The organism is Methylorubrum suomiense (genome assembly GCF_022179765.1).
Taxonomy (GTDB): domain Bacteria; phylum Pseudomonadota; class Alphaproteobacteria; order Rhizobiales; family Beijerinckiaceae; genus Methylobacterium; species Methylobacterium suomiense.
This window is the reverse complement of record NZ_BPRE01000003.1, coordinates 1-112,160: the sequence shown is the minus strand read 5'-3', so window position 1 is coordinate 112,160 and position 112,160 is coordinate 1. Positions and strand designations below refer to the sequence as shown.

The window sequence follows — 112,160 nt, the reverse complement described above, 5'->3', positions numbered from 1 at the left end:
CCTCGGGTCCCATGTCGATCACCCAATCGGCGGTCTTGATGACCTCGAGGTTGTGCTCGATCACGACGACCGTGTTGCCCTGGTCGACGAGTTCGTGGAGCACCTCCATCAGCTTGGCCACGTCGTGGAAATGCAGGCCGGTGGTCGGCTCGTCGAGGATGTAGAGGGTGCGGCCCGTGGCGCGCTTGGACAGCTCCTTCGACAGCTTCACCCGCTGCGCCTCGCCGCCGGACAGCGTCGTCGCCTGCTGGCCGACGCGGACATAGTGCAGGCCGACGCGGGCCAGCGTCTCCATCTTCTCGCGGATCGAGGGGACGGCCTTGAACAGGTCCGCCGCCTCCTCGACCGTCATGTCGAGGACGTCGGCGATGGACTTGTTGCGGTAGCGCACCTCCAGCGTCTCGCGGTCGTAGCGCTTGCCCTTGCACACGTCGCAGGTGACGTAGACGTCGGGCAGGAAGTGCATCTCGATCTTGATGACGCCGTCGCCCGAGCAGGCTTCGCAGCGCCCGCCCTTCACGTTGAAGGAGAACCGCCCCGCCTGATAGCCGCGGGCCTTGGCCTCGGGGAGCCCCGCGAACCAGTCGCGGATCGGGGTGAAGGCGCCCGTATAGGTCGCCGGGTTCGAGCGCGGCGTGCGCCCGATCGGCGACTGGTCGATGTCGATGACCTTGTCGAGATGCTCCAGCCCCTCGATCGCGTCGAAGGGCGCGGGATGCTCCAGCGCGCCGTTCAGGCGCTTGGCCGCCGCCTTGTAGAGCGTGTCGATGACGAGGGTCGACTTGCCGCCGCCCGACACGCCGCTGATGCAGGTGAAGGTGCCGAGCGGGATTTTGGCCGTGACATCCTTGAGGTTGTTGCCCCGCGCGCCAACCACGGTGAGCATGCCGCGACCGGGATCGCGCCGGACCTTGGGGGTGCGCACCGAGAGCTCGCCGGTGAGGTACTTGGCGGTGAGCGAGGCCGGGTCCTTCAGCAATTCCTGCGGCGTGCCCTGGGCGATGATCTCGCCCCCGTGGATGCCCGCGCCCGGCCCGACATCAACCACGTAATCGGCCTGCAGGATCGCGTCCTCGTCGTGCTCGACCACGATCACCGAATTGCCGAGATCGCGCAGGCGCTTGAGCGTGCCGAGCAGGCGCTCGTTGTCGCGCTGGTGCAGGCCGATCGAGGGCTCGTCGAGGACGTAGAGCACGCCGGTGAGCCCCGAGCCGATCTGCGAGGCGAGGCGGATGCGCTGGCTCTCGCCGCCGGACAGCGAGCCGGACCCGCGGGCGAGGGTGAGGTATTCGAGGCCGACATCGACCAGGAAGGTCAGCCGGTCGCGGATCTCCTTCAGGATGCGGACGGCGATCTCGTTCTGCTTGTCCGTGAGTTTTTCGGAGATTTCGGAGAACCAGCGATGGGCCTCCCGCACCGAGAGAGCCGTCACCTCGCCGATATCCTGCCGGTCGATCTTGACCGCCAGCGCCTCGGGCTTGAGCCTTTTGCCGCCGCAGGATTCGCAGGGCGTGGCGCTCATGAAGCGGCCGATCTCCTCCCGGCTCGCATCGCTCTCGGTCTCCTTGTAGCGCCGCTCCAGATTCGGGATCACGCCCTCGAACGGCTTGTTGACCGAGTAGGAGCGCAGGCCGTCATAGTAGTCGAACCGCACCGATTCCGTGCCGGTGCCGTAGAGGATCGCCTGCTTGGCCGTGGCCGGTAGCGTCGACCACGGGACGGTGGTCTTGAAGCCGAAATGGCGCGCGAGCGCATCCAGCGTCTGATCGTAATAGGGCGAGGTGGATTTGGCCCAGGGCCCCACCGCACCGCGCTTCAGCGAGAGCGCCGCATCCGAGATCACGAGCTCCGGATCGATGCGCATCTCGTGGCCGATGCCGCCGCAGGTCGGGCAGGCGCCGAACGGGTTGTTGAACGAGAACAGCCGCGGCTCGATCTCGGGGATCGTGAAGCCCGAGACCGGGCAGGCGAAGCGCGACGAGAAGGTGATCTTCTTCGGGGCCTCGCCCTCCGGCGTGTCCGCGAACTCGATGTCGGCGATGCCGTCGGCGAGTTCCAGGGCCGTCTCGAACGAATCGGCGAGGCGCGCGGCGATGTCGGCCCGCACGACGATGCGGTCGACCACCACGTCGATGTCGTGCTTGAGCTTCTTGTCGAGCTTCGGCACGTCGTCGATCGGGCAATACTCCCCGTCGATGCGAAGCCTCTGGAAGCCCTTCTTCTGGAATTCGGCGATTTCTTTTCGATATTCGCCTTTCCGCCCTCGGACGACGGGGGCGAGCAGGTAGAGCCGGGTCTTCTCCGGCAGCTCCAGCACCCGGTCGACCATCTGGCTGACGGTCTGGCTCTCGATCGGCTCGCCGGTGGCGGGCGAGTAGGGGATGCCGACCCGCGCCCAGAGAAGACGCATGTAATCGTAGATCTCGGTGACGGTGCCGACCGTCGAGCGCGGGTTCTTCGAGGTCGTCTTCTGCTCGATGGAGATGGCCGGCGAGAGCCCGTCGATCTGATCGACATCGGGCTTGGACATCATCTCCAAGAACTGCCGGGCATAGGCCGAGAGCGACTCGACGTAGCGGCGCTGCCCTTCGGCGTAGATCGTGTCGAAGGCGAGCGACGACTTGCCGGAGCCGGACAACCCCGTGAACACCACGAGCTTGTCCCGCGGGATGGTGAGATCGACGTTCTTGAGGTTGTGCTCGCGGGCACCCCGCACGGAGATCACGCGCGTGTCGCGCGCCGAGGGCGCCGCAGCGTCGAACAGGGCGGCGAGGCGGGCATCGGCCTGCTCCTCCGTTTCGACCCCTTTGCCGGCCGCGGTCGCGGCTTTGCGGGCTTTGGCTGTGGCCATGGGCGACGAATTCTCTCGCGGTCGTGCCGAAGTCACCGCGCCGATGCGCCGTCGAAGCGTTGGGCGGGTGTGCTGCGCGGGAACAGGTTTCGAAAACGCAGATGGGTTCCGCGCCGCGCGAAACCACTAGAACGGAACGGGTACGACGGCAACGCCGATCAAGTCGGCAAGGTGGCGCGGGCGCCGCAGACTCCGCCCCGCGCAGACGCATGGCCGAGATCGGCGGTTCCGCAGGGACGTGGCCGCTGTGCGGGCAGGGGGCACCGACAGCCGGCGTGACGGACCCGCAGGCCGCATCGGCTTTCTCCCGTGAGCCGGCCCCCCCCCGTCCGGGCCGATGCTCTAAGTCCCGCCGCCCTCCGCATTGCGCGCCATGAAGGTCGCCGGCGTGCCGTCCTCCGGATTCACGAAGACGATGTCGGTCGGCGCCCGGCGCGGGGTATCGACCGAGAGGAAGACCAGCGGCTCTTCGAGGATCTTCGGCAGGGCGTGGACCGTGCCCCGGTCGAACAGCAGGAGATGGCCCGGGCCGAACTCGGCCTCGCCGGAGGCATCGCCCATCCAGAAGGTGCCGCGGCCCGAGACGCAGTAGAGCGCCTCGTCGCAGGTGGCGTGATAATGCGGCGGCGTCGGACGATAGACGCGGAAGACCCGGACGCTCGCCGCCGCGCGGTCGGACAGATAGGCATCGACGAGGAGCGTCGCGGCCTCCTCCGGCAGGCCGCGGGCGATGGCATGGATGTCGAAGCGCCCGCCCGCCCCGCCCTGTCCCTGGTCGGATGCCGTCATGCTCGTCCTCCGGTTCGCGCCGCCGCGCTTGTGCCCAGCCTGTATCGCAAGCCTGCGATCCAAGACGGCCGGTCCCGTGGGGTTCCGCCGGTGGGGCGAGGGGATGGAGTCGGTCGGAGGCCGGACGGCTGGTACCGGCGGATGAACCGCCACCCAGGGCCGGGAGGGCGATACCGCGCCCGCCCAATTTATGATCCCGCCGCACAAAAATTATACAAACTGCCTAATTTTGATCAATAAACACAGAAGACAACCGATTTTTCACGAACAGAACGCATGCCGCTTCCCGCAAATACTGAACGATGGCCGCGCGATGCTGAACTCATCCATTCACGGACAATCCGGTTCGCCCATGACCGGACCGAAGATGTTCGGCTCGTTGCGGGGGCGCATCGTCGCCGTGGCGCTGATCCCGTGTCTTGCCTTCGCCGGAGTGGCCGGGGAGGCGGCCTACGGACGGATCGGGGAGGGCCGGACGATGGCCCGGATGGAGTCGCTCGTCGGCCTGTCGGCGCGGATCAGCGCCCTCGTGCACGAGGCGCAGAAGGAGCGTGGCGCCTCGTCCCTGTTCCTCGGCTCGAAGGGCGCGCAATTCGGTCCCGAACTCGCCGCCCAGCGCCAGCTGACCGACGGCGCCCGCGCGGCGCTTCTGGTCGCGCTCGATGCCATCGCCCCGGCGGCCGAGCCGGTGGAGGCGGGCGAGGGCGTCGCCGGCAAGGCCGGCGCCCTGCGGGCGGCCCTGGGCCGGATCGAGCCGCATCGCGGCGCCGTCGACCGCCTGGAGACGGCCGTGCCGGCCAATCTCGCGCTCTATTCCGGGGTCATCGCCGAGGCGCTCGCCCTCGTGCGCGAGGTCGGGCAGGTCGCCGCCGACCCGGCGGTGGGCGCGCGGATCGCGGCCTATTCGGCCTTCCTGTCGCTCAAGGAAGTCGCCGGCCAGGAACGGGCCGCGGCCTCCGCGGCCTTCGCCGCGGGCAGCCTCGACCTGCCGGGCTACCGCAGGCTGGCCGGCCTCGCGGCCGATCAGGACACCTACGAGCGACTGTTCCGGGCCGCGAGCCCGGCCGAGGACGTGGAGAGCCTCGACGCGGCCAATGCCGCCGAGCCGGCCCGCGCGGTCGCTCGCATCCGCGGGATCGCCCTCGGCACCGTGCCGGGGCAGGCGCCCGCCTTCACCGATGCCAAGGGCTGGTTCCGGCTGGCGACCCAGCGCATCGACGGGCTCAAGGCGATCGAGGACCAGCTCACCGGATCGCTCGGCCGGGAGGCGGGGGCCGCCCGCGCCCGGGCCGAGCGGGCCGCCGCCCTGTGGTCCGCCGGATTGCTGGCGATGCTGGCCCTGTCGGTGGCGCTCGCCTTCGCCCTCGGCTCGGCCATCGCACGGCCCCTGAGCCGCATGGCGAAGGCCCTCACGGCGATCGGGCAGGGCGACACCACGGTCGAGGTGCCGGTGAAGGGCCCGCACGAACTGCGCGCCATCGCGGCGGCGGCGGCGGCGTTCCGCGACAGCGTGGCCGAGCGGGCTCGCACCCGCGCCGCCCGGGAACAGAGCACGCAGGAGGAGGCGGTGCGCCGCCGCGCGGCGATGCTGGACATCGCCGACGGCTTCGAGGCCCGGGTCGGCGGCATCGTCGAGGCGGTCTCGACGGCGGCCCAGCAGCTGGAGGGCGCCGCCCGCGCCATGAACGCGGCGGCGGACGAGACCTCCGCCCTGAGCGCCGCGGCGGCGGCGGCCTCGGAGAAGGCGGCGCTCGCCTCCGACACCATCGCCGCGGCGACCGAGGAGCTGTCTGCCTCGATCCGCGAGATCGGCGGGCAGGTCGTCGCCTCGGCCGGCGCCGCGGCCCATGCCGAGGCGGACGCCGCCCGCACCGCCGCGGAGGTCGAACGGCTGGCGGGGGCCGCGGGCGGCATCGCCCGGATCGTCGGGTTGATCTCGGACATTGCCGGGCAAACCAACCTCCTGGCGTTGAACGCCACCATTGAGGCGGCCCGGGCCGGTGAGGCGGGGCGCGGCTTCGCGGTCGTCGCGGCGGAGGTGAAGGAGCTCGCCGGTCAGACCGCCCGGGCGACGGAGGAGATCGCCGGGCGCGTGGCCGAGATCGCCGCCTCGGGCGAAGCGTCGGTCGCCGGCATCGGCGGGGTCGGCCGCACCATCCGCGCGCTGGCGCGGATCTCCGGCGACATCGCCGCGGCGGTCGAGCAGCAGGGCGCGGCCACCGCCGAGATCGCCCGCACCACGGTCGAGACCTCGCACGGCACCCGCACCGTCTCCGACACCGTCGCGGGCGTGGCGAACGCCGCCGTCGGCGCCAGCGCCGGCTCGACCCAGGTTCTGGGGGCGGCGAGCGACCTCGCCCGTCAGGCATCGGCCCTGAGGCGGGAGGTCGGCGGGTTCCTGGAGCAGGTGCGGGCGGCCTGACCCGCGACCCGGCTCAGGGCGTGTCCAGCGCCACGATCCCATCGTAGGGGCCGGTCCCGCCGAGGGTGGCCTCGACCGCCGAGTTGATGGCGGCGCTGACCAGCAGAAGGATGGCGAGCAGCAGCACCGCCTCGGTCAGCACGCGGGCCAGGGCCGCGGCATGGGCGCGGGCGGCATGGATCAGGGCGCAGCCCAGCACGAACACGAGGGCATGCAAGGCCGGCATGGTGAGAAGCGTCATCGTCCCTGTCTCGCTCCTGGTCTCGCGCGTGTCCCGGTGGGAACGGCCGGGGCTGCGCGCGCGGTCCGCGCCGCAAGACCCGGACCTCGCTCTCCCCTGACGATCGGCATCAATGCCGCGCCTCGCCGGCGGCGGGCGTGTTCTCGACGGCCTTCACCGGCTCGCTCACCCGCGGCTCGACCTTCAGGTTCTGGCTCAGGCTCTGGAGGTGATCGACCACAACCCGGGTGCCGGGCTTGAGGCCCTTGAGCACCGCGGTCCGGTCGCCGTAGGCATCCCCGACCTCGATCGCGGTCATGTGAACCGTGTTCTGGTCGTCCACCGTCCAGACCACCTGCTGGTCGAGCTGGGCCGACAGCGCGATGGTCGGCACCAGCAGCCGCTCCTGGCGTCCGACCTCGATGCGGGCGCGCACGAAGCGGCCGGGCAGGTAGCGCTCGTCGGCATTGTCGAGCCACGCCTGGATCAGCCGGCGGCCGGTGCGAGGATCGAAGCGGTTGTCGAGGCGATAGATCGTGGCCTCGCGCACGGGCTCGCGCTGCACGTCGAGGAGCTGGACCTTGGCCCTCTTCTCGGCCAGCGCCACCCGAACGGCCTCCGCGTCCTCGGAGGAGAGCGCCATCTGCACGTCGATCGGGTTCACCTGCACCACCGAGACGAGGCGGGTCTGATTCTCGATCACCATGTCGCCGATATTGGTGAGCGACAGCGACGAGCGCCCGTCGATCGGCGCGCGGATCACCGCGTAGTCGAGGTTGAGCTTCTGCCGGGCGATGGCGGCTTCCGCCTCGTTGAGCTTGGCGGTCGCGGTGGCGAGGTTCGACTGGTTCTGCTGGGCGCGCTGCTCGGTGGCGAAGCCCTTGTCGGCGAGTTGCTCGGTGCGGTTCACCTCGGCCTGGGCGAAGTCGAGGGTGGCCTTGGCCTGATCGCGGAGCGCGGTCGCCGATTGCAGCGCCACTTCGAAGGGCCGCGGATCGATGCGGAACAGCACCTGCCCCTTCTTGACGTGGCCGCCGGGCTCGAAGGCGCGCTCCACCACGATGCCGGTCACCCGCGCCTGGAGTTCCGCGTCGCGGGGCGAGACGATGGTGCCGGTATACTCGAAGGCGACGGGAACCTCGGCCTGCTCGGCCGGCACCACCTTCACGGCGAGCGCCGGCTCCTCCTTCTGCTTGGCCTTGTTGCGCTGATCCACCTTGAGATGGTGGGCGAGGAAGCCCGGGATCGGACGGCCCATCCCCCACCACGCGCCGCCCGCGATCCCCATCGCCCCGATGACGATGCCGGCGATGACGAAACCGACGCCTGACCGCACGAAGCCCCCCTTCCCGGCGCCGCGGGCCCGTCCCGACGGGGCGGCGCGGCAGGTGGGGGAACACGCTGAAGCCCAAGACGTTGCACGCGGACTCTTCGCTGCCTCGTGCAAAACAATTCCGGAGACGCGCCCGGCCCATGTTCGCCACGTTCGTCGACCGGCCGATCCTCGCCGCGGTGATCTCGATCATCATCACGACGATCGGCGTCGTCGCCGGGCTGACCCTGCCGGTGGCGCAATATCCGGAGATCGCGCCCCCCGTCGTCAACATCCAGGCGACCTATCCGGGCGCCTCCGCCCAGCAGGCTTACGAATCGATCGCGATCCCGCTGGAGCAGGAGATCAACGGGGCGCCGAGCCTCATCTACATCCAGTCGACCTCCTCGGCCGATGGCAGCGTCTCGGTGGACGCCACCTTCGAAGTCGGCTCGAATCTCGACGCGGCCGCCGCCGAGGTGCTGACCCGCTCGAGCCGGGCGGAAGCCAAACTGCCCCAGGCCGTCCGCGACCAAGGTCTCGAAATCCAGAAGTCCTCGCGCCAGCGTCTCGGCAACGTCGTGCTCTACGCCGACGAGGGCACCGGCTTCGACGAGCTGTTCCTGGCCAATTACGCCGAGACCCAGGTGATCAAGCCCCTGCGCCGGGTCACCGGCATGGGCCGCATCCTCAACTTCTCGAACATGCGCTACGCCATGCGCGTCTGGCTCGACCCGGCCAGGATGGAAGCGCTCGGCATGGCGACCGAGACGGTGCTCCAAGCGATCCAGGCGCAGAACGCGCAGGTGACCACCGGCTCGCTCGGCAAGCTGCCGATGGACCGGGCGACGCCCTTCGAGCTGCAACTCGTCACCAAGGGCCGGCTGGTGAAGCCGGAGGAATTCGCCAACATCGTCCTGCGGGCCAATGCCGACGGCTCGGTGGTGCGCGTCGCCGATGTCGGCCGGGTGGAGCTCGGATCCGAGCAATACGGCGTCACCTCGAACTTCGACGGCAAGCAGGCGGCGACGCTCGGCATCTTCCAGAACCCCGACGCCAATGCGGTCGACGTGATGAACGGGACGCGCGAGACCATGGCGGATCTCGCCAAGCGGTTTCCGCCGGGTCTGCACTACAAGATCGCGCTCGATTCCACCGAGTTCGTCAAGGAAGCGATCTACGAGGTGGTGCGGACGCTGATCGAGGCGATCTTGATCGTCACCGTCGTCACCTATCTGTTTCTCCAGAACTGGCGCGCGACGCTGATCCCGACCATCGCCGTGCCGGTGGCGCTGATCGGCACCTTCGGGCCGATGGCGCTCCTCGGCTTCTCCTTCAACACCCTGAGCCTGCTCGGCCTCGTGCTGGCGGTGGGGCTGGTGGTGGACGACGCCATCATCGTCGTCGAGAACACCGAGCGGCTGATGGCGGAGGGGCAGGACCCCAAGCCCGCCGCGCGGGCGGCCGTCAACGAGGTCGGCGGGCCGGTCATCGCCACGACCCTGGTGCTCGCGGCGCTCTTCGTGCCGGTGGCCTTCATCCCGGGGCTGACCGGCCAGCTCTACAACCAATTCGCGCTCACCATCGCGATCTCGGTGCTGATCTCGGCGATCGTCTCGCTCACCCTGACGCCGGCGCTCTGCGGGCTGCTGCTGCGCCCGCACGAGCACGGATACCGCCGCCCGTGGTGGCAGCGCCCGCTCGACTGGTTCAACACCGCCCTGGAGCGGATTGCGGGCTTCATCGTCGCGTCGATCGGGTTCCTGTCGCGTCGCGTCGTGCTGACGCTCGTCGTCTTCGCGCTCTTCGCCGGGGCGACGGCGCTGCTCCTGATGCAGCGCCCGACCGGCTTCGTGCCGGAGGAGGACCAGGGCTATCTCTACGCCGAGGTGGCGATGCCGCTCGGCGCCTCGGTCCAGCGCACCGAGGCGATGAACGCCCGCTTCGGCGAGGTCTTGCGCGCCCGCGACGACGTCGACCACACCATCGGCGTGTCCGGCCGCTCGTTCCTCGCCGACACGGTGGCCCCGTTCTACGGCTTCAACATCCCGGTGATGAAGCCCTGGGACGAGCGCACGACGACCGTGAACGACCTGATCCGCGACATGGAGGAGCGCTTCAAGCACGATCCCGACGGGCAGGTGCGCATCGCCAATCCCTCGCCGCTCCCCGGCCTCGGCAGCCGCGGCGGCCTGACGCTCGAAATCCAGGACCGCTCCGGCAATGGCGGCCTCGGACTCGCCAAGACAGCCAACGCGTTCATCGAGAAGATCAAGGCTTTGCCCGGCGTCAGCGGGGCGACGCCGACCACCGAATGGGGCGTGCCGCAGATCCGCCTCGACATCGACCGGGCCAAGGCCGAGCAGCTCGGCGTGCCGCTCTCGCGCTTGTTCGAGGCGCTCGGCACCTATGTCGGGTCGAGTTTCGTCAACCTCTTCAACCGCTTCGGCTTCGTCTACCAGGTCTATGTCCAGAGCGAGGCCTCGGGCCGCCGCGTGTTCCAGGATCTGGAGGCGCTGACCGTCCTGAACGCCGACGGGCAGCCGGTGCGCCTCGGCTCGCTGGTCCAGGCGAAGTTCACCACCGGACCGACGGCGGTCCTGTCCTACAACACCTATCCGGCGATCGAGGTAGCGATCACCATCGAGCCGACCTCCTCCTCCGGCACGATCCTGGAGGCGGTCGAGCGCCTGTCCTCCGAATTGCCGCGCAACTTCTCGATCGAGTGGACCGAGGTGGCTTACCAGGAGAAGATCGCCGGCAGCTTCGCGCCGCTCATCTTCGGGCTCGGCGTGTTCATGATCTTCTGCTTCCTCGCCGGGCAGTACGAATCGGTGCGCCTGCCCCTCGTGATCCTGCTCGCCACGCCGCTCGCGATCTTCGGCGCGATCGGCTTCCTGGCCCTGCGCGACATGCCCCTCGACGTGTTCGGGCAGATCGGGCTGCTGCTCCTCGTCGGACTGGCCGCCAAGAACTCGATCCTGCTCGTGTCCTTCGCCGAGGAATTGCGGGCCAAGGGCGAGGACGCGCTGGAGGCGGCCAAGCACGCCACCCGGATGCGCATGCGCCCGATCCTGATGACCTCCTTCGCCTTCATCCTCGGCGCCGTGCCGCTCGCCATCGCCAGCGGGGCGGGCGCCAACGCCCGGCTCTCCATGGGCACGGTGGTGATCGGCGGCCTCGTGGTGGCCACCATCCTGACCCTGTTCGTCACGCCCGTGTTCTACATCGCCGCCGAGCGGCTGCGGGGCGATGCGAAGACGGCAGAGAGCGGGGAGGGGCGGCCGGTCCCGGCGGAGTGACGTTTGAGGGACTTCACCGCAGCGCCATCCTACCCCCCCTCATCCTGAAGTGCGCAGCCGAAGGCGGCGCCTCGAAGGAGGGCCCAAGGGATCGCTCAGCGAGTTGGAGCCCTCCTTCGAGGCCCCTTGCCGAGGCAAGGGGCAGCTCAGGATGAGGGGGTTGGGGGACGAGCCGGTCAGGCGGTCTCTCGAATCCTCGCCGTCATGTACCGGGCACTGTCGCCGTAGCTCGACAGCTTCGCCCGCAAACCCGGATCGTCCCGCACCGTGAAGCCGAGCCCCGCCCACAATCCGACGGTGCCGTAGACCGAGACGCAGGCGAGATGCGCGATCCCGAAGACGCGCGCCTGCGCCGTGAGGCTGGCGATGTAGTGGGCGGCGGCTTGCCGGCCGCGCGCTTCGGAAAGAATCGCGACGTCGTGGACGTAGAGGCAGCTCGGCGATGGCGGCAGCGCGGTCAGGAATGCGTCGAGCGGCGGCACATCGTGCAGGATCCACGGGTGAGCGAGCCCGTATCCGACGATGGACCCGTCGAGCACGAGCTTCAGGCAGGTGGCGGGGGAGAGGTCGCGCTTCTCCGCCAGCACCGCAGGCCGCTCCGGCAGACCGGCATGGATCTGCCCCGCGATCGCGTCGACCCGCGCCATGTCCGCCGCCCGCAACGGCTGCCACTCCGCCGACGATGTCACTTCGATCACGGGGATCCGCTCCGGGGACGTCCTGAGTTCCGTCTCTGGTGCCGCCCGGCGCCCCGAAACCGGCGCCTCAGCGCGGTGAGGGCGCGACGGAGGATGTCCCTAACCCGTCCCGGATCGCCTGCGCGAGCGCCGCCGTCAGGGGTTTGGCCGCGAAGCGCACGGCGCGGGGGAGGGCGTCCGGCTCCGGTGCCGGACCCGCCGAGACCGCGACGAGGACGAGGCGGGGCCGGCGATGGGCCACGGTGTGGACCAGGGCGAAGCGTCCGTCGGGATCGGCGAGGTCGGCGTCAATGACGACGAGGCGCAGGTCGGGATGCCGCTCGATCTGGCGCAAGGCCGTCGGGCCGTTCCACGCCTCGATCACCGCGAAGCCCGCCGCCGCCACGCAATCCACCGTTCCCATGCGCTGGATCGCATCGCCCTCGACGATCAGGGCGAGCGGACCCGCGCCGTCACCGCGGGGCGAGGATTCGGCAGGGGAGGCGGTCTCGTCCATCGGGGTTCCTCGGGCCGGATCCCTGCGACAAGCGGCGAGACGCCGGTTCGTTGCCGCGCGAGCGTGGAAATGCCGCGCCGGCCCGGGGCGCCGGGCCCCTCATTCCTTCTCGAGGAGTCCCCCGAGCGGCGCGGTGATGCGGCAGACGACGCCGTCGGGCGCATAGTCGGTCCGGGTCTCGCCGCCGACGGCCCCGGACAGGCCGCGCTCGATCAGGCGCGACCCGAAGCCCTTGCGCGACGGCACCGCGACCGGGGGGCCGCCGCTCTCGGTCCAGACCATGCGGACGAGGGCGTCGGGGCCTGCCCTGCCCTCCGGCCCAGTCTCGATGGTCCATTCCAGGCCGACGCGCCCGCCGGGCACCGAGAAGGCGCCGTACTTGGCGGCGTTGGTGGCGAGTTCGTGGATCATCAGCGAGAGCGACAGCGCGGCCTTGGGGCCGACCTCGATCGCCGGCCCCGACAGGCGGATGCGGTCGGGCTCGCCGTCGTCGTGGATGGCGAGCGCACCCGCGAGCACCGCTTCCAGCCCCGCCCCCTCGCCCTCCCCCGAGAGCAGGATGTCGTGCGCCTTGCCGAGCGCCACGAGGCGGGCCACCAGCGCCTCCTTCACCGAGCCGACATCGGTGACGTTGCGCAGGGTCTGCGAGGCGATGGCCTGGGCCATGGTCAGGGTGTTCTTGAGGCGGTGGCTCAGCTCGCGGTTGAGGACGCGCTGCTGCTCCTCCGCCTGGAGCCGGCTCAGGGTCGCCCAGACCCGGTCGGCCACTTCCCGCACGAAGCCGATCTCCCCCGGCTCCCAGGTACGGGGCTCGGCGGCATGGGCGAAGAGCAGGCCGACGAGCTCGCTCCGGCGCAGCAGCGGCACCTTGATCTGGGCGCGGGTGAGGAGCCCGGCATAGCTCGTCGCATCCGGCGCCAGGGCCGGATCGGCGGCGACGTCGGCGATCACGAGGATCTCGCCCTGCCGCAGGCGCGCCATCGTCGCCGGGACGAGATCGAGGGGATGGCTGCCGGCGAGGCTCGACGCCCCGTCGGTCCAGTCGCGCTCGATCCGAAACCGGCCGGTGGCCGGCTCGATGGCGGAATAACCCGCCCGCGACAGGCCGAGCGTGCGCCCGAGGATCGCGGCGGCGATGCCGGAGACCTCGGCGGCGTCGGAGGCATCGCGCAGGCGGTCGCCGAGCTCGATCAGGGCCCGCTGGCGGGTCTCGACCCGCTTCTCCTCCGTGATGTCCTCGATCATCGCGGTGGTCAGCAGGGCGTCGCCGTTCACCTGCGAGACGAGGTTGACGCGGCCCCAGATCAGGCGCCCGTCCTTGCGGCGATAGCGCTTCTCCAGGGTCTCGCGCATGATCTCGCCCGCCGCCAACCGACGGTGCAGGCGGTCGCGCTCGTCCGTATCCTCCAGCGGCGTCCATTTCGCCACCGAATGGCCGACGATGTCGGATTCCTCCGCGCCCCAGATCGTGCAGAGCTTGGCGTTCACCTCCAGCGCGACCAGCGTGCGCGGGTCGATCTGGACGATGCCGACATTGGCGCCCTCGAACACCGCCCGGAGCTGGCCCGAGACGCGGTTGCGCTCGGTCAGATCGAGCATGGCGCCGATCATCCGCAGGGGCTCTCCCCGGGCGTCGCGCACCATCGAGCCGCGGTCGAACACCTCGGCATAGGTCCCGTCCCGACGGCGGAACCGGTATTCGTGGCGCCAGTCATGGCCGGTCCCGTCGATGACGGAGCGGATATCGGCCTCGATCCGGGCCCGGTCGTCCGGGTGTATGCGGTCGAGCCACCAGCGGCCGGTGGGCTCGACCGTCTCCGGCGTCCAGCCATAGGCCACCTCCAGCGCCTCGTTCCACATCACGTGGTCCGCGACGAGGTCCCAGTCCCAGATGGCGTCGTTGGTGGCCCGGGTGGCCAGCCGCAGCCGCTCCTCGGTGGCGGCAAGCGCCCCCAGGGCGGCGCGCTGGGCGGTCACGTCGCGCACCGTACCGACGAAGCGGAGCGCCCGGCCCTCCTCCGCGACGAGGGCGCCGCGGGCGGCGACGCGGTGGAGCACCGTGCCGTCGGAAGCGATCGTGCGGTACTCGCAATCGAACCGGCCGGGGCCGTCGGGATCGAGGGCGGCGCGCACGGCGGCGTCGGTCCGCGCCCGGTCCTCGGGGTGAATGCGCGGCAGGAAGCTGCCCTCGTAGCTCACCGGAACGTCCGGGCCGACCCCGAACAGGGCGCGGGTGCGCCCGTCCCAGCGCAGCGTGTTCGCGGTGAGGTCGTAGTCGAAGGTGCCGATGCCGGTCGCCTCGACGGCGAGCCGCAGGCGCAGCTCGCTCTCGGCCAGCGCGGCGATCTCCGCCCGGCGGGACAGGGCCGCCCGGCGCAGCTCGAACTTGGTCATCACCGAACGAGCGAGCGCCGCCAGTCCCGCCTTCTGGGCCGGGCTCAGGCCCTCGGGCCGGGGCACCACGTCGAGCACGCACAGGGCTCCGATCGCGACATTCTCGGGCGTGATCAGCGGCGCGCCCGCGTAGAAGCGCATCCCCGGCGCCCCCGTGACCAGAGGGTTGGTGCGGGTGCGGTCATCCGCGGCGAGATCGGGGATGATGAGGACGTCGCGCAGGCCGAGCGTGTGGGAGCAGACCGAGCGGTCGAGGCCGGTCTCGGGGGCGCTGAACCCGAGCCGCGCCTTGAACCATTGCCGGTCCTCGGTGACGAGGCTGACGAGGGCGGTCGGCGCGGCGCAGAGCTGCGCGGCGAGGGCGACCGCATCGTCGAAATCCTGCTCGGGCAGCGTGTCGAGGATGCCGTAGCGCGCGAGCGCGGCGCGCCTCTCGGCGAATCCGGCCGCGACGGAGGCGTCAGGCAAGGGGCTCATCGGCGTGGACGGGCTCGCTGCATGTCACGACCTCGGTCATGACCTTGATCCTGGCCTCGATCATGGTCGCGGTTCGCCCCTTCATCCCGTTCGCCGCGGGCTCGGCAACCCGGCTCCTGTTCGCAACGGCCGCCGCGCGCGAGATGTTCGTCCGACGGCTGCGTCATCCCGGCAGGCAGCGCTTTAGGTGGGTGGGTCGATCGCAACAAGGCGACCATTTGGAGCATAGACCGCACCCAGCACCGTCTCGAAATGACGTTTGACGCAGGAATGGCACTCGCAGGCCACCGCTTCGGTCTCGGCCCGGTCCAAGATGGTGATGCGCCCGCGCCCGACCTCGATCAGTCCCTGCTGTTGCAGCATCCTGAGGATGCGCGTCAGGTAGGTCCGCTGGACCCCGAGCATCGCCGCCAGCGATTCCTGGGTGATCGGCAGCACGTCGCTCGCCAGCCGATCCTGCAGGGTCAGCAGCCAGCGCAGGCAGCGTTCCTCGATCGGGTGGAGGGCGTTGCAGGCCACCGATTGCAGCACCTGCGCGAGCAGGCAATCCGAGTAGCGGGTGAACAGGTTGCGCAGGCTCTCGGAGCGCCTTTTGGCCTCCTGGAGCCGGGCCGAGTCCATCCGCAGCACCGGACCGGCGATCTGCACCAGGGCATGGGTCGAGGCGGGAAGGCCGCCATTGCTGACCACGCCGCCGACCGCGCCCTCCCGGCCGATCGTGGCAGTCTCGGCACTGCGCCCGTCGATCATCGAGATGAGAAGCGTCACGACCGTCTGGTCGAGGGGGAAGCTGATGAAATCGACCTCGCGCCCCGCCGCGAACAAAGTGGCGCCGCGGGGATATTCGAGCCGCTCGGCATGCGGCAGCAGCAGGGCGCGATCCTCGGGCTGCAGGGATTTCAGAAGGAGGTTGCCTTCGAAGCAGCGCTCCAGGGCCGAAGGCATGAACAGGCTCGAGTCCGTCGGGGGATGCGGCGCTCCTAGCGCGAGCCCCGCCCCGACGTCTGTCTACAAGTAGACAAAATCTTCGCCGGACGCGAAAAATCCCGCGCTGCACCGCCTCATCGCATTCGATAGGCCCGCGATCACGCCCGGCGACAACATAGGTTGACGTCCGGGCATCCGCCCCGACGTCCCCCGTCGCCCGCGTCGGGCGCGCAGCCGACCGCGCCGGCTTTCTGCCCTACTACTTCTCGGTGCACAATCCCTGCGAGGCGAGATGCCGGTGGTCGCGCGGATCGCAATCGGTGGCGAGGAAGGAGGCCCATTCCTTCGGGCTGCCGTAGAAGGCGTTGCGGTCCACGTCGCCGCGCACGCCGGGCACCCGGCCGGTCGAGGTGAACTGCCACAGCATCCACTTGCGGTTGGCGTAACGCTGTTCCGGCTCGGCCGCGGTGGAGCGGACCCAGTGGGGATAGTCGGGCAGTTCGTCTTCCAGCACGTCCTTGTGGAAGGTGATGTCGGTGTAGATGATCGGCCGCTTGCCGGTGTAGCGCTCCATCTCCTCCAGCATGTAGCGGGTCATGGCGAGGGCCTGGGCCTTGGGCAGCTTCTTCGGGCACTTGGCCGAATGCCCGTTCCACTCCACGTCGAGCACCGGGGGCAGGGCGGTCGGATCGTTCGGCACGTTCTTCTTGAACCAGGCCATCTGGTCCTCGGCCGAGCGGCACCAGAACACGAAGTGATAGGCGCCCCGCGGCACGCCGGCCCGGCCCGCCCCGTCCCAGTTCTCGCGGAACCGCTCGTCGACATGGTCGCCGCCCTCGGTCGCCTTGATGAAGGCGAACTGCGTGCCCGCGCTCCTCACCGAGGCCCAATCGATCGGGCCCTGCCATTTGGAGATGTCGATGCCCTGGATCGGGTGGTTCTTGGCCTTGGCCACCCCCGGATGGGGCTTCACGTCGCCCTTGGTGGGGTAGAAGTCGTTCTGCGAGGCGCAGGCCGCGAGCCCGGAAAGCAGAAGGGCGGCAAGCCCCCGCTTCAGCCAGGTGCGGGAGGCCGCACGGCGTTCAGAGGTATACCCGGTGTCCTGCGACATCGACGGCCCGCCACTTCCCGCGTGCGAAATCAATGGGTATTCGATGCCCTACGGGCGGTTAACAGAGCTTTGCCAGCATTGCGGCGGATTTCCGGAACACGTTGCAAGCCGGGCACATAGGCCGGTACGAGCCGCCCAGAACGGGGCGATGCTCCGGCTTAATTCATTGCGCCCTCTGATTTTTCGAGCCAGCGTCCCATGCGCTACACTCTGTTTACCATCGGATACGAAGGCCTCGCCCCGGAGCGGCTGCACGCCGCGCTCAAGGAGGCGGGCGTCGCCATCCTCACCGACGTGCGGGCGGTGGCCAATTCGCGCAAGCGCGGCTTCTCGAAGGGCGCGCTCAAGGCGGGTCTGGAGGAAGCCGGCCTCGGCTACGCGCATTTCCGAAGTCTCGGCACCCCGAAATCCGGTCGCGAGGCCGCCCGGGCCCACGATGCCGGACTGATGCGTCGGATCTACTGCGAGGAGGTGCTCGACACCGCCGATGGCGGGCTGGCCCTCGACGGGCTGGCCGAACTCGCCGCCCGCGCCCCCACCTGCCTGCTCTGCTTCGAGCGCGACCCCGCCCTCTGCCATCGGCGGGTGCTGGCCGAGCGCCTGCGCGAACGGGGCTTCGAGACCGTCGATCTCTACGGCGATTTTCTGTGACCTTCGCCGCCGGTGACGGAGAGGCCGGGATCCCGAACCCTCACCGCATCAGCCGGGGCGCTCCGAGCCGCGGCTGCACGCCCTCGCGCATGACGAGGCGGCGCAGGGGCGCGATCGAGGAGAGGACGACGAGGCCGAGCCCGCGCAGGGCATCGACCGGCACGAGATCGGTGAGCAGCGAGCGGTTGAGCATGTCGACCGCGGCCCCGCGCAGGCGGGCATCGATGCCGCGGCCCCGGGCGAAGCCCGCGAGCGCGGCGGCGGTGCCGGGATCGCGCCCGGCCTCGCGGGCGGAGAGGACGGCGTCGCGCAGGGCGGCGGCGTCGCGCAGTCCGAGATTGAGCCCCTGCGCGCCGATCGGCGGGAAGACGTGGGCGGACTCGCCGATCAGGGCGAGCCGCTCGCCCACCGGGCTCGCCACCGAGAGCCCGCGCATCGGCACGAGGCCGCGCGGCCCGTCGATCCGCATGGCACCGAGCATCGAGCGGGCCTGATGCTCCACCGCCGCCGCCAACGCCGTGTCGTCGAGGCCGGACAGGCGCTTGGCCGCCCGCTCGCCGGTGACCCAGACGAGACTGGAGCGGTGCCCGCCGGGCAGGGGCACCAGGGTGAAGGGCCCGTTGCGGGTGTGGAACTCGGTGGAGACGTCGCGGTGGGGCCGCTCATGCGCGAGCAGGGTCGTCAGCGCCGCCTGCGGGTAGGACCATTCGCGGGTGCGCAGACCCGCCGCCTGCCGCAGCGGCGAGCGCCCCCCGTCGGCCGCGACGACGAGCTGGGCCGCGAGGCTGCGCCCGTCCGTCAGGGTGAGGATCGCCGCGTCCGGTCCGGTCTGCATCCCGGTGGAATCCGCCTCGAACAGGGTCAGGCCGGGGGTGGTGCGGGCCTGCCGACGCAGGGTCTCGACGAGGCGGGCGCTCTCGACGTTCCAGCCGAAGGCATCGAGGCCGATCTCGGTCGCGGAGAAGCGGGCGGGCGGCGGGCGGAACAGGCTGCCGGTGTCGTCGATCAGATGCATCTCGGCGAGCGGCGCCGCGTGCGGGGCGATCTCGGCCCAGGCGCCGAGCGCCGCGAGCAGCCGCACCGAGCCGTCGAGCAGCGCGACGGTGCGCCCGTCGGCGACCGGAGCGTGGCGCCCGACCAGGGCGGTCGCCACCCCGTCGCGGGCGAGCGCCAGGGCCGCGGCGAGCCCGGCCGCCCCGGCGCCGACCACCGCCGCCTCGAAGCGGGGCGGGACGGCGGGGAGGGCGCGAGTCTGAACCGGGACCGTCACGGCGACAGGGCTCCTTGGGGCGGCGCAAGAGGGCGGCAAAGCCGGCAATGGGGGAGGGTGGCCGCCCCCGTCCTAACAGAGGTTGCGCACCGGCCGGGTCAAGGGCGCGCGACCCCCGGACCGAGAGCCCCGGCGAGGCCGCGGCGGCGACAAGACGACGCGACGCGATGAAACCAAATCCGCCCGGGCGAATTGGCAACTTATGTTGTCGGCTCGCCGGAAGCGGCGACCCGGGCCGGACGACACAGCGGAATCGCGCGCGACACAGGGCGCGGAGCAGACGTCTGAGGGGGCGTAACCGTGCGGACATTCATCACTGCCCGGCCCGAGGTCACCTCGGCCGATTTCGGCTCGCCCTACGATCCCGTGCTCGTGGGCGTGGCGCAGGGCCTGTCCCACCTGTTCCCCCCGGTCCGTCAGGTGCGCCCGCCCCGGGACGACGGCTCCGATGCGGCGGGCGAGGGCCATGCCGAGGCACGGCCGACGGCCTCGGCGGGCGGCCAGGGACGCGGATGAACGGCACCAGAGGAGCGACGCCCGGCATGCGGCCAGACCTGATCGAGCAGCACATCGCGGCGATGACCACGGCGAGCACCAACCTGCTGCGGCAGATGCGCGACGAGGGCCTGCGCTACCGGGTGAGCGTGCGGCCGGAGGACACCGCGACGATGCATGTCCATGTCCATCAGCTGACGCCCGAGATCGCCGAACGCATTCGCCGCTGCCTGTCCGGCACGGGGATGCGCGTCGCCGTGCGGGAGGGATAGGCAGGGCCGGCGGCCGAATCCCGCGCCGATCCGCGCGAAAGTGCTTGCCGCCGCCGCCGCGCCCGATATGTCCGGCATCCGAGAGGGCCGGACGACAGGGACGGAGAGAGCGCGATGCCGAAGGCGATCCGGGTGCACGAGTATGGCGGCCCCGAGGCGATGGTCTACGAGGACATCCCGACGCCGGAGCCCGGCCCCGGTCAGATCCGCGTCCGCCAGACCGCCATCGGCGTCAACTTCATCGACATCTACTTCCGCTCCGGCCAGTACAAGGCCGCGGGCCTTCCCTTCACCCTCGGCAAGGAGGGCGCGGGCGTCGTCGATGCCCTGGGCGAGGGCGTGACCGATTTCCGCGTCGGCGAGCGCGTGGCCTATGCCGGCGCCGTCGGCACCTATGCCGAGGAGGTCGTGGTCGACACCAAGGGCGTCGTCCACGTGCCCGACGCGATCTCCGACGAGACCGCCGCCGCGATGATGCTGAAGGGCCTCACCGCCCATTACCTGCTGCGCCTGACCTATCGGGTGCAGCCCGGCGACACGATCCTGTTCCACGCAGCCGCCGGCGGCGTCGGCCTCATCGCCACGCAATGGGCCAAGCATCTCGGTGCCACCGTGATCGGCACCGTCGGCACTTCGGAGAAGGCCGACCTCGCCCGCGCCCATGGCTGCGACCACGTCATCCTCTACCGCGACGAGGACTTCGCCGCCCGGGTCAAGGAGATCACGGGCGGGAAGGGGGTTCCGGTCGTCTATGACGGCGTCGGCAAGGCGACCTTCCCGGCCTCCCTCGATTGCCTGCGCCCCCGCGGCGTCTTCGCCAGCTTCGGCTCGGCCTCGGGCCCGATCGAGGCGTTCGACATCGGCATCCTGGCCGCCAAGGGTTCGCTCTACGCCACCCGCCCCACCCTCTTCACCCACATCGCCACCCGCGAACAGCTCGACGCCAACGCCGCCGAGCTGTTCGAGGTCGTGGCGAGCGGGGCGGTGAAGATCCCGATCCATGCCCGCGCCAAGCTCGCCGACGCGGCGCAGGTGCACCGCGATCTGGCCGACCGGCAGACCACGGGCGCCACGGTGATGACGCCGTAAGGGGCTTCCTCGATCCGGGCTCCACCGACCTCGCCGCAGGGCAGGGGAGCCCGTGCAGGGGACCCATGCGGGCGGCGGGGATTCCGGCGCGCGCGCGGGCCATGCGACCATCCTGGGCACGGCGCGGCGCCCCGCCTCCCTCGGATGGCAGGGCGCTCCGTCACCCCGGACTCGGGTTTGGACTTGGCATGCGGCGCGAACCCACCGACACCCTGCTCGTCATCGACGTGCAGACGGATTTCCTGCCCGGTGGGGCGCTGGCGGTCCCCGAAGGCGATGCCGTGATCGGGCCGATCAACCGGCTGGCCGCCGCCTTTCCGCACATGGTGCTGACCCAGGACTGGCACCCGCCCGGTCACGCCTCCTTCGCCTCGCGCCATGCGGGCCGCCGGCCCTTCGACACGGTGGCGATGGCCTACGGCGAGCAGCGGCTCTGGCCGGACCATTGCGTGCAGGGCACGCCCGGCGCCGCCCTCGCCCCGGGCCTTCAGGCGGAACGGGCCGAACTGGTGATCCGCAAGGGCCACCACCCGGGGGTCGACAGCTACTCCGCCTTCCTCGAGGCCGACCGGCGGACCCGCACCGGGCTCGCCGGCTACCTGACCGAGCGCGGTCTGACCCGCCTGTTCCTGGCCGGCCTCGCCACCGATTACTGCGTCCTCTGGTCGGCCCTCGACGCCCGCGCCGCCGGGTTCGAGACCTACGTGATCGAGGACGCCGTGCGCGGCATCGACCGCGACGGCACGGCGCAGGCCTTCGCCGCGATGGAGCGGGCGGGGGTGCAGCGGGTGACGAGCGCCGATCTCGTCTGAACGACCCGCCTCCCACACATCCCACCATCCCCCTCATCCTGAGGTGCCGCGAAGCGGCCTCGAAGGAGGGCTCCAGCGTCTCGCGCGTTCCCTGGAGCCCTCCTTCGAGGCCCGCCGAGGCGGGCACCTCAGGATGAGGGGGGATGGATGGGACGCATGGAATGGGAGGATCACGGCGTCCCGCGATCCTGTGATCCCGTCATCCTCGGATCAGGGGGTCACGGCATCCGGCGCGACGCCGCACGAGGCCGCCACCGCCGCGCGCAACCCGTCCGACAACCGCCGCACGGTCGCGTGTCCGGCGCTGTCGTAGGTCGTCGTGCCGATGGCCGCGACGGGGGCGATCAGGCGCAGGGAGTTAGTGACGAACACGGCCTCCGCCCGCTCCAGTTCGGAGGGAAGGAGCGGGCGCTCCTCGACGGCGAGGCCGAGGCCCGGCGCGATCCTCGACAGAATCTCGGCCCGGACGATGCCCGGCAGCACGCCCTCCTCCGCGGGCGGCGTCACGAGCGCGTCCCCGATCCATGCGAAGAGATTGCCGGTCCCGGCGCAGGCCACGCGCCCCCGCGTGTTGCGGAACAACGCTTCGTCGAACCCGGCGGCGGCGGCGGCGCGGGCGGCGAGCACCGCGTCGAGATAGCCGAGTGTCTTGAGGCGGGCGGCGGGCGAGGTCTCGTTGCGGGCGATCGCCGTCGGCAGGAGCCGCAGGGGCGCGAAGAACAGGCCGGGCCGCGCCGGGGCGGCGCTCGCGAACAGGAACGGCGCGGGCTCCGCGGGAGGGGCGAGGCCGCGGGGGCCGGAGCCGCGGGTCAGCGTGGTGCGGATCGCCGCGAGCGGCAGGCCCTCGGCGAGGGCACGCATCGCCGCGCGGATCCGTTCCGGGTCGGCGGGATAGCCGAGCGTCGCGGCGGCGGCGACGAGGCGGTCGATATGGGCGGTCTCGAAGGCGATCCGGCCCTGCACCGCCAGCGCCGTGTCGAACACGCCGTCGCCGAGCAGGAGCCCGCGGTCGCCCATGTCGAAGGGGAGGGTGCCGCCCTCGACGAGGCGCCCGTCACACCACAGCATCGGCCACCCTGGTGCGCGGCCGGCCCTGCCCCGCCCGCCACGCGCGGGCGCCGTTCAGGAAATTGGCGAACAGCGCGTGGCCGTTCTCGGTCAGCACCGATTCCGGATGGAACTGGATGCCCCAGGTCGGGTGCGCCCGATGCGACAGGGCCATCACCTCGCCCTCCGACGAGACGGCATCGACGGACAGCTGCCGCTCCATCTCCGGGGTCGGCGTCACGATCAGCGAATGATAGCGCCCGACCTGCATCGGCTGCGGCAGGCCCGCGAACAGGCCCTCCCCGCCGTGCCGGATCGGCGTGGCCTGCCCGTGGAGCGGGCGCCCGGCCCGCTCGACCCGTCCGCCGAAGGCCGCGCCGATCGCCTGATGGCCGAGGCACACGCCGAGGATCGGCACTTCGCCGGACAATTCGCGGATCGCCGGCAGGCTGACCCCGGCCTCCGCCGGGGTACAGGGTCCCGGCGAGATCACCACGGCCTCGGGGGCGCGGGCGCGGATGCCCGAGACGTCGAGGGCGTCGTTGCGCACGACGTCGACCGTCTCGCCGAGCTCCTCGAAGTAGCGCACGACGTTGAAGACGAAGGAATCGTAATTGTCGACGACGAGGATCACGGGGCCTCCTCGAACGCGGCGAAGACCCGGGCGGCCTTGGTCAGCGTCTCCTCGTATTCGGGACCGGGTTCGGACAGGAGCGTCACGCCGCCGCCGGCCTGGAGCACGGCCTGGGCATCGTCCATGAACACGGTGCGGATCGCGATCGACGTGTCGAGCGACCCGTCGAAGCCGAGGGCCCCGATCGCCCCGCAATAGAGCTCCCGCGCGTCGCCCTCGATCTCGGTGATGATGTCCATGGCCCTGAGCTTCGGCGCGCCGGTGATCGAGCCGCCGGGAAAGGTCTTCTGGATGAGGTCGAGGGCGTCGGCCTCCTCGCGGAGCGTGCCGGTGACCACCGAGACGAGATGGTGGATGCCGGCATAGGATTCCAGCCCGCACAGGACCGGCACCCGCACGCTTCCGGCCTCGCAGACCCGCGACAGGTCGTTGCGCAGCAGGTCGACGATCATGATGTTCTCGGCCCGCTCCTTCGGATTGGCCTGGAGCGCGGCGGCGACCTCGGCGTCGCGGGCGGGATCGGGATCGCGCCGCACCGTACCCTTGATCGGCCGCGTCTCGACCGCGCGCCCCTGCAGCTTCAGGAAGCGCTCCGGCGAGGAGGACGCGACCGTCAGACCGTCGACATCGAGATAGGCCCCGAAGGTGGCGGGGTTGGTCGCGCGCAGGCGGCGGTAAAAGGCGAAGGGATCGAAGCCGGGCGGCAGGTCGGCGACGAAGCGCTGGGCGATGTTGGCCTGATAGATGTCGCCCGCGCGGATGTAATTCTTGACGGTTTCGACAGCCTTTTCATAGGCTTCTCGCGATAGGTTCGTGCGCCATGCGAGCTTGGGCGCAGCCCTGTCGGGCGCTGTCTCGGCGGGCTCGGCCAGCAGGGCGGCGAAGGCGTCGAGCCGCTTTTCCGCGCGGGCGCGCCGGGCCCCGGGGTCGGTCTCCGGGAAACCCGTGGCGATCAGGAGGCAGGTGCCGCTGCCGTGATCCACCGCGAGCAGCGTGTCGTAGAGGTTGAAGGCGATGTCGTCGGTCAGCCCGGCCCGGCGGGCGGGCGGGACGACCCGCTCCAGGCTCGCGCCGAGATCGTAGGCGAAATAGCCGATCGCAGCGCCGGGAAAGGCCGGCAGGTCCGGCTGGGGGGCGAGCCGGTAGGGCGCGAGGCAGGCCCGCAGGGCCTCGAGCGGCGCGCCCGGCACGGCCTGCCCGTCGAGGGTGGCGCGGCCCTCGCGGAAACGGAAGCGGCCGAACGGGTCGGCGGCCAGCACCGAGACGCGGCCGAGCGTGTCGTGGTGCATGGCACTGTCGAGGAAGGCGAGTCCGGGCAGCCGGGCGAGGCGGGCAGCCGCCGCGACCGGGTCGAGGAAGGGAATCGCGCGGGTCCAGACCATCGTCTTCTAGGGTGTCATGCCAAAGATGGCGCCTCGGATCGCGCCTCGGCGTGCGTCGCGACGGCGCCGTCCCCACCCAAGGGCGTCCGACGGCGTGCCGTCAATCGCCTCGCATGTTCCGGGCCTGCGGGAGAGGTATGCGCCCCGCCTCACCGACGGCCAACGTCTTGGATGAAGAAATCGTCACAAGCTCATATCATTGCTTGTCAATACCGATTCACGAAGTGAAGTGGACGGCCCGGATGGCTCCGGCGTAGTGCCGCGATCACGGTGAGGGGCGTCCGCTGCGTCATTGCGAGGCGGCACCGACAGAACGGCGGGGGAACCGCGGCGGCCTCCCGCATCCCGTACGGCTCCGCTCGCAACTGCGCCCCAATGCGGCTATATCGGCGCCCTCACCGCCATTTTCGCGACATGCCCGGGCCCTCCCAGCGAGGCGCCGCCCACGACGAGCCGTCATGACCGCCACCGCCTCCCCCTCGGACACCAAGGGCGCCGCCGCGCCGCGGATCTCGTTCGTGTCGCTGGGCTGCCCCAAGGCCTTGGTCGATTCCGAGCGCATCCTCACCCATCTGCGCGCCGAGGGCTACGAGCTGTCGCGCCGCCACGACGGGGCGGACGTCGTCATCGTCAACACCTGCGGCTTCCTCGATTCGGCCAAGGCGGAGTCGCTCCACGCGATCGGCGAGGCCATGGCCGAGAACGGCCGGGTGATCGTGACGGGCTGCATGGGCGCGCAGCCGGAGGAGATCCGCGAAAAGTACCCGAACCTGCTCGCGGTTACCGGTCCGCAGGCCTACGAATCGGTGGTGGCGGCCGTCCACGAGGCGGTGCCGCCGGCCCACGACCCGTTCCTCGACCTGATCCCGCCGCAGGGCGTCAAGCTGACGCCGCGCCACTACGCCTATCTGAAGATCTCGGAGGGCTGCAACAATCGCTGCAGCTTCTGCATCATCCCGTCGCTGCGCGGCGATCTCGTCAGCCGCCCCGCGGCGGACGTGCTGCGCGAGGCCGAGAAGCTGGTCAAAGCCGGCGTGAAGGAACTCCTGGTCGTCTCGCAGGACACCTCGGCCTACGGGCTCGACACCCGCTACGCTACGAGCCGCTGGCAGGACCGCGAGGTGCGGGCCCGCTTCTACGACCTCGCCAAGGAACTCGGGGAGCTCGGGGCCTGGGTGCGGCTGCACTACGTCTACCCCTACCCGCATGTCGACGAGGTCATCCCGCTGATGGCCGAGGGCAAGGTCCTCCCGTATCTCGACATGCCGCTCCAGCACGCGAGCCCCTCGGTGCTCAAACGGATGCGCCGGCCGGGCAACCAAGAGCGCCAGTTGGAGCGCATCCGGCGCTGGCGCGAGACCTGCCCGGACCTCGCCATCCGCTCGACCTTCATCGTCGGCTTCCCCGGGGAGACCGACGAGGAGTTCGAGGAACTCTTGGAGTGGATCAAGGAGGCCCGGCTCGAGCGGGTCGGCTGCTTCGAGTACGAGCCGGTGAAGGGCGCGACCGCCAACGATCTCGGCGCGGCCGTGCCGCCGGAGGTCAAGGCCGAGCGCAAGCGCCGCTTCATGGCCGCCCAGGAAACGGTCTCGCTCCGGCTCCAGCGGGCGAAGGTCGGCAAGCGCATCCCCGTCATCATTGACGAGACCGGCCCGACCGTGGCGCGCGGGCGCTCGAAATCCGACGCGCCGGAGATCGACGGCACGGTCCACGTCGCCTCCCGTCGTCCGGTGCGGCCGGGCGACATCGTCACCGTGAAGATCGAGCGCGCCGAGGCCCACGACCTGCACGGCATCGTGGTCTGACGCATCGGTCCGGAGAGATCCCGGATTGCCGGGCCGGTCCCTTCCGGGGCGGGCGCAGCGAACCGCCTTTGGCCGAGACGCGTTCTCCGACTGGACCAACAACCGGACGGGGACGCGCATGGCCGACGAGCAGCGGGACCAGACCAACGAGGCCGCGGTCTCGCCCAAGGATCCGGTGACGGGCCGCATCACATCCCAGCCGGGGCCGATGGAGCGCGCCGGGACCGAGGCCGAAGAGGCCGCCCGCGGGTCATCGCCCGCGGGGGAGACGCCCGAGCCCCCGAAGCCCGACCGCTCCGCCTGATCCCGCCCGGCCATGACCGACGGGGACGACCGCCGCCTGCTGCGCTACGGCCTGATCGGCCTCTACGGATTCATCGGCGCGGTGCATCTCGTCGCCACCGACCAGTTCCTGCCGATCATGCCGGACTGGGTCCCGCAGCCGCGCCTCGTGGTGATCGGCACAGGCCTGTGCGAGATCGCGGCGGCGTTGGCGCTCATGACGCGCCGGCTGCGGCGGGCGGCGGGGATCGGCCTCGCGCTCTACGCGGTCTGCGTGTTCCCGGCCAACATCAAGCACGCGGTCGAGGGCATCTCCGTGCCGCCGATCCCGGACACATGGTGGTACCACGGACCCCGCTTGGCCTTTCAACCGGTCATGGTGTGGTGGGCGCTCTACGCGAGCCGGGTGATCGACTGGCCGTTCCGGGATCGCCGGATCCGGTGATCCCTTCATCCCAGGATCCGCGCATCACCGGATCCCGTCCGGCCACAGCTTGCAACGCCTTGACCGCTCGCTCACTCTGACCAGCAGAGCCGATCGGCGAGGCATGAAAACTCGTCATCGCCACGGTTTATTGAGCATAATTCCAAATATGAGCAGGTCTTTTCCTGAGGAAAATCCGTTTTGGGCGGTGCGCGGGGCGTAAAGGGCGCTGGCGATCGAGGTGTGACGCCGTCTAGCCTTGGCTCATGCCGAAGCGCCGCGACCCGAGCCGGACCAGACCAACGCGGGACGGGGAGGACGAGCCGCCCCGCCCGGAGCAATCGGCCGTCGAGCGCGCCATCGAGCGGATCGTGGAACGGTTGAAGCCGAAGGCGCCGCGCCCGCCGCGGAAGGGCAGCTGACGCCGCGCACCGGCTCCCACCTTTCGGGCCGATGCTCTAGGTTATTGTGACGCATCGGCTTTTCCGAAAGCCGGCTCCCACCTTTCGGGCCGATGCTCTAGGCCCTCTCGCAGGTCCGGGGCAGGGGCCCGGACGCCTCGCGCGGCTCCGACCGGCGTCCCGCCTGAGGGACGATCCCTCTCGATAGGTCGTCGGGCGCGAGCGGTCCGAAGTCGCGCGGGCAGAGCCGGTCGCGGCCCCGGCTTTTGGCCTCGTAGAGGGCAGCGTCGGCGCAGGCCACGAGGGCGGCGAGGCCGGACGCCCGCGCGAGCGCGCCCGTTGCGAACAGGGCGGCACCGATGCTGACACTCGCCCGCACCGGACAATCCGGCATCGCGGCGCCCCTGGCGGCGAAGCGGGCACGGACCGCATCCCCGAGATCCTGCACGTCCCTCGGCGCGACGTCGGGGACGAGGATGGCGAACTCGTCCCCACCGAGCCGGCCCAGCACCGCCGCCCGGGGCAGGGTCTCACTCAGCACCCCCGTCAGCGCGACGAGGAGGCGGTCGCCGACGAGATGGCCGAAGCCGTCATTGACGCCCTTGAAGCGGTCGATGTCGAGGAGCAGCAGGGCGCCCGGCCGCGTCCCGGCCCCGCGCAGGGCGGCATCCGCCCGACTCTCGAAGGCCCGGCGGTTGAAGGCCCCGCTGAGGGGATCGCGCTCGGCGAGCGCCGCCATCTCCTCCTCCCGACGCCGCCGGGCCGAGGCCGCCATCAGCAGGGCGAGGAGCACCACCACCAGAACGCCCTCGAACAGGGAGATCTGGATCATCACGCCCTTGAAGCCGACGAGGCTGACGAAGGCGCCGGGCACGAGGGCAAGCCCCGCCTTCAGCACGTAGAAGCCGCCATGGACGAGGAAGACCGCGCCCAGCGCATCCGACGCGCTCGTCCGGTCGGGGAAGGCCTGGGCCCGCGACAGGAGGCGGTGCGCGGTGGCGAGCGAGGCGGTCGCCACGAGCCCCGCATTGGCGACGGCGAAGGCCGGCGTGCGGTCGATGGTTTCGGGCAGGAGCAGCAGGGTGCCCCAGGGCAGGAGCAGGGCCCAGGGCAGCGGCCCGGTCCGCCGCCCCGCGAAGCGCGTCGCGCCGGCGAGGAACAGGAGGTGGGCGCAGACGAGAAGTCCGTTGGCGAACCAGACCCCGAGGAGGAACGAGGTCGAGCGCAGGGGCGAAATCGAGCAGCCGAGGACGATGGTGGCGAAGCCCGCACTCCAGAACAGCAAGGCGGGGTTGCGCAGCGCGCGCCATTCCACGGCCAGGAACACCGCGGCGACCGCCGCGATGCCCAGCGTCATGAACAGCATGGTGAGCGCATCGATCGGCATCGGGCTCTTCAGGCAACGGTGATATCCCGCGCTCGCCTAGCGGGGAACGTTTGAAAAACCGTTCCCCGGCCCGCCCGAAGACAGTACCGGCATGCCCGGACAGCCGGATTCACCGCCGGACGCGCGTCACCCTGCTGGATTCGGGGGTGGAATTCGGTCGCCGCTCAGTTGGCGTGGCCGAGCCGCATCCGGTAGCCGCCATCGGCGTCGCGCTCGAACACCTCGGGGATGCCGGCATGGCGCAGCGCCTCGCCGGAGGTGTCGGGCACGAGGTTCTGCTCGGAGACGTAGGCGACGTACTCGCTGTCGGCGTTCTCGGCGAGCAGGTGGTAGAACGGCTGGTCCTTGCGCGGCCGGACATCCTCCGGAATCGCGAGCCACCATTCCTCGGTGTTGGCGAATTCCGGATCGACGTCGAACACCACGCCCCGGAACGGGTAGATCCGATGCCGGACCACCGCACCGAGGCCGAATTTCGCGGTTCTCATGCTGGTCTGGGTCATGACCGACAGATAGGCCTCGCGCCCGCTTCCTGCCATCGCGAAGCCGATTCTCCGCGACGATCAGGGCAGATTGTAGACCTTGGCCAAGTCCGGGTCCTTGTCGGCGACGAGGCGGGCGAGGTCGACGATGACCTTGGCCTGCTTCCAGGTGGCATCGTCCTGCATCTTGCCGTCGATCATCACCGCGCCGGTCCCGTCGGGCATGGCTTCGACGATGCGGGAGGCGAAGTTCACCTCGTCCGGATCGGGGGCGAACACGGTCTTGGCGAGCGCCACCTGGCTCGGATGCAGCGTCCAGGCGCCGGCGCAGCCCATCAGGAAGGCGTTGCGGAACTGGACCTCGCAGGCCGCCGAATCCGAGAAATCGCCGAACGGGCCGTAGAACGCCTTGATGCCGTTGGCCATGCAGGCATCGACCATCCGGGCGATGGTGTAGTGCCACAGATCCTGCTGGGCGGAGGCGCGCTCGGCGTCACCCTTCGGGTCGGACAGCACCTTGTAGTCCGGATGCCCGCCGCCGACGCGGGTGGTCTTCATGCCGCGCGAGGCCGCGAGGTCGGCGGGCCCGAGGCTCATGCCGTGCATGCGCGGGGAGGCGCAGGCGATGGCGTCGACATTGGCGACGCCTTCCGCCGTCTCGAGGATGGCGTGGACGAGGATCGGCTTCTTGACGCCGTGGCGCGCCTCGAGCTGGGCGAGCAGCTGATCGATGTAGTGGATGTCCCAGGGGCCCTCGACCTTCGGCACCATCACCACGTCGAGCTTGTCGCCGACTTCGGCGACGAGGGTGAACAGATCGTCGAGGATCCAGGGGGAGTTGAGCGCATTGATGCGCGTCCACAGGCCGGTGCCGGAGGCCGCGAAATCGGTGGCCTTGGCCATCTCGACGAAGCCTTTGCGCGCCGCCTCCTTCTGATCGGCCGGGACCGCGTCCTCCAGGTTGCCGAGCACCACGTCGACGGTCTTGGCGAGCTCCGGCACGCGGGCGCGGACCTTGTCGTTGTGCGGCGGCACGAAGTGGATCATCCGCTCGAGCTTGATCGGCAATTCCCGGAACGGCTCGGGCGCACCCGCGGCGAGCGGCTGGAAGAAGCGGCGGGGCAGTTTCATCGGATGTCTTCGCTCCGGATTTGGCGTCTGGAGAACCGGTTAGAGCACCCCGCCCCCCGCCGTAAAGCCGGGCTTTCGGCGGAGGCCGACGGCCGGCCGCACCGTCCAGGCCCGGTAGCCACGCCGAGGATGGACCCGCCGGATCCAATCATCTCGCGGACAACCCTGCACCGAATGCATTCGAGCATTGCGCAAATTCCCGTTCGCGAAGATCATCGGTTAAAGAGCCAAAGGTTTCGCCAAGGATTCGGGTGTGATTTCGCACTGCGCCCGCGCCCGGATCGACGCAGATTCGGGTGGGTTGCTTGCCCGGCGAAACAAGACGGCTCGGAACGGTCGGGGCCGAGCCGTGTTTTCCGGCCGAGGCGGGCGAGTGCATTCACGAAACTTCTACCGGTCCGACGGGCCGGGGAGGGGCATCCGGTGATCGGGCGTCGCGTGGGTCCACTCAGATCGAACACCGTCGAGGGACGTGCGTCGATGCCGGAACGGATTTCACACTTTAGATCGCGGGGATGGCCCGCCGCCCGGCGGATGCGCCGGGGGCTCGCCCTCACCCTGCTCGGCACCGCCATGGCGGTGGGACCGGTGCAGGGCGTCGGCCCGCACGGATTCGCCGCGTCCCTCTTCGGTTCACCGGCCATCGCGGGCGAGCGGCCGTCGGCCAAGAAGATGATCGAGCGCCATCCCGAGAAACAGGCCGAGAAACAGGCGGAGAAGCCGCCCGAGGAGCGGCTGGATTACACCGCCGCCGAGGCCGCGAAGGCCCGGCCCGAGGGGCTGCCGGCCTCCGTGCGCATCCCGGGCGACGACGCGGCGGCCTTCTCGGCGCTGATCGAGGCGGCCGACAGGGCCTCCGATCCCTGGCTCGTGCTGTCGGGGGGCGGGGAGAACGGCGCCTTCGCGGCGGGCCTGCTGGCCGGCTGGAGCGAGCGCGGCGACCGTCCGGATTTCGGCGTCATCACCGGCGTCTCCACCGGCGCATTGATCGCTCCCTTCGCCTTCGTCGGGCCCCAGGCCGACGAGGCCCTCAAGCAGAACTACACCGAGATCTCGGCGGCCGACGTGTTCGAGTTCGGCGGGACGCGGGATTCGCTCACCGATACGTGGCCGCTCAAGGAGCGGATCGAGCGCTCGGTGACGCCCGCGCTGCTCAAAGCGGTGGCGGCCGAGCATGCCAAGGGCCGACGCCTGCTGATCGCCACCACCCAGGTCGACAGCGAGCGGCCGACCCTGTGGGACATGGGCGCGATCGCGACGCTGAACGCCAACGGCGATCCCCGCGCCCTCAAGCTGTTCCGCGAGATCGTGCTGGCCTCGACCGCCGTGCCCGGCGTGTTCCCGCCGGTGCTGATCCCGGCGCGCAGCGGGGACAAGACCTTCGAGGAGATGCACGACGACGGCGGCGCCATGGGGCCGTTCTTCCTCGCCCCCGCCGCGGCGGTGGCGGGCGAGACGCGGCTGATCCTGCCGACCTCGCGGGTCTATCTCGTGGTCAACAACCGGCTGGAGCCGGACTTCCAGATGGCGGGCCGCTCGGTGCTCTCGGTGCTCGGCCGCACCATGTCCGCGGCGATCAAGGCGCAGACCCGCGCGGCCCTGGCGCTGACCCGCTCCTACGCCCAGCGCACCGGCCTCGACCTCCAGGTGGCCCTGATCGACCCGCGCTTCACCCAGACCTCGGAGCGCCCGTTCGACCGGCCCTACATGCAGGCCCTGTTCGCCCACGGACGGGCGCTCGGCCGCGACGGCACCGCCTTCGCGGACAGCGCCCACCGGGACGGGGGCCACGCCGAGGGGGCGTTGGGGGCCGTCGCCGGGCGGTGATGCGATGGGGGAGGGGGTTCGCCACCAAGACCCGCCCTGCCCTTCGTCCTCATCCTCGGGGGCGCAGCCGAAGGCGGAAGCCTCGCAAAGAGAGTTTTGGCCCGGCACGCCCTGTCCGGCGCCCTCCTCTGCGACCGCTCAGGACGAGGGCGTGAGGGGGACGTCACCGGATCGCTCGGCGAGGCGGCGGGCGACGACCGATCCGTGTCGCCACCGCATCGACATCCTCGACATCGCCGGAGCGCGCCTCACCCCTCCTCCGCCTCGCCCGGAGCGTAGACGGCCTCGCCCAGGCGGCGGAGCGGGCCGCCGGGGCCGGAGCGCTTCCAGAGCCGCGTGTTGAGCGCCGCCACCGGGTCGGCGCCCGGAAGCGCGAAATCCCGCTCGGCGAGCCGCGCCCAGATCTCGCTCGCATGGAGCGGGCGCCCGGCCTCCTCCAGAATGGCCAGCGCCGCCTCGATCAGCGCCCGGCCGTAGCGGCGTGCCTGCACCGTCTCCGACAGGCCGGGCTCACCCTCCATCCGCATGACCGGCGCGTCCACCGGGACCGGAGGCGGGGAGGGCGGTGGAGAGGCGAACGCAGCCGGGGCTCGCGGCGCGGGCGGAGGGGCGGGGGCTCGGACCGGCTCCGCGGGCGGACGGACCGGGGCGGGACCATGCCTGTCCTTGCTCCGATCCCCGTCCGAATGCCGATCCAAATTCCTGTCCGTGCCCGTGTCCGTGTCCCCCTGCCCCGCCGGCCCGGCGAGGCGGCGGCCGAGTTCGAGGTAGAGCACGAGGTCGGCGATCTCCCGCTCGAGGGCATCGCGGCGGCGGCGCAGATCCGCCAGCCGCGCCTCGGCCTGCGCTTCCGAGAGCCCCATGTTCCGAATACTCCAACTGCGCCCGGGAAGAACAGGTTGGGAAGATAGCGGATCGCGGAGAGAATGGAATAGCCGATCGTCATGAGTCGGAATGGAATATGCGGAAATTTCGTTCCGTACCTTCCTGTTCCGTAGGAGCCGATGGATGACACAAGGCGGCCTTGTTCCGACCGCTGTATTCCCATTTAATCGGAACGCATTACTTTCGGAACTATCGGAATTATATGGAATATAGCGACAGGGAATATAAGCTGCCCCATGCCACCGGACCGTCACGCTGACCGCCCGGTCCGCGGCAAGGGAAGACGCACGGGCGGCATATTCCGCCGCACATGCCCGATTCCGAGATGAGGAAGAGACCGGTTCAGGCGCGCGCGGTCTTGGCCGGCCGGGCGGCCTTCGGCGGCACCAGCAGGCTGCCGGGCTCCGCCGGGTAGAGCAGCAGGCCGCCCTCGTCGAGATCGATGCGCAGCTTCGGAAACACCTCCAGCAGGCCGGCGAGGTCCGCCTTGAAGGCTTGGCGGAAGCTGCGCAGGCTGGCGTTCTCGGCGCCGAACTGGCGGTGCAGGTTCTCCCAGGTAAGCCGCAGGGGGCGCTGCAGGGCGCGCAGGCGGTAGCCGGTCCAGAACAGCAGATCGAGCTTGCGCGCCGAGCCGGAGAAGGCGCGGGCCGCGCGGATATCGACGGGCAGGGCGTGCCGGATCAGGCTGTCGTAGAAATCCTGGTGGAACGAGACGGTCTTCTGCCAGACCAGGCCGTCCTCGCCGCGCCGCCACAGCTCCAGGGCGCGGAAAGGGGGCACGTTGAGGGTCGAGGCCTGGCCCTCCCCGTCCCACAGGCCGATCTGCATCGAGCAGGCGGCGAGGCGGTTGAGCTGTTCCTTGAAGGCGCCGATCGTGCCGCGCTCGCCGCCGGTGACGGCGAAGCCCATGGCCTTCATGAAGCCGGACAGGCTGTCGGCGACCTCGACGGTCGGGCTGCGCTGACGCACCGCCTCGGTGCAGAGATGCAGCAGCACGAGGCGCGCCTTGGGGCCGTAGGGCAAGCCCTGCGGCTCCATCTCGCCGGTGATCGGGTTCTTGAGGCGCCCGGCGGTGAGGCTCAGGGAATTGCGGCCGTATTCCCGCACGAATTCCCGGGTCGCGCCGGGATCGCGATAGGGCAGGCCGCAGAGCGCCAGGACCGAGTGCAGGTGCTGGAGGTTCTCCGGCGCCGTCGGCTCGTTCTCGATGACCTCGCGCACGGCCTCGCGGCGGCGCCGGTCGCGGCCCATGGCCTCGCGCCGCTCGGCCTGGGCCCCGGCCGCTTCCCGCTCCGCGTCGCGCTCCCGCTGGCGGTAGAGCAGGTGCTCGACGATCGGCGCGAACAGGAAGCCGCCCCGGGCCGCCTCCAGCTCGGCGCGCAGATCCGCGTCACGGATCCGATCGATCTTGGCCTCGAGCCCGGACATGACCGGCGCCTAACGCTCGGCCGCCGGAACGGGGCAGGGAGGGAAATACACGCTCACGGGGTCCTCGGGCATCCGCCACGGCTTCGAGCCTCGAATCGAGCTCCTGCCGCCAACCGATCTGTCGCGATTCGGCTCCGCGGAGTCCCAGGGGGTCCGCGAGTTTTCCCGGCAATTCACGCATCCCCGGCCCGGTCTGCACAGGCCTATCGGGGCAGAGGCCCGGAAGGCGCCCGGAGACATCGCGACGCGACCGCCCCGCCCCCGCGCAGAGTCCGATACGGGCCGGAATCACCCTGCGCAGAGTTCGATACGCCCCGGACCGGGGCCTTGTCCCCACGATCCACCGGCGGGCGCCGCGATCCACGCCGAATCCCGTGCGGCCCCGCGCAGAATCCGATGCATCGGCCCGCCGGATCCGCGCAGAATCCGATGCGGGACCGCGCAGAGTTCGATGCGCGGATGCGCAGAGTTGGATGCGCGAATGGGTCCTAAGCCATGGTCGAGAAAGAGGTTTTTCGCGTCCCTTATAACTTGCCGAACTGACTCTCGAAGAATCCCTTACTGATACCTTTCCTAAGGGGGCTGAGGCATCGTTCGTCAAAAAGAACAGATTTCGAATCCTCATTTTCAAAAGGAATACAAGGAATTTTGCACAGGTCGGATCGGGATTCGGCCCGGGTTGTCCCCGCCGGGCGCATCGCCGCCGGCTCGGTCGAAAGCTGCCGTCCGAGCGCTGGAACGGCTATGAGCCGGGGGCGGGTACGGCCGGGGGCGCGGCGGATGGCGGGGAAAACGGAGATGAACGAGGCGGCGATCGACCGGCTGCGGACGCTGATGGCGCGCTTGCGCGATCCCGACCGGGGCTGCGCCTGGGACTTGGCGCAAACGCCCGAGAGCATCGTCCCCTACACGATCGAGGAGGCCTACGAGGTAGCCGACGCGGTCGATCGGAAGGATGCGGACGACCTGCGCGACGAGCTCGGCGACCTTCTGCTCCAAGTCGTGTTCCAGTCCCGGATCGCCCAGGAAGCGGGCGCCTTCGATTTCGACGACGTCGCCGAGGCGATCTGCGCCAAGCTGATCCGCCGCCATCCGCACGTCTTCGACGCCACCGGCGCGTTCCTGCCACCGGGACAGCGGCCGGACGATCCGGCGGCGATCAAGGCGGCCTGGGGCGTGATCAAGGCGCAGGAGCGGGCCGCGAAGGCGGCAGCGGGGCGCGGCGCACCGGAACCCGGCCCCCTCGCCGGCGTGCCCCTCGCGCTGCCGGCTCTGGCCCGGGCCGACGCGATCTCGCGCCGGGCGGCGGCCACCGGCTTCGACTGGCCGGATGCGGGCCAAGTGCTCGGCAAGGTGCGCGAGGAGGTGGACGAGGTCGAGGAGAGCCTGGCGGCCGGCGACCCGGAGGCGGTGTTCAAGGAGATCGGCGACCTGCTGTTCTCGGTCGCCAACCTCGCCCGGCACGCGGGGGTCGATCCGGAGGAGGCCCTGCGGCGGGGCACGCTCAAGTTCGAGCGGCGCTTCACCGCCATGGCGGCCCGCCTCGATGCGGGCCTCGAGGGCAGCGACCTCGCTGCCATGGAGACCGCCTGGCAGGCGGTCAAGCGCACGGAATCATGAGGGCCACCGAGGCAAGAATGCTCCGGTGAGCCTCATGATTGCGGTTGCGAAAGGACGAGTCCTTTCGCGGGTCCAGGGCAGAGCCCTGGTCGGCGAAGCCGTCTTTCGGCCCCACCGGGGCCTGAGGCCTTCGGATCCCCGAACCTCAGGAGATCAGGTCGAGCTTCGACGTCTCGAAGCCGGCGCTGCGCAGGCCGTCGGGCAGGGCGGCGTAATCGGCGTAGCCGGCCTCGCGGGCCATGGCGTCGAGGGCGGCGCGCTCGTCGTCGGCGCTGCCGGTCCAGAGGACGGTGCCGCTGATCTTCTGGCGAATCTGGAAGATGCTCATGCCGAGAACCTCATCGAGAACGGGGCGGCGGTTCGCCCGGTCCTTCCCGCGAGCCATCGCTCCGGGCGGCACGGCGAATCCTGTCATGGGACAACCCGCAGGGCCGGGCACGGTTGCAGTACATGCAGGGGTCGAACGGGTGCGACCTTCCACCGCGCCACGAAATCGCCCGCGATCGGGACAAGGTGGGCGCGTATTGCCGACCCATTATTGAAGTGACGTTTCATGCCTGCCCGCCTCCTCGTCCTGCCGGTCGCGGCTCTGCTGAGCCTCGCTCCCGGCGGCGCCCGCGCCGCCGAGGAGGCGCCCGCCGCCGCCGTCCCGGATCCGGCCGCACTTCTTCCCGCCGTGAGCGTGGTGCCGGCCGAGCGGCGCGAGCTCGTCGAGCGGGCGATCGTCACCGGTACCCTGGTGCCCCGGGACGAGATCCTGGTCGCCCCCGAGGTCGAGGGCCTGCGCATCGTCGAACTCGCCGTGGAGGAGGGCGACCGGGTCGCGAAGGGCGCGGTGCTGGCGCGCCTCTCGCGGGAGATGATCGAGACGCAGGAGGCCGCCAATGAAGCGGCGAGCGCCAAGGCCGAGGCCGCGATCCTCCAGGCGCGGAGCCAGATCGTCCAGGCCGAGGCGGTGCAGACCGAGGCGCGTCAGGCGCTGGAGCGGGCGCGGGCGCTGGTCCAGACCGGCAACGCCACCGCGGTCACCCTGGAACAGCGCGTCTCGGCCTCCGACGGGGCCAATGGGCGGCTCGCCGCCGCGCAGGCGGGGCTCGCGCTGGCTCAGGCCGATCTCGCCGCCGCGCAGGCGCAGGGGCGCGAGATCGCGCTCCGGCGTGCCCGCACCGAGATCCGCGCGCCCGAATCCGGCATCGTCAGCCGCCGCACGGCCCGCATCGGCGCCACCGCGAGCGCCGTCGGCGAGCCGCTGTTCCGCCTGATCGCCCGCGGTGAGATCGAGCTCGAAGGGGAGGTGCCCGAGACGGCCCTGCCCCGGCTCCATCCCGGCGCTCCGGCGCGCCTGGAACTGGAGGACGGGCGCGCCATCCCCGGTGCGGTGCGCCGGGTCTATCCGGAGGTCGACCGCGCGACGCGGCTCGGCAAGGTCCGCATCCGCCTGGAGCCGGACGCGGCTCTGCATATCGGCGCCTTCGCCCGCGGCCGGGTCGAGGTGGCCCGGCGCTCCGGCGTCACGGTGCCGCTCGCCGCCGTGCTCTACGCCGCCGACGGTACGGCCACCGTGCTCGTCGTGACGGAGGGGCGCGTCGCGGCCCGGCGGGTCGAGACCGGGCTCTCGGCGGAAGGCTTCACCGAGATCCGATCCGGCATCGCCCCTGGGGACGCGGTGGTGGCGCGGGCCGGCTCGTTCCTGCGCGACGGCGACGGGGTGCGGCCGATCCTGCCGACGGCGCGGTCCGCCGCCGCGCCGCGCTGAGGGGGGAGCCGATGCGCCTCAACGTCTCCGCCTGGGCGATCCGCAAGCCGATCCCGTCGCTCGTCCTGTTCCTCGTGCTGATCGTGCTCGGCCTCGTCAGCTTCCGCAGCCTGCCGATCACCCGGTTTCCCAATATCGACATCCCGATCGTCACGGTCGTGATCACGCAATCGGGCGCCGCGCCGTCGGAGCTTCAGACCCAGGTGACCAAGTGGGTCGAGGATTCGGTGTCGGGGGTGAGGGGCGTCAAGCACATCCTCTCGACGATCTCGGAGGGTTCCTCGGTCACCACCATCGAGTTCCGCCTGGAGACCAACCACGACCGCGCCGTCAACGACGTGAAGGACGCGATCTCGAAGATCCGGATCAACCTGCCGCGGACCATCGACGAGCCGGTCATCACCCGCATCGAGGTCGCCGGCCTGCCGATCATGATCTACGGGGCGTCGGCGCCCGCCATGACCCCGGAAGACCTGTCGTGGTTCGTCGAGGACAAGGTCGCCCGCACGCTCCAGGGGGTGAAGGGCGTCGCCAGCGTCGAGCGGCTCGGCGGCGTCGCCCGCGAGATCCGGGTGACGCTGAAGCCCGACCGGCTGCTCGCGCTCGGCATCACGGCGGCGGACGTGAACCGGCAATTGCGCCTGACCTCCGCCGACATGGCGGGCGGGCGCGGGGAGCTCGCGGGCTCCGAGCAATCGATCCGGACATTGGGCGGGTCGGCGAGCCTGGAGACGCTCGGGGCGACCTCCATCGTCGTGCCGGGCGGGCGCAAGGTGCGGCTCGACGAACTCGCGACGCTCATGGATTCGGCGGAGGAGCCGCGCACCTTCGCCCGCTTCAACGGCGAGCCGGTGGTCGGCTTCGCGATCTCCCGCGGCCGGGGGGCGAGCGATGCCGAGGTCGCGGTCGGGGTCGCCCAGCGCATCGAGGAGCTGCACGCCGCCCATCCGGGCGTGCGCTTCGACCTGATCGACACCAGCGTCGTCAACACCATCGGCAATTACCACGCGGCGATGACGAGCCTGCTCGAAGGGGCGGTCCTCGCCGTGATCGTGGTGTTCCTGTTCCTGCGGGACTGGCGCGCCACCCTGATCGCGGCCATCGCCCTGCCGCTCTCGATGCTGCCGACCTTCTGGGCGATGAGCGTCCTCGGCTTCTCGCTCAACGCGGTCAGCCTGCTCGCCATCACCCTGGTGACCGGCATCCTCGTGGACGACGCCATCGTCGAGATCGAGAACATCGTCCGCCACATGCGGATGGGCAAATCGCCCTACCGGGCGGCGCTGGAAGCCGCCGACGAGATCGGGCTCGCGGTGATCGCCATCACGGCGACCATCATCGCGATCTTCACCCCCGTCTCCTTCATGCCGGGGATCGCCGGGCAGTTCTTCAAGCAGTTCGGCCTCACCATCGCGGCGGCGGTGTTCGCCTCGCTCCTGGTGGCCCGGCTGATCACGCCGCTGCTCGCCGCCTATTTCCTGCGCGACCACGGTCCCGACGATGAGCGCGAGGGGCCGGTGATGCGGCTCTACGGCCGGGTCGTGGCCTGGTCGGTGCGCCACAAATACGTGACGCTGGTCCTCGGCCTCGCCTGCTTTGCCGGATCGATCGCCTCGACGCGGCTCCTGCCCGCGGGCTTCCTGCCGGCGGAGGACATGGCCCGCAGCATGTTCGTGGTGGAGCTGCCCCCCGGCGCCCGGCTCGACGACACCGAGCGCGTCAGCGACGGCATCGTCGCGGCGATCCGGGCGATGCCCGAGGTCCGATCCGTCTTCGTCGATGGCGGGCGGCAATTGCCGACTCGGAGGGAGGTGCGCCTCGCGAGCCTCATCGTGAACCTCACGCCGAAGAACACCCGCCGGCTGACCCAGAAGCAGATCGACCGGAAGATCTCCGACATCCTCCGCCAGGTGCCGGACATCCGCTTCTGGTCGCAGCAGGACGGGGGCGACCGCGAGTTCGCCCTGATCGTCGCGGGGCCCGACAAGGAGGTGGTGACCGAGGTCGCCGCCCGGCTCCAGCGCGAGGCCGCGGGCGTTCCCCACCTCGTCAACGTGATGTCGACGGCCCCCCTCGACCGCACCGAGATCCGCATCACCCCGAAGCCCGCGGTGGCGGCCGATCTCGGCGTCTCGACCGACCTCATCGCCGAGACCGTGCGGGTCGGCACGATCGGCGACATCGCCGCCAACCTCGCCAAGTTCAACGCCAAGGACCGCCAGATCCCGATCCGGGTGATGCTGCCGGAGACTTTGCGCGGACAATTGCCCGAGATCGAGGCCCTCAAGGTGCCGGTGAAGGCGGGCGCCGCGGTTCCGCTCGCGGCGGTGGCCGATCTCAAGCTCGGGCGTGGCCCCTCCGGCATCGAGCGCTACGACCGCACGATTCGGGTCGCCGTCGAGGGCGATCTCCAGGGCTCGGACGCGCTCGGCACCATCGTCGATCAGGTGCTGGCGCTGCCCGCCGCGACCCAACTGCCCGAGGGCGTCACCATCAAGCAGGCGGGTGATGCCGAGGTGATGGGCGAGGTGTTCGAGGGCTTCGCCCTCGCCATGGGCGCCGGGCTGATGATGGTGTTCGGCGTCCTCATCCTGCTGTTCGGCAATTTTCTCCAGCCGCTCACCATCCTGTTCTCGCTGCCGCTCTCCATCGGCGGCGCCATCCTCGGCCTCCTGATCTTCAAGATGCCGATCTCGATGCCGGTGGTCATCGGCATCCTGATGCTGATGGGCGTGGTGACCAAGAACGCGATCATGCTGGTCGATTTCGCCGTGGAGGAGACGGCGCGCGGCGTGGATCGCGTCACGGCGATCGTGGAGGCCGGCCGCAAGCGGGCGCGGCCCATCGTGATGACCACCATCGCCATGGCGGCCGGCATGGTGCCCTCGGCCATGGCCTTCGGCATCGGCGGCGAGTTCCGCGCGCCGATGGCGGTGGCGGTGATCGGTGGACTGATCGTCTCGACCCTGCTCTCGCTGGTCTTCGTGCCGGCGATCTACCTCCTCGTCGACGACCTCTCGCGCCTGTTCGTACGCCTGTTCGGCCGCTTCGTCGGCGCCACCGACGAGCCGGGACCGGAGGAGGTGCCCTATCGCCCGGGCGCGCCGGCCAACGCGCCGGGATCCTATGAACGGCCGGCCGCCGCCGAGTAGGCGAGGGGGACCGGCCGCGCACAACGACAGGGTGCCGCCGGCACGACCGGCGGGCTCGCGCGATCCGTCGCGGCATCGTCCCGGAAGCATTCCCGCGTTCCGGACCTGGGCTCGCCTGCGATCGTAGAGATATTAAACGCGAAGGTTGTATCGGTGCAGTGAACTTCTGATATCTTCGAACGATTCGAAAAGATGTCTTGGGGCGCGGCCGCGAAAATCGCCAAGCTTTTCGCAACGCATTTGTTGTAATCGGGGCGAGGCCGCGTCCGAGTCGGGAGGCTTACGGCCGACGGATGCCCCATGAAGGACCGCTCCCAGAACCGTTTCGTCTGTCTCGTTTCCGATCGTCGGGAGCGGGCGGAACGGCTGGCGCACGGCATCGACTTGGTCCTGCCCTGCCGGGTGATCGAGCCCAACGCCCCTCTGCCCACCGGGCAGCCGGTCGCCTTCGTCATCGACATCGCCGCCGACCGGGCGGAAGCCGATGGTGGCATCTGGATCGAGCGGCTGGCGGGGCTGATCCGCGCGCGGGCCATTCCCTGCCTCTATCTCGCCCGCGGCAACACCGCTCAGGACGCGGCGGCGTCACGGCTGTTCGGCGCCCCCGTGGTGATCGATCCGCACGGCTCGGCCGGGATCGTCCCGACCCTGCGGCGCTTGGTCGAGGCGACGCAGGGGGCGCCCCCCTCTCGCGAGGCCGGACCGTCGGAGCGAAGTCCGGGAGCGACCGCGCCGCAGGCCCGGGTCGGCGCCGCCACCCGCCTCGTCACGCGCCTGTTCGACAACGCCGCCGCAGGCCGGCCCCCGAGCGTGGAGGAAGTGGAGGCGGGCACCACGATCGTGCTCGATACCGTGTCCGAGATCGGCATCCGCGCTTGGCTCGACCTCGTCTGGCGGCATGACATCCAAGTCTACCAGCATTCCCTGAGCGTGGCGGGCTTCGCCGCCGCCTTCGCGGGCCAACTCGGCTTCTCCTACGCCGATCGGCGCCGCCTCGCCCGGGCCGCCCTGCTGCACGATGTCGGCAAGGCCCTGATCCCGCTGGCCATCCTCAACAAGCCCGGTGCCCTGACCCCGGACGAGATGCGGATCATGCGCGCCCACGCGGCCCTCGGCGCCGACCTGCTCGCCCGGGAGGCCGCGTTCGGTCCCGAGATCCTCGACGTGGTGCGCTATCATCACGAGCGCCTCGACGGCTCGGGCTATCCCGAGGGTCTGACCGCGGCGCGGATCGGCGATCTCGTGCGGCTCGTGGCGATCTGCGACGTGCACTCGGCCCTGACCGAGCGGCGGGTCTACCGCGCACCGATGACCCATGCCGAGGCCTTCGCGGTGATGGAGGCGCAGGCCGGCCAGCTCGATCCCGACCTGCTGCGGGCCTACCGTCCCGTCGTCGCGCGCGCTGCCGGAGTCGAAACCGGTCAACCGGCGCGGCAGATCGATCCGTGCTGATATCCGCACATCCGCACGGCGCGTCGGTTGGGCCGGGGCGCCCTTCGGCGCATGCATTGCTTGGAATTTTTCAAAAATATTCGCCGTTTTTTCGCAGTTGAAGCCAATTCGGTGCGGGATTGTCTGTAAATACCGTTTCGTAACGAAACCGGACCTAGACTTGCCGCAGGGACCGGTTCGAAGCCGGGAAGCCCGAGCCGTGACCGTCCGGGCCCGCATGCGCGACACCGCGAGACTCTATTCACCGCCGCGAACGCGGCTCGCGCGCTGGCTCGCCGAGCCGGGCCGCGACGTGCCCGAGCCGATCCGGATCGCCCTGATCGCCAATCTCTACGGAACGCTGCCGATCTTCGCGGGCGGCGTCGCCAACACGATCCTGGTCGCCGCAGTGATCGCCGCCCGCCTGCCGCAGCCGCAGATCCTGGCTTGGCTGGTGCTGGAGGTGGCGATCTGCCTGAGCCGGCTCGTGGTGCTGATCGTCGCCGACCGCGCCGCGCGGGCGGGGCGCCCGACGCCGACCGATCTCAACCTGCTCCTCGCCGTCGCCTGGGCGGGCAGCCTCGGCTACGGCACCTTCGTCACCCTCGTCTCGGGGGATTGGGTGGCGGCGACGCTCGCCTGCCTGTCCTCGGCGGGGATGGTGGGCGGCACCTGCTTCCGCAACTTCTCCGCCCCGCGGCTGACCGCCGTGATGATCGCGCTGACGCTCGGGCCCTGCTGCCTCGGAGCGGCGGTGGCGGGCGAGCCGCTGCTGGCCGTCACCTTCGTGCAGATCCCCTGCTATCTCCTGGCCATGACCCGGGCGGCCTACCGTCTGAACGCGCTCCTCGTCGCCACCATGCGGGCCGAGCGGGAGAATGCCGATCTCGCCCTCCACGACGGGCTGACCGGCCTGACCAACCGGGCCGGGCTGACGGCGGCGTTCGAGCGCAGCGCGGCCTCCGGCCTGCTCTATCTCGATCTCGACGGCTTCAAGGCGATCAACGACACCTATGGCCACGCCGTCGGCGACCGCCTGCTCCAGAGCGTGGCCGAGCGCATCGCCGACGAGGCCGGCCCCGGCGCGATCCCGGCGCGGATCGGTGGGGACGAATTCGTGGTGCTCTGCTCCGGGCAGGGGCGGGGGGGCTTGATCGATCTCGGCGGGCGGCTGATCGCCCGCATCTCCACGCCTCACCCGATCGGGCCGGAGGGCCAGTCCCTCGCGGTCGGCCTCAGCGTCGGTATCGCCCTGGCGCCCGATCACGGGACCGGTCTCGCCGCCCTGATGCGCGCGGCCGATTCCGCGCTCTACCGGGCCAAGTCGCTGGGCAAGGGCCGCTGCAGCGTCGCCTCGCGCCAGGCCTCCGAGACCCTTCCGGAAGCCGTGATCGAGGCGGAGCGGCTGCGCGCCTGAGAACGGATCAGGCGACCTCGCCCGCGGCGGCGCGCGCACCGACCCGCTCGGCCAGCAGGCACAGGATCTCGAACAGGAGGCCCGCGCCGGCCAGGGCGGTGATGCCGGTCGGATCGAGGGAGGGGGCGACCTCGACGAGATCGGCACCGACGAGGTCGACCCCGCGCAGGCCCCGCAGCAGGTGCAGGGCCTCCCGCGTGGTGAAGCCGCCGATCTCCGGCGTACCGGTGCCGGGCGCGAAGGCCGGATCGAGGGCGTCGATGTCGAAGCTCAGATAGGTCGGCGCCCCGCCGACCACGGCGCGGATCTCCGCCGCCACCTCCGGCAGGCCGCGGGCGCAGACCTCCTCCATCTCGATGATGCGGATGCCCTGCATCTTCGCCCAGTCGCGCTCGTCGGCGGCGTCCATGCTGCCGCGGATGCCGATCTGCACGCAGCGTCGCGGATCGAGGGCACCCGCCTCCACCGCCCGCCGGAACGGCGTGCCGTGGGTGAGCCGGGATCCGCCATACTGGCTGTCGTCGGTGTCGCTGTGGGCGTCGATATGGATCAGCCCGAGCGGGCGGCGCGCGCCCAGCGCCCGCAGCACCGGGAAGCTGACGAAATGGTCGCCGCCGACCGAGAGCGGCACGATGCCGGCCTCGGCGAGGGGCCGGAAAAACGCCTCGATGCGCCGGTCGGTCTCGGCGACATCGACCGGATTGACCGGCACGTCGCCGAGATCGGCGCAAGCCGCGAGGGCGTAGGGCGCCACCCCCGTGGCGTGGTTGAGCGCCCGTGTGCCGGTCGAGGCCTCGCGCACCGCCCGCGGCCCCAGCCGGGCGCCGGGCCGGTTCGTGGTGGTGCCGTCGAACGGGATCCCGATCAGCCCGATCTCGATCGCGCCCGGTGCCGCCTCGGGCGCGAGCACCGGCAGCCGCATGAAGCTCGACAATCCCGAGAAGCGCGGCGTCTCCATCCCGGAAGCCGGCCGGAAGCGTGCGAGGCGCCCGGTTCGCTCCTGCCCTGAGCCTTGCCCTGCCCCTTGCCCTGCCCCTTGCCCTGCCCCTTGCCCCGCGCCGTTCGCCGTCATGTCTGCCTCCCGCCCCGCCCAGCCACCCATCAAGCTGGCCCATCGCGTCCCCGCATCAAGCGAGGCTGTGAGTCGGGATGCATCCCGTGATAGTGTCGATCGCGAATCGGCAATCCCTGAGGGCACCGATGGTGGAGATCGAGCGCATCGCCTGGACCCCGGAGCAGCGGGCCCTGTGGGACCGGGTCGCGGCCCATCCCTTCGAGCGGAGCGACCACGCCCTCGATTTCACCGCCCGGCTCGCCCGCGACCATGGCTGGGACCTGCCCTTCGCCCGGGACGCGATCGAGGAATATCGCCGCTTCTGCTTCCTGGCCGCACTTTCCGATACGCCGGTGACCCCGAGCGAGGAGATCGACGCGGTCTAGCACCAGCACCTGACCTATTCGCGCGATTACTGGGAGATCTGGTGCAAGGCGGTGCTGCGGGTGCCGCTCCACCACGACCCGACCGCGGGCGGTCCCGTCGAGGGGCGGCGCTTCCGGGCGCATTATGCCGATACGCTCGCCCTCTACGAAGCCCATTTCGGCCCGCCCGATCCGCTGTTCTGGCCCGGCTTCCGCGGGCGGTTCCGCGACCGGCCGCGCTATCGCGCGATCGACGGAGACCGCGTGTTCGTTCTGCCGCGGCCGCGCTTCCTGCGCGGCCGTTTCCGCGGAGTAATCGCCGTCGCGCTCCCCTACGCCTGTGCCCTCACGGCGCAGCCGGCCCGAGCCCTTCCGCTCGATCCCCTCGATGGGCGGGGCCCGGATCTTCTCGCTCTCTACCTGTTCCTGGCGATCGGCGGCCTGATCCTGGCCCTCATCCTGGGCAACCGCCTGCGCGTCGACACGCAGGACGGCCTCACGCCCGACGATCTCGAACTCCTGGAGGTCGCGTGGCTCGCGGGCGGGGAGGGCCGGGCCGTCCGGACGGTGGTGGCCGGGCTGATCGAGGCCGGCGCGGCGCACCTGACCCCGAAGAGCACCCTGCTCTCCGGACCGGAGATCAGGGTCGAGCCGGGCGGCGACCCGCTGCCCGATTTTCTCGCCCCGTTCCGGGGTCTCGTCCAGGGCCACGTTCACGGCCACGTCTCGCAGGGCGCCCTGCATCGGTCGGTGCGGGAAAGGCTGCCGCCGCTGCGGGCCGAACTGGAGCGGCGGGGCCTCGTCCCCGCCGCCGCGCTCCGAGCACGGACGGTGCGCAGCATCCTGTTCGTACTCGGCCCGGTGGTCCTGTTCGGGATCGCCGGGGCTCTGACGGAGGCGTCCCACGGGCGGCCGATCGGGGCTCTCGTCCTGGCGATCCTCGTCACGATCGCGCTCGGCGCGCTCCTGATCGCCCAATTGCCGGATCGCACCGAGCGGGGCGAGGGCACACTCAACCGATACCGCTCCCGTTTCCGGCGGGCGGCGGAGGCACCGCGCTCCGAAGAAGTGCTGTTCGCCTTCGCCCTCGGCGGTGGCGCGGCGCTGACCGGCACGCATCTCCAGGCCTATGGCCGGAGATCGGGCGGCGGTGGCGATGGCGGTTTCGCCGGTGTCGGTTGCGGGGGAGGCGGCGGCAGCTGCGGCGGCGGATGCGGGGGAGGCGCCTGCGGTTGACCGCCGCCCTCGCTTCCCCCTCGCTCTTCCCTGTCCGATCAGCCGCCCTGCTTGCGCAGGCTGCTCGCTTCCCCGGAGCTGTTGGTCGACGGCCCGGTCGGACCGCTGGCATTGGTGGCCGCCCCGGCGTCGGAATCCTCGTCCGTCCGGCGGGCGCCGACATGGTCGTGATATTGCTCGGTCTGGACGTGGCGGCTGTCGAGGCCGCGCTCGTCCGAATGCCGGGACTTGTCGCGGTTGCTCAGAACCTGGTTCTCGCCGAGCACCCCCTCGGGCAGCTCGGTCATGGCGCCGCTGCCATCACCCTTGCCCTGCGTTCCCGGACCCATGCTGTGTCGGTCGGCCTTGGCCATGGCGTCGCTCCTCATCGCTCGCGGTCTCGTGAGGGGCCGGAACTGGGCGCCGGATCGAGGGCGACAACCCGTCGGCGGCAGATTGCCTCGCCGCTCGCGGAATGGGCGAGGGTCCCGGATCAGGCGATCAGCCGCTGCTCGGATGCGTCCCCGCCAGCGCCACGCTCGATGACCGCCAGGCTGTCCAGTAGGGCGGTCATGCGCATGGGCTTGCCGATCAGGTAGCCCTGCAGGAAGCGGCCGCCGAGACGATGCAGGATCGTCCGTTGCTCCTCGGTCTCGACGCCCTCGACGACGCAGGACAGGTCGAGGTTCCGGCAGAAATCCAGGATGGTGGCGACGATGCGCTCGCCGCGGGCCGAGTGCAGGTCGGCCATGAAGCTGCGGTCGATCTTCACCCGGTCCAGCGGCAGGCGGTGGACGTAGCTCAGGCTCGAATAGCCCGTCCCGAAATCGTCGAGCGCGATGCGGATGCCGAGCGCGCGCAGCAGCGTGATGCCTTCGCGGGCGCGCTCGAAATCCCGCATCAGCGCCGTCTCGGTCAATTCCAGGGTGAGGCGCCGCGGATCGAGCCCGCTCTCCCCCATGATCGCCAGGATGGCGGCGACCGTCTCGCGGGAGACGAGGTCGTGCGCGGAGAGGTTGAAGGAAAGGCCGATCTCCGGTGGCAGGCGGGCGGCGTCGGCCAGCGCCTTGCGCAGCAGGGTCGCCGTCAGCCGATGGATCGCGCCGCAGCGCTCGGCGGCGGCGATGAAGCGGTCCGGCGTCACCCGGCCCAGGATCGGATGCGTCCAGCGCGCCAATCCCTCGACCATGACGACGCGGCTCGTCCGTAGATCAAGGATCGGTTGGACATGCACTTCGAGCTGCTGGGCGAGATCGGGGCTGTGGAGCGCGTCCTCGATAGTGCGCTCGGTGCGGATGGCGCTCTCGTGCTCCTGCGAGAACACCGTCGTGTGGCCGCGTCGATGAAGCTTCGAATGGTAGAGGGCATAGTCGGCCCGGTCGAACAGCTCCGCCGCCGTGCGACCGGCGCTGGGAAACAGGGCGAGGCCGGCGGAGCAGCCCGTCGTGACGAGCGCTTCCCCGAGCCGGATCGGGACCCGGAGGGCCTCGCAGATCCGGGCGCAGACCTCCGCCGGATCGCCGCCCTCCGCCGGTCGGCGGAGGAGGGCGCCGAATTCGTCGCCGCCGAGCCGCGCCACCACCACCTCCGCCCCGGCGAAGGCGGCGAGCCGCCGCCCGGTCTCCTGAAGGACCCGGTCGCCGGCCTTGTGGCCGTAGGTGTCGTTGATCGGCTTGAACCGGTCGAGATCGAAGATCGCGAGGGCGAACGGAAGGCCGTCCTCGGCCGCCTTCGGCGCCGTTTCCTCGGTCAGGGCTTCGACCTGCTGGAAGAAGGCGCGGCGGTTGGGCAGCCCGGTCAGGCTGTCGGTCAGGGCGAGGCGCGCATTCTCCTCGGCGAGCCGCTCCGCTTCGAGCTGCGACCGCGTGAGCTTGATGAAGGCGAGGAAGTTGTTGACGAGAATGCGCCCCATGATGACCGTCACGAAGGTCGTGTTGAGGGCGATGGCGATGAACACCGCGTTGCCGGACACCAGGCAATAGGCCGGGAACGCGACCGTCACGATCAGCGCGACGCCGAGGGCGGCGATCGGCAGGTGCGTCAGGCAGAACATGCAGCCGATCACGGTGATGGCGACGAGGATCGCCATGTGCCCCTGCTCGTAGGGCCCTCCATGGACGCTGAGGGCGAACGACCAGCCGAGGAAGACGACCGACAGCGCGATGGCCAGGATGCCCGTGAGGCGCAGGTGCCGTCGCGCTTCGTGCCCGGACAAGGTCTCCGGTTGCAGCCGCCACCATTGGACCAATCGGGTCGCGGACAGCGCCACGAACAGGGCCGGGAAGGCGAGGGTGAGCCAGGCCGGCGCGAGGCCGATATGGGTGAAGGACAGCGCGCAGGTGTTGATCGAGAGCAGCGCGTAGAGCGAGACGATCTGAGCGCGCAGCTCGGTGATCTGCCGGACGGCGATGCGGTCGCAGGGACGGGCGAATAAGTCCTCTATCAGGACCTTGCGAATCCAATGGTCGGAAAACATGCAGCCGCGATCTCGAAAAATCGCGCAGATGTGATCCGGCGGACTTTAACAATTGATGACCTGTCACAGGCGTCCGGGGTCGGGTTCGCGGATTCCCGCAGGATCACCGGGCCGGTCGGGTTCACCAGCGATGCGCCGGCGGCACGCGGCCGCTTCGAGGCCGGCCATGCTCCGCCTCGAGCGCGGATCTCGAGCGATCGGCCCGAAAGAGGGATGCCGGCTTGGGGGAAAGCCGATGCAGGACACGAGCTTCGGCGCCGATCCGGATCCGAAATCCAGGACGATTTCCTAGCCCCTTCGGGCCTCCAGCAACGCGGCGAAGCGCGCCACCAAGCGCCGGCCGACCTCCTCCTTGTCGAGCTTCGGCCACGTCTCGACGCTGCCGTCGCGGGCGACGAGATGCACGGTGTTCTCGGATCCGCCCATCACGCCGCCCTCCGCCGAGACGTCGTTGGCGACGATCAGGTCGCAGCCCTTCCGCGCGATCTTCTTGCGTGCGTTATCGAGGACGGCATCGGTCTCCGCGGCGAAGCCGACCACCAGGGGCGGGCGCCCCTCGGCGCGGGCCGAGATCGTGGCGAGGATGTCGGGATTCTCGACGAGGGCGAGGGGGGCCGGCGCGTGGCCGTCCTTCTTGATCTTGGCATCCCGCGTCTCCGCCGGACGCCAGTCGCCGACCGCCGCGGCGAAGACCGCGAGATCGGCCGGGAGCGCCGCCTCGACGGCGGCCAGCATCGCGCGGGCGCTCTCGACGCGCACCACCGCGACGCCCGCCGGATCGGGGATGGTCACCGGCCCTGAGACCAGCGTGACGCGCGCGCCCGCCGCCGCGGCGGCCGCGGCGACCGCGTGGCCCTGGCGGCCCGAGGAGCGGTTGGCGAGGTAGCGCACCGGATCGATCGCCTCGTGGGTCGGCCCGGAGGTGACCAGCACGTGCCGCCCGGCCAGTTTTTTCGGAACTTCGCGGCCAGCCAGGAACCCGAAGTCGCGAGGCTCCGAGCGTTGCACCAGCATCGCCTCCAGCGCGTCGGCGATCTCGTGCGGCTCGGCCAAGCGTCCGGGGCCGAACTCCGCCTCGGCCATGGCGCCCTCGTTCGGGCCGACCACCGCGACGCCGTCGCCCTTCAGGGTTGCGAGATTGCGCTGCGTCGCCGGGTGCAGCCACATCCGCACGTTCATGGCCGGCGCGATCAGGATCGGCAGGGTGGTGGCGAGCAGTACCGTCGCGGCGAGATCCGGCGCGTGGCCGGTCGCCATCCGGGCCATCATGTTGGCGGTGGCCGGCGCCACCACGACGGCGTCGGCGTCGCGGGCGAGGCGGATATGGCCGATCTCGGCCTCGCTCTCCCGGTCGAACAGGTCGGTATGCGCCCGCTCGCCCGCGAGCGACGCCGCCGCCAGCGGCGTGATGAATTCCTGCGCCGATTCGGTGAGCAGCGGGCGCACTGCGGCGCCCCGATCGCGCAGGCGCCGGATCAGGTCGAGGGCCTTGTAGGCGGCGATCCCGCCGCCGACGATCAGCAGGATGCGACGGCCGGCCAGCGGACCGGGAGCGGAGGGCGAGCGGGACATGGCCGCAGAACGAGGTTTTTTGCGGCCGCGCGTCAAGGGGAGGAGCGCGTTACGGGCACAGGGCATGGCCCGCTGACCGGCGCGGGGGAGCGTTCAGATCCTCCTCCGCCCGCTGCGTCGACGATCGCGGGACGACCCGGACCGTGACCGCTGCGCCTCAATCCGGCACCTTGAGGCCCTCGAGTCCCTCCCGCGGCGGGGGAAAGCGCGGGTCCATCGCCTCCAGGGTGTCGGCGATGGTGCGGGCCACCATGAGATTGCGGGCCCATTTGCGGTTGGCCGGAACCACGTGCCAGGGGGCGTAGGGGGTCGAGCAGCGCGAGAGCGCGTCGTCGAAGGCGGTGCGGTAGGCGTCCCAGCTCTTCCGCTCGACGAGGTCGGCGGGGTCGAACTTCCAGTGCTTCTCCGGGTCTTCGAGGCGCGCCTCCAGGCGCTCCTTCTGCTCGTCCTTGGAGATGTGCAGGAAGAACTTCAGGATCGTCGTGCCGGAGAGCGTCAGCAGCCGCTCGAAATCGTTGATCAGGCCGTAGCGCTCGCGCCACGTCTCCTCGGGGACGAGCCCCTTCACCCGCACCACCAGAACGTCCTCATAATGGCTGCGGTTGAACACGCCGATGAGGCCGCGGCCCGGCGCCTTGGCGTGGTAGCGCCAGAGGAAATCCTGATCGAGTTCCTCCGCGCTCGGCACCTTGAACGACCAGACCCGGCACCCTTGCGGGTTCACGCCCTCCAGCACCGAGCGGATGGTGCCGTCCTTGCCGCCGGTGTCGATCGCCTGGAACACCACGAGGAGCGAGCGGCGATGCTCGGCATAGAGCTTCTCCTGCCACGCCTTGATCCGCGCGTGCTCCCCGGCGAGCGCCACCTTGGCCTCGGCCTTGTCGAGGCCGCCGGTGGCGTCGGGATCGACCGAGGCGAGGGAGAAGCGCGTGCCGGGCTCCACCGTGACGATGCCGGGGGCGGGCCGCGGCAGGCGCGGATGCAGATGCGGCGACAGGCTCGGCGCGGTGCCGCCCATCCCGGCATCCACGGCCCGCGCCCAGGCGGCGGAGGAGGGCGGGTGATGGTCGGCGCGCGCCTTTCGCGCGTCCTTCCGAGTCTCCGCGTCGGCCTTCTCCGCCCTGTTCTCGGCCTTCTTGCCCTTCGTCTTGCCCGTGTGCTCCGCGTCACCCTGCGACGCTGTTTCCCGGTTTTTCCCCGTCTCCGGGCCGTCCGCGTCCTTGCCGTTCGTCTTGCTCATGCCGAAGATCACTCGCTCGTGAGCCGATCGCGGGGCTGAGGCCCGCGGGGAGGGGAAGCTTTGAGCCCCAAACAGACGCGTCGCCCCCGCCGTTCCCGCCCCGGTCTGGCGGGACCGCCTGCCGGGAGCCGGGCGGCGTGAGCGAGACGCCGACGATTTACTTCCTGCGCCACGGCCAGACCGATTGGAATGCGGAAGGACGGCTCCAGGGGCATCGCGACATCGATCTCAACGCCCACGGCCTCGCGCAGGCCGGGGAGGCGGCGGAGCGGCTGCGGCGCGTGGCCGGGGCGGTGTTGCCCACCGCCGACTACGTGGCGAGCCCGCTGCTGCGCACCCGCCGGACCATGGAGACCGCGCGCGCCCGCATCGGCCTGCCGCCGACGGGCTACCGCACCGACCCGCGCCTGCGGGAGATCGGCTTCGGCAGCTGGGAGGGCCATACCTGGGCCGAGATCCGGCGGCGCGACCCCGCAGGGGCCCTCGCCCGCGACCGCGACCGCTGGGGCTACCGTCCGCGCGGCGACAATGCCGAGAGCTACGCCATGGTCGAGGCCCGGGTGGAGGAGGTCGTGGCCGAACTGCGCCGCCCCACCGTGATGGTCTCCCATGGCGGCGTCGCCCGCGCGCTCCTCGTCATCCTCGGCCATCTCGACATCCGTGCCGCGGTGCGGATGGGCATCCGCCAGGGCAGCGTCCTCGTCCTCGACGCCGAGGGGTGGCGCTGGACCTGAACGCGCCGCGCGGCGGCGCTGCGGCCATGCGTCCAAACCCTTCTCGCAAGATCCGTCTCGCAAGACGCGTCTCGGATGTCCCCGCCCTCCTCTTCGGTTCGGCGCCCATCCGTGCCGGGGTCACGGGCGGTCGACCGGGTTCCTTCGCCGGTCAGCAGGTGTATGGGACGCCTCCGAGGGCCGGAAGGCGGCGCGATCCCGTCGCAAAAGCGCCCCGTGCGGTGCGTTATCAGGCGAAAGCCGCGGGGGCGCGGACGGATCATCGACCCATCGGCCGGCGGAGCCGGCACGGAGCAGCGGATGGACGGTCTCACCGAGAAGAGCCGGACCCGGCCGGAGAGCGCGGGCGCAGGGCCGCCCACGGGCCGGGCGATCCTGCGCGGGCCGGCGCGCCCCGACCTGATCCGCCGCGAAACCCTGGCGTCGCTCTTCCGCGACAGCGCCCGGGCCCGCGCGCAGGCCCCCTGCCTGATCGACGCGGCCGCCTCCGGGCCCGACGGGCGCCCGCCCGTCCTGACCTACGGCGCGGTCGATGCCCGCTCCGACCGGCTCGCCGCGGCCCTGGCCGCGCGCGGGATCGGGCCGGGCGACGTGGTCGGCCTCTGGATGGCCCGCGGCACCGATCTGCTGATCGCCCAGATCGCCATCGCCAAATCGGGCGCGGCCTGGCTTCCCTTCGACGCCGAGGCCCCCGCCGACCGGGTCGCGGTCTGCCTCTCCGATGCGGAGGCCAAGGCCCTGCTGGTCTCCGACGCCCTGCGCCCGCAGGCGCCGGAGGGGGTGGCACCGCTCACCACCGCCGAATTGTTGGGCGCGGCGGCGGAAGGCGCAGCCGCTCCGGACCTCGACGCGGCGGGCCTGACGCCCGAGCACCCGGCCTACCTGATCTACACTTCGGGCTCGACCGGCGTGCCGAAGGGCATCGTCATCAGCCACGCCAATATCTGCCACTTCCTGCGCTCGGGAAACGCCGTCTACGGCATGGCGCCCGAGGACGTGGTGTTCCAGGGGGCGTCCGTCGCCTTCGATCTCTCGATGGAGGAGATCTGGGTGCCCTACCTGGTGGGCGCCTGCCTCTACGTGGCGAGCCCGGCCATGATGGGCGATGTCGAGGCGCTGCCCGGCCTGATCGCGCGCGCCGGCGTCACCGTGCTCGACACGGTGCCGACCCTGCTCGCCATGATCCCCGGCGACCTGCCCACCGTCCGCCTCGTGCTGCTGGGCGGCGAGGCCCTGCCCGAGCCGCTGGTGGCGCGTTGGGCGACGCCCGAGCGGCGCCTGTTCAACACCTACGGCCCGACCGAGGCGACCGTGGTGGCCACCGCCGCCGAGATGCGGCCGGGCGTGCCCGTCACCATCGGCGGCCCGATCCCGAACTATTCCGTCTACGTCGCCGACGAGGTGCTGAACCTCCTGAAACCCGGCGAGCAGGGGGAGTTGCTGATCGGCGGCCCCGGCGTCGCCAAGGGCTATCTCAAGCGCCCGGAGCTGACGGCGGAAAAATTCGTCGCCAACCCCTACGCCTCCGACGGCACCGATCCGGTGCTCTACCGCTCGGGCGACGCCGTCTCGATGACGACGGACGGCGACATCGTCTTCCACGGGCGTATCGACGATCAGGTCAAGATCCGCGGCTTCCGCGTGGAGCTCGGCGAGATCGAGGCGCGGATCCGGGCGGAGGAGGGCGTCAACCAAGCCGCGGTGGTGCTGCGCCGCGACGACGAGGTCGACCGCCTGGTCGCCTTCCTGGTCCCCGAACGCGGCGTCGATCTCGATCGGGGCAAACTCCGAAAGGATCTGGCGGCGCAGATGCCGCCCTACATGGTGCCGGGCCATTTCGAGGCGGTAGAGACCCTGCCGCGTCTCACCTCCGGCAAGGTCGACCGCAAGGCGCTCAAGATCGCGCCGCTGACCGTCGCGACGAGCGAGGGCGAGCAGGAGGAGCCCGACAACAAGACCGAGGCCGCGCTGCTGGCCGCCGCCAAGCGGATCTTCGGCGAGCAGCCGATCGGGCTGAACGCCGACTTCTTCTCCGAACTCGGCGGCCACTCGCTGCTCGCCGCCCGCTTCGTCGGTGCGGTGCGCGAGACGCCCGCCCTCGCCGGCATCACCCTGCAGGACGTCTATGCCGGCCGCACGTTGCGGGTGATGGCGTCGAACCTGATCGAGCGCACCGGCGGTGTCGGCGCCGAGACGGCCGTCCAGGATCTCGGCTTCGCGCCGCCCCCGCTCCTGCGTCGCGCCCTGTGCGGGCTGGCCCAGGCCGTGGCCCTGCCCTTCGTGATCGCGCTGGCCACCGCGCAGTGGCTCGGCATCTTCGTCACCTACCTGCTGCTGACCGGCGGCGGGCTCGGCTTCTGGGGCGAACTCGCGGTTCTGCTGCTCGTCTATATCGGCATCAATGCGGTGACGGCGACGGTCGCGATCCTGGCCAAGTGGCTGATCCTCGGGCGGACGAAGGCGGGACGCTACCCGCTCTGGGGCGTCTACTATTACCGCTGGTGGCTGGCGCAGCGCCTGACGCCGCTCGTGCACATCAAGTGGCTTCAGGGCTCGCCCGTCATCGCCACCTATCTGCGGCTCCTCGGCGCCAAGATCGGCGAGGACGTGCTGATCTCCGACCTCGATGTCGGCGCGCCGGACCTGCTGACCATCGGCCGCGGCGCCTCCCTCGGCGGGCGGCTCGTGATCGCCAATGCCGAGGTCGTCGGCAACGAACTCGTGATCGGTCCCGTGGCCATCGGCGAGGACGTCGCCATCGGCACCTCCTGCGTCATCGGCCACAACACGGTGATCGAGGATCACGCCGAGATCGCCGACCTCACCACCGTGCCGGCGGGCACCACGGTCGGCACCGCCGAATCCTGGGACGGCTCGCCGGGCCGCCGGGTCGGCACCGTCGATTTCGCTGCCCTGCCCGAGCCGGCCACCGCCTCGCCGGCGCGGCGGGCGGCCTTCGGCGCCGTCTACGCCTTCCTGCTCGCGGCGGTCCCCGCGGTCGGGCTGCTGCCGATCTTCCCGGCCTTCTACATCTTCGACCAGATCTCGGACCGGCTCTCCGAGATGACGGACGTGGATTACCACGCCTATCTGCCGCTGCTGACATGGCCCACCGCCATGCTGATGACGGCGGGCACGGTGCTGCTGATCTCCGGCATCCGCTGGGCGGTGCTGCCGCGGGCGCGCCACGGCACCTACTCGATCTGGTCGGGCTTCTACCTCCGCAAGTGGCTCGTGGCGCTCGCCGCGGAAGTCACCCTGGAGACCCTCTCCTCGCTCTTCGCCACCGTCTACATGCGGGCGTGGTACCGCCTGATGGGCGCACGCATGGGCAAGGGCGCCGAGATCTCGACCAATCTCGGCTCGCGCCACGACCTCGTCTCGGTCGGCGCCAACAATTTCGTCGCCGACGAGGTGGTGGTGGGCGAAGAGGAGATCCGCCGCGGCTGGATGCACCTTCACCCGGTCGAGACCGGCGCCCGCGTCTTCGTCGGCAATGACGGCGTTCTTCCCCCCGGCGCCACGATCCCCGACGACGTGCTGATCGGCATCAAGTCGAAGCCGCCGGCCAATGCCATGATGCATCCGGGCGAGACGTGGTTCGGCTCGCCGCCGATCCGCCTGCCGGTGCGCCAGAAGGTCGATCTCGGCTCCGCCAGTCAGACCTTCGAGCCGAGCGTCGGGGCCAAGCTGCGGCGCGGCCTGTTCGAGGCCTTCGCCACCTCGTTCTCGCCGATGCTCTACCTGTCGCTCGCCATCTGCGCGATCGACTGGGTGTTCTATCCCGCGATCCTGGAAGGCGACTGGCTCGGCCTCGCGGTGTCGTTCGTGGTGGCGAGCGTCGTCATCGCGCTGATTCAGACCTCGACGGTGATCGGCCTGAAATGGCTCCTGATGGGGCGCTACCGGCCCGGCATGCGGCCGATGTGGTCGTGGTGGGCGATGCGCACGGAGGCCATCGCGGTGGCCTATTGGGGGCTAGCCGGCAAGGTGCTCTTGGAACACCTGATGGGCACGCCGTTCCTGCCCTGGGTGCTGCGGCTGTTCGGCGTGAGGGTCGGCCGGGGCGCCTGCCTGCTCATGACCGACATCACCGAGTTCGACTGCGTGTCGATCGGCGACTTTGCCGCCATCAACCGCTCGGCGGCGCTCCAGACCCACCTCTACGAGGACCGGATCATGAAGGTCGGCCGGGTCGCCATCGGCAACGGCGTCTCGGTCGGCGCCTTCTCCACCGTCCTCTACGACAGCCATGTCGGCGATTACGCGCGGCTGCGGCCCCTCACCATCGTGATGAAGGGCGAGTCGATTCCCCCGCACTCGCAATGGGAGGGCGCGCCCGCCGTGCCGGTGGTGCATGGGGCGGCGCAGGGAGCGGCGAAGGCGGCGTGAACCTTCGCCCGCGGTGCCTCGGCACCGCGGGCGTTTCGTGCGGACATCCGCGACGATCCGAAGGAAGGCTGACGAGCGCTGCCCTAGCGCTCGGGCTTCTTGTCCCGCTGCTCTTCCATGTAGCGCCGCAGGACGGCGTTCATGCGGGTCTGGTAGCCGCGACCGCCGCGTTCGAAGAACTCGACCACGTCGCGGTCGAAATTCGCGTGGATCGAGGTCTTGCCGATCGGCAGGCCGACGGTCGCCCCGGACCAGTGGCTCTCGTCGGTGGCCGGGTTGTCGACGTCGTCGGCGGCGATCCGCTCGATGTCGTCCTCGGGCATCGCGCGGAGGGTGGCCCAATCCGTGCCACGGATCGCGGCCTTAGCCGTCTTGCCGTCTGGCATGGTCGGCCCTCCTTTCCTTCCGGTTGGCCAAGCGTGCCGAGATGATTTGGTACTTGGACGGGCGCGGCGTGGACGTGACGTTCAGGACGATTCCGAACATCTCGACCAGCATGTCGAAGCGCTGCTCGCCGTAGTCGCGCCGCCGGTCCTCGACGACGAGGGCGAAGCGTCCATTGAACACCTCGTCGAGCTCGGCGAAGTCGATTCCGCGGATCGCGATGTTACGCTCGTTCTTCGGACCGTCCCAGACGGTCCGTTCGCTCGCGACCGTAGCTCATAGGAGCAAAATCACGGCGCTCGCGCGAGGATTTTTCGGATCGGCAGATGCCGGATCGGGAGAGGGGAGCGACGTTTCCGGAGACGGTGCTCCCCTCTCCCGCAGAGAGGAGAGGGTTGGAAAAACCTCACGCCGCCTCGGTCTTCCCCCCGAGGCGCTTGTCCAGATAGGTGTCGACCGTCTGGGTCAGCTCGTCGACCTTGCCGTCGAAGAAGTGGTTGGCGCCCTCGACCATCTGGTGCTCGATGATGACGCCCTTCTGCGTCTTCACCTTCTCGATCACCGGGATCACTTCGCGGGCCGGGGCCACGCGATCCTCCGAGCCGTGCACGAACAGGCCGGAGGAGGGGCAGGGCGCCAGGAAGGTGAAGTCGTAGCGGTTGGCCATGGCGGCGATGGAGATGAAGCCCTCGATCTCCGGGCGGCGCATCAGCAACTGCATGCCGATCCAGGAACCGAACGACACGCCCGCGATCCAGCAGGATTTGGCCTCCGGATTGACCGACTGCACCCAGTCGAGGGCGGCGGCGGCGTCCGACAGCTCGCCCGAGCCGTGATCGAACGCGCCCTGGCTGCGCCCGACCCCCCGGAAATTGAAGCGCAGGGCTGCGAATCCGCGATTGGCGAAGGTGTAGAAAAGATTGTACACGATTTGATTGTTCATCGTGCCCCCGAACTGGGGGTGGGGATGCAGCACGATCGCGATCGGGGCGCCCTTCTTCTTGGGCGCTTGGTAGCGGCCTTCGAGGCGGCCGGCGGGGCCGGAAAAGATGACTTCGGGCATGGTGTCCTCAGGTGGATCCCGTGCCTGCCCGGAACGCGCCGGGAAAGACACGGGTTCGGCGGCCGGCACGTGCCGACCCTGCCTTGACTCGCTCGGCGCGCCTTCTACAAGCGTCTTAGAATAATTCTAGGTAATTAGAATTGTTCTAAGATAGAGTGTTTCGAAGCCTCGTCCCTGCGTTGAGGGCGCCGTTGCGGGCGCCTTAGCATGGGGAAGGGGGGCGAAATCAAGGAAATCGCGGGTTCGCGCGGCGGACAGAGGGCGGCCAAAGGTCGGCGAAGACAGTTCAGGCGACGGATGGATAGGGCAGCGCGCAGTTACCTCGACCACAACGCGACCTCTCCGGCACGGCCGGCGGTCGCGGCGGCGGTCGCGCGCGCGCTGACGCTGCCAGGCAATCCGTCCTCGGTCCATGCCGAGGGGCGGGCGGCGCGTCAGGCCCTGCAGGAGGCCCGCGCGAGGGTGGCAGCCCTGGTCGGGGCGGCACCGGAACGGGTCGTCTTCACGAGCGGCGGCACGGAAGCCGCCAACACCGTCCTGTCGGGGGCCTTGCGCCGCCGGGGCATGCCCGCGCCGACCCGGCTGATGATCTCGGCGACCGAGCACGCTTGCGTCGCCGTGGGCCATCGGTTCCCCGACACGATGGTCGAGATCCTGCCGGTGGACGCGGCCGGCATGCTTCGCCTCGATGTCCTCGCGGCTCGCCTGGATGCCTGCCGCGGCGAAGCCGTGCTGATCTCGGTCCACGCGGCCAACAACGAGACCGGCGCGGTGCAGCCCCTCGCGACGATCGTGCGGCTCGCCCGCGCCCACGGACAGGCGCTGGTTCACAGCGACGCGGTGCAGGCGGTCGGAAAGATTCCCCTGAGCCTCGACGCCCTCGGGCTCGATGCCCTGACCCTGTCCGGCCACAAGTTCGCGGCGCCCAAGGGGGTCGGCGCGCTGGTGCTGGCCGAGGGCGTGAGCCTGGAGGTGCCGCTCCTGCGCGGCGGTGGCCAGGAGGCACGGCTGCGCTGCGGCACCGAGAACTTGCCCGGGATCGTCGGCATGGGCGAGGCGGGGCGAATCGCCCACGCGGCGCTCGCCGCCGAGGGCCTCCGCCTCGCCGCCCTGCGCAATCGGCTCGAAGCCGGGGTGCGGGCGCTCGCGCCCGAAGCGGTGGTGTTCGGGGCGGGGGCCGAGCGGCTGCCGAACACGCTGAGCTTCGCCGTACCGGGGCTGGAGGCGGCGACCGCCCTGATCGCCCTGGATCTGGCCGGCGTGGCCGTTTCCTCGGGCTCGGCCTGTGCCTCGGGCAAGGTCGCCCGCTCGCCGGTGCTCGCCGCGATGGGCGTGAGCCCCGCGCTCGCCGCAGGGGCGCTGCGCGTGAGTTTCGGCTGGAATTCGGACGAGGACGACCTGCAACGCTTCTTAGAGGGGTTCGAACGGGTCGTGTCGTCCCTATATCGACGGCGAGGGCAGGCTGCCTGAGCGCCGCCCGCCCAAGCCATTGCTTTCGTTGAAACCCCCGGTCCTTGAAACCGGAGTCGGTGAGGAGAGGCTGAATGCCTGCTGTGCAGGAGACCATCGATCGCGTTCGTTCGATCGACATTGACCAGTACAAGTACGGGTTCGAGACCGTCATCGAGATGGAGAAGTCCGAGAAGGGCATCTCCGAGGACGTGATCCGCTTCATCTCGGCGCGTAAGAACGAGCCCGAATGGATGCTCGAATGGCGCCTCGACGCCTACAAGCGCTGGCTCACCATGAAGGAGCCGGAGTGGGCGCGCGTGGAATACGACCGCGTCGACTACAACGACATCTATTATTACGCCGCGCCGAAGCGGAAGGGGCCGGAATCGCTCGACGAGATCGATCCCGAGATCCTCAAGACCTACGAGAAGCTCGGCATCCCCCTGCGCGAGGTCGAGGCCCTGGAGGGCATCGCCCCCGAGCGCCGGGTCGCGGTCGATGCGGTGTTCGATTCGGTCTCGGTGGCGACCACCTTCAAGAAGGAACTCGAGAAGGCCGGCGTGATCTTCATGCCGATCTCCGAGGCCATCCGCGAGTATCCCGATCTCGTGAAGAAGTATCTCGGCTCGGTCGTGCCGGTGACCGACAACTTCTTCGCCACCCTGAACTCCGCCGTGTTCTCGGACGGTTCGTTCGTCTACATCCCGCCGGGCGTGCGCTGCCCGATGGAGCTGTCGACCTACTTCCGCATCAATGAGCGCGACACGGGGCAGTTCGAGCGCACCCTCATCATCGCGGACAAGGGCTCCTACGTCTCGTATCTGGAGGGCTGCACCGCCCCGAAGCGCGACGACAACCAGCTCCACGCCGCCGTGGTCGAGCTGGTCGCCCTGGAGGATGCCGAGATCAAGTACTCGACCGTCCAGAACTGGTACCCCGGCGACAACGAGGGCAAGGGCGGCATCTACAACTTCGTGACGAAGCGCGGAGATTGCCGCGGCGCCCGCTCGAAGATCTCGTGGACGCAGGTCGAGACCGGCTCGGCGATCACTTGGAAATACCCGTCCTGCATCCTTCGCGGTGACGATTCCCGCGGAGAGTTCTACTCGATCGCGGTGTCGAACGGGATGCAGCAGGTCGATTCCGGCACCAAGATGATCCATCTGGGCAAGAACACCACCAGCCGGATCATCTCCAAGGGCATCTCGGCCGGGCGTTCGCAGAACACCTATCGCGGGCTCGTCTCGGCCCACAAGAAGGCCAAGGGCGCGCGCAACTTCACCAATTGCGACAGCTTGCTGATCGGCGACCAGTGCGGGGCGCACACCGTGCCCTACATCGAGTCGAAGAACGCGTCCGCCGTCTTCGAGCACGAGGCCACCACCTCGAAGATCTCCGAGGACCAGAAGTTCTACTGCCAGCAGCGCGGCCTCTCCGAGGAGGAGGCGACCGCGCTCATCGTCAACGGCTTCGTCCGCGACGTGCTGCAGCAGCTTCCGATGGAGTTCGCGGTGGAGGCCCAGAAGCTGATCTCGATCAGCCTCGAAGGCTCGGTGGGATGAGACGGACGCCGGCTGCCGCGATGCTGGTCGTGGCAGCCGCCGCGTCGGCTGGTCGGGCGCAGGCTTGCGATTGCCCCTTTCCTCTCCGTCTCAAGACGGACGAGGAAAGGCGGGCCTATCGCCTCGACCAAGCGGAGATCGTCGCGACCCTTCGTGTCGATCGCGTCGAGATTCCGGATGCCAGGCGCGGCGAGCCGGAGGTCTTCGGCGACGCAATGGTGGTCAAGACGATCAAGGGCAAACTGGATCGCAAAATCCGAATTCAGACCTCAGGTGGCAATGAGGGGGGGAATTGCGGTCTCGGCACTTCTCTCTTTCAGGCGGCGTCTCAGCGAAGGTTGCTGACCGTTGCGCTCACCAAGGCGCCCCAAACGAGGAATACGTTCTGGATCGGGAGCTGTGGATACTTTGAGCTCGATGAGTTTTACAGCGCAGCTGATAAATAGTCATCGAGCGAACTGAACATCGAATATGGACGTGAACTGACATGCTGGAAATCAAGAACCTCGTCGTACAGATCGAGGACAACCGCATCCTCAACGGCCTGAACCTCACCGTGAACGACGGCGAGGTCGCCGCGATCATGGGCCCGAACGGCTCCGGCAAGTCGACGCTCTCCTACGTCATCGCCGGCAAGGAGGATTACGAGGTCCTCGACGGCGAGATCCTGCTCGACGGGCAGAACGTGCTGGAGATGGCGGCCGACGAGCGCGCCGCCGCCGGCATCTTCCTGGCCTTCCAGTACCCGCTGGAAATCCCGGGTGTGGGCACGATGACCTTCCTCAAGGCCTGCCTCAACGCGCAGCGCAAGGCCCGCGGCGAGGACGAGCTCTCGACCCCCGAGTTCATCCGCGCGGTCAACGGCGCCGCCGACAAGCTCGAGATCAACAAGGAGATGCTCAAGCGCGCCCTCAATGTCGGCTTCTCCGGCGGTGAGAAGAAGCGCATGGAGATCCTGCAGATGGCGCTGCTGCAGCCGAAGTTCTGCGTCCTCGACGAGACCGATTCCGGCCTCGACATCGACGCGCTGCGCATCGTCTCCGAGGGCGTGAACGCGCTGCGGGCGCAGGGGCGCTCGTTCCTCGTCATCACCCACTATCAGCGGCTCCTCAACCACATCGTGCCCGACACCGTGCACGTCATGTCGAAGGGCCAGATCGTGAAGACCGGCGGCAAGGAGTTGGCGCTCGAACTCGAGGCCTCCGGCTACGCCGAGTACCGCACCAGCGAGGCCGCGTGATGGCCGACGTCACCAATCTCCGCTCCCCCGCCGAGGCCGGGCTGTCGAAGCTGTTCGAATCCTCGCGCGCGGCGTTTGCCAGCGAGCAGGCCATCAGCCGCGAGGAGGCGTTCCGCTTCTTCGAGGCGACCGGCCTGCCGAGCCGCCGGGTCGAGGCGTTCAAGTACACGGACCTGCGCGCCGCCATCACCGAGGCCGCCCCGCCCGCCGAGGCCCCGTCCGAGGACGCCGCCAAGGCCGCCGTCGCCGGTGCCACGGGCTTTCACGAAGTCGAGGCCGCGCGCCTCACCTTCGTCAACGGCCATCTCGTCGCCGCCCTGTCGGATCTCGACCGGTTGCCCGAGGGCGTGACCGTCACGCCGCTCAACGAGGCGATGGGGAAGGGCGATGCCCGCCTGAAGCTCCTCGCCCCCGTCGAGCAGGTGCGCGAGAACCCGGTCTATCAGCTCAACACCGCCTTCCTGGCGGACGGCGCGCTGATCTCGGTGGCCGCCGGCGCCAAGCCCGCGACGCCGATCCATCTGCGCTTCGTCGGCACCGGCGCGACGTCGTTCTCGACGGCGACCCGCGTGCTGGTCGATCTCGGCGCGGGCGCGGAGTTCTTCCTGCTGGAGAGCCATGAGGGGCCGTCCGGACTGATCTATCAGCCCAACGATGCCCTCGACGTGCACATCGGCGAGGAGGCTGCCCTCCGCCACAGCCGGATCAACCGGGAGGGCGACGCTGCCATCGCCCTGTCGACGCTCTCCGTGCGGCTCGACGCGCGGGCGCAGCTCGAGACGGTCAATCTCGTGACCGGCGCCAAGCTCTCGCGCCACCAGCTCTACCTGCACATCGCGGGCGAGGACGCCAACGCGGTCGTCAACGGCGCGGCGTTGCTGGGCGACGGACAGCTCGCGGATTCGACCCTGCTGGCCGACCACGCGGCGACGGGCGGGGTGGGCCGCGAGATGTTCAAGACGGTGATCGACGGCGAAGCCACCGGCGTGTTCCAGGGCAAGATTATCGTCCGCCAGGGCGCGCAGCAGACCGACGGCAAGATGAAGTCCGATTGCCTGCTCCTCAAGGACGAGGGGCAGATGATGAACAAGCCGGAGCTGGAGATCTTCGCCGACGACGTCGCCTGCGGCCACGGCGCGACCTGCGGCGCGCCGGACGACGAGCTGCTGTTCTACCTCATGGCCCGCGGCCTGCCGCGCGCCACCGCCGAGAGCCTGCTGGTCCAGGCCTTCGTCGGCGAGGCGGTGGAGGCGGTGACCCACGAGGGTGCCCGCGAGGCGCTGATCGGCGGGATCGAGGCTTGGCTGAAGGCCAGAGGGTAGGGCACACCGCCTTCAACCCTCCCCCACGGATATCGGGCGCGCTCGATATCCGCATCCTGAATGCTCCAGTCGGGCAAGCCCGACGGGAGATGGGGGAGGGGCCACGCACATCGCATGGGTCCAACCCTGAACCCTCATCCTGAGGTGCTGAGCGTCAGCTCGGCCTCGAAGGAGGGCTTCAGGGATCGCAGTGATATCTGGAGGGCTCGCCCAAAGCCTTCCGCTTCGCTCCGGCACCTCGGGATGAGGGAAGGAGCGGGATCGGCGGCACCTTGGCCGTCACGCTTCAAGGTCGAGACGATGAACGCACCCGTCCGCCCCACCCCCTACGACGTCGAGGCGATCCGTCGGGAATTCCCGATCCTCTCCGAGAAGGTCTACGGCAAACCGCTGGTCTATCTCGACAACGCGGCCTCTTCGCAGAAGCCCAAGGCGGTGATCGACGCCATGGTCTCGTGCATGCAGACCGGCTACGCCAACGTCCATCGCGGCCTGCATTACATGGCCAACGCGGCGACCGAGGGGTTCGAGGGCGCCCGCGAGACCACGCGCCAATTCCTCAACGCGGCCTCGACCGACGAGATCATCTTCACCCGCAACGCGACGGAGGCCTACAACCTCGTCGCGTCGTCGATGGGCCAGGCCGGGCTGATCGGGGAGGGGGACGAGATCATCCTCTCGATCATGGAGCACCACTCCAACATCGTCCCCTGGCACTTTCTGCGCGAGCGCAAGGGTGCCGTGATCAAGTGGGCGCCGGTGGACGACGAGGGCAACTTCCTGGTCGAAGAGTACGAAAAGCTCTTCACGCCGCGCACCAAGATGGTCGCGATCACCCACATGTCGAACGTGCTCGGGACGGTGACGCCGGCCGAGGAGATCGTGCGCATCGCCCACGCCCACGGCGTGCCGGTGCTGCTCGACGGCGCCCAGAGCGCCGTCCACCGCGCGGTCGACGTGCGGGCGCTCGACTGCGACTTCTTCGTGTTCACCGGCCACAAGGTCTACGGGCCGACCGGCATCGGCGTGCTCTACGGCAAGAAGGAATGGCTGGACCGGCTGCCGCCCTACCAGGGCGGCGGCGAGATGATCCGCACGGTGACCCAGGACGCGATCAGCTACAACGATCCGCCGCACCGCTTCGAGGCGGGCACGCCGGCGATCATCGAGGCGGTGGGCTTAGGCGCCGCGCTCGAATTCATGATGACGCTCGGGCGCGATCGGATCGAGGCGCACGAGGCGGCGCTGACGGCCTACGCGCAGGAGCGCCTCGGCGCGATGAATTCCCTGACGCTGATCGGCAAGGCCAAGGACAAGGGCGGCGTGATCGCCTTCGAGATGAAGGGCGCCCATGCCCACGACGTTGCCACCATCATCGACCGGCAGGGCGTGGCGGTGCGGGCGGGGACGCATTGCGCCATGCCGCTGCTGAACCGCTTCGGCGTCACCTCGACCTGTCGCGCCTCGTTCGGTCTGTATAATACGACCGACGAGATCGACGCCCTGGCCGCGGCGCTGACCAAGGCCGAGATGCTGTTCGCCTGATTTTATACTATTCCGATCGCGGAAGCCGGCAGGGGCCGGCCTCCGCGGGCCGGAGGAGAGGTTGCGATGAGCGCAGACGATACGATCACCGGCGGCAACAACACCCCCGCCCTCGCGGCGGCCTCGGCGATCCCCGCGGAGGAGATCGACCGCCTGACCGACGACATCGTCGCCGCCCTCAAATCGGTCTACGACCCGGAGATTCCCGCCGACATCTACGAACTCGGCCTGATCTACCGCGTCCAGATCGAGGACGACCGGCGGGTGCTGATCGACATGACCCTGACCGCCCCGGGCTGCCCGGTGGCCGGCGAGATGCCGGGCTGGGTCGAGAACGCCGTCACAGCGGTGCCGGGCGTCCAGTCCTGTCAGGTCACGATGGTGTTCGATCCGCCGTGGGACCAGAGCCGGATGTCCGACGAGGCCCGCGTCGCGCTCGACATGTGGTAGCCCGTCACCGCGCCGGGCGGCCCGGCTCGAAGACAACGTCTTCGTAGATGTCGGCGAGCGTCAGACGCGCACCGATCGCCGGCAAGTCGATGACGGCATCCGGTGCCTCGAAGCTCTCTTCCAGCCATGCCTCACCCTCACGGCGGTAGAGTACGGTGCTGGAAAAGCGCGTCTCGACGAGGAGAATGTAGGCGAGGGTGGGGTGGCGCCTGTACTCGTCGAGCTTGCGGAACCGATCGATGTTCGTCGTCGAGGGCGACAGCACTTCGACGACGAGACGCGGCGAACGGTTCTCGTAAGTGTCGCGGATGAGTTCGCCGCATTCCACCGTCACGTCGGGCCGCCGGATCGTGGCGATGCTGGTGCGTAGCGCGACGTCGTCGGTCGTCGGGCGGCAGCCGGATCCGCGCAATTGCACGCCGAGGCTGACGATGATGTTCACGGTCGCGCGGTCGTGCTGAACGCTCGCGCCGGTCATCATCTTCACATGCGGTACCGGCACGCCGTCGACGAGTTCGTAGAGCCCGTCTTGGGCCGATTGCCATTCGAAGAACTCTTCCGGCGTCATCCGCCGCCGCGCAGGATCGGCCATCGCACCCTCCGTGACTGCGGAAGCATAGCACGCCGGAATGCGTGCGGCGCAGGGACCCTCCGGTGGACCCTTGCCCGCCGGATGCTTATCTTCCGATATGTTCGACCAACTCACCCGCCCGGGCCTTGAACCCGGCCGCAGGAGAGAGACAACCATGTCAGGTTTCAAGGTAATCTCGCTGACCGACCGCGCCGCGGATCGGATCAAGGCCATCATGGCCGATGCCGACCGGCCGATCGCAGGTCTGCGCGTCGGCGTGAAGAACGGCGGCTGCGCCGGCATGTCCTACACGATGGAATATGCCGAGGAGCGCAAGCCCGGCGAGGACATGATCGAGGATCGCGGCGTGACCGTCTTCATCGATCCCAAGGCGGTGCTGTTCCTGCTCGGCACCGAGATGGATTTCCAGACCAACAAGCTGTCGTCGCAGTTCGTGTTCAACAACCCGAACCAGACCTCCGCCTGCGGCTGCGGCGAGTCGGTGGCGATCACGCCCGTCACCCCGGACCGGATCCCCGTCCTGGCCTGAGGCTGACGAAGCCCGCCGCGAATGCGGGCCGGGGTCCAGGATACGGGCGCGTCGCTCCGGATCCTCTCCGAGGCGACGACGCGACGGCTTCGAATGTGAGGCGGCTCGCCCGGATCAGGCCACGTTCGGCAGGGCGGCGGCTTGGATCTCGTCGATGGTCCGGTTGCGTCCGGCCCGCTTGGCCGCGAACAGGCAGGCATCGGCCCGTTCCAGCAGCGAGACCGCGTTGTCGTCCGGGCGCTGCTGGGCGACGCCGAGCGAGACCGTGACCTTGCCGAGCGATTCGCCGGTGGAGCGCTTGACCAGCTCCCGCCCGGTCACGCTGGTGCGCACCCGCTCGGCGATCTCGCGGGCGGTGGCCAGATCGACCTCCGGGAGGACGATGCCGAATTCCTCGCCGCCGAAGCGGGCGAGGGTCGCACCCTTCTGGCCGATATGCTCGCGCATCACGATGGCGACGAGGCGCAGCACCTGATCGCCGGTCAGGTGGCCGTAGAGGTCGTTGAAGCGCTTGAAATAGTCGATGTCGAGCACGATCAGGCTCGACGGCCGGTGGCTCGCCCCCGCATCGATCTCCCGGCGCAGGCCCTCTTCGAAGCTCTTGCGATTTCCCAGCCCCGTCAGCGGATCGGTCAGGCTCTCGAGCCGTGTCGCCTCGAGCGTCTCGCGCAGGGTCTCGATCTCGTTGCGGCTCTCGCGCATGCGGGCTTCGAGGGTGCGGTTGTTCGCCGTCACGTCGCGGGTGTTGGCGATGATCGTGGAGACCACCTCCCTGAGCCGCGTCCGACTGGTCGCGGCATTGGCGATGTCGTGGGTGAAGGCCTGGAGCGACTCGCCGTACTGGGCCGTGGAGCGGACCGACACGTCGATCATCTCCATGATGCCCTCGACCTCGGCGATGAGGGTCGAGTTCACCCGGTCCATCTCGAGCGCGAGGCGGCGCCCGTCGATATAGGTATCGTGGAGCTGGTCGATATCGGCGCTGGTCAGCGTGCCGTTCTGCGTGGTCAAGCGCTTGATCGCGTCGTTCATGAGCGGCTGGCTGCCGGCCACGTAGGTGTACCAGACCGCGTAGGCGCGCGGGGTCGCGCAGGTGCAGTAGTCGCGCATCAGCTCGAAGCTGCGCTGCGCCAGAGCGAGGCTGCGCTCACGGTCGAGGTCGGGGCTCATCCGGCGATTTCCGCTCCTCCGGACGAGGATCGTCCTGCCCGGAGTATCGCTCGGCGATCGTCGCCAGGACGTTAAGGCCCCCCAGGAATCCGGGGCCGGGATGCGATCCCGGACCGGCCCCTTCCCCGTGGTGGCCGGGATCAGTCCTTGCTCTTGCGGGGAGCGGTCGGCTTCAGCAGGAAGGCGGGCACGTGGGAGCCCAGACCGACCGGCGTGTCGTCGTCCTCGTCGCGGTGACGGCCGCGCGGCTCGTTTCGACCGCGGGGCTCGTTCGCGCGGCGGGGCTCCCGGACAGGGGCGACGGGCTCGGCCTCCCGGCGCGGTTCGGCTTCGCGACGCGGCTCCTCGGAGCGGGTGCGCTCGCCGCCGGCGCGGCGGCCGGAGCGCCCGCGGCCCTCCGAACGCGCGCCTTCGGCCCTGGCACCGTCCCGCTCGGGTCCCCGCTCGGGGGAGCCCCGGTCCGAGGAACTCCTGTCCGACGATCCCTTGGCGCCGCGCCGGGCGCCGCGGCGGCGGCGCGGCTCGGATTCGTCCTCGCTCGCCTCGGGAAGGCTCGCGAGGTCGCCGTCGAGCCACGCGATCGGCTGGCCGATCAGGGATTCGATCGCCGAGAGCGAGCGCTCGTCGGAGCGGCTCGCTAGGGTGAAGGCGTGGCCGGAGCGGCCGGCCCGTCCGGTGCGGCCGATGCGGTGGACGTAATCCTCCGGGTGATGCGGCACGTCGAAGTTGAAGACGTGGCTCACCGCCGGGATGTCGAGGCCGCGGGCGGCGACGTCGGAGGCCACCAGCAGGGGCACCTCGCCGCTGCGGAAGCCGTCGAGGGCGGCCATGCGGGCCCGCTGGTCCATGTCACCGTGGAGCGCGGCGGCGTTGAAGCCGTGATTGGCCAGCGACTTCTGCAGCTGCGCCACGTCGCGCTTGCGGTTGCAGAAGATGATGCCGTTCTGGAGCTCGTCCGCCGCGCGGATGAGCTGGCGCAGCACCTTCCGCTTCTCGTGACCCTCGGCGCCGGTCGCCACGAGGCGCTGCTCGATGGTGGTCGCGGCCGAGGCCGGGCGGCTGACCTCGACCCGCTGCGGGTTCGACAGGAACATGTCGGCCAGCCGCTCGATCTCCGGCGGCATGGTCGCGGAGAAGAACAGGGTCTGGCGCGTGAACGGCACCATCTTCACGATGCGCTCGATGTCGGGGATGAAGCCCATGTCGAGCATGCGGTCGGCCTCGTCGATGACGAGGAGCTCGACGCCGGTGAGCAGCAGCTTGCCGCGCTCGAAATGGTCGAGCAGCCGGCCCGGCGTGGCGATCAGCACGTCGGTGCCGCGGGTGAGCTTGGCGTCCTGGTCGGCGAAGGAGACGCCGCCGATGATGAGCGCGACGTTGAGCTTGTGGTTGGTGCCGTAGCGCTCGAAATTCTCCTCGACCTGAGCGGCGAGTTCGCGGGTCGGCTCCAGGATGAGCGTGCGCGGCATGCGGGCGCGGGCACGGCCCGATTCCAGCATGGTCAGCATCGGCAGGGTGAAGGCCGCGGTCTTGCCGGTGCCGGTTTGGGCGATGCCGAGAACGTCGCGGCGGGCCAGCACGTGCGGGATCGCCTGGGCCTGGATCGGCGTCGGCTCGGTATAGCCGGCGGCGGTGACGGCCTGGAGGACCTTGTCGCTCAGTCCGAGATCGGCAAAAGACATCTGGGGCAGGGAACCATCGCGCTTGGGATCGGCCGGTCGGTAGGGGCCGGGCGCGTTCCGCCGGTCCTCGCGGTGCCGTCGCGCAAGCCGTCGTCGCGCATCCCGACGCGCGCGACACTTAGAGGGCCGTGCGGGCTTGTCAATCGATGGTACGGCCGATGGGCGATGCGAGCCCCGCCCGCACCGCGCGGGCACGGTTGCAGCCAGGACATCCGAACAGGGCCGGGAGGCGTCCGCTCTCAGCGAGCGCGCAGCAGGCAGGGGTCGAGGGCGGTCGTTCGCGCCGACGGACCGATCGAGCCCGTCACGACCGGATCGGTGTCGAGGGACGCGATGCGCGCCGCGCCGGGTTCGACCGAGCGGGCGACGTAGTGGCCGAGCCCCACGGCGGCGAGGCCTGCGGCCACGGTCACCTTGAGGGTCCAGGACAGGAGGCCGCGGGTCGGTTGCGGGCCGGTGTCGAGAGGCATGGCGGCAGAGATCCGGGCCTGTTCGCGGGCCCTGACAGGACCCCGGCTCCAACTCTGCCCGAACAGGGTTAACGGCGCCTTCACCAAGCCGCGCCCCGCGGGGTGACCGGAGGATGCGAGACCGTCGGCCGCGCCGAAGCTATAAAAGGTCTTGTTAACCACGTTTGCGACTTGAGAGTCGATCAAGTCTTGACTTGTTCTTCGAGCGATCGCGAGCGAGACCAGATGTGCGGAACGACACATCGAGCCGGAGCCAATGCAAACGGGCGCGTAAGCTTCATGTTTCGTTGACGGGTTCGGCCTAATTGCTTCGTTCATCGCAGGAGGGCGACGACATCCGGGGAAGGCCCCCGGCACTCACCAGGCCAGGATGCAGGCCATAACACCCGGAGCGCGCTGCGTGCCGGCTCCCGCCAAACCCAGGAACCCGACCCCATGAAGACCCTTCTTCTCGCCTCGACCGCTCTCGTGGCCGGCACCATCGCCGCCTCGGCCGCCGACCTCCCCCGCCGCGCCGCCCCGCCGCCGGTGTTCCAGCCGGTTCCCGTGTTCACCTGGACCGGCTTCTACGCCGGTTTCAACGCGGGCTACGGCTTCGGCACCAACGACAACCGCACCGGCGCGACCGTCCTCGGCCTCAACGGCGCCTCGCTGCTCGTGCCGGCCGGCACCACCGCCGTCGTCGCCTTCAACAACAACCGCACCAACGAGGGCTTCGTCGGCGGCGGTCAGATCGGCTACAACTATCAGTTCACGCCGGGCTCCGGCTTCGTCGTCGGTGTCGAGGCCGACGCCCAGTACGCCGATTTCGGCCGTGAGCGGAACCGCTTCCAGGTCATCAGCAGCAACGGCGTCAACGCCCTCGCCGCTCAGCAGGTGTTCAACCCGGCGGGCATCGCCGGCCTCGATTACTTCGGCACCGTGCGCGGCCGCCTCGGCTACGCCTTTGACCGCACCCTCGTCTACGGCACCGGCGGCTTCGCCTATGGCGGCGGCGGCGGCCGGGACTTCGGCACCGGCGTGTCGAGCAACGACTTCCAGACCGGCTGGGCCGCCGGCGGCGGCGTCGAGTACGCCCTGCCGACCGACAGCTTCCTGAACTTCTTCCGCTCGTCGGCCGTCACGCTGAAGGTCGAAGGCCTGTACGTGAACCTCGACAAGGGCTCGGCCCGCAACGGCGCCTTCGCCGTCGACAACGCCGGCCGCACCGTGACCGTGAACAGCCCCGGCGTCCTGCTCGTCAGCGGAGGCCGCGAGGTTCGCGAGAGCGAGTTCGCCGTCGTCCGCGCCGGCATCAACTACAAGTTCGGCTCGTACTGAGACCGCACCCGGTCGGACGTCGAGACGTCCCGACACCTTCCCAGCGTCGATGGCTCACCCGAGCCGTCGGCCCCCTCGGAGCCCGGCGCCCCCGCGTCGGGCTCTTTTTTGTCCTGCCCGACCCGCCGCCTCGCGTCGCAGGCGGCCCGCACGGGCCCGATCTTCATGCCCGGTTTACCATACCGGCCGATGCTGCCGGCCCGGAGGCTCGGAGTGGGCCCGCCGGATCCGAAACGCCAGGGCAGGGCCGTGCCGCCGCATGAGACAGGACCGGGGCTTCGATCGGCGGTCGCGTTCGCGGGTGGCCCGGATGGGCGGGCAGGTCCGCGCGCCGGCGCTCTTTGCTGTCGCGCTGCTCTCGGCTATGCCCGCCGCTGTCCGTGCGGAGGGACCGCTCTACCTGCGGATTCGTCCCAACCCGGTCCCCGCGGCGACAGCCGTGGCAGGATCGGGGCAAGAGCGTGAAGCCGGGCGTGAAACCGTCTGGGAGCGCGCCGACCGGCGTGCCCGCCTCGCGATCGCCTCGGTCTGTACCGGATGTCTCGACACGCGCATCGTCGGGCGTCCGGCGGAGGCGCCGGTTCCGGTCGTGCGTGCGTCCCGTTCCCCGAATGCGGCGATGGCCGCGGCGGAGGACACCGTCCCGTTGACACCCCTTTGGTCCAACCCACCGCCAGCAGGTGATCCATGAGCCAGGCCCACCCGACCACCGGCGCGACCGTCGATCCGGAATGCCCGGTCTCCCTCGAATTGCTCGGGGAGGTCTATCGCGCCGACGATTACGACCTGCCCTACATCCTGGAGAAGATCCCGGAGCTGACCCGGGCGCGGCTCGCCGCCTATCTCTACGGCAAGAGCCACATGCATCAGCTCGGCCTCAAGGTGGCCCGTGCCTGCGAGCGGGACGACCTGATCCGCGCGGCCGGCGAGATCGGCTCGGTGATCCATGGGCAGTCGCGTCTGAAGCCCGCCCCGGCCGCCCCGGAACCCGCCGCCGTTCCCAGCCGGGGGCGGCCGGCGCCGGCTCCGAAGAAGATCAGCCTCGGCGGCTCGGCCGCCAAGGGCCGCAGCTTCGACTGACCCGGGGGCCACCCGGCCCAGGAGGCCGCCTTCAGCCACGCGGCGCACGAAGCCGGACCGACTTCTCGACGGTCCGTGCGGCTCGGCCCAAGAGCGTGTATCGACCGCTTGTATCGAGGCGCCTCCCGACGGGTCGGAACCCGGCCGTCGAGCGGCGCCGTGGGAGCACAGACATGTTCGGACCGTGGTGGAAGCTCGGGGTCGACACGACCCTGCTCGCCTTCGAGGCGCAGGCGGTGATCGGCCTGCGCCTCGCCAAACTCGCGGCCGGCGGCAGCGCCGCCCAGGTCGAGGCGCAGCGCATGGTCAGCGAGAAGATCTTCGCGGCCGGCGAGGCGGCGATGCAGATCGCCACCGGCGCCTCCACCGGGGCGGTGGTCGCCGGCTATCGCCGCAAGGTGCGGGCGAACCACCGCCGGCTCTCGCGCGCTCCCAAGGCGAGCCCCAAGACGGGCTCCAAACGGTGACGGGGCGGGGGCGGTTAACCGCCCTTTAACCATGGCCTCCCATCGTTCGGGCTCACGCCGGACGACCATCAGGAGGCTTCATGCCGTTGTGCGAGCACCAGGTGCGCGAGCGCGCCTACTACATCTGGGAAGACGAGGGCCGGGGCTTCGGCCGGGCCGAAATCCATTGGCTGCAGGCCGAGGCGGAGCTGCGCCGGGGCGCCGAGGCGGGCGTCGCGCATGCGGCCGAGGCCGTCCCGGTGAAGGCGGCCAAGGCGCCGGCGAAGCCCCGCGCCGCCAAGCCGGCCGTACGGACGCCCGCCGAGGCCCTCGCGGGCGTCACCGAGGCGGCCAAGTCGCCCGCCGCCCGGGCCGCCGTGAAGCCGGTCAAGGTCGCGCGCAAGGCCGCCGAGACCAGCGTCGATCAGGCGCCGGCCAAGGTTGCGGCCAAAACCACCAAGGCTGCTGCCAAGCCCGCGTCGAAATCGGCGCCGAAGGCCGCCTCCCGGGCCAAGCCGCGCGCCGCCGCCGAGGGCGCGTCCCTGCACTGAGACCGGCCCTGTCGGGATACGGTGCGAGAGCCCGCCGCCCCCGAGGTCGGCGGGCTTCGCCGTTTCAGGGGCATGCGGGTCGGGCAAGGGGTCGGGCAAGGGGTCGGGAAGGGGGCGGGCAAGCGGGCGGGAACGCCGGGCAGGCTCGGCCGTTGGATCCTCGCTGCCTGACTCGGGCGGGGTTTCGCGAGAGGGTGCCATGCGCGCGTTGACGACCGGTTTGCTGGCGGCTCTCGGGGCAACCCTCGGAATCACCCTGTCCACGGGCGCGGCCGAAGCGGGGCCGCGGCGCGAGGCGGTCTTCGAGGGGCCGGCCGTGCCGGCGGCGAGCGGGCGGGCGCCGTGGAACACCCCGTGGGAATACGATTCGGGCAGCGACAACGACCGGCGCCCCGAGCTTCCCTATTACCAGCAGGGCCGCGGCCAGCAGACCGGCGGCCCGGCCCGCAACCTGCTGCCGGATGACGGCGTCCACCTGTTTCCGCGATAGGGGCGGGGCCGGTGACATCCCCCCGAGGCGCCGTCGTCTTCGACATCGACGGCACCCTGCTCGACAGCGTCGACCAGCATGCCCGCGCCTGGGTCGAGGCCTTCGCGCATTTTGGAATCCAGGCGGAGGAAGCGGAGGTCCGCCGCCAGATCGGCAAGGGGGGCGACCAGCTCCTGCCGGTCTTCGTCGATCCCGACCGGCTCGCCCGCGAGGGCGAGACCATCGAGGCCTACCGCTCGGATCTGTTCAAGCGGCGCTACCTCGATCAGGTCCGGCCCTTCCCCGGCGTGCGGGCGCTCCTCGCCCGCCTGCGCGAGGACGGCCTGACCGTGGCCCTCGCCTCCTCGGGCAAGGCCTCCGAGGTCGAGCACTATCAGAAGATCCTCGGCATTGAGGATCTGGTCGACGCGGTGACGAGTGCGGACGATGCCGACCGGTCCAAGCCCCATCCCGACATCTTCGAGGCGGTCCTGCGCAAGCTCCCCGACTGCCCGAAGGAATCGGTGATCGCGGTGGGCGACACGCCCTACGACGCCGAGGCGGCGGGGCGAGCGGGCCTCGCCACGATCGGCGTCCTGTGCGGCGGCTTCCCCGAGGCGGACCTGTCGGCGGCCGGCTGCATCGCCATCTACCGCGACCCGCAGGACCTGCTCGACGGTTACGCGCAGGCACCCTTCTCGGTAAAGAAGCTGTGAACGGGACTTGCCGCATGCAAGCGAGCGGGTAACCGCAAGCCGGCAAAGCTATGGCCATTCGCGACGGAACGGTCTATCAGCCCGCCCCGCGGGGGGCGAAGCCCGCTTTTCGGATGCACTCGATGCCGACCACTGCCGAGACGCTCGCGCCTTCCTCCACCATCCTGGGCAAGTCCCTGCAGCAGCAGGTCGCCGAGGCGATTGAGGATCGGGCCTTGCCGATCAGCCGGCTGCTGCGCCTGATGTGGGCGCTCGATGCCGAGCGCAGCCCTGCCAACCAGAATCTGCGAGCCCGCCTGCGCGCCCGGATCGGCGAGCCCCTCGACGCCTGATCGCCGGCTGCCTCCCCGCGCCGAACTCCGACCGGAACCGATAGGGGCCGGCGGCTCGGACGCGGATGAGGGGCATGTCTCAGCGGTGGCGCCGCCGACGCTGACCCTTCTTGGCCTGGCCGCCCGACTTGCGCTGCATGCAGGAGGCCCAGATCTGGCGGCCGATCTCGCGAAGGCCGAGATTGAGCGGATCGGGTGCCGAGAACACCTGCGCCCGCGCTTCGCTCCGGCAGAAGGCATCTTCGGCGCTGCGGATCGGCGGTTCGGCCCGGGCGCCCGAGGCGAACATCGAGAGTCCGGCTGCGGCGATCAGCGGAGCAAGTCTTCGAGCCGGCCCGGGGGACCGCCCTGGGATGATGCGCCGGATGTTTTCCAAGGACTGTCCTCCCTCATCCGCTTTCTATCAGCGTCTTTGGGAAAGAGGTGCCGACAATGCGGCACCTTGCCAAGCACCGCCGCGCGAAATCCTGTCCAGATTGCGTAGTTTGAGCTGAGATCTGCGCGGAGCCGCGCACAAAAAACGCGCCGGGCTCGAAGCGTCCGGCGCGCGGGTCTTGATCGATCGGGAAGACCGCCCGTCAGCGGCGGATCTTCACCTTGGCCTTGCGAGCCGCGTAGCGGGCATCGCGGGCAGCCTTCTTCTCGGCGGCCTCGGCGGCCTTGCGCTCGGCGAGGGCGGCGGCCTCGGCGGCCTCGCGGGCGATCTGAGCGGCGAGTTCCGCCTCTTCGCGGGCGCGCTTCTCTTCCGCAGCCTTGCGCTCGGCCTCGATGCGGGCACGCTCACGCTCGCGGGCGCGCTCGTCGCGGGCACGGGCCACTTCGGCACGGGCCTGGGCCTTGGCGCGCTGCTCCGGGTCGTCCAGCGGGGGACGGGCCTTGAATTTCTCGAGCAAGGCCGCCTTGGCGGCCTGGGAGTTCTGACGGCGATCCTCGAAGTTCCTGAAGTCGAATGCGCTCATATGGCCTTTCTCATGTGGTGATACGGCCGGCCGCCGGGTCGGTCATCAGCGCGCGTCGCGGCGCACGGATCGGGATCTGAAACAAGCTCTCGGGGACCGGGCGGCCGGAACTCGGCGCGAATCTTATGCAACCGGCGCAGTCGATGCACCAGTGCGCTGCAACACGCAACAGATATGGAAGGTTCCATGCACAGCGCCGGTCACATTTTTCGATCTGTTGCTGCGAATCAGCGATTTTTTCGGTCGCTGCGCAGTCCTCAGCCTCAGGAAGCCTGGAGGTTGATGGCTGCCGGCTTGCCGCTGCGGCGATCGTTCTCGATGTCGAAGGTCACCTTCTGCCCCTCGGCGAGACCGCGCAGGCCCGCTTGCTGGACGGCGGAGATATGGACGAACACGTCCTTGCCGCCGTCGTCGGGCTGGATGAATCCGTAGCCCTTGATCTCGTCGAACCACTTCACGGTGCCGTTGCTCATGCGGGTCTCTCCTGCCCCTCGTCGTCGGGGTCCGCACAGGTCGCGTCCCGGCCTCAAGGCCGTCCCGTTCGTCGAAGCGAGCGAGGGGAATGGTGCCGGAACCGCATCCCGTCCGGGATATCGGGAACGGTCTCGCAAAGACCGGTCGCCGATCGACGAGGCATACGTATGATCGAAGAGGCAAACCTGCAACCCGGTCAAAGGTTTCATCCGGGATGGTCGCTTCTTCGACCTTGAACAAGCTTGGCCTTCAAGAGAAACGATCGTGCGCTCTCCCTGCCGAACGCCAAGGAGGACTAAAGTCTTGGCATCACGTCTTCGTGCGGCTCGCAGTCACCTTGATTAACAAAGGTTATGACGCTTCCTGCGGCGGGCTGAGCTGACCCGCTTGCGCCGCCGCGACGGGATCGCGATCGCTCCCGCCAGGGGGCCGGATCGCCCCGTCGTACCCCTCTCCCAACCGCCCGAAGTGACCGAACCGCCCATGCCTGCCTGCCCGTTGATCTTCCATCCCGATCCCCGCCTGAGCCGGCCGGCGGCGGCGATGGCCCTGTCCCCAGAGGCCGTGCACGCGCTGGCGCGGGACGTGCTCGACACCCTCGGCGAGGTCGGGGCGATGGGCCTCACCGCGCCGCATATCGGCCGCGCCGAGCGGATCGTGGTGATCCGCCTTCAGCCGGACGAGGACGCCGCCACCTATGTCGATCCCATCGTCGTCTGGGCCTCCGAGGAGCGCGCCGCCCATCCCGAGGGCAGCGTGTCGATGCCGGGGGTGATCGAACCCGTCGAGCGACCCGCCCGGATCCGGGTGCGCTACCGCGACCTCGACGGGGTGGAGCGGGAGGAGGCGGCCGAGGGGCTGCGCGCCGCCTGCCTCCAGCACGAGATCGATCAGCTCGACGGCGTGTTCTGGATCGAGCGCCTGACCCGCCTGCGCCGGGATCGGGCCTTGCGGCGCTTCGCCAAGATCCGGGGACAGGCGGCGCGCAAGGCCGGGTGAGGCGGCCCCGCGTCACGGGGCGGGGGCTTCGAAACCTTGAAGGGTAAGGGGCGATCCGGCGTTCGGTCCGGTGGATCTGGCGGCGTGTGCGGCCGCACCGGCCCATCGCCGCGCGTCGCCCGGACGACCCGCGCCGTGGTATCGTCGCGGCCGTCACCCTGGATCCGCGCGATGCTCCGCTTTCTTCCTGTTCTCGCCCTGCTGGCCGCGACCGGCGCCGCCGCGCAGGGCGCTGCCGAAAAAGCCGCGAAGGCGGGGGGCGAGCCGGTGATCGGCTGCACGTCGCTCTCGAACCTGCGCAGCCTCCTGCGCGACACCAAGGGCGACACGGTCGCGGCGCTGGCGACGATCCGCGACCCGAAATCCGATCTCGGCTGCAGCACGGTCGAGCGCGCCGCGGTCACCGAGATCGCCGATCACGCGGCGCTGGGCGGCAGGGCCTACGATTGCCTCGCCCTGAAGGGGACGGCGGTCTGTCACTGGGTCGTTGCCGGCACGGTGGCCCCGCCCGAGCCGAAGGCGGCGCCACCTGCCAAATCGAAGAAGTGACCGGGGAGGGCGCCTCGCCTCCCCGGCGCCGGAATCAGCGGGCCTTCTTGGTCAGCTTCTCGGCGATCTCGAACATCTCCTCCGGCGCGTAGTCCGGCGTGAAGGCCGAGGGGACGCCGGTGAGCTGATGGATCTTGCCGCCGTCGGGCATGCCCTCGACCACCTCCAGCTCGCCCGGCGGATCGCCCGGAAGGGCCTGCTCGCCATTGCCCCAGAGGCCGGCGATCTCGCGGTAATCGTTCGGGCTCCAGGTGTAGAGCCGGCGGTGCGAGCCCTCCTGCAGGTATTTCTGGCTCTCGGGAATCTTCGAGAGATCGATATTGGGCGTCGGCAGGAACTTCTCGATTTCCACGCCGGTGATCTTCTTGAGGGCGAGCGCGTAGGCATGGGCGTGGACCGAGCCGCGCACGAGCAGGTAGCCGCAGACCTCGCGGCCGGTCGGGTCGGTGAGCGTCTCGTAGACCCGCAGCTTGTGCAGCCGCGCGCCGCATTCGAGATGGAAGTTGTGCAGCAGATCGACGACGACGTTGCCGGTCGAGGTGATGAAATCGTTGTTCCACGAGGCGCCGTTGCTGTTGATCGGCGCCGCCCCGCCCCCGCCCGACAGGAAGGCCGCGGCGAGGCGGATGTCCTTCATGTCCTCGAACGGCGCGCCGGAGATGTCGCCGCCGTCGCTCGAATCGCCGTCGTTGTCCGGCCCGTTGTTGAGCATGGCGACGCCGTTGCTGACGAGCTCGACATGGCCGAGTTCCTCCGCGGTGATGCTGGCGACCAGGCTGTAGAACGGCTTCAGCTTGTCCTTGCTGCGGAAATTGAAGCTCTGGAACATGTAATTGCCCAGGGTGGACATCTCACCGTACTTGCCGCCCAAGAGCTCCTGGAGCGCGGCCGCCGCGTTGGGATCGCGACGCTTGGGGGCGGGCAACTCGGCCTGCAGCTGGTCGACGCGCATGAACATAAGGGGCTCTCCTTCACCGTGCGGCCTGAGAGACCGCGGCGTGGGAACCCGCCCGGAGGGATCGGTATCCGAGCCTGCTTCAGGTTTACGCAGGTTACGGCCGCGCGTGAGGCTTAACCTGTTGCAAGGTCACGACACTTGCCCTGGATACAGGATACAACGCGTTGAGCGAGCCAAACGGCTCTGCTAGCAACCCTCTGATAAGGTCCGGGCAAAAAATCCGGGCACGGAGGAGGGCGACGCCCGTGACACCCTGGAATCAAGTTTACGACCCATTCGGAAACCAATGGGTCTCGACCTTCATGGCCTCGCTGCCGGTCATCGCCCTGCTGGGCATGATCGCGAGCGGTAAGATCAAGGTCCATATCGCCGCCGTCCTCGCCCTCGTCGTCGCCTTCCTCGTGGCGGTGGTGGCCTTCGGCATGCCGACCGATCTCGCCGTCCGGGCGACCATCCTCGGCATGGTCACGGGCATGTTCCCGATCGGCTGGATCATCCTCAACGTGATCTTCCTCTACCGCCTGACGGTGGAGAAGGGCTGGTTCGCGATCCTCCAGCAATCGGTCGCGGGCATCACCGAGGACCGGCGCATCCAGCTGCTCCTGGTGGCCTTCGCCTTCGGCGCCTTCTTCGAGGGCGCGGGCGGCTTCGGCACCCCGGTCGCCGTCACGGGCGCCATCCTGATCGGCCTGGGCTTCTCGCCGCTGGCGGCCTCGGGCCTCTCGCTCATCGCCAACACGGCCCCCGTGGCCTACGGCGCGCTGGGTGCCCCGGTTCAGGGACTGGCCTCGGTGACGGGCTACGATCCCTACGTCCTCGGCGCCATGATCGGCCGCCAGCTGCCGTTCTTCTCGGTGATCGTGCCGTTCTGGCTGATCTGGGTGTTCGCGGGCTTCCGCGGCATGATGGCGATCTGGCCGCCGATCGCGGTCTGCGGCGTGTCCTTCGCGCTCGCCCAGTTCCTGATCTCGAACTACGTCAACCCGTGGATCGTCGATATCGGCGCCTCGCTCGCCTCGATGGCGGCCCTCGTCGCCTTCCTGAAGGTGTGGCGCCCGGCGCAGGTCTGGACCTCGCCCGCCCTGCGCGGCCACGATCCGTCGATCGGCTACGGCGAGCCGCGCCCGGCCTCCCTCGGCGCGGGCGTCCCCAGCGACCTGCCGAAGGTTCAGCTCGGCGGCCGCACCGCCTCCTCGCAGGAGATCATGATGGCCTGGGTGCCGTGGATCATCCTGTCGATCATCGTGGCGGTCTGGGGCACCGGCTGGTTCAAGGGCATCGTCAACCCGATCTTCTCGTGGAAATACGAGGTGCCGGGCCTGCACAACATGATCATGAAGGTGCCGCCGGTGGAGGCGAAGCCGAAGGCCGAGGCCGCGATTTTCAACTTCACCTACATGTCCTACACCGGCACGGGCGTGCTGTTCGCCGCGACCATCTCCGGCTTCATCATGCGCTTCTCGCCGGTGCGCCTCATCACCGCGTATTTCGAGACGATCTGGGTGCTGCGCTACTCGCTCATCACCATCGCGGCGATGCTCGCGCTCGGCGTCCTCACCCGCTACGCGGGCGTCGATGCCACGCTGGGTCTGGCGTTCGCCGGCACCGGCATCCTCTACCCCTTCTTCGGCACCCTGCTCGGTTGGCTCGGCGTGGCGCTGACGGGATCGGACACTGCCTCCAACGTGCTGTTCGGCGGCCTGCAGCGGATCACCTCCGAGCAGCTCGGCCTGTCGGGCATCCTCATGGCCTCGGCCAATTCCTCGGGCGGCGTGATGGGCAAGATGATCGACGCCCAGTCGATCGTCGTGGCCTCGACCGCGACCGGGTATTTCGGCCAGGAGAGCAAGATCCTGCGCTTCGTGTTCTGGCACTCGATCGTGCTGGCCTGCCTCGTCGGCGGTCTCGTGATGCTGCAGGCCTATGTCTACCCGTTCACCGAGATGGTGATCCACCCGCCGGCCGGCGTGCCCGCCGCGCACTGATCCGGGCCGGCACCGTCCGACCCAGGACCTGACCAAAGAGAAGGCCCGCCCCGTGCGAACGGGGCGGGCCTTCTGCATTTCGCAGCGATGCCGGTCGCGGCTAGAGCACGATGCGGAAAAGTGGAATCCGGTTTTCCGGAATCATCGTGCGACCACAAAGAGATAGAGCGTGCCGCTGTTTCCGTAGAAATGCAGCACGCTCTAGGCCGGGCCGGACGGTTCCGGTTTCGCGGCGGGGTCGGTGCGGGCCGGAGCCGGGCGGGCGAGCCGTCCCTCCGCGGCCCGGTGGACGTACTGACTCGCCACGAGCCAGCCCTTGAAGAAGCGCAAGGGGAGGGTGCAGGCGATCAGCACCACCGGCAGCGTCAGCACGAAGTGGAGCCAGACCGGCGGGTTGTAGGTCAGTTCGAGCCAGAGGCCGAAGGCGACCGCGGGGATCGCGGTGGTCATCATCACGAAGAAGGCCGGCCCGTCGGCGGGGTCGGCGAAAGCGTAGTCGAGCCCGCAGGCGTCGCAGGAGGGCGCCACCTGCAGGAAACCCTTGAACAGGTGTCCGCGTCCGCAGCGCGGGCAGGCGCTGCGGACGGCGCAGGCGACGGGCGATTGGGTGGGGTAGGCGGGATCGGGCATCGAACCTCGTCGAACCTCTCTTCGCAGGGGCAACGGGGCCCGGCGGCGATGGTTCGCTCTCATCACGAACCCGCGACATCCCGGCAAGGGCAGGGCAGCTCTGTGGAATTTCTCCGGTCGGACCGGGATTAGAGTCGCGCCGACGCACGTGCCTTTCCCCCGGCATCCGCGTGCCCACATCACGGAAATGTTTTTCCGGCGCGCCCGTCGCGACAGCCTCCTCGACCTCCCCCGGATCGAGACCGAACGGCTGTCGATCACTCCGCTGGTGCATGCCGATGCGCCGGCCCTGCACCGCCTGACCGACGACCCGGCGATCGTCGGCGCCATCGACTTCCTGCCCGATCCCTTCACCCTCACGGATGCCGAGGGGCTGATCGCGGGCGGGCGGCACGGGCGCGACCGCTTCCTCGGGGCCTGGATGCGCGAGCCCGGCGCGGCGCCGCTTGCCGGCGTCGTCGGCGCGCATCTGCGGGGCGAGGGCGCCATCGAGATCGGCTACTGGATCGGCGGCGCCGCCCGAGGGCGCGGCTTCGGTGCGGAGGCGGTAGGGGGCGTCCTCGCCCTGCTGCGGCGGCGCTTTCCCCGCCGCGCGATCCTGGCCGAGTGCCGGCCCGGCAACGTCGCCTCCTGGGGCCTGCTGCACAAGCTCGGGTTCCGCGACACCGGCTCGGAGGGGCATCGTCCGGGACGGCGCCAGCTCGTGCTCGAAGGCGCGTGACGCCGGAACGGCGATTGGACAAAAGCACGGGCAGCCATCCTTGCCGAAATGCCTTAAGAGTCGGGTGAGACGAGGCCGGTGCACCGGCCCACCGGAAGGCGTGACCCGCGAATGATGGCCAGCGCAGCAACCGATCCGGCGAACGCTCCCGCGGAGGCCGCCCCGCGGACCGGGGAGGGCACCCTGCGGCTCCTCCTGGTCGACGACCATCCCCTGTTCCGCGAGGCGCTGGCGAGCGCCATCGCCCTGGCCTTTCCCGGCGCCGAGCTGCATGAGGCCGACGGCATCCGCGGCGCCTGCGAGATTCTCGACAGGAATCTGGGCATCGACCTGACGCTCCTCGACCTGACCATGCAGGGCGTGGCCGGCTTCGACGGGCTCGTCACCATCCGCACCCGCTTTCCCCGGGTGCCGATCCTGATCGTCTCCGGCCTGGAGGAGCCGCGCATCATGCACGAGGCGGTCCGCCACGGCGCGGCGGGCTTCGTGCCCAAGGCCGTCGACAAGGCGACGCTGACGCGGGCGATCTCCGAGGTTCTGAACGGCGCCCTGTTCATGCCGCCCGATCGCGCCGCCCCGCCCGCCCCGGCCCGACCGAGCAAGAAGCCGCCGCTCGCCGAGCGCGTCGCCCGGCTGACGCCGCAGCAGATGCGGGTCCTGACCATGATCCGCCAGGGCAAGCTCAACAAGCAGATCGCCCACGAGCTTCAGGTCGGCGACTCGACCGTGAAGGCCCATGTCTCCGAGATCCTGCGCAAGCTCGAAGTCATCAGCCGCACCCAGATCGTGATCGAGACCGCCTATCTCGACTTCGATCAGACCGGCGGCGGATTCTAAGGCCTGTTTGACCCGCTCATCCTCACCCGCATCCTGATGTGCCGCGTGAGCGGCCTCGAAGGAGGGCTCCAGACGTCGCGCGATCCCTGAAGCCCTCCTTCGAGGCCTCCGCTGCGCTGCGGCACCTCAGGATGAGGGCGGACGACTGAAAGATCTCAGGTTCGCGCAGACTTGCTCCGGACGTTTCACGCCGAACAGGTTCTGAAATGCCCGGCTCCCACCGGGCCACATGAACAAAGAATCTGGTCGCCCGTCGGCCCTCAATGCGGGATAGTGCCTGTGTGCCGTCCTGATGACGGGCGAGGGTGAGGGGCATGACATGGCCGAGCCTGGAATGGCCGAGCCCGAAACGACCCGGCCCAAACCGGCCGAACCCCGAATCGGCGCGGCCGCCGCCGCTGACCCGCTCGCGCCCGTGACGCTGGCGGACTCGCTGGTGCGGGAGGCCGGCTGGGGCCCGGCGCAGTTCGGGACGGAGGGACCGAACCCGCCCTATCTGCGCATCGGCGGCCGCCTGCGCCTGTCGCTCTCTGCCTACGAGCCCTGCTTCGCGGCATTCCGGCGCGACCGGGGACCGTTCCGCTCCAAGGTCGGCATGGCCGAGCATCTGGCCCAATACGACGCCCTCATGGTCGATCCGATCGCCTTCGAGGAATGTTTCGGGCCGGGCGAGGGCACCGAGACGGTGTTTCCCTTCGGTGCGTGGCTCACCGTCCGGAGGGTCGGGTTCGGCGGGCTCGACCTGTGGGGCAAGCGCCAGGGCGCGGTTACCCTGCCCCTCGAACCCCTGACGGTGGCCTCGGCGATCTGGCTGCGCCGGGCGGCCGCGGCGCCCGATGCGCGGCCCTGACCCTTCGCCCCGATCCTTCACCCTCGGCGCTTCGCCGGATCGCCCCCGCCCGTCCTCTCAACCGGCCGCCTTCAGGGCGCCGACCCGCTCCGCCGCGAAACGTTCGCGCAGCCAGGCCGCGGCGGGACCGCAGGGCCGCTGCTTGTGCCAGACGAGTTCCAGGGCGATGGGCCAGTCGCCCTGATCGAATTGCAGGTCCGGCGTGACGAGATGCGGCGCGGTGAGGGAGGCGGCGATGACGTGGTCGGTGACGAAGGCCCAGCCGATTCCGTGCTTGACCATCTCGAGGATCACCCAGTGGCTCTCGACCCACCACACCTCGGCGGCGACCCGCAACCGGCGCTTCTCCGGCCCGTCGCTGCGCGCGGCCACCAGGATCTGGCGGTGGCGCTTCAACTCCTCCCACTCCACCCGCGCCTTCGCGAGCGGGTGATCCCGTCCGCAGACGAGCTTGAGCGGCACCCAGCCGATGGTCTGGAAGCCGAGTTCGGTGGGCAGCACCTCCTGGCGCCACATCACGCCGAGATCGGCGGCGCCGGATTGCACCATGCGGCTGACATCCTCCATCAGCGGGAAGAGCAGCTCCAGCTCCACGAAGGGGAAGTGCCGGGCGAAATCGGCGAACAGGGCGCCGAGCGCGTGCTCCGGGTAGAGCTCGTCGATGGCGACCACGAGCCGGTTCTCCACCCGCCGCTCCAGGCTGCTGGCCACGCCGATCAGGTGCTCGCGCCGATCGAGCACCACCCGCGCCTCCAGAAGCAGCCGCTCCCCCGCCGCGGTGAGCACCGGGTTCCGGCCCGCGCGGCTGAACAGGGTCAGCCCCAGATCGGCTTCGAGATGGGCCACCTGCGTGCTGACGGCCGATTGCGCCTTGCGCAATGCCCGCGCGGCGCCGGAAAAGGACCCGGCCTCGGCCGCGGCCACGAAGGCCTGAAGCTGCTCGAGCGAGACGGCCATCCATCTGATTCCCAGATACGTGCTAACTTGCCGACCGGGGTATCACAGATAGAAGGCGGCAAATTCATTCGGTCTTCCGGAGCCAGACCATGCGCAGCACGCGCGACCGTATCCGCCACGCCCTCCTGTTCGAAATCGTCGGCCTCGCCCTGATCATCCCGTTCGGGAGCCTGCTGTTCGGCCTCCACACCGCCGATATGGGCGTGGTCGGCGTGGGCAGCACCGTGGCCGCGGCGGGGTGGAACTACGTCTACAATCTCGGCTTCGACCGGGCGATGCAGCGCCTCGTCGGGCATACGCGCAAGACCCTGCTCCTGCGGGTCGGACACGCCGTGCTGTTCGAGGCGGGGCTGCTCGTGATCCTGCTGCCGCCGATCGCCTGGTATCTCGGCATCGGCCTGATCCAGGCCCTGGTCATGGATCTCGCGATCGCGGCCTTCTACGTGGCCTACGCCTTGGTCTTCAATCTCGCCTACGACCGGGCCTTTCCCCTGCGGGACTGGGACGGGAATGCGGCGCAGCCGTCGCACTGAGCCGTCCCACACGGTCGTTCCGTCGGCTGCCCCCTTGGCAAGTCGCTTGGGAGGCTTCGCCCGCGTCCCGAGGTCGAAGCCCGATCAGGGGCGCCAAGGGCCGCCGCGCGCGGCGGCCCGGCCCGGCATTCCGCCGGAAAGCGGCGCTTGGAAGGGGGCGCCTTGGTCGATCACTTCGCACGCGGCGTCGCGTCCCCGTCCGCCGAAACGGGGCCCGCATCCGATCCGGCCTTCCGCAGGGCCGCGGCCCGCTCGAGCCGCCAGCGCATCACCGCGTCCGCACCGCAGCCCGCTTCGACGGCCACGTGGCCGGCGCTGACCAGCTCCCTCGTCTCCGCATCGACCAGCGCGAGCGCGACCCGGCGGCCGGTGCGCGTGTCGACGAAGCGCAGCGGCGGCCCCTCGCGATCGGCGAGGTTCCACGTATCGCCGATCTGCACCATCGCGGTCAGGAGCAGTTTGAGATCGCGGCCGCGCGGCGTGGGCAGGTACTCGTAGCGGTCCGGCCGGGTCTGGTAGCGCCGCCGCTCCACCAATCCGTTCGCCTCCAGCTCCCTCAGGCGATCCGAGAGCGTGGCGTTCGTCGCGCCGGTCGATCGGCGCAGATCCTCGTAGCGGGTGAGGCCCAGAAGCAGGTCGCGCATGAGGAGCGTGCCCCAGCGGTCTCCGAGCGCGCCCAGCACGTCGGCGGCCGAGCAGACCATTCCCTCGAAACCTCTCGATCGCATCGCCCGCGCGCCCTCCTGTCAGCCGCATTGCCGCATCCCGGTCGGTGTCCTTGCGCCCGTTGGCCAGGTCTTGCTTCACTCTGATTATCAGAGTTAAGTTCGCCTGTCGCAACGCGGAGTGCAGGCCGTGCCGTCCCGGACCGTTTCACGCATCTTCGTTGTCGGCGCGACCGGTGCCCAGGGGCTGCCGGTCGTCGCCGGCCTCGTCGGCGACGGAGCCTACTCCGTCCTCGCCCTCACCCGCGATGCCGGATCGGCCCGGGCCCGGTCCCTGGTCGATCTCGGCAACGTCGCGCTCCTGGAGGGGACGTTCGCCGATGAGGCGACGCTGAGGGCGGGCTTGCGCGCCTGCGATGGCGCCTTCGTCAACATCGACGGCTTCAACACGGGCGAGAAGACCGAGATGTACTGGGCGATCCGCAGTTACGAGATCGCCCTCGAAGAGGGCGTGCGGGTCTTCGTCTACGGCAATCTCGACTACACCCTGCAGAAGGCGGGTTACGATTCCCGGTTCCGGTGCGGGCATTACGACGGCAAGGGCCGGGTCGGCGAGTGGATCCTGTCGCAGAATGCGGCGAACCGCGACCGGATGGCGGCGGCCCTGTTCACGACGGGGCCGTATATGGAGATGGCGTTCTCGTCGCGCACGCCGATGACGCCGAGCATCGAGTACGGTGTCGTGACGTGGCGGGTGCCGCTCGGGGACGGCGCCGTGGTCCACGTCGCACTCGAGGATTGCAGCACCTACGTGCGGTGGCTGTTCGACCACCCGGACCGCGCCGACGGCATGAACCTCGCGGTGGCGATCGAGCCGGTCCGATACGACGCCCTCGCCGCCGCGTTCACGCGCGTCACCGGCCATCCCGCCCGCTACATCGATATCGACATCGACGCCTATTTCGCCCGCGCCTACGGGGCGATGGCCGACCAGCCCGCGGGTTACAACGCGGACCCGAGCGACAAGAGCACGATGAGCTTCCGGGACAACTTCACCGGCTTCTGGAACCAGTGGAAGCACAACATCATCTCCCGGGACTACGCCCTGCTCGACGAGATCCATCCCGGCCGCATCCGCAGCGTCGAGCAATGGCTGCGCCGCCAGGATGAGGCCGAGCGCGCGGCCGGGCGCGGCGGCTTGTTCGACAAGCTCCAACCCGAGAATCTCCGCAAACACGTGATCCTGAAGATCGGCGAGGATCAGAGGCGCGGCAGGCTCTGAGGCCGGACCGGCGGCCCTCTTCGCTCGGGACATTCCCGCCGAGAACACCCCACGAAGAAATTCCCCCATGGCCGGAGGCGATCCACGGATCGCGCAGAGAGGAGATGTCCCGATGGAGGTTCAATCGACCGCGATCACGATCGAGCACGTCGTGATTCCCTCGGCCCGATCCTTCGAGGCCGTCCGCGCCGCGCTGGAGGACGCGCTTCCGCCTGTCGATCACCGCTACGCGTCCCTCGTCGCGAGCGGGCAGGCCGATGCGGCGCGCACCCTTCTCGAACAGGCCGCGCCCCTCTCGATCTTCGGCTCGCGCGATCACGGCGCGCTGCTGCGGATCGCCGGCCTGGAGCGAAAAGCCATCCAGTACGACATCGGCAACCCGCTGACCGCCTCCCGGATGACGCGTCACGTGCTCTCGGCGGCCCTGTACGCGCCGATCCGCGTCCTGTTGCGCGAGGATGCCGGGGGCCGCGTCGCGTTCGAGTACGATCGCCCGGCCACCACCTTCGGTCAGTTCGGGGACGAGAATGTCCGTCGCGTCGCGGGGGAACTGGACGACCACCTCCGCGCCGCCCTGACGGCGGCGGCCGGGTGACGATCCTGTCCGCCCGGGCGCGACGAGAGGCCCGCCCCCGGGCCTGCGATCCGGGAGGATCGGCCCGAAAGGCGGGAGCCGGCTATCGAAAAAAGCCGATACGGCACAACGGCCGAGGGCATCGACTGCACCCGACGTTCAGCGCGATGCTCTAGGCCGCCTCGATCTCCCCGCTCACCTCCAGCCACTCCTCCTCGGCCTTGGCGAGCGCGTCGGCGGCTTCCGCGCGCATCCGGGCGAGCTCGCCGGCTTTCGCCGCGTCCTTGAGGAAGGCGGTGCCGTCGGCGAGCGCCGCGTCGATCTTGGCGATCGCCGCCGACAGCTTGCCCATCCGCGCCTCGATCCCGTCGAGCTTCTTCTTGAGGGGCGCCAGGGCCGCGCGCCGCTCGACCGCGGAGCGGCGCGCCTCGGCCTTCTGGCCGCCGGTCGATTCCGACCCGGATTCCGTCCGCTCCGGCCCGGCGAGCACGAGGCGGCGGTAATCGTCCATGTCGCCGTCGAAGGTCTTCACCGAGCCGTCCCGCACCAGCCAGAGCCGGTCGGCGCAGGCCTCGATCAGGAAGCGGTCGTGGGAGACGAGGATCACCGCGCCCTCGTAGTCGTTGATCGCTTCGACCAGGGCCTGGCGGCTCTCGATGTCGAGGTGGTTGGTCGGCTCGTCGAGGATGAGGAGATGGGGGCCGTCGAAGGCGGCCAAGCCCATCAAGAGCCGCGCCTTCTCGCCGCCCGAGAGCTTCTCCACCGGGGTGTCGGCCTTGGTCGCCGGGAATCCGAGCCGCGCGGCGGCCGAGCGGACCCGCGCCTCCGGCGCATCGGGCATGCGGTCGCGCACATGCGCCACCGCGCTCTCGGCGGGCCGTAGCTCGTCGAGCTGGTGCTGGGCGAAATAGGCGACCTCCATCTTGGAGGAGCGCTTCACCTCGCCCGAGAGCGGCGGCAGGCGCCCGCCGATCAGCTTGCAGAAGGTCGACTTGCCGTTGCCGTTGGCGCCCAGCAACGCCACCCGGTCGTCGGGGGCGAGCGACAGGTTGAGGCCCGACAGCACGATCCGCTCGCCGTAGCCCGCCTGGACCCGCTCCATCGCCACGATCGGCGGCGAGAGGGGCTTCTCCGGGCTCGGCAGGTGGATCACCGGCACGTCGTCCTCGATCAGCGCCGCGATCGGCTCCATCTTGGCGAGGCGCTTCATCCGCGACTGAGCCTGGCGCGCCTTGGTCGCCTTGGCCTTGAACCGGTCGATGAAGCTCTGGAGATGGGCGCGCTCGGCGTCCTGCTTGGCCTTGGCCTTGGCCTGGAGCACGCGCTTCTCGGCGAGCTGGCGCGCGAAGCTGGTGAAGCCGCCGCGATAGATCGTGAGCTTGCCGCGATCGAGGTGGAGGATGTGATCGACGCTCGTGTCGAGCAATTCCCGGTCGTGGCTGATGATGATCGCGGTGCGGGGATACTTCTCGAGGTAGTCGTAGAGCCAGAGCGTGCCCTCGATGTCGAGGTAGTTGGTCGGCTCGTCGAGGAGCAGGAGGTCCGGCTCGGAGAACAGCACGGCGGCGAGCGCCACCCGCATGCGCCAGCCGCCGGAGAAATCCGCGCAAGGGCGCGCCTGCGCCGCCGCGTCGAAGCCCAGGCCGTGCAGGATCGCCGCCGCGCGGGCCGGGGCCGAATGGGCGCCGATATCGACCAGCCGGGTCTCGATCTCGGCGCGCGCCAAGCCTTCCGCGCTCTCCGCCTCCCGCATCAGCCGGGCCCGCTCGGTGTCGGCGGCGAGCACGACCTCGTGCAGGGTCTCGGGGCCGGCGGGCGCCTCCTGGGCGACGGCGCCGATGCGCATGCCCTTGGGCACCGAGACCGCCCCGGTGTCGATCGGCAGGTCGCCGAGGATCGCCCGGAACAGGGTGGTCTTGCCCGCCCCGTTGCGGCCCACCAGCCCGACGCGGGCCCGGTCGGGGATCGCGAAGGTCGCCTGGTCGAGGATGACCCGCTCGCCGATGCGGTAGGTGAGATCGTTGACGCGCAGCATGGGCCGCGTTCTGGGGGCGGGCGGGGGCGAGCGCAAGATGCCTCTCGAGCGAGGCGCGCGAACGTTTCGCCGCCTCAGGCGTTCGGCTCGGACGAACAAGCGATGCCGTGGCAGGCGAAAGACTGGGAGGGACGAGCGATGGGCAAGCCGGAGGTGATGGAGCCGCGCCCGCCGGAACTCCTGTCTCCCTGGCGCACCGACCGTCGCGTCGCCCTCCAGCAGGAGGCGCGGGCGTTCGCCCGCGACGTGATCCTGCCCCTCGCCGACGAACTCGACCCGCAGAAGGGCGAGATGCCCCGCTCGCTCATCGAGCAGATGGCGAAGAAGGGCTGGTTCGGCATCACGATTCCCGCCGAGTACGGCGGCATGGGGCTCGGCGTCTTCGAGTACTGCCTGATCTCCGAGGAGCTGGCCCGCGCGTGGCTCTCCACCGGCTCGATCCTCGCCCGCGGCCAGGGGCTCGGCACCCAGACGATCGACGACGATCGCCGCAAGGCGCTGCTCGGCAAGTCGGCCAGGGGCGAATGGATCGGCTCGATCGCCCTGTCCGAGCCCACCGCCGGCTCGGATCTGGCCGGCGTGCAGACCCGGGCCGTGCGCGAGGGCGACCATTGGTATCTCACCGGCACCAAGCGCTGGGCCGGCTTCGCGCAAGGCGCGGACTTCATCGAGGTCTTGGCCCGCGTGCGCGATCCCGAGCCCGGCGAATCCCGCTCGGCCGGTCTCGAGCCCTTCCTCGTGCTCAAGGAGCCCGGCACCTTCCCCGAGGGGATGCAGGGCACGGTCATCGACAAGATCGGCTATCACGGCTTCCTGACCTTCGAGCTCAAGCTCGATCGGGTCCGCGTGCCCGAGCGCGACCGGCTCACCGGCCTCTACGGCGACGAGGGCGCGGATGCCGATGCCGGCGGCTTCGCCTCGGTCCAGCGCGGCCTCAACATCGCCCGGGTCCACACCGCCGCCCGCGCCGTGGGCGTCGCCCGCGCCGCGGTCGAGGATTGCACCGCGTATCTTCAGGAGCGCGAGCAGTTCGGCCGGCCGATCGGCCAGTTCCAGGCCCTGCGCTTCGCGCTCGCCGACATGGCGGCGGAGGTGGCCCAGGCCCGCGCCTACTGGCAGCAGGTCGCCCACCTCCTGGACGAGGGCCTGCCGGCGGAGAGCGAATCGGCGGCGGTGAAGCTCCTGGCCACCGAGATGGCGGTCAAGGTGACGAACCAGGCGATGCAGCTCCACGGCGGCAACGGCTACACCACCGAGCGGCGGGTCGAGCGCTACTGGCGCGACGCGCGGCTGACCACGATCTTCGAGGGCACCAGCGAGATCCAGCGCCGCATCATCAGCGACCGGATGCTGCCGCGGGGGTGAGGACAGGCCGTCCCGGCGCCTATCGGGGGCCGCGGCCGGCTCCTATATTCCGGGATATGTCCGCCGCCTCCACCCTCCCGCCGCCGCGCGCCGGCGTCCGCCGTCTCGATCCGATCCTGGTCGATCGGATCGCGGCGGGCGAGGTGGTCGAGCGGCCAGCTTCCGCCGTCAAGGAACTGGTCGAGAACGCCGTCGATGCGGGCGCGCGCGCGATCGAGGTGACGATCGAGGCGGGCGGGCGCCGCCTGATCCGGGTCGTCGATGACGGGATCGGCATGGGGGCGGACGATCTCGCCCTCGCCGTCGAGCGCCACGCCACTTCGAAGCTGCCCGACGGCGACCTCACCCGGATCGGCTCCCTCGGCTTCCGCGGGGAGGCGCTGCCCTCGATCGGGGCGGTCTCGCGGCTCGCCATCACCTCCCGCACCGCCGACGGGGAGGGGGTGAGCCTCACGGTCGAATCCGGCGCCAAGGGCCCGGTGCGGCCGGCGCCCGCCTCCCGCGGCACCCGCATCGAGGTCACCGATCTCTTCGCCGCGACCCCGGCCCGGCTCAAGTTCCTGAAATCCGACCGCGCCGAGACGGCGGCCGTCGCGGAGGTGCTGCGGCGGCTCGCGGTGGCGCAGCCCCAGGTCCGCTTCACCCTGCGCACCGAGAGCGGCAGCCCCACCGTCTTCCCCGCCGAGGGCGATCCGGGCGAGGCCGCGCGCTTGCGCCGGCTCGGCAGCGTGCTGGGGCCGGACTTTCCGGGCAACGCCGTGCCGCTCTCCATGGCGCGGGAGGGATTCTCCCTCGAAGGCCATGTCGGCCTGCCGACCTTCCACCGGGGCGTCGGCACCCATATCCACTTCGTCGTCAACGGGCGCCCCGTGCGCGACCGGCTGCTGCTGGGCGCCGTGCGCGGGGCCTATGCCGACACGATGAGTTCCGACCGCCATCCGGTGCTCGCCCTCTACCTCGCCTGCGAGCCCGGCCTCGTCGACGTGAACGTGCATCCGGCCAAGACCGAATTGCGCTTCCGCGAGCCGGGGCTGGTGCGCGCGCTCGTCGTCAGCGCGATCCACGAGGCCCTGCGGCGGGCCGGGGCGCGCTCCGCCACCACCGGCGCGCGGGCCGCCCTCGACGCCCTGCGGCCGGGCGGGGGACCGGTGGGCGAGGCCCGCTTCGCGGTCCATTCGGGCGCCTCCGCCCCGAGCCTCATGCCGCGCCCGGCCCGCACCCTGTTCTCCGGGCCCTCGGTCGCCGCGCCCTCGGGCTGGCGCGCGCCGGTCTCCGCGCCCCTTGCCGGATCTCACCCGTCGTCGCCCGACGGGCCGGCCTGGCCGGGCTTTTCCGAGACGCCGCAGGCGCCGTTTTCCGCCGATCCCACCGCGGCGGACCCCGCTCCCGATCTCGCCCCTCCCGGCGCCGACCTGCGTCCCCTGCCGGAATCCGAGTCCGAGTGGGCCGAGGCCCATCCCCTCGGCGCGGCACGTGCCCAGATCCACGGCACCTACATCGTGGCGCAGACCCGCGACGGTATCGTGCTGGTCGATCAGCACGCCGCCCATGAGCGCCTCGTCTACGAGCGGCTGAAGGCGGAGCGGGCGGGCGGCGGCGTGGCGCGCCAGGGCCTCCTCATCCCCGACGTCGTCGAGATGGCGCCCGAGGCCGCCGACCGTCTCGTCGAGGCCGCCCCCGAGCTGGAACGGCTCGGTCTGTCGCTCGAGGCCTTTGGCCCCGGCGCGGTGCTGGTGCGGGCGGTGCCCGCGGCGCTGGCCGGCGGTTCGGTGAAGACCCTCGTCCTCGACGTGCTCGACGCGCTGGAGGCGAGCGGCGTCGAGGAGGGCGGCCCGGCCGGCGCGGGCGATCCTGACCCGGTCAGCCGGCGCCTCGACGCGCTCCTGTCGCGCATGAGCTGCCACGGCTCGATCCGCGCCGGACGCCGCCTCAAGCCCGAGGAGATGAACGCGCTCCTGCGCCAGATGGAGGCGACCCCGCTCTCCGGCTCGTGCAATCACGGCCGCCCGACCTTCGTGACCCTCGGTCTGTCCGACATCGAGCGGTTGTTCGGGCGGCGCTAGACAATCCGCCGCCATCCTCGGACGCGCCTGGCAACGGCAGGCATGTCTACGGATGGGGGATCTGACGGACGGAACCGGTCAAACGGGCTCCGAGGCCGGGCCGGAATCGCCGCCCTCGGCAGGGGACGGGTCTTGCACCGGCTCCGGCGGCAGCTTCGGCGGCGGGATCCGGCCGGGGCTGGGCGGGGTCGGCAGGCCCGCATCCGGGTCGGCGGGCGGGAGCGGCGGCGGATCGTGGTCGGGCATGGCGCGTCTCGCGGGCGGTTCGGACTGGCTCGTCAACGCCGCCCGGGCGCATCGGTCGCAATCCGCAGCGATCACGAACGCTCACGAGGAGGGCCGGCGCGATGACCAACCTGTTCGCCGATCTGCCGCCGGCGGGCGCCGCCGAGGAGGTCTTCGCGACGCTCGCCGCGGCCCCCGGGGCGCGGATCGAACGGATCGTCTCCCGCGGGCAGGCGAGTCCGCCGGGCTTCTGGTACGATCAGGCGGAGGACGAGTGGGTCGCGGTGTTGGCGGGCGCGGCCACGCTCCGCTTCGAGGACGTGCCGGAGCCGCTGGATCTGGGGCCGGGCGACCACGTACTGATCGCAGCCGGTCGCCGTCACCGCGTCGAGCGCACCGCCGATCCGACGATCTGGCTCGCGGTTCACCTCGCGAGAGGCTAACCCGGCGGGCATGATCGCGTCCAAGATCCTCTGTCAGATCGAGCCGAAGGGGCAGGTGGAGCCGGAGGGCGAGAGCCTGTGGCGCTCGACCGGCTCCGATCCGCAATTCCGCCTGACCCGGCCCGGGGGCGGGCGGCTGTTCCCGTTCCGCCTCGCCGGTGGCTGGGTGCGGCTGCGGCTCGATCTCGCGCCGCTCGGCACCGCCAAGCTCGTCCCGCTCCTCTACGTCGATGACGGGACGGGCTTTCGCGAGGACGCGGCGATGCGCCTCGAACTCCGCGAGGACGGGAGCGTCGACGATCTCATCCGCCTGCCGCGACGGGTGCGGGGCCTGCGCCTCGATCCGCTCGCCGCGAGCGGGCGGTTTCGCCTGTCGCGGGCGAGCCTCGAACCCCTGGGCTTTGTCCGAGCGGCCGGCGCCGTCGCCCGGCGGCTCGTGGCGCGCCTGCCGGAGGCCGAGCGCCGCCCCGCCGCCCTGATCCCGCATCTCGCCCGGCTCGGCCTCTCGCGCCCGCCCGCCGCCCTGTGGCGGGACTTCTGGGACAGCGCCCGGCCGCGGCCGGCCTCGGCCTCCTACGCCGCCTGGATCGAGCGGGTGGAGCGGCCGGCCCTGCTTGCCCCCGAGGCCATGCGCGCGGCCATCGCCGGCTTCGCGCTGCGCCCGCGCATCTCGATCGTCATGCCGGTTTACAACACGCCCGAGCCCTATCTCGCGGCGGCCCTCGCCAGCATCCGGGCGCAGGCCTATCCCGATTGGGAGCTGTGCCTCTGCGACGACGCCTCGACCGCGCCCCACATCGCCCCGATGCTGGCGCGGCTGGCCGCCGAGGAGCCGCGGGTGCGCCTCCGGTCCCGGACGAAGAACGGCGGCATCGTCGCGGCGAGCAACGACGCGCTGGCGCTCGCCACCGGCGACTGGCTCACCCTGATCGACCACGACGACACGATTCCCCCCCACGCCCTCTACGCCCTGGTGGCGGCGCTGAACGCGGCGCCCGAGACCGACTTCCTCTATTCCGACGAGGACAAGATCACCGTCGAGGGCGCGCGCTACGAGCCATTCTTCAAGCCCGACTGGTCGCCCGAGACGCTGGAGGCCTGCATGTACACGGCCCATCTGGCGCTCTACCGGATGGACCTCGTGGGCCGGATCGGCGGCTTCCGGGCCGAATGCGAGGGCGCGCAGGATTACGATTTCGTGCTGCGCTACACCGAGCACGCGCGCCATGTCCGCCACGTGCCGCAGGTGCTCTACCACTGGCGGGCGATCCCCGGCTCGACCGCCCAGGCCATGGACAACAAGGGCTACGTGGTCGCCGCCGCGATCCGCGCCCTGGAGGACCGGGCCCGGCGCACCGGCGGGCTCGACCGCGTCCGCCCCACCGCCTTCGCCGGCAGCTTCCACCTGCGCCGGACGCTGCGGGAGCGCCCGCTCGTCTCGATCGTGATCCCGACGGCGGGGCGCGACAGCACCGTGCGGGGCCGGACGGTCGATCTCCTGGCCGCCTGCCTCGCCAGCATCCGGACGACGAGCACCTACGAGCGGATCGAGATCGTCGCGGTCGACAACGGCGACCTGCGGCCCGAGACGCGGGCGGCGATCGAGCGCCACGGCGCCCGCTCGGTGACGTGGGAGCGGCCGGAATTCAACGTCGCCGCCAAGATGAATCTCGGCGCCCGCACCGCGACGGGCGCGGTGCTGATCTTCCTCAACGACGATGTCGAGATCATCGCGCCGGACTGGATCGAGGCGATGCTGGCGCTTCTCCGCATCCCCGGCGTCGGCGCCGTCGGGGCCAAGCTCCTGTTCGAGACCGGCGAGTTGCAGCATGTCGGCGTCAGCGTCCTCGACGCGACCCCCGACCATCCCCGCCGTACCTATCCCCGCGAGGATCCCGGCCATTTCTTCTCGACGGCGGGCAACCGCAACTACCTCGCGGTGACGGGCGCCTGCGTGATGGTGGCGCGCGCCGATTTCGAGGCCGTCGGCGGCTTCGACGAGGGATTCGCCGTCAACTACAACGACGTGGACCTGTGCTTGCGCCTGCGCGAGCGGGGCTTGCGCAGCGTCTATTGCGCGGAGGCCGAACTCTACCATTACGAGAGCCGCAACCGTGCCCGCACCGTCGATCCGGCCGAGCACGACCGGTTCCGCGCCCGCTGGGCGCAGGCGATCCCGCGCGATCCCTATTACGGCGAGTGGTTCGAGGCGCTGCCGCCGACCTTCGAGCTGGATCCGGCGCGGTTCTGAGCGCGGAGCCGATGCCGCTCTCGCGGCACCTCAGGGTGAGGCGGTTGGATGGGCAGGCGCGAAGCCTCACCCCGCCAGCGCGAAGGCCGGGTCGTCGGCGAAGCCGCCGCCGGTGAGGATCGCCTGTTCGAGGCCGGAGGCGGCCGGCAGCAGGTTCTCGGCGAAGAAGCGGGCGAGGGCGATGCGCGCGGCATGCGCCGGATCGGTCTCCCCGGCCTTCAGCGCCGCGCTCGATGCGAGCCCGGCCTGCGCGAGGCAGGCCGCGCCCTGGACGAGGCCGAACAGGCGCAGGTAGGGCGTCGCGCCCGGCAGGGCCTCCTGCGGCCGGTTGGAGCCCAGGGCCTTGAGCAGGAAACCCGTGGCGCGGTCGAGATGGCCGATGCCCTCGCGCAGGCGCGGGGCGGCGTGGCCGAAGCCGGGATGGCCGTCCTTGAGGAGCCCGTCCGCCACCCGCCGGATCGCCGCGATCTGCGCGCCCACCGTGGCCCCGCCGTTGAGCGGCAGCTTGCGGGTGACGAGGTCGATCGCCTGGATGCCGTTGGTGCCCTCGTAGATCCCGAGGATGCGGGCGTCGCGCATGAGCTGGGCCGCGCCGGTCTCCTCGACGAAGCCCATGCCGCCGTGGATCTGCACCCCGAGCGAGGTCACTTCGTTGGCGATGTCGGTGGAGAAGGCCTTCGCCACCGGCGTCAGCAGCGAGGCGCGGTCATGCGCGACGCGGCCCTCGGCCCCGTGCGCGGCGTCGAGGGCCTGCGCCGTGAGGTAGCAGATCCCGCGGGCGGCCGCGGTGTAGGCCTTCATGGTCAGCAGCATGCGCTGCACGTCGGCATGCGCCGCGATGGCGCTGACGGGCTCCGCCGCCCCCGGGGCGCGGCCCTGGCGACGCTCGCGGGCGTAATTGAGCGCCTTCTGCGTGGCGGCCTCGGCCACGCCGACCCCCTGCAGGCCGACATTGAGCCGGGCCGAGTTCATCATCGTGAACATGCAGGCCAGGCCCCGGTTCTCCTCGCCGATCAGCCAGCCGGTGGCGCCGCCGCCGTCGCCGAAGGCCATGGAGCAGGTCGGCGAGGCGTGGATACCGAGCTTGTGCTCGATGCCGGAGCAGCGCAGATCGTTGCGGGTGCCGTCCGGCAGCACCTTCGGCACGAGGAACAGGGAGATGCCGCGGGTGCCGGCGGGCGCGTCCTTGAGGCGGGCCAGCACGAGGTGGCAGATGTTGTCGGCGAGGTCGTGCTCGCCGTAGGTGATGTAGATCTTGGCCCCCGTGATCCGGTAACTGCCGTCCCCGTTCGGTTCGGCGCGGGTGCGAAGGCCGGAGAGGTCCGAGCCCGCCTGCGGCTCGGTCAGGTTCATGGTCGCGGTCCACTCGCCCGTGACCAGCTTCTCGAGATAGCGGGCCTTGAGGTCGTCGGAGCCGTGGGCGGCGAGCGCCTCGATCCCGCCCGCCGTCAGCAGCGGGCACAGGCCGAAGGCGAGGTTGGCTCCGTTCCACATCTCGGTGCAGGCGGCGGCGAGCAGGTGCGGCAGGCCCTGGCCGCCATGGTCGGGCGCGGCGAGCACGCCGTTCCAGCCGCCCGCGACGAAGGCGTGATAGGCGTCCCGCCAGCCCGGCGGCGTGGTCACGGCGCCGTCCGCGAGGGGCGTGCCGTGCCGGTCGCCCGCGCGGTTCAGCGGGGCGATCACCTGGCCCGCGAAGCGGCCCGCCTCCTCCAGGATGGCGGCCGCGTCCTCGGGGGCGAGATCGGTGCCGCTGCCCGCCAGCACCGCGTCGAGCCCCGCCACGTGGCGGAGCGCGAAGGTCATCTCCTCGACGGGGGGGCGATAGGTCATGGGGCGAGCCTGTCCCTGGCGCTGCTGACGCGCGTGCCGTTTGACGGCCCGCACCGGGGAAGGCTAGGGCGCCTGTTCCCCGATACGAGCGATCCCATCCCCTCCGACATGGACGGATTCCCGTCAACAGCCCCGCCGCCCACGAGGCGCCTGTCCGCGGATGACGCCGGCCTCGAACAGGCCGCCGCCCTCATCGCGGCCGGGCGGCTCGTCGCGCTGCCGACCGAGACGGTCTACGGCCTCGGCGCCGACGCCACCGATCCGGCGGCGGTGGCGGGCATCTACGCCGCCAAGGAGCGGCCGAGCTTCAACCCGCTGATCGCGCATCTGCCGACGCGCGCGGCCGCGATGGCTCAGGGCGTCTTCGACGCGCACGCCCAAAAACTCGCGGAACACTTCTGGCCGGGGCCGCTGACGCTGGTGGTGCCGGTGGCGCCCGGCGGCACGGTCTGCGATCTCGCCCGGGCCGGTCTCGACAGCGTTGCCCTGCGGGTGCCGGGCCATGCGCTCGCCCGCGACCTCCTGGCGCGGGTCGGGCGGCCGGTGGCGGCGCCCTCGGCCAACCGCTCGGGCCGGGTCAGCCCGACCCGCGCCGCGCATGTGCTGGCCGATCTCGACGGACGCATCGCCGCCATCCTCGACGGGGGCGACTGCCCGGTCGGGGTCGAATCGAGCGTGGTCGCCTGCCTCGGCGGGCCGCCCCGGCTGCTGCGGCCGGGGGGGGTGACCCGCGAGGCCCTCGCCGCCGTCCTGGGTTTTCCGCCCGAGACCGGCGGGGAGGTCGGCGCGCGACCGGTCGGACCGGGCCTGCTCGCCTCCCATTACGCGCCGCGGGCCGGGGTGCGGCTCGACGCGACGCGGATCGCCCCCGGCGAGGCGGTGCTGCTGTTCGGTGCGTTCCGGCCCGAAGGGCTGGCCGAGGCCTGCGCCGCCGAGAACCTGAGCGAGGCGGGCGTCGCGGAGGAGGCCGCCGCCCGGCTGTTCTCGGCCCTGCGCCGCCTCGACGCTTCGGGCGCCTCCGTCATCGCCGTGGCACCGGTGCCGGAGGCCGGGCTCGGCGAGGCGATCAACGACCGGCTGCGCCGGGCCGCCGCGCCGCGCTGAATCTTTTTCGCAGAATCTTCGGAACCCATCGGCCGCCGGGGCATTGTCCGGTCACGAAGGCCAGTTCAGCCCCCAATGGCCTTTTCCCTTCAAGGCTCGGAGTAATCCGAGCCTTTTTTCTTGTCCGCAGCGCAAGCCGTTGTGAGAGCAAGAGAAGAGTTTGTTTCCTCCTGCGCCCTCCTCCGAGGGCAACCCTCAGCGCCGCCATCTCAGGATGAGGGGATGGGCGGAATGTTTCGTCCCGCCCCTCCGAGAGAATCAGCCCGCGAGCTTGGCGGCGATGCCGGCCACGTGGCGGCCCTGGAAGCGGGCGCCGTCGAGTTCGACCGCGCTCGGCTGACGCGAGCCGTCGCCGTCGGCGATGGTCGTGGCACCGTAGGGCGAGCCGCCCTTCACCTGCTCGACGCCGTTCTGGCCGCCGAAGCTGTAGGGCAGGCCCACCACCACCATGCCGTGGTGGAACAGCACCGTGTGGAAGCTCGTCAGCGTGGTTTCCTGGCCGCCATGCTGCGAGGCGGTGGAGGTGAAGGCCGAGCCGACCTTGCCGACCAGCGCCCCCTTGGCCCAGAGGCCGCCGGTCTGGTCGATGAACTGCTTCATCTGCGCGGCCATGTTGCCGTAGCGGGTCGGCGTGCCGAAGATGATCGCGTCGTAATCGGCCAGTTCCTCGACGGTGGCGATCGGCGCCGCCTGATCGAGCTTGTAGTGGAACTGCTTGGCGACCTCCTCGGGCACCAGCTCCGGCACGCGCTTGACCGCGACCTCGGCCCCGGCCTCGCGGGCGCCCTCGGCGACGGCTTCCGCCATCCGCTCCACATGGCCCCAGGACGAGTAGTAGAGAACCAGTACCTTCGCCATCGCGCGCAACTCCTCGTGTTCGGCCGCAGACCCGCGGCCCCGTCGAATGCGAACGGAGTATGGGGACTCGCCCCGCTTGCAGAAATGCCCTCGTCTGCAAGATGATCCTTGCACGGATGCAAGAGCGTGATGCCGGGAGGGGCGGGCGATGCCGGTCGCGTGGGACGAGTTCCGCCTCGTGCGGGCCATCGCCGAATGCGGCGCCCTGGCGCCCGCGGCGGGCCAGCTTGGGATCAATCCGTCGACCGCCTTCCGGCGGCTGGCGGCGCTCGAGGCGGGGCTCGGGGCGCGGTTGTTCGAGCGTCATCGCTCCGGCTACGTGCCGACGCCCGCGGGCGAGGCGATGGTGGCCGCCGCCGCCCGGATGGAGGAGGAGGCCGCCCGCTTCGATCGGGAGGTCGCCGACCGCGCCTCGGTGCCCTCGGGGATCCTGCGGGTGACGGCGCCCGCGGGCCTCGCCATCGACCTCATGATGCCGATGCTGGCCCGTTTCCGGGCGCGCTATCCGCGGGTGCGGCTCGATCTCGTCGTGTCGGAGGAGGCGCTGAACCTGTCGCGGCGCGATGCGGACGTGGCGTTGCGCGCCACCCGCGAGCCGCCGGCCAACCTCGTCGGGCGGCGCCTCTCGGGCGTGGCCTGGGCGGTCTACGGTCCCGTCGAGGGCGATTTGGCCGCGGACCCGCCCTGGGTCAGTCCGGACGAGGGCGTGGCCGGGGGGCTGTTCGCCCGCTTCGTCGCCGAACGCGCCCCGCCCGAGCGGGTCGCGCTGCGGATCAACACCGTCCAGGGCCTGTGCGAGGCGGTGGCGGCGGGCATCGGCATCGGCGCGCTGCCCTGCTACGTCGCCGATCCGCATCCGGCTCTGCGCCGCCTGTCCGGCCCGGAGCCCGACCTGGCGGCCGAACTCTGGCTCCTGACCCATCCCGACCTACGCCGCTCGGTGCGGGTCCGCGCCTTCCTGGAGCACGCCGCCGCCGAGATCGCGCCGCTGCGGCCCGCACTGGAGGGACGGATGGCGGAAGGGTTTTTTGAGACCCCGCAACACGCCGCGGCCACCCGTGGTTGAGGCGCGCAGGCAAGGGCATCGGGATGGCCCGGCGTGGACGGCGCCGCCCGCAGCGGGCCTCGGCGAACAGCCTAAGGCCGCGCGCGCGGCCGCCGGTGCCTGAGGCAATCGAGAGGACATCAATACAATTGCGCCGGGGGCCTCTCCGCCTGTATAAGCCCCCATCCCCTCATTCATCGCGACATGGGATCCTCCGGGCTCGAAGCCGGAGGTCGCGGGAAGCCCGTTTCCGCCGAGCCCGACCCGTGGCGCGACGTCCCGAACGACACGCGATTCGTCTGGAGTTTGCCCGATGTCCCAAGGTCCGCTGATGCCCAAGGCGACCGCCGTGTGGCTCGTCGAGAACACCTCGCTGGCCTTCGAGCAGATCGCCGATTTCTGCAAGCTGCACCCGCTCGAGGTGAAGGGCATCGCCGACGGCGAGGTAGCCGCCGGCATCAAGGGTCTCGACCCGATCACCACCGGCCAGCTCACCCGCGACGAGATCGAGAAGGCGCAGAAGGCCCCCCATTACCGGCTCAAGGTCGCCGTCTCGAAGGTGAAGCTGCCGGAGGTCAAGCGCACCACCAAGGGGCCGCGCTACACCCCGCTGTCGCGTCGCCAGGACCGGCCGAACGCGATCCTCTGGCTGATCCGCAACCATCCCGAATTGAAGGACGCGCAGATCATCCGCCTCGTCGGCACCACCAAGTCGACGATCCAGCAGATCCGCGAGCGCACCCACTGGAACTCCAGCCAGCTCTCGCCGCTCGATCCGGTGACGCTGGGCCTGTGCTCGCAGATCGATCTCGATTTCGAGGTGCAGCGCGCCGCCAAGGACCGCCCTGCCGTGGTCCAGGCCGATGGCGGCGCCAAGCTCCTGCCGACCGAGGTCTCCACCGCCCCGGCCGCCGAGGCGGATGCGGAGGACGAGGATCTCAACGCCGACGCGGTCTTCGCCAAGCTCAAGGGCATGAGCCGCATCGACGAGGACGACGAGGACTAGTTCCGCTTCACTCCCGGCTCGTCGGCCCGAACCTCGACTTCGCGGCGACGGGCCCCCGACCGTGACCCAAGACCCCTCGTTCCGGACGCGATCCGGGGCGAGGGGTTTTTCATGTCGCGATCATCGGTTTTGACGGACCGAGGCACAGCCTCGCTCGGCGCGATGAGCATGTCTCGTCCTGCGGAAATCGGCCAATATTTGGCACGAAGCGTGCTGCAGGCGGATGTTTTCTGTCGATGGATGATTTAATTCTTGGGGCGCGGGGCGAATGATCTCGTGGGCGCGTTGGCTGAGAGAAACGTCGCGGTGTCGCGACGTTTCTCTCGGTTTCTGTGCCGCATCGGCTGTCCTCCGAAAGCCGGCACCCACTTTTGGGCCGATGCTCTAGCAATCGAGGAGGCGTCCGATGTCCTACTGCGCGCAGCCATTCATCGTCTTGGCCGAGATGGGGACGGAGCTGCTTCGGCAGACCCGGCATCAGGCGGCGAGCGCGATGTGCCTCGCCGACGATTGGGCCGAAGCCGGGTATCGCAACGTGCGGATCGTCAACGGGGCGGGGGCCGAGCAGGACCGCCGGCAGTTCCGCGAGACCCTGACGCTCGTGAAGCAGGCACGCAAGCGCGCCCTCGCGATCTGATCCGCGCGGGCCCAAGGCGCCGTGCCGAAGGCTGCCCCAGAGCATCCGCCCGAAAGGTGGGGACCGCCTTTCGGAAAAGCTGTTGCAGCACAGGGCTTTAGAGAATCATCCCGGATCCGGAATTCGGGACGGTTCCCTATGAGGGGAGGCGCTCGATCAGGCCCTGGATCTCCCCGGGCAGGGGCGTCCGGTCGTGGCGGGCGTAGAGGTCGCGCAGCTGCCGGCCGATCTCGGCCAAGCTCATCGAGCCCTTGATGATCAGCCGGTCGGCCTGGGCGCCGAGGCTCTCCTTCTCGGACGGCGTGATCTCCTTGGCGGTCAGCACCACCACCGGCACGTTGCCGTCCGGCCGCCCGCGCAGGGCCCGGAGGAAGGCGAAACCGTCCATCACCGGCATCATCAGGTCGAGCAGGATGAGGCTCGGCCTCGCCGCATCGAGGCTCTCCAGCGCCTCGGCGCCGTTGCCCGCCTCGCGCACCTGCCAGCCGTCGCGCTGGAGGGTGCGGCGCACCCGCTCGCGGGCATCCTCGTCGTCGTCGACGATGAGCACGCTGCCCTCCTGCTCGGCCGGCCGGTAGCGCTCCATCGCCTCCTTCAGGGCGCTCCAATCGACCGGCTTGACGAGATAGTCGGTGGCGCCGAGCACGTGGGCGAGGCTGAACTCGTTGACGACGCTCGTGATGATGACCGGGGTCTCGGCGATGTCCGGATCGGTGCGGATCGCGTGCAGCACCGCCCAGCCGTCCATGCGTGGCATCTCGATGTCGAGCAGGATCGCCCGCGGCTTCAGGGCGCGCGCCAGCGTGAGGCCGGCCCGCCCGTCATTGGCGGTGCGCACGCGGAACCCCTCGCGCTCCAGGAAGCGCTGGAGCAGGTCGCGGGCGGCGGGGTCGTCGTCGACGAGGAGCACCACGTCGTGCAGATGGGCCTCGCCCGCGGTGATCTCGTGGACGCGGGCGGCCACGGTCTCGGCCGCCTCCTCCTCCTCGCGCACCGCCAGCTCGGCGGGCAGGCGGATCGTGAAGGTCGCGCCCTCGCCGAAGCGGCTCGTCACGCCGATGCCCCCGCCCATGCGCTCGCAGAAGGCACGGGTGATGGCCAGTCCCAGCCCGGTCCCGCCGAACTGGCGCGTGGTCGATTCGTCGGCTTGGCTGAACCGCTCGAACAGCCGGCCCATCTGCTCGTCGGTGAGGCCGATGCCGGTATCCGAGACGGAAAAGCTCATCCAGTCGGTGCCGTCCTCCGCGACCCGGCGCACGGTGAGCGTGATGTCGCCGTCCTCCGAGAACTTGGCGGCGTTGCCGATCAGGTTGATCAGCGATTGCCGGAGCTTCAGCTGGTCCTGATGCATCGTGCCGAGGCCGTCGCCGGACTCGTCTCCGAGATCGAGATGGAAGCGGTTGCGCTTCTTCGCGATCAGGCTCTGCGTGGCGGCGGAGACGTCGTCGATCAGGGTGGCGACGTCGAAGGACTCGGCGGAGAGCGTCATGCGCCCGGCCTCGATCTTCGAGATGTCGAGCACGTCGTTGATGAGCCCGAGCAGGTGGCGGGCCGAGGACTCGATCTTGCGCAGGTCCGGCAGCAGCTCCGCCTGGCCCAGATCCTCCAATTCCTCGCCGAGCATCTCGGAATAGCCGATCACCGCCGAGAGCGGCGTGCGCAGCTCGTGGCTCATGTTGGCCAGGAACTGGCTCTTGGCGAGGTTGGCGGCCTCCGCCGCCGCCCGGGCGCGCTCGGCCTCGGCCTCGGCCTCCTTCCGTACGGTGACGTCGATGTTGAGCCCGACCCATTCGCGGATCGTGCCGTTCTCGGCCAGCACCGGCACGCCGCGCACCTCGGTGTCGCGCCATTCCCCGTCGTGGCGGCGCAGCCGGTACTCGATCGCGTAGGGGCGCACCGCCTCGACGCATTCGGCCCACACTTCCGCGGCCCTGGCCCGGTCGTCGGGATGGACCGCATCGACCCAGCCCCAGCCCTGATAGGCTTCCTCGCTCTGGCCCGTATAGGCGGCCCAGCGCGGCTGCGGCGGCATCAGCTCGCCCGCGGCGGTGGTGTTCCAGATCACCGCCGCGGACGCATCGATCAGGGCGCGGAAGCGCTGCTCCGAGAGGCGCAGGGCGTCCTGCGCCTGGCGCGTCTCGGTGATGTCCGTGTTGGTCCCGTACCAGCGCTCGACCGTGCCGTCGGGCCCCCGCACCGGCTCGGCGAGCGACAGGAACCAGCGGTACTGCCCGTCGCGCCCGCGCAGGGGAAACGTGTCCTGCCAGGATTCGCCGGCCGCGATGCAGGCGGAGAAGCGGGCGGCGACTTGGTCGAGGTGATCGGGATGATGAACGGCGCGCCAGCCGTCCCCGACCATCTCGGCCGGGCTCGTGCCGGTGTAATCGTACCAGCGACGATTGAACCAGACGATCGCCCCGTCGGCCTCGGCGATCCAGGCGAGTTGGGGCAGCGCGTCGGCGAGGTTGCGGAAATCGGATTCCGTCGGCGCGGTTGTCGGCGCATTGCGAGCGCTCACGGTGTCGTCCTCCATCGTCCGTCCCCTCATCGCCGCAGCCGGTTGCCGAGCACGAAGCCGAACAGGCCCATCAGCACGATGCCGACGGCGCCCTGCGCGCCGACCAGCAGGTTGGTGATCCGGCCCTCGGGCTTTACCCCGATCTCCGGCGGGTTGGCGGTCAACATATTGAGGGCGCTGTAGCTCACGAGGTCGAGGGGGTTGTAGGTCGGTACGCCGCTGCCCTCCCGCGACAGGCCGCCGGTCGCCCCGTAGGCGCCCGCGAACAGGATGATGCCGATGAGGAAGGCGCGGGCGATCCGCGAGAGACTCTCGCCGTAATCGCACAGCCACTCGACGAAGCGGTCGGCGATCCAGCGATAGCCGTGCGCGACCATGCCGCGCGGATCGCGGGCGGACAGGGCCTGGCGCGCCTGGACCCCCGCGTGGCGCCGGCCCATCCGGCGTCCGCGCTTGTAGGCCCAGCTGGCGCCGACATGGTTGCCGATGCTCTGGAGGTTGCGTTCGAGGGCGAGATAGCTCGCCTGCGCCGCCTCGTACTCGCCCGCCGCCTCCTCGCCGACGGCGCCGCCGAGCTGCTCGTGGGAGAAGCGCACGCCTTCCAGCCACGCGCCCGCGAAACGGGCATGCTGCAGCCGGCAGCCGGTCAGGTCGAGCCGCACGAGGCTGGTGCGGGAGAAATCGGCGCCCGAGAGGTCCGCCCCGTCGAGGCGGCAGCCGGCGAGGTTGGCGCCGCGCAGGCGGGAGCCGACGAGCCGGGCCTTCTTAAGGCTGGCGCCCTCGAAATCCGCCCCCGTCAGGTTGCAATCGGACAGGTTCGCCTCGTCGAGGCGGGCGGCGCGGAACACGGAATCGTCGGCATCCGCCCCGGTGAAGTCGGTGCCCCACAGGTCGGCTCCGGGGAAGCGGGCGCCGTCGAGGAGCGCCTTCCGGAAGGAGGCGAAGCGCATCACGGCCTCGGAGAAATCGGCATCCTCCAGCATCGCCGCGCCGAAATCGGCCTGCCCGCCCGCGACGCCTCGGAAGCGCGCCCCGGAGAGGTCGGCCTCGGAAAAGTCCGCCTCCTCCAGGCAGGCGCCCTCGAAACCCGCCGATCGGGCGAGGACCCCGCCGAGCCGCGCCCGCCGGAGATTGGCCCCCGACAGGTCCGTCTCCTCCAGCTTGGCCTCCGCGAGGTCGGCGCCGCCGAGATCGAGCCCGCCGGTGCCCGCGGCCCACCACCGGGGCGGCGCGAGGGCGTCGATCCGGGATTCCAGCGCGGCACGCCCCAGAGCCAGCCCGGCGAGTCCGGCCCGGCCCGCGCCGTCGAGCGGTGCGGCGCCGGCACCGACCTGCGCGAGAAGGGCGGCGACGCGCGGATCGTCCACCGCCCCGCCATGTTGCACGCCCGCGTCCCGCACCATATCCCACCCTCGCGCCGTCCGCCGGCCGCCCGCACGATCGATACAGGCAGGCCGCCCTCGATGGCGAGATGCTTGCACCGCGGCGATTGTGCGACCGGCGGGCGTTCCGCGCGTTAGTGCGACGCGCCGCATCGGCGCGAGAGGGGATGGGCGGGCGTGTCGGGCAAGATTCTGCTGGTCGAGGACCACGAGGAGATCTGGGACTTCCTGTCCCGGCGCCTCAAGCGCCGCGGCTACGAGGTGGTGCTGGCGCATGACGGCGAGGCGGGCGTTCAACAGGCCCGCGCCGCCCAGCCCGACGTGATCCTTCTCGACATGAACCTGCCGGTGCTCGACGGTTGGTCGACCGCCCGCGCCCTCAAAGCCGGCGGCGACACCCGCGCGATCCCGATCATCGCGCTGACGGCGCATGCCATGTCGGGGGACCGCGACAAGGCGATCCAGGCCGGCTGCGACGATTATCACGCCAAGCCGATCGATTTCCCCAAGCTCCTCACCCAGATCGGCGCCGCGATCGGAGCGGCGTCCTGAGCGTGGGAGGGGCAGGCGCCTCTACCACCCTTTCTCCCCCGCACCCCCTCATCCTGAGGTGCCGCGTGAGCGGCCTCGAAGGAGAGCTCCCTTATGCGCGCGATCCCTGGAACCCTCCTTCGAGGCTCCGCTCCGCTTCGCACCTCAGGATGAGGGGGCGGGTGGGAGAAGCGGAGGCCGAAGCTGCCCTTCCCAACACACAGGCGATGGTCCGATGAGCGACGATCCGGTCACGGCGCGCCTGATGCGGCGGGCGCTGCCGGTGGTGACGGCGCTCGCCTCGCTGCTCCTCGTCGTGACGCTGGCCGGCGCACTCTACCTCGGCCGCGACATCCTCGTGCCGGTGGCGCTCGCCATCCTCCTGAGCTTCGTCCTCCTGCCGGCGGTGCGGGCGCTGCGGCGCTGGCGGGTGCCGCGGGTCGCGGCCGTGCTGGTCGTGGTGCTGCTGGCCTTCGGCATCCTGGCCGCGGTCGGCGGCCTGATCGCCCGCGAGGCGGCCCAGCTCGCCACCGATCTCCCGCGCTACTCGCTGACCCTGCGCGACAAGATCACGGCGTTGCGCGCCGCCACCGCCGAGCGGGGCGGGCTGTCGGACAGCTTCTCCGGCTTCTTCGACATGGCCGAGGAACTCGGCAAGGAGTTGCAGCCCCCCGCCACCGAGGCCGCCGGGGACGCCCGGCTCGGCACCGCCGAGCGGCCGATGCAGGTCGAGATCCACGCGCCGCGCTCGGGCGTGCTCAAGACGCTGGGCTCCGTCGCGGGCGGCGTGCTGCATCCGCTGGCGACCCTCGGCCTGATCCTGCTGTTCACGATCTTCATCCTGCTGCAGCGGGAGGATCTGCGGAACCGCGCGATCCGGCTGGCCGGGTCGAGCGATCTGCGCCGCACCACCGCGGCCATCGACGACGCCACCGGCCGCCTCAGCCGGCTCTTCCTGGCCCAGCTGATCCTCAACCTCGCCTTCGGCGTGGTGATCGGGATCGGGCTCTGGGCCATCGGCGTGCCGAGCCCGATCCTGTTCGGCGTCATCGCCGCGATCTCCCGCTTCGTGCCCTATATCGGCGCCGTCATCAGCGCGGTGCTGCCCTTCGCCATCGCGGTCGCGGTCGATCCCGGCTGGTCGATGGCGATCCAGGTCGCGCTCCTGTTCGTGATCGTCGAGCCCATCGCCGGCCACGTGGTCGAGCCGCTGCTCTACGGGCACTCGACCGGCATCTCGCCGATGGCCGTGATCCTGGCCGCCACCATCTGGACCTTCCTGTGGGGGCCGATCGGCCTCCTGCTGGCGACGCCGCTCACCGTCTGCCTCGTGGTGCTCGGGCGCCATGTCGAGCGCCTGTGGTTCCTCGACGTGATCCTCGGCGACCGGCCGGCCCTGGGGCCCCAGGAGATCTTCTATCAGCGGATGCTCGCGAGCGATCCGGACGAGGCGATCGAGCAGGGGCGGCTGTTCCTGAAGGAGCGGGCGCTCGTGACCTATTACGACGAGGTCGCGCTGGCGGCCCTGCGGATGGCGCAGGAGGACGCCGCCCGCGGCAGCCTCGACCGGGACCGGCAGGCGCAGGTCGGGTCCAACGTGCGCGCCGTCGTCGAGACGCTGGGCCAGGTGCGGGGCCGTGGCCTCGCCCTCCTCGGCCGGCGGCGGCAGAAGCCCGGCAGCGCCGAGGCCGAGGCCGCCCTCGCGGCGGTGGGGCCGGACCGGAGCGACGCGGCGGTCGTCCTGCGGTCGGAGGATCTGGCGCCCGGCTGGCGCGGTGCCGCGCCGGTCCTCTGCGTGACGAGCGGGGGCGCCTTCGACGAGGCCGCCACGCTCATGCTGGCCCAGACCCTGACCCGCCACGGCCTCACCGCGCGGGTGGTGTCCCGGCAGGACCTCGCCGCCCTGCCGCCGGGGGAGCGGCCTGCGATGATCTGCTTCTCCTATCTCGACCCGATCTCCCTCTCGCAGGTCCGTCTGACCCTGCGCCGTGCCCGGCAGGCGGTGCCGGGGGTGAGCGTGCTGGTCGGCTTCTGGCGCGAGCGCGACCCGGCCTCCCTCGGGCGCCTGCGGCGCCAGATCGCCGCCGACCGCCTCGTCACCTCGCTGGGCGACGCGCTCGGCGCCGCCCTGGAGCAGGCGCGGGCCACGCCAGAGCCGATGCGTCAGGCGGCGGAGTAGGGCGGTCGCCTCTCCGCAAGGGGGAAACGCGCGCTGGACCGCCGCCCGGCGCGGGACTACTCCGGCAAGGCTCCGGCACGACTCCGGACAGGCGGGAGGCACCCCGGGTGAGATCTGACGACAGGCCCGAGATCCTGCTGATCCGCCAGACCCGGCCGGACGTGGCCGAGCGGCTCGGGCAGCGCTTCCGCCTGCATCGGCTGGACGCGGCGCCCGACCGCGACGCGGCTCTGGCCGAGATCGGCCCCCGCATCCGCGGCCTCGCCGTCGGCGCGATGACCCCGATCGATGGCGCCCTGTTCGACCGTCTGCCGAACCTCGAGATCGTGTCGAGCTTCGGCGTCGGCTACGACACCATTGATGTCGGCGAGGCCGCGCGCCGCGGCATCTGCGTCACGCACACGCCCGACGTGCTCTCCGACGAGGTGGCCGACCTCGCGCTCGGCCTCCTGCTCGCCACGGTGCGGCGCATCCTGCAGGCCGACCGCTACCTGCGCGCGGGCCAGTGGCGGCAGGCGAGCTTCCCGCTCACCACGAGCCTGCGCGAGCGCCGGGCCGGCATCCTTGGCCTCGGGCGGATCGGCCGGGCCATCGCCACGCGGCTCGAAGCCTTCGGCGTGCACGTCGCCTATCACGGGCGGCGGCCGCAGGACGACGTTCCCTACGCCTATCACGACAGCCTGATCGGGCTGGCCGCCGCCAGCGACATCCTGATCGTGGCCGCCCCCGGCGGGCCGGACACCCGGGGCATCGTCGATGCGGCGGTGCTGGCGGCCCTGGGGCCGGAGGGGATCGTGATCAACATCGCCCGCGGCAGCCTGATCGACGAGGCGGCGCTGACCGCCGCGCTCAAGGCCGGCACGATCCTGGGTGCCGGTCTCGACGTGTTCGCGAACGAGCCGCACGTTCCGGAGGATCTGGCCGCCCTCGACAACACGGTGCTGCTGCCGCATGTCGGCTCCGGCTCGCATTACACCCGCGCGGCCATGGGCCGGCTTCTGACCGACAACCTGTTCGCGTGGTTCGACGGGCAGGCGCCCCTGACCCCGGTCCCGGAGACGCCGGCGCGGGGCGGGCGGTGACGATGGGTTCCATGACGATGCGTTCCGTGCCGCGTTCCACCGCCCTCGCCCTCGCCGCCCTGCTGTCCCTCGTCTCCGTCGCGGCCTCGGCGCAGGACGCCGCGCCGCCCTCGGATGGACGGGGAAATGCGACCCCCGCCGTTCCCCCGGAAGCGGCGCCTCCGGCTCCCGCCCCCGGCGCTCCCTTCGCCGTCACGCTGCCCGACACCCTGGCCGGGGCGGTCGGCACCTGGGATCTGGCCATCACCGGCGGGCCGCGCCGCTGCGTGCTGACGCTCTCCGCCGAGAGCGGCCCGAGCGGCCGGGTGGTGCGCTTCCCCGCGGGCTGCCGCCGGGCGCTGCCGATCCTGTCGGGCATCGCCGGCTGGCTCTACGTCCAGGAGGGCTTGCGCCTCATCGACGGCAATGCGCGGCCGATCCTGAGCTTCGCCCGCGAGCCCGACGGCCGCAGCCTCGGCGCCACCGCCGGGAACGGCGACCGCTACAGCCTCGTGCCGCTCCAGATCGCCGCCATGCGGCCCGCGGCCGAGAGTCCTGCGGCCTCGCCCGCGGCGGCGGAGCCGGCGGTCGCTCCGGCGCCCCCGGCGGACGGGCCGGCGCCGGGCCTCTACGCCCTCGACCGCGCCACGCAGAAGGACGTCTGCCGCGTGGAGCTGTCGCCGCCCGACGGGCTGGCCAAGGACACGCCCAAGGACGCCCCCAAGGACGCTCCGCTGCGCATCCTGCCCGGCTGCCGCGACAGCGGGATCACCGTGTTCGATCCCGTCGCCTGGCGCTACGCCGCCGGTCACCTGACGCTCAAGGCCCGCCGCGGCCACGCGGTGAATCTCGTCCCCCTCGGCGACGGGCGCTGGCGCCGCGACCCCGATATCGGGGTGACGCTGGTGCTCAGGAAGATCGAGCCGTAACGCCGCCGGAGCCTCTAGAGCGTGCTGCATTTCTACGGAAACAGCGGCACGCTCTATCTCTTTGTGGTCGCACGATGATTCCGGAAAACCGGATTCCACTTTTCCGCATCGTGCTCTAGAGGCTGTTATGGATCTATCGGCTGGACGGCTCAGATGATGGGTCATGAGCCAGTCCCGGAAAGCCTACCCGTCTGATGTGTCCGACGACGAATGGGCGTTGGTC

99 protein-coding genes and 1 pseudogene (1 of these 100 running past the window's edge) are annotated in these 112,160 nt (G+C 70.5%); 56 read left to right on the top strand and 44 right to left on the bottom strand.

Annotation, left to right across the window (positions count from 1 at the left end; genetic code table 11):
- A protein-coding gene (gene uvrA / locus MFF26_RS05900; protein ID WP_238307742.1) for an excinuclease ABC subunit UvrA crosses the window boundary here: on the bottom strand, window positions 1–2,851 show its 5' portion. Its footprint begins 266 nt before the window's first position; only the first 2,851 of its 3,117 coding nucleotides appear in the window; the start codon lies at window positions 2,849–2,851; its stop codon lies beyond the left edge, outside the window.
- 342 nt (window positions 2,852–3,193) lie between these two features.
- Window positions 3,194–3,640, bottom strand: a complete 447-nt coding sequence (locus tag MFF26_RS05895; RefSeq protein ID WP_137828347.1) for a cupin domain-containing protein — start codon at window positions 3,638–3,640, stop codon at window positions 3,194–3,196.
- A 352-nt stretch (window positions 3,641–3,992) separates the two neighbouring features.
- Between MFF26_RS05895 and MFF26_RS05890 the strand changes: the two genes are divergently transcribed.
- Window positions 3,993–6,062 carry a methyl-accepting chemotaxis protein gene (locus MFF26_RS05890; protein ID WP_238307741.1) on the top strand — a complete coding sequence of 690 codons (2,070 nt, stop codon included), beginning with the start codon at window positions 3,993–3,995 and terminating at the stop codon, window positions 6,060–6,062.
- 13 nt (window positions 6,063–6,075) lie between these two features.
- On the opposite strand, the gene MFF26_RS05885 is transcribed toward MFF26_RS05890, so the two are convergent.
- Together MFF26_RS05885 and MFF26_RS05880 are read right to left on the bottom strand one after the other, a co-directional pair.
- Window positions 6,076–6,303, bottom strand: a complete 228-nt coding sequence (locus MFF26_RS05885; RefSeq protein WP_137828346.1) for a hypothetical protein — start codon at window positions 6,301–6,303, stop codon at window positions 6,076–6,078.
- 109 nt (window positions 6,304–6,412) lie between these two features.
- Window positions 6,413–7,618 carry an efflux RND transporter periplasmic adaptor subunit gene (locus MFF26_RS05880; protein WP_137828345.1) on the bottom strand — a complete coding sequence of 402 codons (1,206 nt, stop codon included), beginning with the start codon at window positions 7,616–7,618 and terminating at the stop codon, window positions 6,413–6,415.
- 137 nt (window positions 7,619–7,755) lie between these two features.
- On the opposite strand from MFF26_RS05880, the gene MFF26_RS05875 reads away from it, so the two are divergent.
- Window positions 7,756–10,896: an efflux RND transporter permease subunit gene (locus tag MFF26_RS05875; RefSeq protein WP_137828344.1), complete on the top strand. Its 3,141-nt coding sequence runs from the start codon at window positions 7,756–7,758 to the stop codon at window positions 10,894–10,896.
- Window positions 10,897–11,072: 176 nt separating this feature from the next.
- On the opposite strand, the gene MFF26_RS05870 is transcribed toward MFF26_RS05875, so the two are convergent.
- The 5 genes from MFF26_RS05870 to MFF26_RS05850 form a co-directional block, all read right to left on the bottom strand.
- Complete coding sequence (locus MFF26_RS05870) at window positions 11,073–11,594, bottom strand: GNAT family N-acetyltransferase (protein ID WP_308447732.1); 522 nt, start codon at window positions 11,592–11,594, stop codon at window positions 11,073–11,075.
- Between the two features lie 67 nt (window positions 11,595–11,661).
- A complete protein-coding gene (locus MFF26_RS05865) occupies window positions 11,662–12,090 on the bottom strand; it encodes a response regulator (protein ID WP_137828276.1) in 429 nt (142 codons plus the stop codon).
- Between the two features lie 99 nt (window positions 12,091–12,189).
- Entirely contained in the window at window positions 12,190–14,961 is a 2,772-nt protein-coding gene (locus tag MFF26_RS05860; RefSeq protein WP_137828275.1) for a PAS domain S-box protein, read from the bottom strand.
- Window positions 14,962–15,144: 183 nt separating this feature from the next.
- The gene (locus tag MFF26_RS05855) at window positions 15,145–15,906 is read right to left on the bottom strand and encodes a Crp/Fnr family transcriptional regulator (protein ID WP_137828274.1); all 762 of its coding nucleotides are present in this window, start codon (window positions 15,904–15,906) and stop codon (window positions 15,145–15,147) included.
- 241 nt (window positions 15,907–16,147) lie between these two features.
- A complete protein-coding gene (locus MFF26_RS05850; RefSeq protein ID WP_137828273.1) occupies window positions 16,148–16,999 on the bottom strand; it encodes a glycoside hydrolase family 25 protein in 852 nt (283 codons plus the stop codon).
- Window positions 17,000–17,197: 198 nt separating this feature from the next.
- Here MFF26_RS05850 and MFF26_RS05845 point away from each other — a divergent pair, with 198 nt between their 5' ends.
- The gene (locus tag MFF26_RS05845) at window positions 17,198–17,650 is read left to right on the top strand and encodes a DUF488 domain-containing protein (protein WP_137828272.1); all 453 of its coding nucleotides are present in this window, start codon (window positions 17,198–17,200) and stop codon (window positions 17,648–17,650) included.
- 40 nt (window positions 17,651–17,690) lie between these two features.
- Here the strand turns inward: MFF26_RS05845 and MFF26_RS05840 are convergent, their stop codons facing one another.
- Window positions 17,691–18,920 carry a UbiH/UbiF family hydroxylase gene (locus MFF26_RS05840; RefSeq protein ID WP_238307740.1) on the bottom strand — a complete coding sequence of 410 codons (1,230 nt, stop codon included), beginning with the start codon at window positions 18,918–18,920 and terminating at the stop codon, window positions 17,691–17,693.
- A 300-nt stretch (window positions 18,921–19,220) separates the two neighbouring features.
- On the opposite strand from MFF26_RS05840, the gene MFF26_RS05835 reads away from it, so the two are divergent.
- The 4 genes from MFF26_RS05835 to pncA all read left to right on the top strand — a co-directional run bounded on the left by MFF26_RS05835 (window position 19,221) and on the right by pncA (window position 21,588).
- Window positions 19,221–19,436 (top strand): hypothetical protein, encoded by a 216-nt coding sequence (locus tag MFF26_RS05835; RefSeq protein ID WP_137828270.1) that lies wholly within the window; start codon window positions 19,221–19,223, stop codon window positions 19,434–19,436.
- On the top strand, window positions 19,433–19,687 hold the full coding sequence (locus MFF26_RS05830) for a hypothetical protein (protein WP_238307739.1): 255 nt from the start codon (window positions 19,433–19,435) through the stop codon (window positions 19,685–19,687). Before MFF26_RS05835 ends, MFF26_RS05830 begins: the two co-directional genes overlap by 4 nt.
- 114 nt (window positions 19,688–19,801) lie before the next feature.
- The gene (locus tag MFF26_RS05825; protein ID WP_137828268.1) at window positions 19,802–20,776 is read left to right on the top strand and encodes a quinone oxidoreductase family protein; all 975 of its coding nucleotides are present in this window, start codon (window positions 19,802–19,804) and stop codon (window positions 20,774–20,776) included.
- A 188-nt stretch (window positions 20,777–20,964) separates the two neighbouring features.
- Window positions 20,965–21,588 carry a bifunctional nicotinamidase/pyrazinamidase gene (gene pncA / locus MFF26_RS05820; RefSeq protein WP_137828267.1) on the top strand — a complete coding sequence of 208 codons (624 nt, stop codon included), beginning with the start codon at window positions 20,965–20,967 and terminating at the stop codon, window positions 21,586–21,588.
- Between the two features lie 210 nt (window positions 21,589–21,798).
- Here pncA and MFF26_RS05815 read toward each other — a convergent pair whose 3' ends face one another.
- Genes MFF26_RS05815 through pabB form a run of 3 tightly spaced genes read right to left on the bottom strand, consistent with a single transcriptional unit; the run spans window position 21,799 to window position 24,651 of the window.
- A complete protein-coding gene (locus tag MFF26_RS05815) occupies window positions 21,799–22,656 on the bottom strand; it encodes an aminotransferase class IV (protein WP_137828266.1) in 858 nt (285 codons plus the stop codon).
- Window positions 22,643–23,269, bottom strand: a complete 627-nt coding sequence (locus MFF26_RS05810) for an anthranilate synthase component II (RefSeq protein WP_137828265.1) — start codon at window positions 23,267–23,269, stop codon at window positions 22,643–22,645. The genes MFF26_RS05815 and MFF26_RS05810 overlap by 14 nt, the downstream gene beginning before the upstream one ends.
- A complete protein-coding gene (gene pabB / locus MFF26_RS05805; protein ID WP_137828264.1) occupies window positions 23,266–24,651 on the bottom strand; it encodes an aminodeoxychorismate synthase component I in 1,386 nt (461 codons plus the stop codon). Before pabB ends, MFF26_RS05810 begins: the two co-directional genes overlap by 4 nt.
- Window positions 24,652–25,109: 458 nt before the next feature.
- On the opposite strand from pabB, the gene rimO reads away from it, so the two are divergent.
- The 3 genes from rimO (at window position 25,110) to MFF26_RS05790 (ending at window position 27,183) form a co-directional block, all read left to right on the top strand.
- Entirely contained in the window at window positions 25,110–26,456 is a 1,347-nt protein-coding gene (gene rimO, locus MFF26_RS05800; RefSeq protein WP_238307738.1) for a 30S ribosomal protein S12 methylthiotransferase RimO, read from the top strand.
- A 118-nt stretch (window positions 26,457–26,574) separates the two neighbouring features.
- Window positions 26,575–26,760, top strand: coding sequence for a hypothetical protein (locus MFF26_RS05795; RefSeq protein ID WP_137828262.1), 186 nt, complete (start codon window positions 26,575–26,577; stop codon window positions 26,758–26,760).
- A 12-nt stretch (window positions 26,761–26,772) separates the two neighbouring features.
- Window positions 26,773–27,183, top strand: coding sequence for a DoxX family protein (locus MFF26_RS05790; RefSeq protein WP_137828261.1), 411 nt, complete (start codon window positions 26,773–26,775; stop codon window positions 27,181–27,183).
- A 498-nt stretch (window positions 27,184–27,681) separates the two neighbouring features.
- On the opposite strand, the gene MFF26_RS05785 is transcribed toward MFF26_RS05790, so the two are convergent.
- From MFF26_RS05785 to MFF26_RS05775, 3 genes are all read right to left on the bottom strand, one after another.
- Window positions 27,682–28,950 (bottom strand): GGDEF domain-containing protein, encoded by a 1,269-nt coding sequence (locus MFF26_RS05785; RefSeq protein ID WP_238307737.1) that lies wholly within the window; start codon window positions 28,948–28,950, stop codon window positions 27,682–27,684.
- A 164-nt stretch (window positions 28,951–29,114) separates the two neighbouring features.
- Entirely contained in the window at window positions 29,115–29,489 is a 375-nt protein-coding gene (hspQ, locus tag MFF26_RS05780; protein WP_373324369.1) for a heat shock protein HspQ, read from the bottom strand.
- A 24-nt stretch (window positions 29,490–29,513) separates the two neighbouring features.
- Window positions 29,514–30,563: an HpcH/HpaI aldolase/citrate lyase family protein gene (locus tag MFF26_RS05775; protein ID WP_137828260.1), complete on the bottom strand. Its 1,050-nt coding sequence runs from the start codon at window positions 30,561–30,563 to the stop codon at window positions 29,514–29,516.
- Window positions 30,564–31,097: 534 nt separating this feature from the next.
- Between MFF26_RS05775 and MFF26_RS05770 the strand changes: the two genes are divergently transcribed.
- Complete coding sequence (locus MFF26_RS05770; protein ID WP_238307736.1) at window positions 31,098–32,390, top strand: patatin-like phospholipase family protein; 1,293 nt, start codon at window positions 31,098–31,100, stop codon at window positions 32,388–32,390.
- Between the two features lie 248 nt (window positions 32,391–32,638).
- On the opposite strand, the gene MFF26_RS05765 is transcribed toward MFF26_RS05770, so the two are convergent.
- The gene (locus MFF26_RS05765) at window positions 32,639–33,253 is read right to left on the bottom strand and encodes a winged helix-turn-helix domain-containing protein (protein ID WP_238307735.1); all 615 of its coding nucleotides are present in this window, start codon (window positions 33,251–33,253) and stop codon (window positions 32,639–32,641) included.
- Between the two features lie 364 nt (window positions 33,254–33,617).
- The gene (locus MFF26_RS05760; RefSeq protein WP_137831837.1) at window positions 33,618–34,703 is read right to left on the bottom strand and encodes a replication protein RepA; all 1,086 of its coding nucleotides are present in this window, start codon (window positions 34,701–34,703) and stop codon (window positions 33,618–33,620) included.
- Between the two features lie 798 nt (window positions 34,704–35,501).
- Here MFF26_RS05760 and mazG point away from each other — a divergent pair.
- Entirely contained in the window at window positions 35,502–36,323 is an 822-nt protein-coding gene (gene mazG / locus MFF26_RS05755; RefSeq protein ID WP_238307734.1) for a nucleoside triphosphate pyrophosphohydrolase, read from the top strand.
- Window positions 36,324–36,468: 145 nt separating this feature from the next.
- Here the strand turns inward: mazG and MFF26_RS05750 are convergent, their stop codons facing one another.
- Complete coding sequence (locus MFF26_RS05750; protein WP_137830907.1) at window positions 36,469–36,651, bottom strand: hypothetical protein; 183 nt, start codon at window positions 36,649–36,651, stop codon at window positions 36,469–36,471.
- Window positions 36,652–36,876: 225 nt separating this feature from the next.
- Between MFF26_RS05750 and MFF26_RS05745 the strand changes: the two genes are divergently transcribed.
- From MFF26_RS05745 to MFF26_RS05730, 4 genes are all read left to right on the top strand, one after another.
- Window positions 36,877–38,079 carry an efflux RND transporter periplasmic adaptor subunit gene (locus tag MFF26_RS05745; RefSeq protein WP_238307733.1) on the top strand — a complete coding sequence of 401 codons (1,203 nt, stop codon included), beginning with the start codon at window positions 36,877–36,879 and terminating at the stop codon, window positions 38,077–38,079.
- Window positions 38,080–38,090: 11 nt separating this feature from the next.
- On the top strand, window positions 38,091–41,231 hold the full coding sequence (locus MFF26_RS05740; protein ID WP_137830909.1) for an efflux RND transporter permease subunit: 3,141 nt from the start codon (window positions 38,091–38,093) through the stop codon (window positions 41,229–41,231).
- Window positions 41,232–41,531: 300 nt separating this feature from the next.
- The gene (locus tag MFF26_RS05735; protein ID WP_137830910.1) at window positions 41,532–42,683 is read left to right on the top strand and encodes an HD-GYP domain-containing protein; all 1,152 of its coding nucleotides are present in this window, start codon (window positions 41,532–41,534) and stop codon (window positions 42,681–42,683) included.
- Between the two features lie 199 nt (window positions 42,684–42,882).
- The gene (locus MFF26_RS05730) at window positions 42,883–44,079 is read left to right on the top strand and encodes a GGDEF domain-containing protein (RefSeq protein WP_238307732.1); all 1,197 of its coding nucleotides are present in this window, start codon (window positions 42,883–42,885) and stop codon (window positions 44,077–44,079) included.
- 7 nt (window positions 44,080–44,086) lie between these two features.
- On the opposite strand, the gene speB is transcribed toward MFF26_RS05730, so the two are convergent.
- Window positions 44,087–45,037 (bottom strand): agmatinase, encoded by a 951-nt coding sequence (gene speB / locus MFF26_RS05725; protein ID WP_238307731.1) that lies wholly within the window; start codon window positions 45,035–45,037, stop codon window positions 44,087–44,089.
- Window positions 45,038–45,237: 200 nt separating this feature from the next.
- On the opposite strand from speB, the gene MFF26_RS05720 reads away from it, so the two are divergent.
- Complete coding sequence (locus MFF26_RS05720; protein WP_238307730.1) at window positions 45,238–45,519, top strand: glycine-rich domain-containing protein; 282 nt, start codon at window positions 45,238–45,240, stop codon at window positions 45,517–45,519.
- Between the two features lie 51 nt (window positions 45,520–45,570).
- Window positions 45,571–46,734, top strand: coding sequence for a TIGR04222 domain-containing membrane protein (locus MFF26_RS05715; RefSeq protein WP_281405180.1), 1,164 nt, complete (start codon window positions 45,571–45,573; stop codon window positions 46,732–46,734).
- Between the two features lie 38 nt (window positions 46,735–46,772).
- Here the strand turns inward: MFF26_RS05715 and MFF26_RS05710 are convergent, their stop codons facing one another.
- From MFF26_RS05710 to MFF26_RS05695, 4 genes are all read right to left on the bottom strand, one after another.
- A complete protein-coding gene (locus MFF26_RS05710) occupies window positions 46,773–47,087 on the bottom strand; it encodes a hypothetical protein (RefSeq protein WP_137830912.1) in 315 nt (104 codons plus the stop codon).
- Between the two features lie 119 nt (window positions 47,088–47,206).
- Window positions 47,207–49,189, bottom strand: coding sequence for a putative bifunctional diguanylate cyclase/phosphodiesterase (locus tag MFF26_RS05705; protein WP_137830913.1), 1,983 nt, complete (start codon window positions 49,187–49,189; stop codon window positions 47,207–47,209).
- Window positions 49,190–49,477: 288 nt separating this feature from the next.
- Window positions 49,478–50,761, bottom strand: a complete 1,284-nt coding sequence (gene coaBC / locus MFF26_RS05700) for a bifunctional phosphopantothenoylcysteine decarboxylase/phosphopantothenate--cysteine ligase CoaBC (protein WP_137830914.1) — start codon at window positions 50,759–50,761, stop codon at window positions 49,478–49,480.
- Window positions 50,762–50,918: 157 nt separating this feature from the next.
- Window positions 50,919–52,001 carry a polyphosphate kinase 2 family protein gene (locus tag MFF26_RS05695; protein WP_137830915.1) on the bottom strand — a complete coding sequence of 361 codons (1,083 nt, stop codon included), beginning with the start codon at window positions 51,999–52,001 and terminating at the stop codon, window positions 50,919–50,921.
- Between the two features lie 137 nt (window positions 52,002–52,138).
- Between MFF26_RS05695 and MFF26_RS05690 the strand changes: the two genes are divergently transcribed.
- Entirely contained in the window at window positions 52,139–52,735 is a 597-nt protein-coding gene (locus tag MFF26_RS05690) for a histidine phosphatase family protein (RefSeq protein WP_137830916.1), read from the top strand.
- A 300-nt stretch (window positions 52,736–53,035) separates the two neighbouring features.
- The gene (locus MFF26_RS05685) at window positions 53,036–57,127 is read left to right on the top strand and encodes a Pls/PosA family non-ribosomal peptide synthetase (RefSeq protein WP_238307729.1); all 4,092 of its coding nucleotides are present in this window, start codon (window positions 53,036–53,038) and stop codon (window positions 57,125–57,127) included.
- A gap of 83 nt (window positions 57,128–57,210) precedes the next feature.
- Here the strand turns inward: MFF26_RS05685 and MFF26_RS05680 are convergent, their stop codons facing one another.
- The 3 genes and pseudogenes from MFF26_RS05680 to MFF26_RS05670 all read right to left on the bottom strand — a co-directional run bounded on the left by MFF26_RS05680 (window position 57,211) and on the right by MFF26_RS05670 (window position 58,574).
- A complete protein-coding gene (locus MFF26_RS05680; RefSeq protein WP_137830918.1) occupies window positions 57,211–57,513 on the bottom strand; it encodes a BrnA antitoxin family protein in 303 nt (100 codons plus the stop codon).
- Window positions 57,491–57,748, bottom strand: a pseudogene (locus tag MFF26_RS05675) (BrnT family toxin); the annotation flags it as partial. The gene MFF26_RS05680 and the pseudogene MFF26_RS05675, both read right to left, overlap by 23 nt.
- Before the next feature lie 169 nt (window positions 57,749–57,917).
- Window positions 57,918–58,574, bottom strand: coding sequence for an alpha/beta hydrolase (locus MFF26_RS05670; protein ID WP_056237741.1), 657 nt, complete (start codon window positions 58,572–58,574; stop codon window positions 57,918–57,920).
- 297 nt (window positions 58,575–58,871) lie between these two features.
- On the opposite strand from MFF26_RS05670, the gene MFF26_RS05665 reads away from it, so the two are divergent.
- The 7 genes from MFF26_RS05665 (at window position 58,872) to MFF26_RS05635 (ending at window position 66,145) form a co-directional block, all read left to right on the top strand.
- On the top strand, window positions 58,872–60,044 hold the full coding sequence (locus MFF26_RS05665; protein WP_137830920.1) for a cysteine desulfurase family protein: 1,173 nt from the start codon (window positions 58,872–58,874) through the stop codon (window positions 60,042–60,044).
- A 74-nt stretch (window positions 60,045–60,118) separates the two neighbouring features.
- Entirely contained in the window at window positions 60,119–61,588 is a 1,470-nt protein-coding gene (gene sufB / locus MFF26_RS05660; protein WP_137830921.1) for a Fe-S cluster assembly protein SufB, read from the top strand.
- 20 nt (window positions 61,589–61,608) lie between these two features.
- Window positions 61,609–62,034 (top strand): hypothetical protein, encoded by a 426-nt coding sequence (locus tag MFF26_RS05655; RefSeq protein WP_137830922.1) that lies wholly within the window; start codon window positions 61,609–61,611, stop codon window positions 62,032–62,034.
- Between the two features lie 41 nt (window positions 62,035–62,075).
- Complete coding sequence (gene sufC, locus MFF26_RS05650) at window positions 62,076–62,828, top strand: Fe-S cluster assembly ATPase SufC (protein ID WP_137830923.1); 753 nt, start codon at window positions 62,076–62,078, stop codon at window positions 62,826–62,828.
- Window positions 62,828–64,150 carry a Fe-S cluster assembly protein SufD gene (gene sufD / locus MFF26_RS05645; protein ID WP_137830924.1) on the top strand — a complete coding sequence of 441 codons (1,323 nt, stop codon included), beginning with the start codon at window positions 62,828–62,830 and terminating at the stop codon, window positions 64,148–64,150. Before sufC ends, sufD begins: the two co-directional genes overlap by 1 nt.
- A gap of 300 nt (window positions 64,151–64,450) precedes the next feature.
- Complete coding sequence (locus MFF26_RS05640; protein WP_137830925.1) at window positions 64,451–65,695, top strand: cysteine desulfurase; 1,245 nt, start codon at window positions 64,451–64,453, stop codon at window positions 65,693–65,695.
- 66 nt (window positions 65,696–65,761) lie between these two features.
- Window positions 65,762–66,145: an SUF system Fe-S cluster assembly protein gene (locus MFF26_RS05635; protein WP_137830926.1), complete on the top strand. Its 384-nt coding sequence runs from the start codon at window positions 65,762–65,764 to the stop codon at window positions 66,143–66,145.
- A gap of 4 nt (window positions 66,146–66,149) precedes the next feature.
- On the opposite strand, the gene MFF26_RS05630 is transcribed toward MFF26_RS05635, so the two are convergent.
- Window positions 66,150–66,737, bottom strand: coding sequence for a Uma2 family endonuclease (locus tag MFF26_RS05630; protein WP_137830927.1), 588 nt, complete (start codon window positions 66,735–66,737; stop codon window positions 66,150–66,152).
- A 154-nt stretch (window positions 66,738–66,891) separates the two neighbouring features.
- Between MFF26_RS05630 and MFF26_RS05625 the strand changes: the two genes are divergently transcribed.
- Window positions 66,892–67,266, top strand: coding sequence for a HesB/IscA family protein (locus MFF26_RS05625; RefSeq protein ID WP_137830928.1), 375 nt, complete (start codon window positions 66,892–66,894; stop codon window positions 67,264–67,266).
- 114 nt (window positions 67,267–67,380) lie between these two features.
- Here MFF26_RS05625 and MFF26_RS05620 read toward each other — a convergent pair whose 3' ends face one another.
- The 3 genes from MFF26_RS05620 to MFF26_RS05610 all read right to left on the bottom strand — a co-directional run bounded on the left by MFF26_RS05620 (window position 67,381) and on the right by MFF26_RS05610 (window position 70,588).
- Window positions 67,381–68,436 (bottom strand): GGDEF domain-containing protein, encoded by a 1,056-nt coding sequence (locus MFF26_RS05620; RefSeq protein ID WP_137830929.1) that lies wholly within the window; start codon window positions 68,434–68,436, stop codon window positions 67,381–67,383.
- A 140-nt stretch (window positions 68,437–68,576) separates the two neighbouring features.
- On the bottom strand, window positions 68,577–70,118 hold the full coding sequence (locus tag MFF26_RS05615; RefSeq protein WP_137830930.1) for a DEAD/DEAH box helicase: 1,542 nt from the start codon (window positions 70,116–70,118) through the stop codon (window positions 68,577–68,579).
- 239 nt (window positions 70,119–70,357) lie between these two features.
- Window positions 70,358–70,588 (bottom strand): hypothetical protein, encoded by a 231-nt coding sequence (locus MFF26_RS05610; protein WP_137830931.1) that lies wholly within the window; start codon window positions 70,586–70,588, stop codon window positions 70,358–70,360.
- Between the two features lie 435 nt (window positions 70,589–71,023).
- Here MFF26_RS05610 and MFF26_RS05605 point away from each other — a divergent pair, with 435 nt between their 5' ends.
- The 7 genes from MFF26_RS05605 to MFF26_RS05575 all read left to right on the top strand — a co-directional run bounded on the left by MFF26_RS05605 (window position 71,024) and on the right by MFF26_RS05575 (window position 75,502).
- Window positions 71,024–71,908, top strand: coding sequence for an outer membrane protein (locus tag MFF26_RS05605; RefSeq protein ID WP_137830932.1), 885 nt, complete (start codon window positions 71,024–71,026; stop codon window positions 71,906–71,908).
- Window positions 71,909–72,595: 687 nt separating this feature from the next.
- Entirely contained in the window at window positions 72,596–72,988 is a 393-nt protein-coding gene (locus tag MFF26_RS05600) for a hypothetical protein (protein ID WP_137830933.1), read from the top strand.
- 173 nt (window positions 72,989–73,161) lie between these two features.
- On the top strand, window positions 73,162–73,455 hold the full coding sequence (locus MFF26_RS05595; RefSeq protein WP_137830934.1) for a hypothetical protein: 294 nt from the start codon (window positions 73,162–73,164) through the stop codon (window positions 73,453–73,455).
- Between the two features lie 80 nt (window positions 73,456–73,535).
- Window positions 73,536–73,985, top strand: coding sequence for a DUF2934 domain-containing protein (locus MFF26_RS05590; protein ID WP_137830935.1), 450 nt, complete (start codon window positions 73,536–73,538; stop codon window positions 73,983–73,985).
- 199 nt (window positions 73,986–74,184) lie between these two features.
- Window positions 74,185–74,475 (top strand): hypothetical protein, encoded by a 291-nt coding sequence (locus MFF26_RS05585; protein WP_137831004.1) that lies wholly within the window; start codon window positions 74,185–74,187, stop codon window positions 74,473–74,475.
- 11 nt (window positions 74,476–74,486) lie between these two features.
- Window positions 74,487–75,170, top strand: coding sequence for an HAD family hydrolase (locus MFF26_RS05580; RefSeq protein WP_137831003.1), 684 nt, complete (start codon window positions 74,487–74,489; stop codon window positions 75,168–75,170).
- Between the two features lie 122 nt (window positions 75,171–75,292).
- Window positions 75,293–75,502 (top strand): hypothetical protein, encoded by a 210-nt coding sequence (locus MFF26_RS05575; protein ID WP_137831002.1) that lies wholly within the window; start codon window positions 75,293–75,295, stop codon window positions 75,500–75,502.
- 79 nt (window positions 75,503–75,581) lie between these two features.
- On the opposite strand, the gene MFF26_RS05570 is transcribed toward MFF26_RS05575, so the two are convergent.
- From MFF26_RS05570 to MFF26_RS05560, 3 genes are all read right to left on the bottom strand, one after another.
- Window positions 75,582–75,791 (bottom strand): hypothetical protein, encoded by a 210-nt coding sequence (locus MFF26_RS05570; protein ID WP_238307728.1) that lies wholly within the window; start codon window positions 75,789–75,791, stop codon window positions 75,582–75,584.
- Between the two features lie 289 nt (window positions 75,792–76,080).
- Entirely contained in the window at window positions 76,081–76,461 is a 381-nt protein-coding gene (locus MFF26_RS05565; RefSeq protein WP_137831000.1) for a DUF6481 family protein, read from the bottom strand.
- 263 nt (window positions 76,462–76,724) lie between these two features.
- A complete protein-coding gene (locus tag MFF26_RS05560) occupies window positions 76,725–76,934 on the bottom strand; it encodes a cold-shock protein (protein ID WP_056238742.1) in 210 nt (69 codons plus the stop codon).
- Window positions 76,935–77,418: 484 nt separating this feature from the next.
- Between MFF26_RS05560 and MFF26_RS05555 the strand changes: the two genes are divergently transcribed.
- Together MFF26_RS05555 and MFF26_RS05550 are read left to right on the top strand one after the other, a co-directional pair.
- Window positions 77,419–77,934: a peptide deformylase gene (locus tag MFF26_RS05555; RefSeq protein ID WP_238307727.1), complete on the top strand. Its 516-nt coding sequence runs from the start codon at window positions 77,419–77,421 to the stop codon at window positions 77,932–77,934.
- A gap of 171 nt (window positions 77,935–78,105) precedes the next feature.
- Window positions 78,106–78,483 carry a hypothetical protein gene (locus MFF26_RS05550; protein WP_238307726.1) on the top strand — a complete coding sequence of 126 codons (378 nt, stop codon included), beginning with the start codon at window positions 78,106–78,108 and terminating at the stop codon, window positions 78,481–78,483.
- A 34-nt stretch (window positions 78,484–78,517) separates the two neighbouring features.
- Here MFF26_RS05550 and MFF26_RS05545 read toward each other — a convergent pair whose 3' ends face one another.
- Entirely contained in the window at window positions 78,518–79,441 is a 924-nt protein-coding gene (locus tag MFF26_RS05545; RefSeq protein ID WP_238307725.1) for a manganese catalase family protein, read from the bottom strand.
- Window positions 79,442–79,686: 245 nt separating this feature from the next.
- Here MFF26_RS05545 and MFF26_RS05540 point away from each other — a divergent pair, with 245 nt between their 5' ends.
- Window positions 79,687–81,426: an L-lactate permease gene (locus tag MFF26_RS05540; RefSeq protein WP_238307724.1), complete on the top strand. Its 1,740-nt coding sequence runs from the start codon at window positions 79,687–79,689 to the stop codon at window positions 81,424–81,426.
- Window positions 81,427–81,627: 201 nt separating this feature from the next.
- On the opposite strand, the gene MFF26_RS05535 is transcribed toward MFF26_RS05540, so the two are convergent.
- Window positions 81,628–82,056, bottom strand: coding sequence for a DUF983 domain-containing protein (locus MFF26_RS05535; protein WP_137830995.1), 429 nt, complete (start codon window positions 82,054–82,056; stop codon window positions 81,628–81,630).
- Window positions 82,057–82,243: 187 nt separating this feature from the next.
- Between MFF26_RS05535 and MFF26_RS05530 the strand changes: the two genes are divergently transcribed.
- From MFF26_RS05530 to MFF26_RS05520, 3 genes are all read left to right on the top strand, one after another.
- Complete coding sequence (locus MFF26_RS05530) at window positions 82,244–82,777, top strand: GNAT family N-acetyltransferase (RefSeq protein WP_137830994.1); 534 nt, start codon at window positions 82,244–82,246, stop codon at window positions 82,775–82,777.
- A gap of 111 nt (window positions 82,778–82,888) precedes the next feature.
- Complete coding sequence (locus MFF26_RS05525; RefSeq protein WP_137830993.1) at window positions 82,889–83,614, top strand: response regulator; 726 nt, start codon at window positions 82,889–82,891, stop codon at window positions 83,612–83,614.
- A gap of 334 nt (window positions 83,615–83,948) precedes the next feature.
- The gene (locus tag MFF26_RS05520) at window positions 83,949–84,464 is read left to right on the top strand and encodes a hypothetical protein (protein WP_238307723.1); all 516 of its coding nucleotides are present in this window, start codon (window positions 83,949–83,951) and stop codon (window positions 84,462–84,464) included.
- 57 nt (window positions 84,465–84,521) lie between these two features.
- On the opposite strand, the gene MFF26_RS05515 is transcribed toward MFF26_RS05520, so the two are convergent.
- Window positions 84,522–85,421 carry a LysR family transcriptional regulator gene (locus MFF26_RS05515; RefSeq protein ID WP_137830992.1) on the bottom strand — a complete coding sequence of 300 codons (900 nt, stop codon included), beginning with the start codon at window positions 85,419–85,421 and terminating at the stop codon, window positions 84,522–84,524.
- A gap of 89 nt (window positions 85,422–85,510) precedes the next feature.
- Between MFF26_RS05515 and MFF26_RS05510 the strand changes: the two genes are divergently transcribed.
- A complete protein-coding gene (locus MFF26_RS05510) occupies window positions 85,511–85,954 on the top strand; it encodes a PACE efflux transporter (protein WP_137830991.1) in 444 nt (147 codons plus the stop codon).
- Between the two features lie 170 nt (window positions 85,955–86,124).
- Here MFF26_RS05510 and MFF26_RS05505 read toward each other — a convergent pair whose 3' ends face one another.
- On the bottom strand, window positions 86,125–86,682 hold the full coding sequence (locus MFF26_RS05505; protein ID WP_137830990.1) for a winged helix-turn-helix transcriptional regulator: 558 nt from the start codon (window positions 86,680–86,682) through the stop codon (window positions 86,125–86,127).
- 127 nt (window positions 86,683–86,809) lie between these two features.
- On the opposite strand from MFF26_RS05505, the gene MFF26_RS05500 reads away from it, so the two are divergent.
- Both MFF26_RS05500 and MFF26_RS05495 read left to right on the top strand, forming a co-directional pair.
- Entirely contained in the window at window positions 86,810–87,901 is a 1,092-nt protein-coding gene (locus tag MFF26_RS05500; RefSeq protein WP_137830989.1) for an NmrA family NAD(P)-binding protein, read from the top strand.
- A 112-nt stretch (window positions 87,902–88,013) separates the two neighbouring features.
- The gene (locus MFF26_RS05495) at window positions 88,014–88,496 is read left to right on the top strand and encodes a DUF302 domain-containing protein (protein ID WP_238307722.1); all 483 of its coding nucleotides are present in this window, start codon (window positions 88,014–88,016) and stop codon (window positions 88,494–88,496) included.
- 151 nt (window positions 88,497–88,647) lie between these two features.
- Here MFF26_RS05495 and MFF26_RS05490 read toward each other — a convergent pair whose 3' ends face one another.
- The gene (locus MFF26_RS05490) at window positions 88,648–90,510 is read right to left on the bottom strand and encodes an ABC-F family ATP-binding cassette domain-containing protein (RefSeq protein WP_137830987.1); all 1,863 of its coding nucleotides are present in this window, start codon (window positions 90,508–90,510) and stop codon (window positions 88,648–88,650) included.
- 138 nt (window positions 90,511–90,648) lie between these two features.
- On the opposite strand from MFF26_RS05490, the gene MFF26_RS05485 reads away from it, so the two are divergent.
- On the top strand, window positions 90,649–91,875 hold the full coding sequence (locus tag MFF26_RS05485; protein ID WP_137830986.1) for an acyl-CoA dehydrogenase family protein: 1,227 nt from the start codon (window positions 90,649–90,651) through the stop codon (window positions 91,873–91,875).
- Between the two features lie 56 nt (window positions 91,876–91,931).
- Window positions 91,932–93,938: a DNA mismatch repair endonuclease MutL gene (gene mutL, locus MFF26_RS05480; RefSeq protein ID WP_137830985.1), complete on the top strand. Its 2,007-nt coding sequence runs from the start codon at window positions 91,932–91,934 to the stop codon at window positions 93,936–93,938.
- Window positions 93,939–94,016: 78 nt separating this feature from the next.
- Here mutL and MFF26_RS05475 read toward each other — a convergent pair whose 3' ends face one another.
- A complete protein-coding gene (locus MFF26_RS05475; RefSeq protein ID WP_171015543.1) occupies window positions 94,017–94,184 on the bottom strand; it encodes a hypothetical protein in 168 nt (55 codons plus the stop codon).
- A 101-nt stretch (window positions 94,185–94,285) separates the two neighbouring features.
- On the opposite strand from MFF26_RS05475, the gene MFF26_RS05470 reads away from it, so the two are divergent.
- Together MFF26_RS05470 and MFF26_RS05465 are read left to right on the top strand one after the other, a co-directional pair.
- A complete protein-coding gene (locus tag MFF26_RS05470) occupies window positions 94,286–94,606 on the top strand; it encodes a cupin domain-containing protein (protein WP_137830984.1) in 321 nt (106 codons plus the stop codon).
- Between the two features lie 10 nt (window positions 94,607–94,616).
- Window positions 94,617–96,857 carry a glycosyltransferase family 2 protein gene (locus MFF26_RS05465; protein ID WP_238307721.1) on the top strand — a complete coding sequence of 747 codons (2,241 nt, stop codon included), beginning with the start codon at window positions 94,617–94,619 and terminating at the stop codon, window positions 96,855–96,857.
- 66 nt (window positions 96,858–96,923) lie between these two features.
- On the opposite strand, the gene MFF26_RS05460 is transcribed toward MFF26_RS05465, so the two are convergent.
- A complete protein-coding gene (locus MFF26_RS05460; RefSeq protein ID WP_137830982.1) occupies window positions 96,924–98,687 on the bottom strand; it encodes an acyl-CoA dehydrogenase family protein in 1,764 nt (587 codons plus the stop codon).
- 108 nt (window positions 98,688–98,795) lie between these two features.
- On the opposite strand from MFF26_RS05460, the gene MFF26_RS05455 reads away from it, so the two are divergent.
- On the top strand, window positions 98,796–99,791 hold the full coding sequence (locus MFF26_RS05455) for an L-threonylcarbamoyladenylate synthase (RefSeq protein WP_137831006.1): 996 nt from the start codon (window positions 98,796–98,798) through the stop codon (window positions 99,789–99,791).
- Between the two features lie 258 nt (window positions 99,792–100,049).
- Here the strand turns inward: MFF26_RS05455 and wrbA are convergent, their stop codons facing one another.
- Window positions 100,050–100,649: an NAD(P)H:quinone oxidoreductase gene (gene wrbA, locus MFF26_RS05450; protein WP_137830981.1), complete on the bottom strand. Its 600-nt coding sequence runs from the start codon at window positions 100,647–100,649 to the stop codon at window positions 100,050–100,052.
- A 148-nt stretch (window positions 100,650–100,797) separates the two neighbouring features.
- Between wrbA and MFF26_RS05445 the strand changes: the two genes are divergently transcribed.
- The 3 genes from MFF26_RS05445 (at window position 100,798) to MFF26_RS05435 (ending at window position 103,337) form a co-directional block, all read left to right on the top strand.
- Window positions 100,798–101,715, top strand: a complete 918-nt coding sequence (locus tag MFF26_RS05445) for a LysR family transcriptional regulator (RefSeq protein ID WP_137830980.1) — start codon at window positions 100,798–100,800, stop codon at window positions 101,713–101,715.
- Window positions 101,716–102,007: 292 nt separating this feature from the next.
- Window positions 102,008–102,700: a DUF1013 domain-containing protein gene (locus tag MFF26_RS05440; protein WP_137830979.1), complete on the top strand. Its 693-nt coding sequence runs from the start codon at window positions 102,008–102,010 to the stop codon at window positions 102,698–102,700.
- A 406-nt stretch (window positions 102,701–103,106) separates the two neighbouring features.
- Window positions 103,107–103,337: a hypothetical protein gene (locus MFF26_RS05435; RefSeq protein WP_137830978.1), complete on the top strand. Its 231-nt coding sequence runs from the start codon at window positions 103,107–103,109 to the stop codon at window positions 103,335–103,337.
- 136 nt (window positions 103,338–103,473) lie between these two features.
- Here MFF26_RS05435 and MFF26_RS05430 read toward each other — a convergent pair whose 3' ends face one another.
- Together MFF26_RS05430 and MFF26_RS05425 are read right to left on the bottom strand one after the other, a co-directional pair.
- Window positions 103,474–105,855, bottom strand: a complete 2,382-nt coding sequence (locus tag MFF26_RS05430; RefSeq protein WP_238307720.1) for a hybrid sensor histidine kinase/response regulator — start codon at window positions 105,853–105,855, stop codon at window positions 103,474–103,476.
- Window positions 105,856–105,881: 26 nt separating this feature from the next.
- Window positions 105,882–107,258 carry a pentapeptide repeat-containing protein gene (locus tag MFF26_RS05425; protein WP_373324366.1) on the bottom strand — a complete coding sequence of 459 codons (1,377 nt, stop codon included), beginning with the start codon at window positions 107,256–107,258 and terminating at the stop codon, window positions 105,882–105,884.
- Between the two features lie 156 nt (window positions 107,259–107,414).
- On the opposite strand from MFF26_RS05425, the gene MFF26_RS05420 reads away from it, so the two are divergent.
- From MFF26_RS05420 to MFF26_RS05405, 4 genes are all read left to right on the top strand, one after another.
- Window positions 107,415–107,789 carry a response regulator gene (locus tag MFF26_RS05420; RefSeq protein ID WP_137830976.1) on the top strand — a complete coding sequence of 125 codons (375 nt, stop codon included), beginning with the start codon at window positions 107,415–107,417 and terminating at the stop codon, window positions 107,787–107,789.
- Window positions 107,790–108,003: 214 nt separating this feature from the next.
- On the top strand, window positions 108,004–109,947 hold the full coding sequence (locus MFF26_RS05415; protein WP_137830975.1) for an AI-2E family transporter: 1,944 nt from the start codon (window positions 108,004–108,006) through the stop codon (window positions 109,945–109,947).
- 107 nt (window positions 109,948–110,054) lie between these two features.
- The gene (locus MFF26_RS05410) at window positions 110,055–111,029 is read left to right on the top strand and encodes a 2-hydroxyacid dehydrogenase (RefSeq protein WP_137830974.1); all 975 of its coding nucleotides are present in this window, start codon (window positions 110,055–110,057) and stop codon (window positions 111,027–111,029) included.
- A 2-nt stretch (window positions 111,030–111,031) separates the two neighbouring features.
- Entirely contained in the window at window positions 111,032–111,937 is a 906-nt protein-coding gene (locus tag MFF26_RS05405) for an AprI/Inh family metalloprotease inhibitor (protein ID WP_137830973.1), read from the top strand.
- The last annotated feature ends 223 nt before the right edge of the window (window positions 111,938–112,160 follow it).

What these genes read in the sequence shown, in the direction of transcription:
- MFF26_RS05895 (WP_137828347.1), bottom strand. Translation starts at nt 3,640, where the DNA reads ATGACGGCATCCGACCAGGGACAGGGCGGGGCGGGCGGGCGCTTCGAC.
- MFF26_RS05890 (WP_238307741.1), top strand. Translation starts at nt 3,993, where the DNA reads ATGACCGGACCGAAGATGTTCGGCTCGTTGCGGGGGCGCATCGTCGCC.
- MFF26_RS05885 (WP_137828346.1), bottom strand. Translation starts at nt 6,303, where the DNA reads ATGACGCTTCTCACCATGCCGGCCTTGCATGCCCTCGTGTTCGTGCTG.
- MFF26_RS05875 (WP_137828344.1), top strand. Translation starts at nt 7,756, where the DNA reads ATGTTCGCCACGTTCGTCGACCGGCCGATCCTCGCCGCGGTGATCTCG.
- MFF26_RS05865 (WP_137828276.1), bottom strand. Translation starts at nt 12,090, where the DNA reads ATGGACGAGACCGCCTCCCCTGCCGAATCCTCGCCCCGCGGTGACGGC.
- MFF26_RS05860 (WP_137828275.1), bottom strand. Translation starts at nt 14,961, where the DNA reads ATGAGCCCCTTGCCTGACGCCTCCGTCGCGGCCGGATTCGCCGAGAGG.
- MFF26_RS05855 (WP_137828274.1), bottom strand. Translation starts at nt 15,906, where the DNA reads ATGCCTTCGGCCCTGGAGCGCTGCTTCGAAGGCAACCTCCTTCTGAAA.
- MFF26_RS05850 (WP_137828273.1), bottom strand. Translation starts at nt 16,999, where the DNA reads ATGTCGCAGGACACCGGGTATACCTCTGAACGCCGTGCGGCCTCCCGC.
- MFF26_RS05845 (WP_137828272.1), top strand. Translation starts at nt 17,198, where the DNA reads ATGCGCTACACTCTGTTTACCATCGGATACGAAGGCCTCGCCCCGGAG.
- MFF26_RS05830 (WP_238307739.1), top strand. Translation starts at nt 19,433, where the DNA reads ATGAACGGCACCAGAGGAGCGACGCCCGGCATGCGGCCAGACCTGATC.
- MFF26_RS05825 (WP_137828268.1), top strand. Translation starts at nt 19,802, where the DNA reads ATGCCGAAGGCGATCCGGGTGCACGAGTATGGCGGCCCCGAGGCGATG.
- pncA (WP_137828267.1), top strand. Translation starts at nt 20,965, where the DNA reads ATGCGGCGCGAACCCACCGACACCCTGCTCGTCATCGACGTGCAGACG.
- MFF26_RS05815 (WP_137828266.1), bottom strand. Translation starts at nt 22,656, where the DNA reads ATGCTGTGGTGTGACGGGCGCCTCGTCGAGGGCGGCACCCTCCCCTTC.
- pabB (WP_137828264.1), bottom strand. Translation starts at nt 24,651, where the DNA reads ATGGTCTGGACCCGCGCGATTCCCTTCCTCGACCCGGTCGCGGCGGCT.
- rimO (WP_238307738.1), top strand. Translation starts at nt 25,110, where the DNA reads ATGACCGCCACCGCCTCCCCCTCGGACACCAAGGGCGCCGCCGCGCCG.
- MFF26_RS05795 (WP_137828262.1), top strand. Translation starts at nt 26,575, where the DNA reads ATGGCCGACGAGCAGCGGGACCAGACCAACGAGGCCGCGGTCTCGCCC.
- MFF26_RS05790 (WP_137828261.1), top strand. Translation starts at nt 26,773, where the DNA reads ATGACCGACGGGGACGACCGCCGCCTGCTGCGCTACGGCCTGATCGGC.
- MFF26_RS05785 (WP_238307737.1), bottom strand. Translation starts at nt 28,950, where the DNA reads ATGCCGATCGATGCGCTCACCATGCTGTTCATGACGCTGGGCATCGCG.
- hspQ (WP_373324369.1), bottom strand. Translation starts at nt 29,489, where the DNA reads ATGGCAGGAAGCGGGCGCGAGGCCTATCTGTCGGTCATGACCCAGACC.
- MFF26_RS05775 (WP_137828260.1), bottom strand. Translation starts at nt 30,563, where the DNA reads ATGAAACTGCCCCGCCGCTTCTTCCAGCCGCTCGCCGCGGGTGCGCCC.
- MFF26_RS05770 (WP_238307736.1), top strand. Translation starts at nt 31,098, where the DNA reads ATGCGCCGGGGGCTCGCCCTCACCCTGCTCGGCACCGCCATGGCGGTG.
- MFF26_RS05765 (WP_238307735.1), bottom strand. Translation starts at nt 33,253, where the DNA reads ATGGGGCTCTCGGAAGCGCAGGCCGAGGCGCGGCTGGCGGATCTGCGC.
- MFF26_RS05760 (WP_137831837.1), bottom strand. Translation starts at nt 34,703, where the DNA reads ATGTCCGGGCTCGAGGCCAAGATCGATCGGATCCGTGACGCGGATCTG.
- mazG (WP_238307734.1), top strand. Translation starts at nt 35,502, where the DNA reads ATGAACGAGGCGGCGATCGACCGGCTGCGGACGCTGATGGCGCGCTTG.
- MFF26_RS05750 (WP_137830907.1), bottom strand. Translation starts at nt 36,651, where the DNA reads ATGAGCATCTTCCAGATTCGCCAGAAGATCAGCGGCACCGTCCTCTGG.
- MFF26_RS05745 (WP_238307733.1), top strand. Translation starts at nt 36,877, where the DNA reads ATGCCTGCCCGCCTCCTCGTCCTGCCGGTCGCGGCTCTGCTGAGCCTC.
- MFF26_RS05740 (WP_137830909.1), top strand. Translation starts at nt 38,091, where the DNA reads ATGCGCCTCAACGTCTCCGCCTGGGCGATCCGCAAGCCGATCCCGTCG.
- MFF26_RS05735 (WP_137830910.1), top strand. Translation starts at nt 41,532, where the DNA reads ATGAAGGACCGCTCCCAGAACCGTTTCGTCTGTCTCGTTTCCGATCGT.
- speB (WP_238307731.1), bottom strand. Translation starts at nt 45,037, where the DNA reads ATGGAGACGCCGCGCTTCTCGGGATTGTCGAGCTTCATGCGGCTGCCG.
- MFF26_RS05710 (WP_137830912.1), bottom strand. Translation starts at nt 47,087, where the DNA reads ATGGCCAAGGCCGACCGACACAGCATGGGTCCGGGAACGCAGGGCAAG.
- MFF26_RS05705 (WP_137830913.1), bottom strand. Translation starts at nt 49,189, where the DNA reads ATGTTTTCCGACCATTGGATTCGCAAGGTCCTGATAGAGGACTTATTC.
- coaBC (WP_137830914.1), bottom strand. Translation starts at nt 50,761, where the DNA reads ATGTCCCGCTCGCCCTCCGCTCCCGGTCCGCTGGCCGGCCGTCGCATC.
- MFF26_RS05695 (WP_137830915.1), bottom strand. Translation starts at nt 52,001, where the DNA reads ATGAGCAAGACGAACGGCAAGGACGCGGACGGCCCGGAGACGGGGAAA.
- MFF26_RS05685 (WP_238307729.1), top strand. Translation starts at nt 53,036, where the DNA reads ATGGACGGTCTCACCGAGAAGAGCCGGACCCGGCCGGAGAGCGCGGGC.
- MFF26_RS05680 (WP_137830918.1), bottom strand. Translation starts at nt 57,513, where the DNA reads ATGCCAGACGGCAAGACGGCTAAGGCCGCGATCCGTGGCACGGATTGG.
- MFF26_RS05670 (WP_056237741.1), bottom strand. Translation starts at nt 58,574, where the DNA reads ATGCCCGAAGTCATCTTTTCCGGCCCCGCCGGCCGCCTCGAAGGCCGC.
- MFF26_RS05665 (WP_137830920.1), top strand. Translation starts at nt 58,872, where the DNA reads ATGGATAGGGCAGCGCGCAGTTACCTCGACCACAACGCGACCTCTCCG.
- sufB (WP_137830921.1), top strand. Translation starts at nt 60,119, where the DNA reads ATGCCTGCTGTGCAGGAGACCATCGATCGCGTTCGTTCGATCGACATT.
- MFF26_RS05655 (WP_137830922.1), top strand. Translation starts at nt 61,609, where the DNA reads ATGCTGGTCGTGGCAGCCGCCGCGTCGGCTGGTCGGGCGCAGGCTTGC.
- sufC (WP_137830923.1), top strand. Translation starts at nt 62,076, where the DNA reads ATGCTGGAAATCAAGAACCTCGTCGTACAGATCGAGGACAACCGCATC.
- sufD (WP_137830924.1), top strand. Translation starts at nt 62,828, where the DNA reads ATGGCCGACGTCACCAATCTCCGCTCCCCCGCCGAGGCCGGGCTGTCG.
- MFF26_RS05640 (WP_137830925.1), top strand. Translation starts at nt 64,451, where the DNA reads ATGAACGCACCCGTCCGCCCCACCCCCTACGACGTCGAGGCGATCCGT.
- MFF26_RS05635 (WP_137830926.1), top strand. Translation starts at nt 65,762, where the DNA reads ATGAGCGCAGACGATACGATCACCGGCGGCAACAACACCCCCGCCCTC.
- MFF26_RS05630 (WP_137830927.1), bottom strand. Translation starts at nt 66,737, where the DNA reads ATGGCCGATCCTGCGCGGCGGCGGATGACGCCGGAAGAGTTCTTCGAA.
- MFF26_RS05625 (WP_137830928.1), top strand. Translation starts at nt 66,892, where the DNA reads ATGTCAGGTTTCAAGGTAATCTCGCTGACCGACCGCGCCGCGGATCGG.
- MFF26_RS05620 (WP_137830929.1), bottom strand. Translation starts at nt 68,436, where the DNA reads ATGAGCCCCGACCTCGACCGTGAGCGCAGCCTCGCTCTGGCGCAGCGC.
- MFF26_RS05615 (WP_137830930.1), bottom strand. Translation starts at nt 70,118, where the DNA reads ATGTCTTTTGCCGATCTCGGACTGAGCGACAAGGTCCTCCAGGCCGTC.
- MFF26_RS05610 (WP_137830931.1), bottom strand. Translation starts at nt 70,588, where the DNA reads ATGCCTCTCGACACCGGCCCGCAACCGACCCGCGGCCTCCTGTCCTGG.
- MFF26_RS05605 (WP_137830932.1), top strand. Translation starts at nt 71,024, where the DNA reads ATGAAGACCCTTCTTCTCGCCTCGACCGCTCTCGTGGCCGGCACCATC.
- MFF26_RS05600 (WP_137830933.1), top strand. Translation starts at nt 72,596, where the DNA reads ATGAGCCAGGCCCACCCGACCACCGGCGCGACCGTCGATCCGGAATGC.
- MFF26_RS05595 (WP_137830934.1), top strand. Translation starts at nt 73,162, where the DNA reads ATGTTCGGACCGTGGTGGAAGCTCGGGGTCGACACGACCCTGCTCGCC.
- MFF26_RS05590 (WP_137830935.1), top strand. Translation starts at nt 73,536, where the DNA reads ATGCCGTTGTGCGAGCACCAGGTGCGCGAGCGCGCCTACTACATCTGG.
- MFF26_RS05585 (WP_137831004.1), top strand. Translation starts at nt 74,185, where the DNA reads ATGCGCGCGTTGACGACCGGTTTGCTGGCGGCTCTCGGGGCAACCCTC.
- MFF26_RS05575 (WP_137831002.1), top strand. Translation starts at nt 75,293, where the DNA reads ATGCCGACCACTGCCGAGACGCTCGCGCCTTCCTCCACCATCCTGGGC.
- MFF26_RS05570 (WP_238307728.1), bottom strand. Translation starts at nt 75,791, where the DNA reads ATGTTCGCCTCGGGCGCCCGGGCCGAACCGCCGATCCGCAGCGCCGAA.
- MFF26_RS05565 (WP_137831000.1), bottom strand. Translation starts at nt 76,461, where the DNA reads ATGAGCGCATTCGACTTCAGGAACTTCGAGGATCGCCGTCAGAACTCC.
- MFF26_RS05560 (WP_056238742.1), bottom strand. Translation starts at nt 76,934, where the DNA reads ATGAGCAACGGCACCGTGAAGTGGTTCGACGAGATCAAGGGCTACGGA.
- MFF26_RS05555 (WP_238307727.1), top strand. Translation starts at nt 77,419, where the DNA reads ATGCCTGCCTGCCCGTTGATCTTCCATCCCGATCCCCGCCTGAGCCGG.
- MFF26_RS05550 (WP_238307726.1), top strand. Translation starts at nt 78,106, where the DNA reads ATGCTCCGCTTTCTTCCTGTTCTCGCCCTGCTGGCCGCGACCGGCGCC.
- MFF26_RS05545 (WP_238307725.1), bottom strand. Translation starts at nt 79,441, where the DNA reads ATGTTCATGCGCGTCGACCAGCTGCAGGCCGAGTTGCCCGCCCCCAAG.
- MFF26_RS05535 (WP_137830995.1), bottom strand. Translation starts at nt 82,056, where the DNA reads ATGCCCGATCCCGCCTACCCCACCCAATCGCCCGTCGCCTGCGCCGTC.
- MFF26_RS05530 (WP_137830994.1), top strand. Translation starts at nt 82,244, where the DNA reads ATGTTTTTCCGGCGCGCCCGTCGCGACAGCCTCCTCGACCTCCCCCGG.
- MFF26_RS05525 (WP_137830993.1), top strand. Translation starts at nt 82,889, where the DNA reads ATGATGGCCAGCGCAGCAACCGATCCGGCGAACGCTCCCGCGGAGGCC.
- MFF26_RS05520 (WP_238307723.1), top strand. Translation starts at nt 83,949, where the DNA reads ATGGCCGAGCCCGAAACGACCCGGCCCAAACCGGCCGAACCCCGAATC.
- MFF26_RS05515 (WP_137830992.1), bottom strand. Translation starts at nt 85,421, where the DNA reads ATGGCCGTCTCGCTCGAGCAGCTTCAGGCCTTCGTGGCCGCGGCCGAG.
- MFF26_RS05510 (WP_137830991.1), top strand. Translation starts at nt 85,511, where the DNA reads ATGCGCAGCACGCGCGACCGTATCCGCCACGCCCTCCTGTTCGAAATC.
- MFF26_RS05505 (WP_137830990.1), bottom strand. Translation starts at nt 86,682, where the DNA reads ATGCGATCGAGAGGTTTCGAGGGAATGGTCTGCTCGGCCGCCGACGTG.
- MFF26_RS05495 (WP_238307722.1), top strand. Translation starts at nt 88,014, where the DNA reads ATGGAGGTTCAATCGACCGCGATCACGATCGAGCACGTCGTGATTCCC.
- MFF26_RS05490 (WP_137830987.1), bottom strand. Translation starts at nt 90,510, where the DNA reads ATGCTGCGCGTCAACGATCTCACCTACCGCATCGGCGAGCGGGTCATC.
- MFF26_RS05485 (WP_137830986.1), top strand. Translation starts at nt 90,649, where the DNA reads ATGGGCAAGCCGGAGGTGATGGAGCCGCGCCCGCCGGAACTCCTGTCT.
- mutL (WP_137830985.1), top strand. Translation starts at nt 91,932, where the DNA reads ATGTCCGCCGCCTCCACCCTCCCGCCGCCGCGCGCCGGCGTCCGCCGT.
- MFF26_RS05475 (WP_171015543.1), bottom strand. Translation starts at nt 94,184, where the DNA reads ATGCCCGACCACGATCCGCCGCCGCTCCCGCCCGCCGACCCGGATGCG.
- MFF26_RS05470 (WP_137830984.1), top strand. Translation starts at nt 94,286, where the DNA reads ATGACCAACCTGTTCGCCGATCTGCCGCCGGCGGGCGCCGCCGAGGAG.
- MFF26_RS05465 (WP_238307721.1), top strand. Translation starts at nt 94,617, where the DNA reads ATGATCGCGTCCAAGATCCTCTGTCAGATCGAGCCGAAGGGGCAGGTG.
- MFF26_RS05460 (WP_137830982.1), bottom strand. Translation starts at nt 98,687, where the DNA reads ATGACCTATCGCCCCCCCGTCGAGGAGATGACCTTCGCGCTCCGCCAC.
- MFF26_RS05455 (WP_137831006.1), top strand. Translation starts at nt 98,796, where the DNA reads ATGGACGGATTCCCGTCAACAGCCCCGCCGCCCACGAGGCGCCTGTCC.
- wrbA (WP_137830981.1), bottom strand. Translation starts at nt 100,649, where the DNA reads ATGGCGAAGGTACTGGTTCTCTACTACTCGTCCTGGGGCCATGTGGAG.
- MFF26_RS05445 (WP_137830980.1), top strand. Translation starts at nt 100,798, where the DNA reads ATGCCGGTCGCGTGGGACGAGTTCCGCCTCGTGCGGGCCATCGCCGAA.
- MFF26_RS05440 (WP_137830979.1), top strand. Translation starts at nt 102,008, where the DNA reads ATGTCCCAAGGTCCGCTGATGCCCAAGGCGACCGCCGTGTGGCTCGTC.
- MFF26_RS05435 (WP_137830978.1), top strand. Translation starts at nt 103,107, where the DNA reads ATGTCCTACTGCGCGCAGCCATTCATCGTCTTGGCCGAGATGGGGACG.
- MFF26_RS05425 (WP_373324366.1), bottom strand. Translation starts at nt 107,258, where the DNA reads ATGGTGCGGGACGCGGGCGTGCAACATGGCGGGGCGGTGGACGATCCG.
- MFF26_RS05415 (WP_137830975.1), top strand. Translation starts at nt 108,004, where the DNA reads ATGAGCGACGATCCGGTCACGGCGCGCCTGATGCGGCGGGCGCTGCCG.
- MFF26_RS05405 (WP_137830973.1), top strand. Translation starts at nt 111,032, where the DNA reads ATGGGTTCCATGACGATGCGTTCCGTGCCGCGTTCCACCGCCCTCGCC.